A 112493-nucleotide genomic window follows, 5' to 3' on the forward strand; every position below is an offset into this window, starting at 1 on the left:
GCAGCCGCGCTGGTCGAACAGCATCACGTCGTAGAGCTTGGGATCGAAGAGGCGGCGATGAACCGGCGAGAAGCCGCCGCCCGGGCCGCCATGCAGGAACACCGCCGGCTTGGCGCCCGGCGTGCCAGAGCGCTCCCAGTAGACCCTGTGGCCGTCACCGACATCGAGGTGGCCCGACGCATAGGCCTCGATTTCAGGATAGAGCGTCCGCAACACTTCGGTCATGCCTTGAAGCCTTTCGCCGGCCAGTTTTCGGTATCGTGATCGGGATGCTGGAAGGAGATGATCGCTTCCTGGCGCGCGTAGAAATCCGGATCCGTGTGAACCGGCGCATCGAAAATTTTCTCGATCCAGGGAAGCCGGGCGTCGTGGTTCACCTGGACCTGCGGCTGCAGGTCGTCCCGTTCGTCGAAACTGCCGATCGCCAGCTCCAGGCCGCCCGGATGCCGGTAGGTCATCGGCGTGCCGCAATCGCTGCAGAAGCCGCGCTCGATATTAATCGACGACTGGAAATAGCTGATCTCGCCGCGCGTCCATTCGATGCCGTCCTCGGGCGCCGTCACCAGCGCCGAGAAGAAGCCGCCGAACTGCTTCTGGCACATCCGGCAATGGCAGATCGACGGGCGGCCGAGCTTGCCGGAGATGCGGAAACGGATCGCGCCGCACTGGCAGCCGCCTGTTCGAATGGGTTCACTCATCTTGATGCTCCAGGGGGCCAATGATCGGTGTCGTGGTCGGGATGCTGGTAGGAAACGATGTCGCTGATGAACTCGGCCGCCTCGAGGTCGTCCTCGGTACGGATGCCGGGCAGGTCATGCAGCCGGTCGGTAAAGGGAAGCTTGGCTTCGATGCCGTACTGGATGCTCGGCGGCAGCGCCGCCGGATCGTCGAAGGCGCCAGCCGCGATCGCCAAGCCGTCCTGCGCCTCATAGGTCAGCGGCGTGCCGCAATCGCCACAGAAGCCGCGCCAGGCGAAGTTGGAAGACTTGAAGCGCTTGCGCTCGCCCCGCGTCCAGACGAGATCCGCGCCGCTGGCAGAGACCAGCGGCGCGTAATAGCCGCCCGACGCCTTCTGGCACATGCGGCAATGACAGATCGACGAATGCGTCAGCTCGCCCTTCACCCGGAAGCGAACGGCACCGCACTGGCATCCGCCGGTGTAGGTCTTGGTCATGCCTGATCCTTTCCGGTGATGGTGACGATGTGCAAGCAGACATTGTCGATGTCGCGCAGGATGTCGTCGTTCCAGAAGCGGAGGACGGTCCAGCCGTGGGCTTCCAGGCGGCGGGTTCTGGCAGCGTCATAGGCGACATCTTCAGGATTTGCGTGCTGAGAACCGTCGATTTCGACGATAACGCGATGCTCGGGGCAGGCAAAGTCAACGATGTAACCGGCAATCGGCTGTTGCCTGCGAAAGCTCAGCCCCATCAGCCGGTGCGCGCGAAGTTCGTTCCAGAGCTTGAGCTCGGCATCGGTCATTGCCTTGCGCATGCGCCTGGCATTGGCGCGCCGCTGCGGCGGGACGGAGGCATGTGGCATTGCATGCTCCTTGGCGGCGGTTGTGGGTGGGATACCCCCCTCTGCCCTGCCGGGCATCTCCCCCACAAGGGGGGAGATCCGATAGTAGCGACGCCTCGTTCTCAATCCAAGATAGTATCTGTCGTTAAAGGCGATGAGGCGCTGATGGCGGAGCGATGCAGTCGCGTCTAGCCGATCTCCCCCCTTGTGGGGGAGATGCCCGGCAGGGCAGAGGGGGGTAGATACGCCCGCAACGCCAAACATCTTACCGCTTCAACTCCCAGGTCGTGACTCGCTCGCCACTCGCCGCATCCTTGCCGTCTTTCAGCTGCACGCCCTCGGCCAGCAGTTCGTCACGCAGCTTGTCCGCCTCGGCGAAGTTTTTCGCCTTCAACAGCTCAAGCCGCGCCGCGACGCGCCGGTCGATATCGAGGGCGACGGCCTCGTCCACCTCGGTCTTCTCGGGCAATACACCGAGCAACGCCGCACTGGCCGCAAACACCGAGGGATCGCCGCCCTGTGCCAGTGCATGCAGCGCCTGCACTGCGGCAACCGTGTTCAGGTCATCCGCAAGCGCCGCAAGCACCGCCGCATCCGGCTCGGCATCATCAGCATCTGCCGCCGGCCACTTCGCCAGCAGCCGCTCCGCTTCCTCCAGCCGCTTGATCGAGAAATCGATCGGCTCGCGGTAATGCGTCATCAGCATCGCCAGGCGCAGCACTTCGCCCGGCCATGTCCGGCCGCCGAATTTTTCGGTGTGCAGCAGCTCGTAGATGGTGACGAAATTGCCTTCGGATTTCGACATCTTGCGGCCTTCGACCTGCAGGAAGCCGTTATGCATCCAGACATTCGCCATCACCTCGGTGCCGTGGGCGCAGCGCGACTGGGCGATCTCGTTTTCATGGTGCGGGAAGATCAGGTCCAACCCGCCGCCGTGAATGTCGAAGACCTCGCCGACATAGCGCTGGCTCATCGCCGAGCACTCGATATGCCAGCCCGGACGGCCGCGGCCCCAGGGGCTCTCCCAGCCGGGTTCGTTATGCGACGAGAGCTTCCAGAGCACGAAGTCGCCGGGGTTCTTCTTGTGGGCATCGACGGCGATGCGCGCACCCGCCTGCTGTTCGTCGAGATTGCGCTTCGACAGCAGGCCGTAATCGCGCATCGAGCGGGTGTCGAACAGCACTTCGCCCTCGGCCTGATAGGCGTGGCCATTGGCCAGCAGCTTTTCGATGATCTCGATCATCCCGCCGATATTCTCGGTCGCCCGCGGCTGATGCGTGGGTTCCAGGCAGCCGAGCGCCCTGGCGTCGTCGAGAAACTGCGTCTCGGTCTTTTCGGTGACCCGGCGGATCGCCGCGTTCAGGGGCAGGCCGGGATAGTCGCGCAGCGCCCGCGCGTTGATCTTGTCGTCGACGTCGGTGATGTTGCGCGCATAGACGACCTTGTCGGCGCCATAGACATGCCGAAGCAGCCGGAACAGCACGTCGAAGACGATGACCGGGCGGGCATTGCCGATATGGGCGAAATCATAGACGGTCGGGCCGCAGACATACATGCGGACATTGTCGCGATCGATCGGCTCGAAACCCGTCTTTTCGCGCGTCAGCGTGTTGTACAGTCGAAGTTCAGCCTGACCGGCCATGTCTTGTTCTCCCAATGCAATGTTCCGAAAAAAATGCCACCACCGGCGGGCCGGGGCGTTTATCTCTTTGCGTATTTGGGAGACGAAAACGGCCAGGCCAGCGAGCGCGCTAGCGAATAATCTTCCGGCAGTTAATGCAGATAACCGTTTTCATGGCGCGTTTTATGGCGCGGGAACGGTGATTGGTCAAGTGGGGGGGAGGCCCGGTGCGGCAAAGCCGCGGCGATCGATCCCGTGAATCGATCGCAGGGCCGAACGCCCGAAGCGCAAGCGAAGGGCCGGGCGTCAACGCTGCCTCAATTCCATGCTATCACCACATCCAACCAAGCAGAGATTCCCGTGCGCCGCATGTTCCGCCTGCTCATCACCGCCATCATCCTGACGGCTGTCGCCGCCAGCGCCTATCTGGCATACGATCGGGCCATGACGCCATTCTCGCCGCCATCACTTGCCGACTATCCGATCCAGGGCATCGATATCAGTCACCATCAGGGCGACATCGACTGGGCACGCCTCAAGGGCCAGCCCAACGTCCGCTTCGTCATCATGAAGGCGACCGAAGGCGGCGATCATCGCGACCGGAAATTCGCAGACAATTGGCAGGCGGCCAAGGACGCAGGCATCATCCGCGGCGCCTATCACTTTTTCACCTTCTGCCGCCCGGGCGCAGAGCAGGCGGATAACGTGCTCGCCACCATCCCCGCCGATGCTGATGCCCTGCCGCTGGCGCTCGATCTCGAATTCACCGGCAATTGCGGCAAGGTGCCGACGTTGGAGGAACTCAGCGCGGAACTCTCAGCCTTCTACACGCGCCTCGGCAGCCGCTATCCCGGCCGGCCATTGTTCTACATGAACGAGAGTTTCTTCGAGCAATATTTCGCCCGCAACGAAACCCGCTTCCCGCCCCACGACCTCTGGATCCGCAGCATCGCGCACCGGCCGGATTGTAGCCGCTCGTCGCTCTGGCAGTTCGCCGACGATGGGAGGGTGGCGGGCATCAAGGGCGCGGTCGATCTCAACGCGCTATGCCTGGAGAGCGGATTGGCGCCGTATTTTTCCAAGCCGTCGAGCTGAAACCTCAGCCTTCAGGCGCCGGGTCGATGGCGCTGACAACGCGCGCGACGATCTCGCTCATCGTCGCCTCATCAAGTGTCTCGATATATTGCGCCGTTTTCTGCTGAATGCGTGTGGCGATATCGAAGCTGCGCACCTGGTTGCAGACGGCAACGCCGGTCGTGTCATGACCGGAGATGGCCACCGCCAGACCGACATCGCGGGTAAAGGCGCCGCCGCTGGTTATGGGGACAGTCATGCTGACGCCGAGCGCGTTGATCTCGCGCGGCGTGATGACGACGAACCTGTGGCGGTTCTTCATCTCGCGGCCAGCGACAGGGTTTGGATCGATCCAATAGACGTCGCCGCGTTTCGGAACGTTGGTGCGAACCATCATCAGATTTCGCGGCCCACCGGATCGCCATCCTGCGCATCTGATAGTTCGGCATTCAGTGCGCGAATTTCGCCGGCGCCTTGGAGCAGTTCGCTGAGGGAGAAACGTTTGGGAGATGTGCGGGAGGGACGTCCGATCAGCTCGCCATTGGCGACATCGAGCGACAGCTGGTCGCCGACCTCGACCTGCATCATCTTCAGAACGGCAGGGGGCAATGTAACGATTGCCGCGCCACCCTGGCGCCGGATCTTGGTGGTCATGGACATCTGATGGCTCCTAGAAGTGCTACATATGTAGCACAATTATAGGGGCCATCAAGGCTCACGACGGCAGGTGGTAATCGACCAGCTTGTTTTCGCGGACGATGAAGAGCTTGCCGGTTTCGGTGACATCGGGGCCGGTGAGCGGCAGGATGGCCTTGGCGACTTCTGACGGATGCGGCAGGCTTGCCGGGTCTTCGCCGGGAACGGCCTGGGCGCGCATGGCGGTGCGGGTGGCGCCCGGATCGACGCTGGTGATGCGCAGCGGCGTCGACTGGCTTTCACCGGCCCAGGTGCGCGCCAGCGCCTCGACGGCGGCCTTGGAGGCGGAGTAGGGGCCCCAGAACGGGCGACACTTGTGGGCAGCGGCCGAGGACAGGATGACGGCGCGGCCGGCTTCGGCGCGCGTCAGCAGCGGATCGACGGAACGGATCAGCCGCCAGGTCGCGTTGACGTTGATGTTCATGACCTTCTCGAAGGTCTTCGCCTCGACATGGCCGATCGGCGAGATGACGCCGAGCACGCCGGCATTGGCGACGAGAATGTCGAGCTTGCCCCAGCGTTCGAAGATCGAGCCGCCGAGACGGTCGATGGCGTCCATGTCGGCAAGGTCGAACGGCACCAGCGTGGCACTGCCGCCCGCGGCCTTGATCGCGTCGTCGAGATCCTCGAGGCCGCCGACGGTGCGGGCGCAGGCAATCACATGCGCGCCGGCCTTGGCGAGTTCGAGCGCGGTGAAGTAGCCGATGCCGCGCGAAGCGCCTGTTACGAGTGCGATCTTGCCTTCAAGGTTGATAGTCATACTGCCGTCCTGATGCCGCGCCGGGCTCGTCTTTGAGTGCTTTGTGGGGACGATTGAATGGTCGCTCTGGCGAGCCGCCAACCTCGCCTCCCTCATCCCTGTGCTTGTCACAGGGATCCAGCGCGCGCAAGTCTCTGCGCGCAGGAGAGTCTTTCAAGATACAAGAGGAAGAGGTCAGTATCTGCAGCCCCCTCATCCGCCCTTCGGGCACCTTCTCCCCAAGGGGAGAAGGGACAACCGCGGTAGCCGCTTGCGCCAAGATCCCCTCTCCCCCTGGGGAGAGGGTAGGGTGAGGGGGCTCCGGGTGATGACCTCCGGCTGATGGCCGGGAAGCCAGCCTTACCCGTTGGTCGCCAGCAGCGAGACCTTGCGGCCCACCGTCTCGCCATCCTTGTCGAGCAGGCGGGTCGGGTAGTCGCCGGTGAAATAATGGTCGGTGAACTGCGGGCGGGCGTTGTTGCGGTCTTCGCCGCCGACGGCACGGTAGAGGCCGTTGATCGACAAGAATTCAAGCGAGTCGGCGCCGATATATTTGCACATCGCTTCCAGGCTCTCGTACTGGTTGGCGAGCAGCTTGTCGCGATCCGGCGTGTCGATGCCATAGAAGTCGGGGTAGTAAATCATCGGGCTGGCGACGCGCAGATGCACTTCCTTGGCGCCGGCATCGCGGATCATCTGCACGATCTTCAGCGATGTCGTGCCACGCACGACCGAGTCGTCGACGAGCACGACGCGCTTGCCTTCGATCATCGCCCGGTTGGCGGAATGCTTCAGCTTCACGCCGAAGGCGCGGATCTGCTGCGTCGGCTCGATGAAGGTGCGGCCGACATAATGGTTGCGGATGATGCCGTATTCGAAGGGAATACCGCTCTCCTGCGCATAGCCGAGTGCCGCCGGCGTGCCGCCGTCGGGAACGGGAACGACGACGTCGGCTTCGACGGGCGCTTCCTTGGCGAGGTTGATGCCCATGTTCTTGCGGGCAACATAGACGCTGCGGCCGCTGACGACCGAATCCGGACGGGCGAAATAGACATATTCGAACAGGCAGAGGCGCTCCGGCTGACCGTTGCCGGCCTTGCGGGCGTCGATGGTGATCGAGCCATCCGGCTGGATCTCACAGATGATGACTTCGCCATTCTCGACGTCGCGGATGAACTTTGCGCCGATGATATCCAGCGCACAGGTTTCGGACGCGAAGATCGGCTTGCCGTCGAGTTCGCCCATCACCAGCGGGCGGATGCCGGTGGGGTCGCGGGCGGCGATCAGCTTGGTGCGGGTGATCGCCAACATCGAATAGCCGCCTTCCATCTGGCGGATGGCGTCGATGAAGCGGTCGGCAGTCGAGGTGTAGCGCGAGCGGGCGATGAGGTGGAGAACGACTTCGGTATCGGACGTCGCCTGGAAGATGGCGCCACCGGCGATCAGCTGGCGGCGAAGGGTCAGGCCGTTGGTGAAGTTGCCGTTATGGGCGATGGCGATGCCGCCGACTTCGAGTTCGGCAAACAGCGGCTGCACGTTGCGCAGCGCCACTTCGCCCGTGGTCGAATAGCGGTTGTGACCGATCGAGATGTTGCCCGGCAGGCGGGCCAGCGTTGTCGGATTGGTGTAGTGGTCGCCGACCAGACCCATATGCCGTTCCGAATGGAAGCGCAGTCCGTCGAAGGAGACGATACCGGCGGCTTCCTGTCCGCGGTGCTGGAGGGCGTGAAGCCCGAGCGCCGTCAGCGTTGCCGCATCGGGATGGCCGAGAATACCGAAGACGCCGCACTCTTCGTGGAGCGTATCCCCGTCGAGTTCGTCATTGAGCGTCAGGGAATAGGACTGGTTCATCGATGCGGGCCTTTGCTCTCACAAGAATGGATCGGCTTTTCCATAGCATGACGCCGTTATCATGCGTTTTAAACGGCTGAGGCCCGGCAGAGCGGTTGCCCGGCCGGACCTTTACTGTACGTCCCGCTCAAATGGCAATTGCCGTTGTGCAGGTCAAGCTGTTGAACACTGTGTCAATTCGACTGCGGTTGCGCAGGGGCTGCGGGTGCGGCCGGTGCTGCATCGTCCGCCGGCGCCTGATCGGCGGCCGGTGCATTGGCGTTGCCCGTATTTTCGCTCGGCGGAAGAACCTTGTCCATCACGCTCGTGCGTACCATTTGGGCGAATTCTTCCGGCAGGACCGATTGCAGCTTCACGACCATCGAGTCGAGGAACGGCTTGGACTTGGCGTTGTTGACCCAGCCCGGACGGTGATCGGCATCGACAAGCCAGTTCCAGAAGGCGACGGCAACGACGAGCAGCAGTATGCCGCGTGCAGCACCGAAGAGGAAGCCCAAAGTACGGTCAAGCGCGCCGATACGGCTGTCGATGATGAAATCGGCAATCTTCATGGTGATGAAGGAGATGACGATCAGCGCGATCAGGAACACGACCGCGGCAGAGCCGACGATCGCGATGCGGTCGTCATCGGTGTACTTCTTCGCGTAGGGCACCAGGTAGTGGTAGAGGTAGTAGGCTGCGGCAGCCGAGCCGCCCCAGCTTGCGATCGACAGGACCTCACGGGAAAAACCGCGGACCATCGCCAATACGGCGGAGAAGAGTACGACGCCGATGACAATACCGTCGAAAATCGTAATGGGCATATAAATTCAACTCCAGGGCCCTTACGTTTCCGCAAGCGGGCCGCGCCTCATTCGTGTGCATCCTATATCACTACCGTTTACGGCAATGAAAGGATCAACCGTCGTCTTCCACACGTCGTAGCGCACCCTTCGATCCGGCGATGCGCGCGACCAGGTCCGGCAGGCTCTCTATCTCGTTCCAGCGGCCGCCCGTGCCCTTCGGCAGATCGGCGGTCGCTGTTGGAAGCAGCGCTGCAGAAAATCCCAGCTTCTCGGCTTCTTTGAGGCGCTGGGCGGTGTGCGCAACCGGTCGGACGGCCCCCGACAGACTGACTTCGCCGAAATAGACGCAATCGGCCGGGAGAGCAATACCGGCAAGCGAGGAAACAAGGGCCGATGCGACCGCCAGATCGGCTGCCGGCTCGGAGATCCGGTAGCCCCCGGCGATGTTCAGATAGACGTCGTGCTGGCCGAGCTTCACGCCGCAATGGGCTTCAAGCACTGCAAGGATCATCGAAAGCCGTGCCGAGTCCCAGCCGACGATGGCGCGGCGCGGCGTGCCGAGAGATGTCGGCGCCACCAGTGCCTGTACCTCGACTAGGATCGGCCGCGTGCCTTCCATGCCGGCAAACACCGCCGCACCCGGAGATTTCTCGTTGCGTTCGCCGAGGAACAGCTCGGAAGGGTTGGCAACCTCGCGCAGGCCCTTGTCGGACATTTCGAAGACGCCGATCTCGTCGGTCGGACCGAAGCGGTTCTTGACGGTGCGCAGGATGCGGTAGTGGTGGCCGCGATCGCCCTCGAAATAGAGGACAGCATCGACCATGTGTTCGACGACGCGCGGTCCGGCGATCTGGCCGTCCTTGGTGACGTGGCCGACGAGCACCATGGCGGCACCCGTCTGCTTGGCGAAACGGATCATCGCCTGAACGCCGGTTCTGACCTGGGTGACGGTGCCCGGCGCCGATTCCGCCAGGTCGCTCCACAGCGTCTGGATGGAATCGATGATGACGAGATCCGGGCGCTTGCCTTCGGCGAGCGTCGCGAGGATGTCCTCGACATTGGTCTCGGCAGCCAGCATCACGGCCGTATCGGCCGCATTCAGGCGCTGGGCGCGCAGGCGCACCTGGGCGACGGCCTCTTCGCCCGAGACATAGATGATCTTGTGTCCGCCGCGCGACAGCGCGGCTGCCGCCTGCATCAGCAGCGTCGATTTGCCGATGCCGGGGTCGCCGCCGACAAGCACCGCCGAACCGCGCACGAAACCGCCGCCGAGCGCCCGGTCGAGTTCGGAGATGCCGGTATGGATGCGCGGCGCTTCCTCGATCTCGCCGGAAAGCGCGGTGAGGGCAACGGGACGCCCCTTCTTCGGCGTTTTGGCCGGTCCGCCGCCGATGCCGCCCATCGGATCTTCCTCGACGATGGTATTCCACTCGCCGCAGCCTTCGCACTTTCCGGCCCAGCGGTTGTGGACCGTGCCGCAGTTCTGGCAGGTGAATTGAGTTCTGGCCTTCGCCATCAGGTTGGACTTTCAATTCTGGAGTTGGCGCCGTCATCCGGTCGCGGATGATTCGCTCTTTCATCCATATGTCGGTCCGTTCGCTCCCCAGCGCAACAGGCGACAGGCGTGCCGCCGCAGCGCCACACGCGCATGCGACTTTAGTTTAATGATCTGCTGATCTATTGGCGAATTATTAAGCCGAGAGGGCCATTTATAGCACGCGGAGTCCGGCATCGGCCGGCTCGTGTCTATGGTGGAGATTGACTTGAGAAAATCATACCTTGCTGTTCGCGCGCTCGTCATTGCCGCGAACATCGCTTCGCCGCTCGCAATATATCCCGCAGCCGCTGCAACGCCCCCTGCAGACGGATTGCCGAAACCCTCGATTTCCAAGGCGCTTGATGCGCTTCTGCTGCCGGTCAACAAGGCCGTCGTCAAGAAGTTCAAGCTCGCCAAGGGAGAGCATGGCGTTCTGGTACTTTCCGTAAAGCCGGGCGGCGTTGCCGACAAGCAAGGGATCAAGCCGGGCGACGTTCTTTCCGAGGTTCATGGCCATAAGGTTCATAAGCCCGTGGACGTCGATGTCGCGGTTCGCCGCGATCTGAAGGCAGGCCATTCGGATGTCGCGCTTTCGCTGGAACGCGACGGCGCCGTGGTCGCGGTTGCCGCCGTCATCACGATGGAATCCTACAACGAGGCCGTATCGGTAACCGAGGTTTCCAGCTGGGAAAGCGACACTTCCGATGCGTCCTTCTCCTATTCGGAATATGTGTCCGAAGAATCGGAGACCATCGAGTCCTCCTACGAGAGCGAGGAGAGCGTTGTCGAGGAAGCGATGACCCAGGAGGAATCTGCCACGGACGAAGAGTCCAGCGCAGATGAAGCCGACGACAGTGACGATAGTGCCGATGACGGAGACGGTGACGACGGAGACGGCGGCTCCGACGAAGAATAATCCAAAACCGAATTCGGGGCGGCCGTGCGCAAGCGCGGCCGCCTATTTACCGTCGGCGGATCAGCCTTCAACGCGCTCTCTCAATTGAGGCTGGCGGCACCAATCAAAACTAATGATTTTCCTATCATCGGCCGCGCTGGCAGGTTGCAATGCTCATTTTATGGAACATTGCTCATGCTCGATTATTCGCTCGCCCATTGGATTACTTTCCTGACAGCCGCCGTTCTTTTGAACCTGTCGCCAGGGCCTGATATGGCCTTCATCCTCGGCCATACGATCAAGAGCGGCACGCGCGCCGGTTTTTCTGCCGTCTTCGGCGTCTGGAGCGGGGCGTTCATGCATGTGCTGTTTGCCGCCTTCGGCCTGTCGGCGGTGCTGGCCGCATCGGCTTTTGCTTTTTCGGCGGTCAAGTGGGTCGGCGCCGGCTATCTGGTCTGGCTCGGCATTCAGGCTCTGCGGTCGGGCGGCGAGGGCGGTTTCATCAAGGCGGCGGCGGAAACGATGGCCTGGCACCGGATCTACCGGCAGGGCGTGTTGGTCTCGCTGCTCAATCCGAAAGTGGCGATCTTCTTCCTCGCCTTCCTGCCGCAATTCGTCGTCGAAGGCGCTGGCCCGGTCTGGCTGCAGCTTGCCGTCCATGGCGTCCTGATCATCGCTGTCGCGATGTTCATCGAGCCGCCGCTGATCCTTGCAGGCGGAAAGCTCGCCGAACTCGTCAAGGGCAATCGCAAGATCGGCCTGTGGCTCGATCGTGGGCTCGGCGCGCTTCTGGTGGCGCTCGGCGTCCGCCTGGCGCTCACCACTCGCTAAGCGCGCCTATTCCTCGTCGGCGACGTATTTCCGTTCGTGGCGCAGACCAACGCTGGTCAGCATCTCGTAGCCGATCGTGCCGGCGGCACGCGCCGCGTCATCGACGGGAATATTCTTGCCGAACAGCTCGATATAGTCTCCGGCGCGGATCAGATTGTCCGGCAGGTCGGTGACGTCGAAGATCGTCAGGTCCATGGTGATCCGCCCGGCAACCGGCACCGTGTATCCCGCGAAGAAGCCCTGGCCGCCCTGTGGCAGCGCATTGCGCAGCGGCACACCGCCGCTCGACTGGCTGCGCATGTAGCCGTCCGCATAACCGGCGGCGACGATCGCCAGCCGGCTGTCGCGGGTGAGTTTCAGCGCCCGCCCATAGCTGACGCTCTCTCCGGCGCGCACGGTACGCACCTGGATCACCCGCGCCTCGGCGGTAGCGACCGGACGCATCGGGTTTGACATGCCGTTGACCGCCTCGCCGCCATAAAGCGCGATGCCGGGGCGGGTCAGGTCGAAGTGGTAGTTGTCGCCGAGGAAGATGCCGGCGGAAGCCGCCAGGCTTGAATCGATACCTTCATAGGCGGCCGTAACCGTCCGGAATGATTCGAGCTGCTGCTTGTTCATCGGCGAAAGCTGATCGTCGCCGCAGGCAAGATGGCTCATGACGAGGACCGGCGCAAAGCTTGCCGGGCGCGACACGTCGGCGGCGAGCGCCAGTGCCTCGTCGATATGGAGGCCGAGCCGGTTGAAGCCGGTATCGACATGCAGGGCGCAGGGATAGTCGCCATAGTCGGACAGCACCGCCATCCAGAATGCGAGCTGTTCCTCCGAGGAGATGACGGGCACCAGATCGTTTTCGAAGAAGCGCCGCTCGGTGCCCGGCCAGATGCCCGACAGCACGAAAATGCGGGCCTCCGGCGCATAGAGCCTGAGCGTCACGCCCTCATCGACGGTCGCCACGAAGAAGTCGCGCGCACCGGCCATGTAAAGCGTCTCACCGGCATCCTCGATCCCCATGCCATAGGCGTCCGCCTTGACGACAGCAGATGCCCGCGCCTTGCCGGACCGCCGCGCCATGTCCTGCCAGTTCTGGGCAAGCGCGGAGAGATCCACCGTCAGCCGCAGACCGGCGGACTCAAAATGATCGTCTTCAAAGGCATCGGAAATATCGGTCATCGCACACATCAAAAAAGAAAGGCCGGAGAGGAGTCTCCGGCCAGTCTAAAGCTCATGAGGTCAGAGGGGAAGCCCGGCGCTGCATTGCAGCAACCAGTCCTCAATGTTCTTCGTATTGCGTGAACGACGGCTCGGCTAGGTCGGCGAAGCGGGTGAACTCCGACTGGAAGGCGAGCTTGACGGTGCCGGTCGGTCCGTGACGCTGCTTGGCGATGATGACGTCGGCGGTGCCCTTGACCTTGTCGAACAGCGCTTCCCATTCCGCGTATTTCGGATCGGCGGGATCGCGGGGCTCGAGGTTCTTGACGTAATATTCCTCGCGGAACACGAAGAGCACGACGTCGGCGTCCTGCTCGATCGAGCCCGATTCGCGAAGGTCGGAGAGCTGCGGCCGCTTGTCGTCGCGGCTTTCGACCTGGCGCGACAGCTGCGACAGTGCCACGATCGGAACGTTGAGTTCCTTGCCGAGCGCCTTGAGGCCCGTGGTGATCTGGGTGATTTCCTGAACGCGGTTTTCGCCCGATTTGCCGGAGCCGGTCATCAGCTGGATATAGTCTACCACCAGGCAATCAAGGCCGCGCTGGCGCTTCAGGCGGCGGGCACGCGCCGATAGCTGGGCGATCGAGATACCACCGGTCTGGTCGATATAAAGCGGCACCTTCTGCATCATCATCGAGCAGGCGACGAGCTTTTCGAAATCGGCGTCGTTGATGTCACCGCGGCGGATCTTCGAGGAGGAGACTTCCGTCTGCTCGGAGATGATACGCGTGGCCAGCTGTTCGGACGACATTTCGAGCGAGTAGAAGCCGACGACGCCGCCATTCTTCGCCTTGTAGCTGCCGTCCGCCTGGATTTCGCCTTCATAGGCGGCGGCGATGTTATAGGCGATGTTGGTGGCAAGCGATGTCTTGCCCATGCCCGGACGTCCGGCGAGCACGATCAAGTCGGAGCGCTGCAACCCGCCCATCTTGCCGTCGAGCGAATGAATGCCGGTGGAGATGCCGGAGAGGCCGCCATCGCGCTCCTTGGCAACGGCCGCCATGTCGATCGCCAGCGCCACGGCGTCGTTGAATGACTGGAAGCCACCGTCGTAGCGGCCGTTTTCGGCCAGCTCGAACAGGCGGCGTTCGGTGTCTTCGATCTGCGCCTGTGGCGGCATGTCGAGCGGCGCGTCATAGGCGATGTTGACGACATCCTCGCCGATGGTGATCAGCGCGCGGCGCAGCGCCAGGTCGTAGATGGCGCGGCCGTAGTCTTCGGCATTGATGATGGTCACGGCTTCGCGGGCGAGGCGGGCCAGATATTCCGACACCGTCATGTCGCCGACCTTCTCGTCGGCCTTCAGGAAGGTCTTGATCGTCACCGGATTGGCGATCTTGCCCATGCGGATGATGTCACCCGCGACCTCGAAGATCTTGCGGTGGAGCGGCTCGTAGAGATGGATCGGCTTGAGGAAGTCGGACACCCGGTAATAGGCGTCGTTGTTCATCAGGATCGCGCCCAGAAGCGCCTGCTCCGCCTCGATATTGTTGGGGGCTTCGCGGTAATGCTGCTCGGCAGGAGCAACGGCTGCAATCTTTCGCGCTGCGTCGTTCATCGTCATCCGTTCTGTCGTTTCTATCCCGGATTTGAAGACAGCCACCCGCAAATGCAAGTGCATGGCTGCAACAGCGCCCACCGGTCGTCAAAATCCATTGCGCTTTGCACGTTGTTCGACTTGTCCACAGCGGCTTCGAGCCTGTGGACAAAATATGCTATCGTGTCACCTTGGGGACACGGCAGGAAGGCTGCGACTCAGGCGCCGATTCCATAGCGGTCATTTTACCCGCAAGCGCCTGGAGTTAGCACTTGAAAAAATACAAATTTTGATTTAGATAGTAGTAATATAATTAGTACACTAACAAAATGGACTGGAATCTATGGCGAATAAGTTGCTTGGCCGCGAACTGATTGAAGATATCGCTGCCTTCACCCGCAAGCTGAGAGCGACTTTCGACGCCAGGGTGAGGGAGCGCAACATGACGCTGCCGCGCGCCCGGGTGTTCTTCAATCTCAACAAGAAGGACGGCATCAACCAGCGCGAGCTCGCCGACCGGCTGGAGCTGGAGACCCCGACGCTGGTGCGCATTCTCGATGCGATGGAAGGGCAGGGCTATGTCGAGCGACGCGTCGCCGGCTCCGACCGCCGCGCCAAGGAAATCTACATGACGGATTCCGGGCGGGTGGTTGCCGGCGAAGTCGAGGCGCTGGCCGAGGATATTCGCGGCCAGATCATCTCCGGTATTCCCGAAAGCGATCTCCGGACTACCTTGAATGTTATCCGCGCGATGCAGGCAAACCTGGCGGCCGTTCGCGGGCAATGAGGATGCTCGCATGAGCCTCGCCGAGACAGCCAATGATAACGCTGTGCCTGCCCGCAAGGGTGAGGAAGAGGCCGTTATGCCGCCGCCCGCAGCGCCTATCCTGCCGCCGCCGCTGGCCAGCTGGAAGGTGCCGCTCTACATGGCCTCTTCGGTGCTGTTCTTCCTGACCCAGGGGTTGGGGATGAACCTGCTGACGGCCAATATCTATCAGCTGCAGGGCTCGTTCTCGGCGACCACGATCGAAGTGTCCTGGCTTTCCGCCGCCTATATGGCGCCCTATGCCAGCCTCGCCATCGCGCTCTTCAAGATCCGCACGCAATATGGCCTTCGCCGCTTCGCGGAATTCAGCATTATCTGCTTCCTCTTCGCCTCGATGATGAACCTGCTGATCACCGATCTGCATTCGGCAATCGTCGTGCGCGCCATCAGCGGCATGGCGGCCGCTCCGCTCTCGACGCTCGGCTTCCTTTACATGCTGGAAGCCTTCCCGCCGGAGAAGAAGCTTTCGGTGGGGCTTAGCCTTGCCTTGATGAACACGCTGTTTGCCGCGCCGATCGCCCGCATCATCTCTCCCTCGCTGCTCGATCTCGGCGGTTACAGCGCGCTTTACACGTTCGAGATGGGGTTGGCGCTGATTGCGCTGCCGGTCATCTACCTGCTGCCGCTGACGGCACCGCCACGCGCCAATGTCATTCAGCGGCTCGATATCCTGAGCTATCTGCTGCTCGCCTTAAGCTTCGGCTGCCTCGCCGTCGTGCTCACGCTCGGGCGGCTCTACTGGTGGTTCGAAGTGCCCTGGCTCGGCGTCGTGCTGGCTGTCTCGATCGGCGCCCTGACGCTGATGTTCCTGATCGAGCTGCCGCGCGCCAATCCGATGATCGATCTGCGTTGGGTTCTGTCAGGCCCGAACCTGCGTATGGCAGGCCTATTGCTGCTCTTTCGCTTCGTCTCCTCGGAGCAATCGACGACGGCGGCGAATTTTTATCAGCAGCTCGGCCTGCTCAACGATCAGACGATCCACCTCTACGGGATCATCCTCTTGTCGTCGCTCGCAGGCGGGCTCTTCTGCGCCTATCTGATGGTGACGCGCTATGTCGAGACCGCCCATGTGCTGGCGCTGATCCTGATCGCTGCTGGTGCCTATATCGACAGCCAGTCGACCAGCCTGACACGGCCGCCGGAAATGTATCTGAGCCAGGCGATGGTCGCCGCCGGTGCCGCGATGTTCCTGCCGCCGGTGATGTCCAAGGGCTTTGCCGCCGTGCTCGCCAAGGGCATGCCCTATATCGTCAACTTCCTGGTGATCTTCCTGTTCACCCAGTCGATCGGTTCGTTGTTTGCTTCGTCGGTGCTCGGCACCTTCGTGGTCATCCGCGAGAAGTTTCATTCGAACGTTCTCGTCGAGCATATCCTGCTCACCGATCCGATCGTCGCCCAGCGGGTATCACAGCTTTCGGCGGCCTACGGCAAGGTCATCACCGACAAGACGCTGCTGAATGCCGAGGGCCTCTCGCTGCTTGGCCAGCAGGTAACGAGGGAAGCCTATGTGCTTGCCTATAACGACGCCTTCTACATGATCTTCCTGTCTTGCCTGGCAGGTCTCGTCGTCCTTCTTCTTCATCTCGCATGGAAGCGCCGGCCCCGGCAGAACGGGCCGGAGGCCTCCCTTGCGCAATCCTGAGCCAGAGGCCCCGTCCGCATGTTCAAGTCCCTCCGCTCGCCCACCTCGCTGATCGTGCTGATCGCCGGCGCCGCCGGTATTCTGCTGGTGCTCTATGCCTGGCGTCTGCCGCCCTTCGTCACCTCGGTGGAGACGACGGATAACGCCTATGTCCGTGGCTACGTCACGCTGATGAGCCCGCAGGTCAGCGGCTATGTCGTCGACGTCCCGGTCAAGGACTACGAGCATGTGAAGCAGGGGCAGGTCCTCGCCAAGATCGACGACCGCATCTATGCACAGAAGCTCGCCCAATCTCGCGCCGCACTCGACGGCCAGAAGGCCTCGCTCGCCAATTCGCACCAGCAGGAGCTCTCCGCGCAAGCCACCATTGCCTCCAGCCGGGCGCAGATCGATAGCGCCACCGCGGCGCTGAAACGCGCCCAGCTCGCCTGGGATCGCGTCGATAATCTCAGTAACCGTGGCATCGCCTCGGCCAGCGAATCCGAAGCAGCCCAGGCAACCCTTGATCAGGCGAAGGCTGCGCTCAATCAGGCGCAGGCGGCCCTCGAAGTCTCCAGGCAGAGCCTGGCGACGATCATCGTCAACCGCGCGTCTCTGGAAGCCAATGTCGCGGGCGCCGAGGCAGCGGTCCAGCTCGCCGAGATCGACCTGCAGAACACGTCGATCGTTGCGCCGCGCGATGGCCATCTCGGGGAGATCGGCGTGCGTATCGGTCAGTATGTGACGTCAGGCACGCAGCTGATGGCGGTTGTCCCCGAAGATGTCTGGGTGATCGCCAATTTCAAGGAAACCCAGCTCGATGGCATGCAGGTCGGCCAGCCTGTATCCGTCTCGGTCGATGCACTCGGCCACCACCGCCTGACCGGCCGCGTCGAGCGCTTCTCGCCGGCAGCCGGTTCCGAATTCGCCGTCATCAAGCCGGACAACGCCACCGGCAATTTCACCAAGGTCGCCCAGCGCGTCGGCGTCCGCATCAGCATCGACCCCGGCCAGGATCTCGCAAAGGATCTGGCGCCCGGCCTCTCGGTGGAGGTGCGTATCGACAAGAGCGCGGCACCGCTGAAGAGCGTTGCGGAGAACGAGTAACGAAAAAGCCCGGCGCAAGGCCGGGCTTTCCGTATCAGCAGATGAAAGTGAAGCTTATGCTTCGTCTTCGTCAACGCCGTCAGCTTCCGGATCGAAGAAGTCTTCCGGACGCAGTGCGTCTTCGTCAACGCCGTAGATCGCGTCAACCGAGGTCAGGGTCTCGCCCTTGAGCTGGCGTTCGGCTTCTTCGGCAGAACGGGCAACGTTGAGTTCGACGTGGATCTCGACTTCGGCGTGAAGCTGGATCGCAACCTTGTGCAGGCCGATTGCCTTGATCGGCGTGTTCAGGTGAACCTGGTTACGGCCGATGTTGAAGCCTTCGGCAGCCAGGATTTCGACGACGTCGCGAGCAGCGACCGAGCCGTACATCTGGCCGGTTTCGCCAGCCGAACGGACGACGATGAAGGACTTGCCGTCGAGAACGTCGGCAACCTTCTGGGCTTCCGACTTGCGCTCGAGGTTACGGGCTTCGAGCGTTGCACGCTCAGCTTCGAAACGCTTGCGGTTGGCTTCGTTGGCGCGCAGCGCCTTGCCAAGCGGCAGCAGGTAGTTACGGGCAAAGCCGTCGCGAACCTTTACGGTTTCGCCCATCTGGCCGAGCTTGGAGATGCGTTCGAGAAGAATGACGTCCATGTTAGAGTTCCTTTCTTAGATGTTCGAATCTGTTGGTTTAGGGGCATCACCATCCTTGTTGGGGGTCAGAGCGATCGCTTTGCGCGTATCGGACAGACCGACGACCAGGATGAAAAAGGCTGGCAGCATCAGGAGAAGCGATGCCAGGTAGCAAAGGATCAGCGCCGGCAGGCGCCAGTCCTTGCCGCGCGTGCGGAAATGCAGCGAGGCGAAGCCGGAGAGCAGGAAGCCCGCGCCGAACGTGCCGACGACGGTTGCTCCGATCATCGCCGGAACGCCGCCGAAGAAGGTGGCGGCCAGACCGGCGAGGAAGATGAAGATCGAGTTGCGGTTCATGCGCAGCGCCGACGGAATGTCTTCACGCGGCCGAAGCGCGCGGCCGGAGGCATTCACGATGCGCGTGGCGATGTAATAGGCCGCAAACAGCAGAACCACCCACATTGAGCCCTGGATGGCAGGCAGCATCAGCACCAGCAGCGACTTGGTCTGCGCCGCCGCCGCCGCGTCGATGTTCAGCTCCGGCTGCTGCTGGGCAAAGGAGGTGAACAGCGTATCGACCATCTGGCTGACGAGATCCGGGCCGTAGCCGATCATGAAGCCGGTGACGATGACCGCAAGCGTCACCAGGCCGCAGAGATGCAGCAGGATGTCGGAGAGCGGGTACCAGGCCATCAGATTGTCGGGGCCGCCGAGTTCGGAGGCCGGACGCGCCAGATTGGCGAGGTGGCTGATCCAGCCGGCCGGCAGCAGCGTCACCAGCGTCATCATCAGCGCGAAGGTCGGCGAGATGGCTACGGCGCCGAGAACACCGGCGGTCACGACGGCGGAGATGGCGGCGGCATTGCCCCAGCCGAGGCCGACGAGAAGAATGGGGAGCGCGGAAGCGGCGTAAAGCACGGCGCTGAACGACAATTGAACGCTCGCGCCGAGCACCAGAAGTGCGGCGGTCAAACCGGCCAGAGCGCCGATCAATAGCGTTTTAGAGTTCAGTTTGTTCACGATCGCTGTCCTGCTTTATCAAGCAGTTAGAGGGATTTTTCTGAATCGGTTTCAGAAAGACCTCAACATGGGTTTTAAGAGTTCCGATCCGCGCCCATCGCGAAAGGGAGAAGGGAAGGCATTTCTGCCTTCCCTCGATTTGGTCTCGTCAGCCGATTAGGCGACGACGTAAGGCAGCAGGCCGAGGAAGCGGGCGCGCTTGATCGCCTGAGCGAGTTCGCGCTGCTTCTTCTGGGAAACAGCCGTGATACGGGAAGGAACGATCTTGCCGCGCTCGGAAATGTAGCGCTGCAGGAGACGAACGTCCTTGTAGTCGATGCGCGGAGCGTTTGCACCAGAGAAGGGGCAAGTCTTGCGACGACGGTGGAACGGGCGACGAACCGGTGCGGAGGAAGCTTCAGACATTATCAGATCTCCTTAAGCGCGGTCTTCGCGGGGAGCGCGGTCCGGACGCGGGCCACGCTGGAAGTCGCCGTCACGGCGCGGCGGACGATCGCCGAAGTCGCGGCGCGGGCCACGGTCGCCGCCTTCACGCGGGCCGCGGTCGTCGCGGTCGCGCTTCTGCATCATGGCAGACGGGCCTTCTTCGTGCTTTTCAACCGCGATCGTCATGTAGCGCAGGACGTCTTCGCTGATGCGCATCTGACGTTCCATTTCCTGCACGGCAGCAGCCGGGGCGTCGATGTCGACGAGAACGTAGTGAGCCTTGCGGTTCTTCTTGATGCGGTAGGTCAGGGACTTGAGGCCCCAGTTTTCGACGCGCCCGACTTTACCACCGTTAGCTTCGAGGACACCCTTGTACTGTTCTACGAGGGCGTCGACCTGCTGAGCGGAAATATCCTGCCGGGCAAGGAATACATGTTCATAAAGAGCCATGACAGCTTTGCCTTTCTTGCGTTTGTTTCAACCCGAACTTCGGCGGCTAAGCCTCAACGACTGCTCCTGATGGGCGAACCCAGGCAAGAAAAGCGTTTCCGAGACGGTCGAGAGCGGAGACACGGGAGGCTGGAACGCTTCCGTTCCGACGATTCCCTCGCGGAAACCGGCCCTCCGTTCAGCCACCAGCCAGAAGACCGGGTTTGCGAACAGGGGCGCTTATACGGGTTTTTCGGCAGAAGGCAAGGGTGGGGGGTAAATTAGACGAGCCATCTTGCCATCACCTGCCATCTTGATGGCTTTGGTGGTTTGGCTTATCTTCGTAACACGAACATAGAGGAGTGATCCCAATGGCAGCGCCCCAGCTTTCCGTGCGCAGCGCGAAGGCGCGTGATCTGGCTCATCGTCTGGCGCGAAGGGAGAAAAGGTCGATCGCCGACATCGTCGAGCGAGCTTTGGAAGCTTACGAAGCGAGCGAGACGGGTCGCGAGCCGGCAGCATCATTCTATCGCCGGCTTTCCGAAAGCAATGAAGCTGATATCGACCTGGAAGCCATCATCAAAGCCGAGCGCAAGGTTCATCGAGGTATTGATCTGTGATCTTTCTTGATACGAACGTGATTTCGGAGACAATGAAGAAGGCGCCGAGCGGAGACGTTATAGCCTGGCTCACGCACTATGATGCCGAACTTGCTCTATCGACCGTAGTAATTGCGGAGATTGCTTTCGGCATTGATAAGATTGCGCCCGATCAACGGTCTCAACGGTTGGCTCAAAACCTTGGAGAGTGGCGCCGAAGGTTTGCCGGCCGCATTTTTGGTCTTACGGAAGAGGCCGCTCTGGCTTACGGCGAAATCATGGGAATGGCGTCGCGCAAAGGCAACGGCATGTCTCCGCAAGATGGAATGATTGCCGCCATCGCGCGCTTCAATGGCGGCAAGCTCGCAACCCGCAATCTTGATGATTTCAAGACGACGGGTTTGGAGCTTATTTCTCCGTGGGATTACTGATCCCGCCTTACAGCGGCATCGGATACTGCCGGTGCACCTTCTCGATCTCGTCCAGCACTTCATGCGAGAGCTTCACGTCGGTGGCGCCGATATCGATCTTCAGCTGGTCCATCGTCGTTGCGCCGATGATGACCGAGGCCATGAACCGGCGGGTGAGGCAGAAGGCGAGTGCCATGGCCGACGGGTCGAGGCCGTGCTTGGCGGCGATCTCCAGATAGGCCTTGGTCGGCGCTTCCTGTAGCGGCTGCAGCCGGCCGCCGAGGTCGCCGTTGATCGATGCGCGTGATCCCGCGGGCTTCTCGCCGTTCTGGTACTTGCCGGAAAGAATGCCTGCGGCGAGTGGCGAATAGGCGAGCAGGCCGACGTCTTCGTGATGCGACAGCTCGGCGAGATCCAGATCGAAATGGCGATAGAGCAGGTTGTATTCGTTCTGGACGCTGGCAACGCGCGGCAGACCCTTTTGCTCCGACAGCGTAAGATATTTCTGGATGCCCCAGGTCGTCTCGTTGGAAAGGCCGATGGCGCGCACCTTGCCGTCCTTCACCAGGGTACCCGCCGTCTCCAGAATCTCCAGAATATTGGCGGCGGCCTTGGCGCGGTCCTGCTTGAACGGATCGTAGTGCCAGTTCTGGCGGAAGTGGAAATGGCCGCGGTTCGGCCAGTGGATCTGATAGAGGTCGATATAGTCGGTCTTCAGCCGCTTGAGGCTCGCTTCGACAGCGAGCGTCATGTTCTTGGCATCCGCACCTTCGCCGCCGCGGATATAGGAGCGGCCATGACCGGCAACCTTGGTGGCGAGAACCACGTCCTTGCGCTTGCCCGTCTTTTCGAACCAGCTGCCGATAAACTGCTCGGTGTGGCCGTAAGTTTCGGCCGAAAGCGGCGTCGTCGGGTAGAGTTCGGCCGTATCGAAGAAGTTTACGCCTTTTTCGACAGCGTAATTCATCTGCTCATGAGCTTCTTCTTCGCTGTTCTGCGTGCCCCAGGTCATGGTGCCCAGGCAGATTTGCGAGACGGAAATGCCGGTACGGCCTAATGTATTGAACTTCATCGGAAAACCTTGAAAGCAGTGAGAGTGGGATACTCTACGGGAGGGCGGCGCAAATTTAGGCGGGAATTGAGCGAGCGCAAGTGCAAAAAGCCCGGTTTCTCGCACCTGCAAAAGGCTCTGGAGACCGCGGACGGGCTATTGACTCCTCAGGAAAGAACGTCAATTGGAGGCGAAATCGCCCAAATGACATAATAGGGATATTGAAATGACGGTCGCTTTTACATTTCCGGGCCAAGGCAGCCAGGCTGTCGGCATGGGCAAGGAGCTTGCCGAAAACTTCGCCGAAGCCCGTGCGGTATTCGATGAAGTCGACGAGGCGCTCGGCGAGAAGCTGTCGTCCATCATGTTCGAAGGTCCCGAAGAGACGCTGACGCTGACGGCAAACGCCCAGCCGGCGCTGATGGCCGTCTCCATGGCTGTGATCCGCGTGCTGCAGGCCAAGGGTCTCGATGTCAAGTCGAAGGTTTCCTATGTCGCCGGCCACTCGCTCGGCGAATATTCCGCTCTCTGCGCCGCCGGCACGTTCACGCTTGCCGATACCGCCCGCCTGTTGCGCATCCGCGGCAATGCCATGCAAGCAGCCGTGCCCGTCGGCGTCGGCGCCATGGCGGCGATCATCGGCCTCGAACATGCCGATGTGATCGCCGTTTGCGAAGAAGCCTCTGCCCTCGGTTCGGTGCAGATCGCCAACGACAATGGCGGTGGCCAGCTGGTGATTTCAGGTGAGAAGGCGCCCGTCGAAAAGGCGGCAGCGCTCGCGACCGAAAAGGGCGCCAAGCGCGCCATCTTGCTGCCGGTCTCTGCTCCCTTCCATTCGACGCTGATGGCACCTGCTGCTGATGCCATGCGCGAGGCGCTTGCCGGCGTTTCGAAGTCCGATCCTATTGTGCCTGTTATCGCCAATGTGCGCGCAGCACCGGTCACCAATGCCGATGAGATCGCCAAGCTGCTCGTCGAGCAGGTCACTGGCCAGGTCCGCTGGCGCGAAACGGTGGAATGGTTTGCCGCCAACAATGTCACGACGCTCTATGAACTCGGCTCCGGCAAGGTGCTGACAGGTCTGGCGCGCCGCATCGACAAGACGGTCAATGGCATCGCAGTCAACACGGCCGCCGATATCGACGCGGCCATCGCCGCCCTCATGGCCTGATCGGCCCCACCAGACATAAGGAACGCCCCCATGCTCGATCTTACCGGCCGCAAGGCTCTCGTCACAGGCGCATCCGGCGGCATCGGCGAGGAAATCGCCCGCCTCCTCCACAAGCAGGGTGCCATCGTCGGCCTGCACGGCACGCGCGTCGAGAAGCTGGAAGCGCTGGCCGCCGATCTCGGCGATCGGGTCACGATCTTCCCGGCGAACCTGTCGAACCGCGACGAAGTCAAGGCGCTCGGCGCCAAGGCCGAAGAAGAGCTCGGTGGCGTCGATATTCTCGTCAACAACGCCGGCATCACCAAGGATGGTCTCTTTGTTCGCATGAGCGACGAGGACTGGGACAGCGTCATCCAGGTCAACCTGACCTCGATCTTCCTGCTGACCCGCGAGCTGACGCATCCGATGATGCGCCGCCGCTTCGGCCGCATCATCAACATCACCTCGATCGTGGGCGTCACCGGCAATCCGGGCCAGGCCAACTACTGCGCCTCCAAGGCCGGCATGGTCGGCTTTACCAAGTCGCTGGCGCAGGAAATCGCCACCCGCAACGTCACCGTCAACTGCGTTGCGCCGGGCTTCATCGAAAGCGCCATGACCGGCAAGCTGAACGACAAGCAGAAGGACGCGATCATGGGCGCGATCCCGATGAAGCGCATGGGTACGGGCGCCGAAGTGGCATCCGCCGTCGCTTATCTCGCATCCAACGAAGCGGGCTACATGACAGGCCAGACGCTGCACGTAAACGGCGGCATGGCCATGATCTGAAACGGGAAACCGGCCCTCCCGGCGTTTTTCACGTCAATAGCGTGTTGACCAATCTGGCGGGGTTGATTTTCTGGCTTTGCGGCAGACATAAACCATGTTAAGCGGGCCAATGACTGTGAACAGTCGTCCCGGGAAACAAGGCGAACCGGCAGGCTTTCAGCCAGCCAGGGACACCGCAAGCCGGGCCAACGAGTTTGCTGAACGCGTCGAGAAGGCGCGGTAGGCTGAAAACAGGGTAGGGGTGCCAGAAGGCACTCTGATCAGGACATAAGGTCGAGGAAACCGACATGAGCGATATCGCAGAACGCGTAAAGAAAATTGTTATTGATCATCTTGGCGTCGATGCCGACAAGGTTGTCGAAGGCGCAAGCTTTATCGACGATCTGGGCGCTGACTCGCTCGACACCGTCGAACTGGTCATGGCATTCGAAGAAGAATTCGGCGTTGAAATTCCTGACGACGCGGCTGACTCGATCCTGACGGTCGGCGATGCAGTCAAGTTCATCGAGAAGGCCCAGGCTTAATCCTGAGCGATTTTCAAAGGGCGGGCCACGAGTCCGCCCTTTTTATTTGGGGCTAGGCCCAACTCAAAGAAAGACGATAGGCGGGGGCACTCGATGAGACGGGTCGTTATCACCGGTACCGGCATGGTATCACCCTTGGGATGCGGAACTGAAATTACCTGGAAGCGCCTGCTCGAAGGTCAAAATGGTGCCCGCCTGGTGACCGAATTCGAGGTCGAAGACCTTCCCGCCAAGATCGCCTGCCGCATTCCCGTCGGCGACGGCACCAACGGAACATTCAACGTCGATGAGTGGATGGAGCCGAAGGAGCAGCGCAAGGTCGATCCCTTCATCATCTACGGCATGGCGGCCGCCGACATGGCGCTCAAGGATGCCAACTGGCATCCGCAGACCGACGAAGACCAGATCGCCACCGGCGTTCTGATCGGCTCCGGCATCGGTGGCATCGAAGGCATTGTCGAAGCCGGCTACACGCTGCGCGACAAGGGTCCGCGCCGCATTTCGCCCTTCTTCATTCCCGGCCGTCTGATCAATCTCGTGTCCGGCCAGGTTTCCATCCGCCACAAGCTGCGCGGTCCGAACCACTCCGTCGTCACCGCCTGCTCGACCGGTGCGCACGCCATCGGCGATGCTGCCCGTCTGATCGCATTCGGCGATGCCGACGTCATGGTTGCCGGCGGCACGGAATCGCCCGTCAGCCGCATTTCGCTCGCAGGCTTTGCCGCCTGCAAGGCGCTGTCCACGCAGCACAACGACAGCCCCACCAAGGCATCGCGCCCTTACGACAAGGACCGTGACGGTTTCGTCATGGGCGAAGGTGCGGGCATCGTCGTTCTCGAAGAGCTGGAGCATGCGCTCGCGCGCGGCGCCAAGATCTATGCCGAAGTCGTCGGCTACGGTCTGTCCGGCGACGCCTATCACATCACCGCACCGTCGGAAGACGGCGAGGGCGCACAGCGCTGCATGACCATGGCGCTGAAGCGCGCCGGCCTGACGCCTGCCGATGTCGATTACATCAACGCCCACGGCACCTCGACCATGGCCGATACGATCGAGCTCGGCGCCGTCGAGCGGCTGGTCGGCAATGCCGCGTCGAAGATCTCGATGTCCTCGACCAAGTCGGCGACCGGCCATCTGCTGGGCGCTGCCGGTGCCATCGAGGCGATCTTCGCGACGCTTTCCATCCGTGACAATGTCGCGCCGCCGACGCTCAATCTCGACAACCCTGAGCGGGAAACGGCGATCGACCTCGTGCCGCACAAGGCTCGTCAGCGGGAAATCAATGTGGCACTGTCGAATTCCTTCGGATTCGGCGGTACCAATGCATCGCTGGTTCTGCGCCGCTACAGCGCGTAACGGCGCTTTTTGGCACAGCACGAAGGCAGGGCCGGCCCCTTGTGGAGACGGCCCACCTGTTTTTTGCCGTATTGCTTCTTAAAAAGCAGACGGGGCCAAATATAGAGGATTGCCGGGTGAGCGACACGAACCAAGGGAACGAAACGCCGGGTCAGGGCGACCAGCAGGCACAGAACGGCCGGATCATTCCGAAATCGCCGACTGAAGCGCTGCGCCCGGAACGCGTTCCCGAGCCGCCGAAGCGCTCCAAGAAGGCTCGCAGCCAGGTCGTCATCTTCTTGAATTTCGTCATGACCATCGTGGTGCTCGGCTGCGCGGCGGCCGTCTTCGCGTTCTATTACGCGATCTCGAGCTACCAGGATCCCGGTCCTCTGGAAACCAACACCAATTTCATCGTTCGCAGCGGCGCCGGTCTCTCGGAGATTTCGAGCAACCTCGAGCGCAACAATATCATCTCCGACGCCCGCATCTTCCGCTATCTGACGGCGACCCATCTGAACGAGGGCGAGAGCCTGAAGGCCGGTGAATACGAGATCAAGGCCAAGGCCTCCATGAACGATATCATGGAGCTTCTGAAGTCTGGCAAGTCGATCCTCTATTCGATCTCCTTCCCCGAAGGCCTGACCGTCCGCCAGATGTTCAACCGGATGAATGACGACCAGGTGCTGGAAGGCGAGCTGCCGACCGTGCTGCCGGCTGAAGGCAGCCTGAGGCCGGACACCTACAAGTTCTCGCGCGGCACCAAGCGCAGCGAGATCGTCGATCAGATGGCGGCGGCCCAGACCAAGCTGCTCGACCAGATCTGGGACAAGCGCGAGCCCTCGGTGCAGCTGAAGTCCAAGGAAGAAATGGTGACGCTCGCCTCGATCGTCGAGAAGGAAACCGGCGTGCCGGATGAGCGCGCCCATGTCGCATCCGTCTTCCTCAACCGTCTCGGCAAGGGCATGCGCCTGCAGTCCGATCCGACGATCATCTACGGTCTCTTCGGCGGCGACGGCAAGCCGGCCGACCGGCCGATCTACCAGTCGGACCTGAAGAAGGACACACCCTTCAACACCTACATCATCAAGGGCCTGCCGCCGTCGCCGATCGCCAATCCGGGCCGTGATGCGCTCGAAGCCGTCGCCAACCCGTGGAAGACCGAGGATCTCTATTTCGTCGCCGACGGCACGGGCGGTCACGTCTTTGCGGCAACGCTCGACGAGCACAATTCCAACGTCAAGCGCTGGCGCAAGCTGGAGTCTGACAAGGGCGCCGACCCGAACATCGCCGTCGACGGTCAGCCCGAAGCACAGGCGGATGCGCCTGCCGCCCAGAAGAAAAAGAAAACCAACTGATTTCGGAGATTCGGATGGCTTTGCAATCCATGACCGGTTTTGCGCGGCGTGAGGGAACGAGCGGCCGCTGGCGCTGGGCATGGGAGCTGCGGTCCGTCAACGGCAAGGGCCTCGACCTGCGCCTGCGCCTGCCGCCCGGCCTCGAGCGGATGGAAGTCGATGTCCGCCGTATGACGGGCGAGGCCTTCAGCCGCGGCAACATGCAGGCCAACCTTTCGGTTTCTGCCGGAGAGAACCGCTTCGAGACCGTCCTCAATCAGGAAGCGCTGGCGACCGTCCTGACGATGCGCGATCAGCTGGCCGGCATCATCGATCCGGCGCCACTGAAGCTCGATACGCTGCTGTCGATCCGCGGTCTCGTGGAATTCCGCGAAACGGAAGACAGCGAGGAAGCGGTTGCGGCGCGTGACGCGGAGGTGATGAACGGCCTTATCGCCGCCCTTGCCGATCTGAAGCTCATGCGTGAGCACGAGGGAGCCGCGCTGTCGCGCATCCTGCTCGACCATGTTTCGACCATCGAGACACTGACCAGGACTATCGAGAGCGATCCGTCGCGCTCGCCGCAGGAAATCGCCGAGCGGCTGAAGGTGCAGGTCTCCCTGCTACTGGAGAGTTCAGCCGCATTCGACCGCGACCGGCTTCACGCGGAAGCCGCATTGCTGGCGACGCGAGCCGATCTTCGCGAGGAAATCGACCGGCTGAAGGCGCATGTCGCCGCTGCCCGCGAATTGCTGGCAAAAGGTGGCCCTGTCGGCCGCAAGCTGGATTTCCTTGCACAGGAATTTAACCGGGAATCGAATACGATCTGTTCGAAATCGAATGCTTCGGCGGTGACCGCCGCCGGCATTGAACTGAAAGTCGTCATCGACCAGTTCCGCGAACAGGTCCAGAATCTGGAGTGATCCATGCAACCGACGAAAACGTCGCCCATTCAGATCGCACGCCGCGGCCTGATGCTTGTCATCTCGTCGCCGTCAGGCGCCGGTAAATCGACAATTGCCCGCACGCTTCTGGCGCAAGATAGCCAGATAGGCCTCTCGGTAAGCGTCACCACGCGCCAGCGCCGCCCGAGCGAGGTCGAGGGCATCCACTATCGCTTCGTCAGCATCCGCGAGTTCGAGGTGCTGCGCGATTCCGATTCGCTGCTCGAATGGGCCGAGGTTCACGGCAATTTCTACGGCACTCCGCGCCAGCCTGTCGAAAAGGCTATGGGCGAGGGCCGCGACATGCTCTTCGACATCGACTGGCAGGGCGCCCAGCAGCTGCAGGAAAAGATGTCGGCCGACGTGGTCTCGATCTTCGTCCTGCCGCCGACCATGACCGAGCTGCAGTCGCGCCTGCACCGCCGTGCCGAAGACTCCGAAGAAGTCATCGCTCAGCGGCTGGCCAATTCCCGCGCCGAAATCGGCCACTGGCGCGAATACGACTATGTGATCGTCAACGACGATCTCGAGAAAGCTTTCGATTCCGTGCAGTCGATCGTCAAGGCCGAGCGCCTCCGCCGCGATCGAGGCCACGGCGTCTTCGATTTCGTGACCAAGCTGCTGGAAGAGACGCCTGTTCTCTGAGGTTGACTAGAGCGCCGGTTTCGACGGCATGCCCGATTCCCTCCCTCATTCGTGTGCTCGTCACAGGAATCCAGCCACCGCGCGTCTGCGCGATGAATGACTCATTTCCAGTTTGAAGAAGTGTCTTCTGCGCCCAAGGACTTGGGCGCACTGGATCCCTGTGATGTCCCGTGGGCGCAGGGATGAGGGGACGGCGTAGAAAGTCCCCTTACAGGCTATTCGCCAACAAACAAAACTCATCCACCGAAAGTGTCTCCGCCCGCCGCTGCGGATCGATGCCGGCCTTGGCCAGCAATGCCTCTCCGCCAATCGGCTTCAAGCTCTGGCGCAGCATCTTGCGGCGCTGGCCGAAGGCGGCATGCGTGACGCGCTCCAGATTGGCGACGGAGCAGGGGATCGGATTTTCGCGAGGCGTCAGATGCACGACGGTCGACGTCACCTTCGGCGGCGGCGTGAAGGCCTGCGGCGAGATGTCGAAGGCCATGTGTGCCTGCGTCCGCCAGCCTGCGAGCACACCGAGGCGGCCGTAGTGATCGTCGTCTGCGGTGGCGACGATCCGCTCGCCGACCTCCTTCTGGAACATCAGCGTCAATGAATCCCAGAATGGCGGCCATTCTCTCGGCAACAGCCAGTTCACCAGCAGTTGCGTACCGACATTATAGGGCAGGTTGGCGATGATCTTGACCGGACCTTCGGGCGCCATGGCCTCGAAATCGGTCTTCAATGCATCGCCTTCCATGACCTCAAGACGGCCCGGATAGTGATCGGCTATTTCGGCAAGCGCCGGCAGGCAGCGCGGATCGCGCTCGACGGCGATCACTTTCTTGGCGCCGAGCGCCAGGATCGCCCGCGTCAGCCCGCCGGGGCCGGGGCCGACCTCGAAGACGGTCGCATTCTCAAGGTTGCCGGCGGTGCGGGCAACCTTCTGCGTCAGATTGAGATCGAGAAGAAAGTTTTGGCCGAGTGCCTTGCGGGCATCGAGCCCGTGACGCTGGATGACGTCGCGCAGCGGCGGCAAGCCGTCGAGTGCAGCCATCAGCGATGGCTCTCGGCATTGCGCCCGAGCTGTGCTGCGAGCTTCAGCGCTGCCACGAGGCTGTGCTCACGGGCGATACCCTTGCCTGCGATACCGAAGGCGGTGCCATGGTCGGGCGACGTGCGTACGAAGGGGAGGCCGAGCGTGACGTTGACGGAATCGTCGAAGCCGAGCGCCTTGGCCGGGATCAGCGCCTGATCGTGGTACATGCAGATAGCGACGTCATAGCGGGCACGGGCTTCGTCGTGGAACATCGTATCGGCGGGCAGGGGGCCGATGGCGTCGATGCCTTCCGAGCGCAGCTGCTGGATCGCCGGATGGATGATATCCTCGTCCTCGTGCCCCATCAGCCCGCTCTCGCCGGCATGCGGATTAAGCCCGGCGACGGCAAGACGCGGCTGCGCGATGCCGAAGCGGTCTCTGAGATCGGCATGGGCGATGCGGCAGGTTTCAGCGATCAGTTCGCCAGTGAGCGCCCGGGCCACATCCTTGATTGGAATATGGATGGTGACGGGAATGGCGCGCAGTTTCGGCCCAGCCAGCATCATGACGGGCGTGAGAGGCTTTCCGGTCGCGCGTGCGGCGAGATCGGCCAGAAACTCGGTATGCCCGGGAAACTTGAAGCCTGCTTCGTAGAGAAACGACTTCGCGATCGGATTGGTGACGACACCGAGCGCCTCGCCTTTCTGGGTCAGCGACACGGCGGTCTCGATCGCCGCGATCGTTCCGGCGGCCGTCGAAACATGCGGCTCACCCGCAGCAACTTCGACACCGGCAGGGATCGGAAGCACCGGTAGCGCGTCGGCGAATATCTCAGCCGCTGACGCGGCGTCGGCATGGCGGACAGGCACAATGAGATCCAGCTGCCGTGCACGGACCGCAAGCACATCTGGATCGCCGATGAAGAAGAACGGCGCAAGGCCGAGTTCGCGGCGGCGCAGCCACGCCATCAGCGTGATATCGGGGCCGACACCAGCCGGATCACCCTGCGTCAGCGCCAATGGTCGCGAGAACGGGACTGTCATGGTGTCAGCGATAGATGATCTGCGCCTTCGAGCGCAGTTCGTCGAGATACTTCTTGGCGTTCTCGTCGGTCGGCGATTCCTTGTTGGACTTCGCCTTGTCGAGATCTTCCTGGCGGAACACCATTTCGGCCGCGGTATCATCAGACACCTGACGCTGGCTGCAGATCGCCAGATATTCGACGCCCTTCTCGGTGACGCGTGTCGTCGTCGTGTTGCCCTTCGCCTGCTCGATGAGCGGCTTCCAGTCAGCCGGCAGCTGCGGTGCCAGCATGCGGCCGAGATCGCGCACGGAAACGTCACGCATTGTGGCCGCAAAGACCTTGGCCTGATCGCAGCCCGGATACTTGGCACGCGACGCGTCCGCCTCGCTCTTGCGCTTCGCCATGATGCCCTTTTTTGCCGGCGGCACGACGAAGATCACCTGCTGCAGCATGTATTCTGTGGTTTCAGGCTTCTGCTTGTTGTTGTCCATCATGCGCGACACGAGATCGCTGCTCGACATGCGGGCCGAAGAGCCGTAGCGCGCATTGACCAAGCGTGGCCAGCTCATCTGGACGGCGATGAACTGCTTGAAATGATCGGCGCCGACGCCAGCTTTGGTCAGAATATCGGTCAGCTGGGCGACCGTCAGCTTGTTGCCTTGTGCGAAGCGCGCGAAGGATGCATCGACTTCATCCTTGGAGACCGACATGCGGATACGCGCGATCTCCTGACGCTTCAGCGTTTCATCGACCAGGGATTCCTGCGCTGTCTTTGCATCCGCCTTCTGATGCTGAAGCCGCAGGAAGGCGACGCGCTTGGCGACGTCTCCGCTGGTGATCGCCGTCCCGTTGACGACGGCCTTGACTTCGCTCGCTGCAAAAGCGGGCTGGTAGGCTGCCGCTGCGATGCACATCGCAGCTCCTGCAAACAATGCCGTTACGGCCTTTCTGGCGCCAAACATCTATCGACCCTTCCCTAGACGGCACAGTTCAATGTGCGCCTATTTCCTTCCATCGCGGCAACCGGACAGTCATTCCAGCAGAAATGATGCTTTCCTATGCCTCAGATAATTGCTGACGGCAATGTCCTGCAAAACTGTTGCGGCGAAAGAAAGGCTCTCTTTCTTTCGCCGTCACGTCATCCGTCTCAGTTGTTATAGATTTTGCTGTCCGGGTTGTCGAAGTCCCCGAGCTTGATGTCGCCGAGGGTCCGGAACGTCAGCCTGGCACCGATTGTCCAATCGCTTGCCGACTCGTCGCTGATGTCGCGCTTGTCGGTGTAGGCGATGGTGAAGATTGTGCATTCGTCTTCATAGGAGAGACCGATGCTCTTCTTTGAAATGACATCATTGTTGAGATCCCAGGCAATACCACCGAAGATCGACCAGTAGTCCTTGAATTTGACACTCGCCTTCGTCTGGATTTCATCCGCATCGCTGGACAGGCCATAGTCCGGTTGCGCGGTAATGTGAGTGTAGATCAACTGACTCTGGAACGTGTCATTCTGAAAACCGGCGGTGAAGTCGCCCCGGTTGAGTGACAGATCTTTTTCATCGAGACGATAAGAGGCAGCCAGCGCCAGCCCCTGCGGCGTCTCGATTCCAGCGAGGCCAACATAATCGGAACGTGTGGTCTCAAGGCCGGATTCGCTGCCGACATTGACCAGATCCGGGCTGGCAAACGAATTTTTGCCGGCCAGCTGATAGGATTGGCCGAAGATGCCATGCAGCTTGTAGCCGTTGTCGAACGAGCCGGTATACTGGAAGCCGATATTGGCGCGCGTGCCGCCCTCGATACGGTCATAGCCCGAGAACTTGTCCCGGTCGAAGAGGTTGGTCGCGTCGAAGACGAAGCTCTGCGCGTCCTCGTTCGGCAATGCGCCTGCAAGAGGCTCGTCGGGCCGCGCGTAAATCTGCGCGATCGGCTCGATCACATGGGTGCTGTTGTCAGTGGTGATCAGGAACGGGTAACGGGCTTCGAGGCCTGCGGTCACCATGCCTCGCGTCGCGGCGTCGCCGTTGTCGAAGTCACCAGCGTAATTGGCTCCAGCAATGGAATTGGGGTCATCCATATTCACCGAGAGGGCGTCGGCCCTCGCGGCAAGAAGCGGCGTGATGAGAACGCCAGCCGGCGTCACGAAAGTGCGCTTCCATTCCAGTTCGCCACTAAGGCGGCTGTATTGCCCCTTGAGCGAGAAGCGGTCCTCGCCGAGAGGGTTGTCGAAGAAGTCGTCGTGCGTACGCGAAATATTGGTCAGGTTAACGTCGAGTGACAACTCTCCCCCAGCCAGCGGCTGCGGCGCGACATAGTGATAGTCCATCGTCGGATAGACGATGGCCTGCTGTTTTTCACTTTCGCTGGTCCGATCGGCGTCCTGCACGTCGAAATAGAAGGCGCGCATGTCGAAGTAATTGCGCTTTCCGAGACCCGTCAGGTAAGCTTGGTTGGTTTGCGTCGTTCCCGAGTAGCCCTTCAGCTCATATGTTCGCGAGAAATTGTTGTCCGACTGGTACATAACGTCCCAGCCGAAGCTCCAGCGCGGATTGATCTTAAAGTCCGCCTTCGACGCGATCATGCCGCGATCGTCGCGCTGGTCGCTCGTGCCCGCCGTAAAGCTTTCCGGACTAAGCTGATTGATGCCAGCGATGCGCAACGTGTGCGTGCCGTTTTCAAAGCGCTGCCGGAATTCGGTATCGAGCAGGAAACCCTGCTGCGTATAGCCGGTACCGGTTACGGTTGCGTCCATGCTCGGAGAGAAGACGTAGTAATACGGAACAGAGAGGCCGAAGCCCAGGTTCTGCGATGTGCTCATGGTCGGGAACAGGAAGCCCGACTTGCGCTTGACCGTATTGTCCGGAACTTCGATCCAGGGAAGGTAGGCAATCGGCGTACCGAGAAGCTCCAGCCGCGCATGTTCGAGGCGGATCGTATGCTTTTCGCCGTTCTGAATGACGCGCTGGGCTTTCACCTGCCAGAATGGCGCCTTGTCCGGCTGTTCGGCGCATGGAAGGCAGGCCGTGTAGACACCCTTATTCAGGATCATCTGCGTGCCGCCGACGCGCTCGCCGCTTTCGGCCACGATTCGGGTATTGTCCGCCGTCTCAATGCGCAGCGCATTGATGAAACCGTTGGCAAAGTCGTCGGTCACATCGAGCTTGTCAGAATACATCCGGTTGCCATCGGGACTGATCATCTCGATGTTGCCCAGCGCCATCATCCGGCCGGTCTTCTGGTTGTATTCGACGCGCTGGGCCACAAGTTTGTAGCCGGCATAATTGATCTGGACGCCGCCGATCACCGAAACGATCTGCGAGTCCTTGTTGTAAATCAATTCGTTGGCCGAAAGCACGAGCTTTTGACCGGCTTCAACCTTCGGCTGGAGCTTTTGCGATGCCTGATTTTCCTGTGCGAAGACTTCTGGAATGCTTCCGGAGTAGCTAAGCAGAGTCACGCCTGCAAGCAGGGCAACCATGTGTTTACTCAAAGTCTTGCGGTTGCCTGCCGCCACTAGCCATCCTCCTGATGAAGCAGAATCGTTGCACCGAATGCGAGCGCGACGACTACCGGAATCCAGGCCGCCACGAAAGGCGGTACGACTCCGCTGCTTCCAAATGCTTTCACAAGCACGGTCAGCACATAAAGCACGAAGCCTGAGAGGATTCCACCCAGAATCACGGACCTCGATTGGTTGAACCGGCTAAATTTTAGGGACACTGTTGCAGCAATGAGAGTCATCGCCACGAGCAGCAGTGGCTGCGACAGCAGTGAGTGGAATTGGGTCTCCAGCGCCTTGGTCGGAACGCCGAATGACTTCGCTATTGCTATTCTGTTCGAAAGATCAAAGAAAGCAATGGTTTCAGGTGGCGTAAGGCGCTCTCTGACAAAGTCCTGCTTCAAATTGGTACGCAGTTGTAGCGTATCCTTACGCTGCACGATTTCGCCGGGCCGACGCTCGATGACGTCCTTAAGAAGCCAGTAACCATCTTCCAACTTTGCCGACTTTGCGTCCTGCCTCAGGATCACTTCCCCATCGGAATTGAAGTGGACGAGCACGGCGTCCATCAGCAGCGTACCATTCTCGACAATCGATTTTGCTCCGATGATCACATCATCTTGGCCGCTGATCTGCCGAATCCAAGGTATCTGCGATGACGCGTTGGCGATCTTGTCCTGCCCGCGCCAATCCGTTTCTAGCAACGCCGCTTGACGCTGCCCCCAGGCAGCGATGGGGTTGATGACCGCGACGGTAAATACGCCAAGCAGCAGGGCTCCGGCGGCAAAGGGGGCCATGAACTGCCAGACAGAGATGCCGGCAGCACGCGTAACGACAAGCTCATATTTGCGGTTGAGCCCGATCAAAACTGTCATCCCGACAAACAGCGCGATGAATGGAATGGTTTGCTGAAGCAGCAGAGGGAGCCGCACAGCCGTCATGACAAGCCCGCTGGCAACAGTATAGCCCGGCAGGCCGGACATTCTCGTCGCCGTTTCGCTAAAGTCGATCAGAAACACGATGCTGATAATGCCGAGAAAGAACCAGATCGTGGTCGTGAGGTAGCGGCGAAAGAAATAACGTCCGAGTGTCCCGAAAATCATGCGTTCCCTCCCGAATTTCCATTCTTCCTGGGAAGATAGGAGGACGCGGCCGTTCGAATCCAAAGCCAAACGCTTCCGATGCCCGTGGTCACAGAGAAGCGTCCATGAAGGTTCAGGAACACGATGGAGATCACCGAAGCGACGACCGGAATGCCGTAGAGGATGGCGATAAACGTGGGGCGGGTATCGATCTCGTTTGCCGCATAGAAGGACGCCCAGCGAAGCGCAAACGAAAGGCTGAGCGCTCCGATCATCGGGTGGAGCCGCGCTTGACGGTGAGATCGCGCATCGCCGGCAATCACCAGCGATATCAGGGCGAAGACGAAAGGCAGTGTCCAATCCGTCAGGCGCCGGTGCAGCTCAGCGGTGTAAGTGCCCGGTTTCGCTATGTAATCCTTGTCTGTCGTATCGGGATTGAGCAGGTATCCCAGGTCCCGGTCGCTGGCGCGCAGCGTCGCCTGGCCACGGTTTTCAGTCAGATCCGACAAGTCAAATGAATAGGAATCGAAGCGGATAATCGAAACGTTGCCATCACGCGTCTTTCGCTGAACTTCGCCGTCCTTCATCAGCAGCGACGCCCCGCTCGGATCGACAGCACCCTCACGGGCATAATAGATCATGTCGAACGCCGGATCACGTTCATCGACGACGAACAAGCCGCGCAACACGCGCCCTGCTAGGCGTTCGGAGATCTGAACAAAGAGGCCGTCATCGATTTTACGGAAGTTTTTCTCTTCGATGACTGTCGAGAGCAGGTCAGCGTAGGTCTCGGCGACCATCTGGCGTACGCCGGTCTTGGCCTTCGGCTCGACGACGTTGTCGACAAAGAACGAAAAGACGCTGATCAGCGCGGCAAGCAGCAGAATGGGACGCACGAGGATGCTGCGCTTGGCGCCAGCCGCATCAATGACCGTCAGTTCGGAATCGTTGTTCATCGTCGTCAGCGTCTGAGTGATGCCGATAACGAGCGCGAAGGGCAGGACGACGGGAATGATCGAGGGAAGGATCAGTGTCGCGAGCATCGCGAAGGATCCAACCGACTGACCACTGTCGGTTACGAGATTGACGCGCTGCAGCACCTGAGTCGTCCAGATGATCGCCAGCACTGGCAACAGCGCTACGAGGAACATCTGGCCGACACGCCGCAATATGTAAATCTCGAGAAGTTTCATGCCTGCCCTTGGTCGGTCTGCGAGGCGAGCGCCTTGCAGCGGAATCCATCTACGATGTTTGTTTCGCTTTTGCGACCTGTCCGCTTGAAAAATTCATTCAAATTTCAGAATTTTTTGCCCGGTGTGACGAATCTGTGAAGGCATAGATCCCGGCAAAGACGACGACCGCAAGCAGCCAGCCGAGCACGATGTCGGAGAGAAAATGACCGCCGAAAGCAAGCCGCATCACTGGTGTCAGCAGCGAAATTGCCAGTATTGGCAGAAAAAGGCCTGTTCTGGCCGGTTGCGGGATGAAAATCAGCAGACAGAGCAGCCATCCGGCGCTCGCCGCTTCGCCGGAGATGAAGGAACAGTTGCTGACGCATTTTCCCGCAAAGGATCCGGCCCGCACGAAATCCATCATGCCGCCGAAATCGATCACGGACACAGGGCGAGGGCGGCCCCAATGCTCCTTCAGGATCACATTGACGATCAGTCCCGGGCCGATCAGCAGCGAGCTCAATGCGATCTTCAGATTGCGCGCCCGTGCGGCCTTGAAGGTCGAGCCATGCTGCGTGTAGCAGGCGATCAGCATACAAAGCTGGATGATCGCGACCACATAGGGCAGCCGGAAGAAGATCATCCGCAGGTTCTTAAGAAACCAGTTATTGGCCGCCATGAACGCGCCGCAAATATCTCCGGCCTGTGAGGTGGCGTCGCAGGTTGCCGGTGTGAAGAAATAGCGCGAGGTGGCAAGATCGATCTGCGGGAATGCCGAGAAGACGATCAGCAGCACCCACCAGAGACAGAAGAGCACCACGAAGATATCCGTTGCGGCAGGCGGAAAGCCGATTCTCCGGTATGACATATAGGTCTTGAGGGCTGCTATCACTGGTAACGTCTTCCGTTCTCGGAGCCTTCCTGCGGCGCGGTGGCTTTCTGCCTTGGCGGCGTGGATTTGTCCATGGGCTTCCGATCACGTCTTGTTTTCGCCCCTGAAACCCGGAATGATCGCCGCCAAACGGGATTCCTTTGCGAATCCGCAGGGAGAAGACATGTCTGTTAAATTCGATATTTCATTCGCGAAATCGGCCAAGATCAGTGGCGGTCTCGCCGTCCTTCTGAAGGCAGGCGATGGCGAACTGGCAGCCGGTGCCGACATTGCCGATCCGGCCGGTATTATTGCCAAGGCTTCCAAGATTGCCAAGTTTTCCGCCAAGGCGATGTCGGCGCTTGATCTCGTCGCGCCCGAGGGCTCGCCCGCCGACCGCCTGTTCGTCATCGGCATCGGCAAGCCGCAGGACCTGACGTCGCATGACTGGCTGAAGCTCGGCGGTATCGCCGCCGCCAAGGTCAAGGGCGCCGACAAGGCGACTATCTTCATCGATGCGCCAGGCGCTGCCATCACTGCAAAGGCCGCCGCCGACTTCTCGCTCGGCATGCTGCTGCGCGCCTACAGCTTCGACACCTACAAGACGAAGAAGTCGGAAGAAGACGAAAAAGCCAACGGTAAATCGGCGAAGATCACCGTCGTCACTGCGGATGCGAGCGGCGCCAAGAAGGCACTGGCGGATTCCGATGCGGTTGCCGAAGGCGTCAATCTGGCCCGTGATCTCGTCAACGAGCCGCCGAATGTGCTGGGTCCGGTCGAATTCGCCGCCAAGGCCAAGGAGCTCGAAAAGCTCGGCGTCGAAGTCGAAATCCTCACCGAGCGCGAGATGAAGCGGCTTGGCATGGGCGCGCTCCTCGGCGTCGCCCAGGGCTCCGTTCGCCCGCCGCGCCTCGCCATCATGCATTGGAAGGGCGGCAAGGCGAAGGACCGGCCGATCGCCTTCATCGGCAAGGGCGTCGTCTTCGACACCGGCGGCATTTCCATCAAGCCGGCTGCCGGCATGGAGGACATGAAGGGTGATATGGGCGGGGCTGCCGCCGTCATCGGCCTGATGCATGTGCTCGCGGCCCGCAAGGCTGACGTCAACGCCGTCGGCATCATCGGCCTCGTCGAGAACATGCCTGATGGCAACGCACAACGCCCGGGCGATATCGTCACATCGATGTCCGGCCAGACGATCGAGATCATCAACACCGATGCCGAAGGCCGCCTCGTGCTTTGCGATGCGCTCTGGTATTGCAATGACCGCTTCAAGCCGCGTTTCATGATCAATCTGGCGACGTTGACCGGCGCCATCATGGTGGCGCTCGGCAATGTCCATGCCGGCCTGTTCTCGAATGACGACACGCTTTCGGCGCAGCTGACATCCGCCGGTCTGACGGCCAACGAGAAGCTCTGGCGAATGCCGCTCGGGCGAGACTACGACAAGATGATCGATTCCAAATTCGCCGACATGAAGAACACCGGCGGCCGTTATGCGGGCTCGATCACCGCCGCCCACTTCCTGAAGCGTTTCGTGCAGGAAACCCCCTGGGCGCATCTTGATATTGCCGGCACCGCGCTCGGCTCGCCGCAGGACGAGATCAACCAGTCCTGGGGCTCCGGCTTCGGCGTCCGGCTGCTCGACCAGCTCGTCCGCGATCACTACGAGGCCTGATCACAGGCCAGAATGCAGGCATGACCGAAGTCCTTTTCTACCATCTGACCGAATCCAAGCTGGAGGACGCCCTGCCGCCGCTCGTCGACAAGAGCGTCGAGCGCGGCTGGCGTGTTGCCATCCAGCTCAAGGAGCCGGCGCGGCGTGATGCTCTCGATGCGCATCTCTGGACCTACCGTGAAGAAAGCTTCCTGCCGCACGGCACGGATGAGACCGAGCAGGCCGCAAACCAGCCCGTGCTCCTAACGGTGAGCGGCGACAACGCCAATCAGGCCACGGTCCGCTTCATCGTCGATGGTGCCGAGCCGCCGGTGGCCGATACCTACGAGCGCATTGTCTTCATGTTCGACGGTTACGATCATGAGCAGCTTGAAGGCGCGCGCGCCCAGTGGAAGAAGCTGAAGGGCGAGGGCCACACCCTCACATACTGGCAGCAGACGCCCGAGGGGCGCTGGGAGAAAAAGGCGTAGGCGCGCCGCTCAGCCGTCCCGCTTGAACTTCCACTTCACGACATAGTCGCCGTTGCGTTTCAGCTTTGCCTTGGTTTTCAGCGTCACCGGCCCGCCGAGCGCGGCTTCGGCCTTCTCGAAGGCGTGCCGGGCCTCAGCCATGGCGGCGTGATAGGCGCTGTTGTCGCGCTTCGGGCTGTCTGCGACTTCCTTGAGGAGGGCGGTCATTTCCGCTTTGCTTTCGGCCATCTCCGCCCTCGCTTTCAGATAGAGATGCGGCGCATGGGCCGCAGTGCTCTGTGATCAATCGTGGAAGGCTTCCACGAACTTGCGCTTGCCGAGCATGAAAGCGTCGGCAACATGGCGCAGCGGTGCCAGATCGACGTCGGACTGGCGGGCCTTGATGATCTCGGCAAAGCGACGGTAGAGCGACGGATATTCCTCTTCCGGTGCGGAGAACGTCAGTTCGCCGTTGACCGAGAGCTTCGAGCCGCCTTCGGCAAGTTCCATCCGACCCGCTGCCGTCTCGGCGATGATGTCCCAGCTCTGCTTGCCGGTCTGGCGCCAGTCGAATTCGCCGTGGACGGTCATCGCTCCGGCGTCGCGGAAATGCAGGTCGGCAGCGATCGGCGCATCGCGGTTTTCAGGAAACTCCAGCGTTGCGCCGGTAAGGAAGATCGCCCGCGGCAGGATGTGGGTGACGATCGACAGAGCGTTGATGCCAGGGTCGAAGACGCCAAGGCCGCCTGCCTGCCAGATCCAGTCCTGGTTCGGATGCCAGTGACGGACATCTTCCTTCCAGATGACGTGGACGTTCTTGATCTCGGTCTTGGCGAGAAAATCCTTGGCGGCCTCGACGGCTGCGGCATAGCGCGAGTGCCAGCTGGCAAACAGCGAGACACCCTTCTTGGCGGCCAGCGCTTCGAGGTCTGCCACTTCGCTCAGCGTTGCGCCCGGCGGCTTTTCGAGGAAGACGTGCTTGCCGGCCGAAAGCGCCTTGTAGGCCGCTTCATAGCGGTACTGCGGCGGCATGCAGAGCGAGACGGCGTCGATCTCGGGCACGGCCTCAAGCATCGCTTCGATCGTCGTAAAGCTCTGGATACCCTCCACGGTGCCATGGCGGCTCGCCGTGGCGACGAGCTTGTAATCGCCATTCTTGGCGATGGAAGGAAGATGCTGGTCGCGGACGATCTTGCCGACGCCGACGATGGCGAGGTTGATGGGGGACATGACGGGTGTTCGCTCCGGTGTTTCGCTCAAAAGTATGATTTATTGGGCGCTTGTTTTATCAGAATGCTACAGCCGGGCAAGCCGTCATGTCACCCTCAAAGCGAGGCCATTTCGACGGCGCGGTTATCTTTCTTGTACTTCAGCGTCACCACCTTGTAGCCCTCGGCTTCCAGCCGCGCGAGCAGGGCAGGGAGCATCGCCGCGGTGCGCTTATGGATGTCGTGCATCAGGATGATGCCGCGGCCGCGCTGGCGAAGCCGGTTCATCGCGCGATCGGCAACCTGTTCCGGCGTCGAGGTGAAATAATCCTTGGTATCGACATCGACATCCATGACGATCATCTCGCGCGCCGCGACGGCACCGCGAAGCTTGCGGCTGTCGGCGAGATAGGGGAAGCGGAAGAAATTGACGTCGGTGCCGGTTGCCTTGGTCACGGCAGCCTCGCCGCGGGTGATCTCGGCGATCGCCTGGTCGAAGGACAGCGTGTTGAGGTTCGGGTGTTTGTAGGTGTGGCTGCCGATCGTATTGCCTTCCATGGCAACGCGGCGCGCCAATTCCGGATGCAGTGCGGCCATCTCGCCGACCATCATGAAGGCGCCCTTGACGCCGAAGCGGTCGAGCGTTGCCAGCACCCGGTCGGTCCGGCCGGGGATCGGGCCGTCGTCGAAGGAAAGCACGACTTCCTTCGGCTCGAGCTTCAAATCCTTCAGCGAGGAAACCGTCAGCACGCGGCCGGCCAGATGGTGGGTTTCGCCGAAGGCCAGATTGGCGGGCTTCGGGAAACCGGCTTCGCTTTCCTCGGTCTTGATCGAAGACGTCTTGATCGTCTTGTCGGGAGCAGGCTGCTTGGTCGTCTGGCAGCCGCAAAGGGCAAGCGAGATGAGGACACTCGAAAGAAGGGCGATACGGGACATGAAAGGGGCTCAACAAATCAGTAATGAATGTTGAGACAACCTTTCGAATTATGGTTAACGATCGGTTTAAATCGGATGCCCGGGCGTTAACTTGTGCCGTTCTGCCGCAGCCTTTTCAGGGGTCTGTGGCTTGAGCGTTTCCTGGTTATATTGAAACATTCTGCCGGAGCATGTTTTCGACAGGGCAAAGGCGATTGGCGAAGGGCATACCTCGGGTACGGTCGAGCCGATCGCCTTTGATCCTGGCGGAAAGATGCCCGGCCCCTGCGGGGTTGGCTGAAACGGGCCGCCTGATCGACCGGCTGGCTTGGCCGTAGATCTGGGCTACGACGCGCGCCAGCCGGTCGACCATCCGACTCCGTTTGAGCCAACAGAATGCTTCAATATAACCAGGAAACGCTCTAACCTGCCATGGCCTCTTCATACTCGGAGGAAAGCTCCAGCCACTGCTCTTCGGCAGCGGCCAGTTTCGCTGCCGTCTCGCCGCGCTGCTTCGCCTTCTCGGCCGCCTTGGCAGGGGTCTTCTCGTAGAGCGCCGGATCCGCAAGCTCTGCATCAAGCGCCTGAATCTGTTTCTCCAGCTTGGCCGTCAACGATTCGATTTCGTTGATCTTTTTCTTCAGCGGCGCAAAGGAGGCGCGCTTGTCGGCGTTCAGCTTGCGCTGTTCGGCCTTGGTTGCCGGATCGTCGGCATTCTGCGGCTTGTCGTCCTTCTTCTTGCCGGAAGAGACGATCAGGTCGCGATACTCGTCCATGTCGCCGTCGAAGCTCGAAACGGTGCCGTTGTTGACGAGCCAGAGCCGGTCGACGGTCGCCTCGATCAGGTGGCGGTCGTGCGAGATCAGGATGACGGCGCCTTCATAGTCGTTCAGCGCCTCGATCAGCGCCCGGCGGCTGTCGATATCGAGATGGTTGGTCGGTTCGTCGAGGATAAGCAGGTTCGGCGCATGGAAGGCAGCCAGGCCCATCAGCAGCCGAGCCTTCTCGCCACCGGAGAGATCCTTTGCGGCCGTTGCCATCTTTTCGGTCGCCAGCCCCATCTGCGCCACGCGGGCGCGAACCTTGGCCTCGGGCTCGGTCGGCATCAGCCGGCGCACATGCTCGACCGGCGTCTCGTTGGGAACGAGGTCATCAAGCTGATGCTGGGCGAAAAAGCCGATCTTCAGGTTCGATGCCACTTTCAGCTCGCCGCCGTCGGGCGCGAGACGTCCGGAAATGAACTTTGCGAAGGTGGACTTGCCGTTGCCGTTCGAGCCGAGCAGGGCGATGCGATCGTCATTGTCGATGCGCAGCGTGATGTTCTTGAGGATCGGCTTGCCGGGCTCGTAGCCGACGGCGCCACCCTGGATCGCGACGATCGGCGAGGCCGGCTGTCTTTCGGGCTCGGGGAAGGTGATCGGCTGGACGTGATCCTCGATCACGGCGGCAACCGTTCCCATGCGCTCCAGCGCCTTGACGCGCGACTGCGCCTGCCGGGCCTTGGAGGCCTTGGCCTTGAAGCGGTCGATGAAGCTCTGCAGGTGCTTGCGCGCCGCATCGTTCTTCGCCTTGGCCTTCATCTGCAATTCGTCAGCTTCCGCCTTCTGGCGCTCGAACTGGTCGTAGCCGCCGCGATAGAAGGTCAGCTTCTTCTGGTCGAGATGAACGATCGAATTGACCGCGTTGTTCAGCATGTCGCGGTCGTGGCTGATGACGATGACGGTGTGCGGATAGCGGCGCACATAGTCCTCAAGCCACATCGTGCCTTCGAGGTCGAGATAGTTGGTCGGCTCGTCGAGCAAAAGCAGGTCGGGCTCGGCAAACAGCACCGAGGCGAGCGCCACGCGCATGCGCCAGCCGCCGGAGAAGGAGGAGGCGGGCCTGAGCTGGGCTTCCTGGTTGAAGCCGAGACCGGCCAGAATGCTGGCAGCGCGCGCTTTGGCCGAGTGTGCGTCGATATCGACGAGGCGCGTCTGGATTTCGGCGATGCGATGGGCATCGGTCGCGGTTTCGGCTTCCTTGAGAAGGGCCGCACGTTCCTTGTCGGCCGACAGCACGATTTCGATCAGCGACTGCTCGGTGGCCGGCGCTTCCTGCGCCACCTGGCCGATGCGGGCGTTCTTTGGAATCGAGACCGACCCGGTCTCGGCGCCGAGATCGCCGGTGATGATACGGAAGAGCGTCGATTTGCCCGCGCCATTGCGCCCGACAAGGCCGGCCTTGGTGCCCGCCGGAAGCGTCACGCTGGCATGGTCGAGAAGCAGGCGCCCGGCAATGCGGGCAGAGATTTCAGTGATCGTGATCATGCGCGGCGTTTTGGCCGAAACAGCCGATCAAGGCAAGGGGTCAGACGCCGTCAGCGGCCGAAGGCCTGGATGGGCTGGCGGCGGTTGGACTGGGCGGCGAGCAGTGCCACGCGGGCATTGGCCTGCAGCTGCGCGCCGGTTGCCGCATCGCCGCTGAGCGCGATGCCCAGCGAGATGCTGAGGGTGCCCGGATCGGATTTGTCCGTCGTCGCGAATACCATGTTCTCTTCGACCGACTGGCGCAGCCGCTCGGCAATGGCGATGGCGTCGCGCATGCCGACATTGGCGAAGATGAAGGCGAATTCGTCGCCCTCGGTACGCGAGACGAAGTCGTTCTTCTTGATCGACTTGCGAAACAGGTTGCTCAGCTTCTTCATCAGCTTGTTGCCGGCCTGCACGCCATATTTGGCATTCAACTGCCGGAAGTCGTCGATATCGACCATGATAAGCGCGCTGCCGGCAGCCCCTTCGTCGCGCTCGTAGAGCTCGCCGATGGCATTGCCGAGCGCGATGCGGTTCGGCAGGCCGGTCAGCGGATCGGTGACCGAGGCGGCCTGTACCGCGGCAACGCCACGCTCCAGCGCTTCGATGCGTTCGACATCGGAGAGCAGCTTGGCTTCGAGTTCGGTCTCGGCGGCAAGGACGGACGCCAGCGAGGAGGCGAGATATTCCATCTCGCTCATGAAGGCATCGAGCCCCTGTTCGGAATTGCCGGAGAGCGATTGCAGCAGCGTCTCGGCGACGCGCGCGAAGGCATGTTTCTGCTTCAGCCCATCCGACAGCCGGTCGGCGGCTTCGCGCAACAGCTTGCTCGCTTCGGTGCCGGCGGTTTCGGCGGCAAGGCCGCAATGGCTGACGAGGCGGTATTTGAGGCCGAGTTCGTCGAGCCGCGCCTGGGCCGGATGGTTGCCGAGGGCGGAAATATCGGTGGCAAGCGCCGTGTTGCGGACGCAGACGGCTTCGTGCAGCAGTTCGTAATTCCGCGGCAGGCCGGCGATGTTCAGCCGCGCCATATGCTCGGCGATCTTCTGCGCATCGTTCTGCGGGCTAGGGCGGGCGCCCTCGCGCTGTGCTGCATTTCTGGTTGTGGTCTGCATCACCGTTCCCTGGCTTTGCTTTAGCGGTGGCTTATCCTTTCGCTATGCACTGCAGATTTTAAAATAGCTTGAATTTTCAGTATCTCCGGCTCTCATCGCCGGAAAGGCGCAAAATGCGGTTAATGCAACCTTGAAGCGCCGAGCACCGAAGCTGATGGCGCCCATCAGATTTCGTCATTTGATCCCGGCGCCGCTTTGCCGTGAAATGCGGCTGATATTCACGAGAGGACGGCCATGACCCTTGCGCTCTATTCCCTCTGCGGCGCCCGGCCGCAGCATTTCTTCTCGCCGCATTGCTGGAAGGCGGTGATGGCGCTGGCGCACAAGGGGCTGGCATTCGACGAGATCCCGACGACCTATGCCGGCATCGTCAGGATCGGCGGCGGTTTCTCGCCGACCCTGCCGGTGCTCGATGACAACGGCCATCTGGTCTCCGACAGTTTTGCCATCGCGCTTTATCTCGAGGATGCCTATCCCGACCGGCCGCCGCTCTTCGGCGGCGAGGGCGGCAAGGCGCTGTCGCGGATGGTCGAAGGCTATTCGCAGATGGTGATCCACACGGCGATCATGAAGATGGCGCTGATGGACATTCACGGCGCGCTTGACGAAGGTGACAAGGCTTATTTCCGCCAAAGCCGCGAACAACGGCTTGGCCGGAAGCTTGAGGATGTCGTCGCGGAACGCGCCGCCGAAGAGGCGGCCTTTGCCGCCAAACTCGAGCCCATGCGCCACATGCTGAAGTTCCAGCCCTTCATCGGCGGCGAGAGCCCGCTCTTTGCCGATTACATCGTCTTCGGCGCCCTGCAGTGGCTGCGGGTGACGGCGGGATTGTCGATGCTATCAGCCGATGACCCGGTCGTCGCATGGCTCGATCGCTGCCTCGACCTGCATGGTGGCAGGGCACGCGGTGTGACAGCGGCGTGAAATTGCCGCGTCCCCCTTGTTTTCGGGAGTTGGGGCGGGTAAAGACCGCCCACTTTTCCCCGCTAAACCAGAGGATTTGACCCAATGGCGATTGAACGCACCTTTTCGATGATCAAGCCGGACGCAACGAAGCGCAACCTCACGGGCGCTATCACCAAGATGCTCGAAGATGCCGGCCTCCGCGTCGTCGCTTCCAAGCGCGTCTGGATGAGCAAGCGCGAAGCTGAAGGCTTCTACGCCGTTCACAAGGAACGCCCCTTCTTCGGCGAACTCGTCGAAGGCATGACCTCCGGCCCGACCATCGTTCAGGTTCTGGAAGGCGAAGGCGCCATCCTGAAGAACCGCGAAATCATGGGCGCGACCAACCCGGCAAACGCTGACGAAGGCACGATCCGCAAGGTTCACGCTCTCTCGATCGGCGAGAACTCGGTTCACGGCTCGGACGCTCCTGAGACCGCTGCCCAGGAAATCAAGTACTGGTTCTCCGACACCGAAATCGTCGGCTGAATCGGAATGTCAGCCTGAGGGCTGATGTGATTGAAATGACTCTCGAAGCCGGGGCTTTTGCTCCGGCTTTTTGTTTGGGCTGACGCGGCGAACTTGACGTCGTGCAAAGCTCTCAAGCCGCCGGGCACTTGTCCGTATTCGAATAATCCACCGTCCCGTCGGCCTTAAACACGTCCGGGTTCTTCGTGTAGAACGGCCCGACCACCAGCGGCTTGCTGGGCAGCATCGCCGCCTGATCGACATCGGAGACGAACTGCGTCTGCAGTTCCTGCAGCGTCTTGCCGTCGGCGGCCACCAGCTTGATCTTGGCGCCGTAATGCTTGTCCTTGCGCACGCAATGGATCGCCGGGCTCTGCAGCGTGATCTTGTCCCAGGCGGGGAAGATCTTCTCCTGCAGTACGATCGGATCGCCGCCCGCCGGGTTTTCAAATTCGGCGATCGCCACAGTGCCGTCAGGGATCGGCGAAGTCTTGCGCAGCGTCACCAGATAGGTGGCGGTCGCCACGCGGTAGTTGAAGACGAAGATGTGGCCGGATACCTCGACCATCTTCTCCATCTCGCGCTGGCAGCCTGCGATCAGCATTGCCGAAAGGCCGAGCGCGGCAATCGCGTTGATCTTCATGGCGTCTCCTCCTTCTTGCGCCGGTAGTGGCGGCTGGCCTTCGCCCGGTTGCCGCAGACGGTCATGTCGCACCAGGCGCGGCTTCTGTTCTTGCTGCGGTCGATGAACAGCCAGCCGCAGTTGCGGCAGATCTTCATTCTCTCGGGATCGGGCATGGCGATCAGCCGCAGCGCCGAATGCGCCGTCGCCGCGTCGAGCCCGCCGGGCGCAGCCCCGCGCAATGCGGCGGCAATCCGCTCGAGCAGATCGGCCAGAAGGCCATCATCATCCTCACCGGCCACGCGGCTGCGAAAATAGCGATCGCTAGCCTCGCGCAAGCCGATAAAGGCCGGGCGGTTCGCTGCTTTAACCGGCATCATATCACCTAACAGCGCCCGCTCGGCGCAAAACGCCGCCGCGGCGGCCGGAAAGCTGTCGAGCTGATCAGGCGTTGCGAAGCGATCGATGCTTTGTTCGGCGTCATGGCGCAGGATCACGCTGTTGGCGACATCAAGCGCGAGCGCGCCTCCGGAAAAGCGGTGCTGGGTCCATGTAAAGCTCATGATGAAAATATAACTGGTAAAAGCCATTTTGCCAGTTATTATTTTACGGGAAATCCGGAGGACTGGAATGGCCTATCTTCTGCAGCAGCTGGCGAATGCGGTGCCTCTTGCGGCACTCTACGCCGCGCTGGCCTTCGGCTATGCGATCGCCTTCGGCGTCACCAAGCGTGCTGACATCACCTATGGTGCGATGTTCGCCTTTGCCGGGCAGATGCTGCTGCTATTTACCGACTTTGCCTATAACCGCCTGTGGCTGATCCTGCCCGCGGCTCTGGCGATCGGCGTCGCCATGTCGTTCCTCTATTCGCTGCTGACCGGTTTCTGGATTGGCCGCAGCATCATGCAGCCGCTGGTACGCCGTTCGGCCAACACCGTGATCGTCGCCGCGCTCGGCGTCACCATCCTGTTGATGGAAACGGCGCGGCTGGCGTCGGAGACCCGCGAGATCTGGCTGCCGCCGCTGCTGAACGGCACTGTGGTGTTCTGGAGCGATGCCGCTTTCAAGGTGACGCTGACCTATATCCAGCTGCTCAATACGGGATTGATGATCCTGTTGATCGCGACGGGAACACTGATCCTGCGCCGCACCTCGCTCGGGCGCATCTGGCGGGCCGTCACCGACGATCCCATGGCCGCCGAACTCTGCGGCACCAGCGCCAGCAAGGTATTCCTCGTCGCTTATGTCGCCGCTGCCTTCGTCGCCACCGTCTGCGGCATCCTCACCACCTTTTACTACGGCTCGATGGATTTCGGCGCCGGCCTGCTGTTCGGCCTCAAGGTGCTGATGATCTCGGCTGCAGGCGGCTATTCCGATCCGCTGAAATCGGCCGGCGGGGCAGCAGGAATAGGCTTTGCCGAAACTCTCTGGACCGCCTACGGCCCGTTCCTCTGGCGCGACTTCGTCGTCTTTTCGCTGCTGGTCTTCCTGCTGGTCATGAGCCGGCGCGAGCGGGCCATTCCTTGATTATTTCCACTTGTCGCGGGCCGTGTCGTCCGCGCCCCTTGCGGCGACCCAGTCCCCGGACGAACCATCCTTGCCATGCTCCTTCTTCCAGAAGGGTGCGGACGTCTTCAGGTAATCCATGACGAAATTGGCGCCGTCGAAAGCGGCCTGCCGATGTGGTGCTGCGGCGATGACGAGGACGATATTTTCACCGGCGGCGATCTTGCCGAAGCGGTGGATGGCGGTCAGGCCCTTGAGGGCGAAGCGCTCGATCGCGAGATTGGCAATACGGAGCATCTCGGCCTCGGCCATGCCGGGGTAATGCTCCAGCTCCAGCGCCGACAGCGTCCCGCCTTCGTCGCGGCAGAGGCCGGTGAAGGTGACGATGGCGCCGATGCCGGGGTTGTTCTTGGAGAGCATGTCGAGTTCGCACTGCAGCTCGAAGTCTTCGCGCTGGACGCGGATGGTAGGGGAGGTGGTCATGGGCGGTTTTCAACCCTGGAGAGGTTGTGCCGTGTCAGCCCCCCTCTGGCCTGCCGGCCATCTCCCCCACGGGTGGGGAGATCACAAGGGGCTTGCTCCCTGCGCCACTCCTGCGTTGGGTCGTTCTGTAACATCAATTGTTTGGGGAAGCCTGCACCCCCAGCCAATCTCCCCACCTGTGGGGGAGATGCCCGGCAGGGCAGAGGGGGGCGAACTGGCTCGGCGCCCACCATCTCACCCGCCCGTCATCGGCGGAAAGATCCCGATCTCGCGAGGCGTGCCGATCGGTTCGTCGTGCTCCACATGCTCCTGGTCGAGCGCTACGCGGATGACGTTTTCATATTGAAGCGCGGTCTCATACTCTTCGCCCAAGCCCTTCAGATGACTCAGAAGATCGGCGACGGTGACGACGGAGGCGGGGAGATCGATCTCCTCCTCGCTCTTGCCTATCCGCTCGCGCACCCAGGCGAAATAGACGAGACGCGTCATCACTCTTCGTCCACGATATGCTTCAGGCCGGCGCGGAAATAGTCGTAGCCGGTATAGATCGTCAGGATGGCGGCGACCCAGAGAAGGCCGATGCCGATCTGCGTCGTGTAGGGCAGCACGGCGTCACCGGCCGGGCCCGCCAGCAGAAAGGCGATGGCGACCAGTTGCAGCGTCGTCTTCCACTTGGCAATGCGCGTCACGGGCACGCTGACCTTTAGCGCCGCCAGATATTCGCGCAGACCGGAGACCAGGATTTCGCGGCAGAGAATGATGATAGCCGCCCAGATCGACCAGCCGGCAATCGTGCCGTCGGCGGCAACCAGCAGCAGGATCGAGGCAACCAGCAGCTTGTCGGCGATCGGATCGAGCATGCGGCCGATATTCGACGTCTGGTTCCAGATGCGCGCCAGATAGCCATCGAGGAAGTCGGTGACCGAGGCGATGACGAAGATCCAGAATGCGACCCAGCGGGCGAGATCCGAGCTCTGCAGCCGTCCCTCGACGAAGAAGCAGATGACGATCAGCGGCACCGCAAGAATGCGTCCGTAGGTCAGCAGGTTCGGGATATTGTATGCGCGCGATGCCATGAATCTGTTCTCTGAAATGATGTGCCCGTAGATGACGGCTTTGGCCCTCGACCGTCAACATTCTTTCTGGTTTTCGCTGTCCTTTGCGTGGAATTTGCGACCGTGACAGCCTATTTCGCGGCGTCGTCGTGAAAATGATTGTAGACCACCTTCGCGACCGCCTCCGAAATGCCCTCGACGGCCATTAGATCGGAAAGCGCGGCGCGCGAGACGGCCTTGGCGGTGCCGAAATGCTGCAGCAGCGCGCGTTTGCGCGACGGGCCGATGCCGCCGATCTCGTCCAGCGGGTTCTTGACCATCTCCTTCTTGCGTCGCGCCCGGTGCGAGCCGATCGCGAAGCGGTGCGCCTCGTCGCGCATGCGCTGGATGAAATAGAGCACTGGATCGCGCGGCGGCAGCGAGAAGCTCTCCTTGCCCGGTGGAAAGAAGCGTTCGCGCCCGGCCTCGCGGTCGACACCCTTGGCGACGCCGATGGCGATGACGCTGTCGGTGATGCCGAGTTCTTCGAGGATCGCCCTGACAGCCGTCATCTGTCCCTGGCCGCCGTCGATCAGGATAACGTCGGGCCATGCCGGGAAGGGCATGTCGGCGGCGTCGATGCCGGCAGCAACGGGCTGCGAACGATCAGGAATGCCTTCCTCCTTTATCAGCCGTGAGAAGCGCCGGGTCATCACTTCCTTCATCATCCCGAAGTCGTCGCCGGGGGTGATGTCGGTCGATTTGATGTTGAACTTCCGGTACTGGTTCTTGACGAAACCCTCGGGCCCCGCGACCACCATGCCGCCGACGGCATTGGTACCCATGATATGCGAGTTGTCGTAGATCTCGACGCGCTGCGGCACATAGGGAAGGTTGAAGGTGGTCTTGAAGCCATCGAGCAGCCGTGACTGCGATGCGGTTTCGGCGAGCTTGCGCCCATGCGCCTCGCGGGCATTGCCGACGACGTGATCGACCAGATCGCGCTTCTCGCCGCGCTGTGGCACGAGGATAGAAACCTTGTGTCCGGCCTTCTCGCCGAGTGCGGCGGACAGAAGCTCCATCTCATCGACGGTTTCCGACAGCATGATCTGCTTCGGCACCGGTTTGTCGTCGTAGAACTGCGCCAGGAACGCGCTCAGCACTTCGGCGCTTGAGAGCTGCGGGTCGGCCTTGGGGAAATAGGCGCGGTTGCCCCAGTTCTGTCCGGTGCGGAAGAAGAACACCTGGATGCAGGAAATCCCGCCTTCGTGGTGGATCGCGAAGACATCGGCCTCGTCGACACCGGCCGGATTGATACCCTGGTGGCTGGAGACATGCGACAGCGAGGCGAGGCGATCGCGATAGACGGCGGCGCGCTCGAAATCGAGATCCTCGGCGGCGTTGTTCATGGCTTCCGCCATATGCGCCTTCACCTTCTGGCTTTTGCCGGAGAGAAAGTCCTTCGCCTCCTGCACCAGCTCGCCATAACCGGCATCGCTGACCTCGTGGGTGCAGGGACCCGAACAGCGCTTGATCTGGTAGAGCAGACAGGGGCGGGTGCGCGTCTCGAAGACGCTGTCGGTACAGGTGCGGATCAGGAAGGCGCGCTGCAGCGAATTGATCGTCCGCCCGACGGCGCCGGCTGACGCGAAGGGGCCAAAATACTCGCCCTTGCGGGCACGCGCGCCGCGATGCTTGAAGATCGCCGGTGCCCGGTGATCCCCGGTGATCAGGATATAGGGAAACGACTTGTCGTCGCGCAGCAGCACATTAAAGCGCGGCCGCAAGCGCTTGATCAGATTCGCTTCGAGAAGCAGCGCCTCGATTTCGGTGCGGGTGGTGACGAATTCCATATGGGCCGTCTGGCGGACCATCTGGGCGATACGGTTCGAGTGGACGCGCCCCATTGCATAGTTGCTGACGCGCTTCTTCAGGCTGCGCGCCTTGCCGACATAGAGCACATCGCCATCGGCATTGAACATGCGATAGACACCGGGGCTGTTCGGCAGCCGCTTGACGAATTCGCCGATCAGCTCCTGGCCGGTCAGGCCGGTCTCGTTGATCCCGCCCTCGTTCCAGTCCATATCGGCAGAGATAGGCGCGGCGGAAGGTTCGCCCTCCACCTCGATATCGTCGTCCGTTTCGTCGATCTCATCATAAAGAACACCGCCATCCGGCAGCTTCTTGGCATTCATTCCTTGATCTCCAGCACATCTGGCGTCTGCCACGCGAGATGCTGGCCGCCGTCGAGTGCAATCATCTGGCCTGTGACCGAGGGCGTTTCGAACAGAAAACGAATCGTTCGTCCGAATTCCTCCAGTTCAGGACCCCTCTTCAAGATAAGGGCTGCGACCTGCGCTTGGAAGTCTTCTTGCAGCTGACGCTCGCTTGGAATCGACGGCCCGGGGCCGATGGCATTGACCCGGATGCGCGGCGCCAGCGCCTGCGCCATGGTTTGCGTCGCCGTCCAGAGCGCCGATTTCGACAGCGTATAGGAGTAGAAGCTCGGCCGGAGCGCCCAGACGCGCTGATCGATGATGTTGACGATCAGCCCATCGGCAGCCTGCGGCAGCTGCTCGGCGAATTTCGCAGCCAGAATCGACGGCGCCCTGAGATGGACGGCAAAATGCTCTTCCCATATCCCGGCATCGAAGGCCCGCAGCGAATCCTCGTGGAAAATCGAGGCGTTGTTGACGAGCAGATCGAGCGGTCCAAGCGCGTCGGAGGCCTTTTGAATCAGCTTTTCCGTCTCATTTATTTTTGTGAGGTCGCCCTGGACCGCAACGGCCCGATGACCGCTTTGCCGCAATTCCGCCGCAAACTCCTCCGCCTCGGCGAGCGAGCCGTTGGCATGGATGGCAACCGAAAAGCCGTTATCTGCCAAATCCTTGGCAATGGCGCGTCCTATTCTTTTGGCTGCACCTGTTATCAGGGCTGCCCTAAGTCTCTTCTCGCTCAAAAGCTTGCCTTCTTAACCCGTGAGTCTAGGTGCTTCCTATATAGGGGCGGGTACACATTAGATAAATAGGGTGCCGCGATTGCGCTGTGGGTGGCGATATTCTATGTATTATTTGAGAATATAGATCGGTAAAATAAGTATTCATGATTTAACCATTCGTTATGGTTAATAAATAGTCTGTTGCGCTATAGCAACATCGAATTTCAGCCACCCCGCCGCCACAATCATTTCACAATTTGGCTCTTTCAAATCCGCAATTGGGCTCCACTTTCACCCTCGATCCGAGAGGGACATCTAGTAATTGCTCGCGAATGCTTCGGTGTAAAACAGTTGACGAAGAGCGCGGGACTGAAAGGAGACAAGTATGCGTACACTCATTGCTAGCCTGATGGCTTCTGCCTTCGTCGTAGCCGGCTTCACCGCTGCAAACGCTGCCGATGCAGTTGACCAGGTCCCGGAAGCTCCGGTAGCCCAGAACGAGCCGGTTACCCCGGCCGGTAACTGGGAAGGCTTCTACCTCGGCGGTGCAGGCACCTACAACATGGGTGACTTCAACAACAGCCGTAACGGCTACGCCATGGGCGGTCAGCTGTACACGGGCTACAACTGGCAGGCTGGCCAGATCGTTTACGGTGTTGAAGCCGACCTCGGCTATTCCGGCCTTGATCACTCGGCTGGCGGCATCACCGAAAAGAACCGTTTCAACGGCTCTGTTCGTGGCCGCGTCGGTTACGACCTGAACCCCTTCCTGCTGTACGGTACGGCCGGTCTGGCTGCGACCAACAACAAGGTTAGCGGTCTCGGCGACTCTGATAGCAAGATGGCTTACGGCTACACCGTCGGCGTTGGTGCAGAAGCTTTCGTCACGAGCAACATCACGGCTCGCGTCGAATACCGCTTCAGCGACTACCAGGACAAGGACTACAATCTGGGTGGCACGAACGTTTCGCGCGGCTATGACGAACAGAGCGTCAAGGTCGGTATCGGCGTGAAGTTCTAATCAGACCATCTGATCAACGAAAAAGCCGGGGTTTTGCCCCGGCTTTTTTGTGTCTGGTTATTGCGGCTTGAAATCGGAATAGGTGGGGAATTTCTTCTCGAATGTTCTCAACCAGCCGATCAGTTCCGAGTGATCGGCCTCCCACTGTCCCTTGAAGCGCAGATCGAGATAGCCGATCGTCGCGGCAAGAGCGAAATGGCCGCCATGCAGCTTCTTGCCGAGTTTCGGCGGATGGGCGCTGATATGGTTCAGGCCGCTGACGGCCTTCTTCCACTGCCGGTCGATCCAGGGCTGGTGGATTTTTTCCTCATCACGGAAGCGGCGCTCATAGACGATCGCCAGCAGGCAGTCGCAGATCCCGTCGCAGAGCGCTTCGAGAATCTCGGCCTCGGTGCGCTTGCCGTTCTTTTCCGGATAGAGCTTCCGTTTCTTCAGCCGATGGAAATAGTGCATGATGGCGATGCTGTCGAAAACCGACGTGCCATCGTCGGTCAAAAGCGTCGGGATCTTTCCGAGCGGATTGTTATCGACGAGGATCGCCGGACCGGCATTGGTATCGACCCGAATCTCGGTGACATCGAGCTCGAGATAATGCGCCGCCATGCGCACCTTGCTGGAGTAGGGCGATGTCGTGGCGCAGAGAAGCTTCATGTTTCACCTGTGAAAATGCATTGGCGCGGCGGACTATTCCGCACGCTGCCGTCATGGTCAATCGTTTGCGACAGCCTTCTCTTCACCGCGCAGCCAGAAGGCACGGTGCGACGCATAGCGGTCCTGAGCCATGATATCCTTGAGGGCAGGGAGCATGCGGTGCAGCTCATCCTTCAGCGTGAACGGCGGATTGACGATGATCAGCCCCGAGCCGGTCAGCCCGGTAATGCCGCGGTCGCTGCGCACGCTGAGTTCGGCGCAGAGGATTTTCGGAATGCCGGTCGCCTGCAGTGCCTCGTGGAATTCTTTGACTGGCGCGCCCTTCTTCAGCGGGTACCACAGGCAGTAGGTGCCGCCCGGAAAACGCCGATAACCCTTGACCAGACCATCGACCAGCCGGTCATATTCGCCATCCTCTTCGAACGGCGGATCGACCAGAACCATGCCGCGCTTTTCCTTCGGCGGCAGATGCGCGCCGAGCGATAGCCAGCCGTCGAGCTCGGTGATGCGAACATGATGATCGCCTTCGAAAAGGCGGTGCAGCCGCGCGAAATCCTCGGGATGCAGCTCCATCGCCGACAAGCGATCCTGCGGCCGGAACAGCATGCGCGAAAGCTTCGGCGAACCGGGATAGAAGCGGATACCGCCGTCAGGATTGAGCTCGCGAACCGCCGAGAGATAAGGCTCCAGCAATTCGGCGACCTGCGGATCCAGATCGGCTTCCATGAGTTTGCCGATGCCGGTCTGCCATTCGCCGGTCTTCTGCGCCTCTTCGGAAGACAGGTCATAGAGACCAATGCCGCCATGCGTATCGAGCACGCGGAAGGCGGCGTCCTTCTTCTGCAGATAGCGGATCAGCCGGGCCTGAACGGCGTGTTTCAGCACATCGGCAAAATTGCCCGCATGATAGATATGGCGGTAGTTCATTGTTGCTGATGCCTGTCATGAATTCGCCTGATCGGCGCACTTTCCGGCTTTTGGCCGCTTTCCGGTTGGCATATAGAAATCACATGAACATTGCGACCCCCATTCATGCCAAATCCCGGGTCGGGCACACCGCCTGTCCCCATGACTGTCCCTCTACCTGCGCGCTGGAGGTCGATATCTCGGATGACGGCCGCATCGGGCGCGTGCGCGGCGCGGGCGATCACAGTTACACCTCGGGCGTCATCTGCGCCAAGGTGGCGCGCTATGCCGAGCGTCTCTATCATCCCGACAGACTGATGCACCCGCAGCGCCGCAAGGGCGCCAAGGGGGCCGGGAACTGGCAGCAGATTTCCTGGGACGACGCGCTGGATGAGATCGCCAATGCCTTCGTCAAGGCGGAAGCCAGGCATGGCAGCGAAGCGGTCTGGCCCTATTTCTATGCCGGGACCATGGGCTGGGTACAGCGCGACTCGATCGAGCGTCTGCGCCACGCCAAGCGCTATTCCGGCTTCTTCTCTTCGATCTGCACCAATCCCGCCTGGACCGGCTTCACCATGGCAACCGGCACGCTGCGCGGCCCGGATCCCCGCGAGATGGCCCGCACCGATTGCGTCGTTATCTGGGGCACGAATGCGGTCGCGACGCAGGTCAACGTCATGACCCACGCCATCAAGTCGCGCAAGGAACGCGGCGCCAAGATCGTCGTCGTCGACATCTACGACAACCCGACGATGAAGCAGGCCGACATGGCGCTGATCGTACGGCCGGGTACCGATGCGGCACTCGCCTGCGCCGTCATGCATGTCGCCTTCCGCGACGGCTATGCCGACCGCGCCTATATGGCGAAATTCGCCGACGATCCCGCCGGTCTCGCAGCGCATCTGAAGACCAAGACGCCGGAATGGGCGGCTGCGATCACCGGTCTCTCCGTCGGCGAGATCGAGGCATTCGCTGCCCTCGTCGGCCAGACCAGGAAGACCTTCTTCCGCCTCGGCTACGGCTTTACTCGCCAGCGCAACGGCGCGGTCGCCATGCATGCGGCGGCCTCGATCGCCACCGTTCTCGGCTCCTGGCAATATGAGGGCGGCGGCGCCTTCCATTCGAACAGCGATATCTTCCGCATGAACAACGCGGAACTCACCGGCAAATCGATGAAGGATGCGGATATCCGGATGATCGACCAGTCGCAGATCGGCCGGGCGCTGACCGGCGACGCCGTAGCGCTTCGCCATCGCGGCCCGGTGACCGCGATGCTGATCCAGAACACAAACCCGGTGAACATCGCCCCGGAACAGCGCCTCGTGAAGCAGGGCTTTGCCCGCGACGATCTCTTCGTCGCCGTCCACGAGCAATTCATGACCGATACTGCCGAAATGGCCGATATCGTCATCCCCGCCACGATGTTCGTCGAACACGACGACATCTACCGCGCCGGCGGCCAGAACCACATCCTGCTCGGCCCCAAGCTGGTCGAGCCGCCGGAAACCGTGCGCAGCAACCTCTTCGTCATCGAGGAGCTGGCCAAGCGCCTCGGCGTCTCGGATCGCCCGGGCTTCGGCTTCACGGCGCGTGATATGGTCGATCGCGTTCTGAAGGACAGCAATCTTCCCGATTACGACTATTTCCTCGAACACAAGTGGTTCGACCGCCAGCCGGATTTCGACGACGCGCATTTCCTCAACGGTTTCGCCCATGCTGACGGCAAGTTCCATTTCCGTCCGGACTGGGTGAACGGTGCCGCACCGAACAAGCCGCCGGCAGCCGTCGGCGCCCTTGGCCCGCACGAGGAGCTTCCGCAATTTCCAGATCAGGTCGATGTCATCGAACTGGCCGATGCCGAGCATCCGTTCCGGCTCGCCACCTCTCCGGCCCGCAACTTCCTGAATTCGAGCTTCGCCGAGACCAAGACCTCGCGGCAGAAGGAGGGACGCCCGGAGCTGATGGTCAATCCTGAAGATGCGCTGACCCACGGCCTGCAAGCCGGTGATCTTGTCCGTATCGGCAACACCAGAGGCGACCTGCGTATCCACGTGAAGGTCACCGAGGAAGTGAAGCCCGGCGTTCTGATCGCCGAGGGGCTGTGGCCGAACAAGGCACATGTCGATGGCGAGGGCATCAACGTCCTGACCGGCGCCGATCCTGTTGCGCCCTATGGCGGTGCTGCCGTCCACGACAACAAGGTCTGGCTACGCAAGGACGCCGCATGACGAAATTCGAGAAGGCTGGCGCGAAAATCGTCAGCGCAACCGTGCTCTCCAGGGGCTGGACCAAGCTCAGCGCCTATAAGATCGACTACACGGACTCGAAAGGCGTCACCCACCGCCTTGACCGCGAGGTCTATCACCGCACGCCTGCCGCAACGATCCTGCTCCATGATCCCAAACGCGGCACCGTCGTGCTCGTGCGTCAATACCGGCTGCCACCGGATCTCCACGGCGAGGCGCCCTTCCTGTTCGAAACCCCGGCCGGGCTTCTGGATGGCGACGAACCGGAAGCGGCGATCCGCCGCGAAGCGATGGAAGAGACCGGATTTCAGGTCCGCGACGCCCAGTTCCTCTTCAAGGCCTATAGCTCTCCCGGTTCCAACAGCGAAGTGGTGCACTTCTTCGCCGCCGAAATCGACACGTCGGACCGCGTCTCCAATGGCGGCGGACTGGCGGAGGAGCATGAGGATATCGAAGTGCTGGAAGTCCCGCTCGATGACGCTCTGGCGATGATCGGAAACGGCGAGATTCTGGATATGAAGACCATCATCCTGCTGCAGTGGGCAGCGATGAACAGAGAGACGTGGCGTTAGCCGGAAAATAATGGCGCGCTCTGGCGTTTCATCCATTTGTCACGAATCCGGCCTATGCGCTGCGGTTTGTCCGGCCTTGCCCCAATCAGGAGAAAACCATGTGGCTCAGTAATTTCACGCTCGTCCTTCCCGGTGAAATCATCAGCCACGGCTCGGTGCGGGTCGAGGATGGCGTCATCGCCGAGATTCGTGATGACAAGGTCGCAGATGCTGCCATCGATGGTGGCGGGCGCTTTCTCATGCCGGGTTTCGTCGATCTGCATGGTGACATGATCGAGCGCGAGATCGCGCCGCGTCCGAATGCGATGATGCCGATCGATTTCGGTATCCATGAGCTCGACAAGAAGCTCGCGGCCGCCGGCGTCACCACGGCCTATGCGGCGATCTCCTTTGCCACCGAAAGCGTCTACGGCCACGTCCGTTCGCTGGAAACGACCTCAGCCGTCATCGAAGGCATCAATCGGCTGCGCCATTCGCTGCTGATCGACCACAAGGTTCACGCCCGCTACGAGATCACCAATGTCGGCGCCGCTCCGGCGCTGGAAAAACTGCTCGCGGCCGATCAGGTCGACATGGTGTCGCTGACCGACCACACGCCGGGGCAGGGGCAATACAACAATATCGAAGCCTACGTCACCAGCATGTCGGAGCGCCGCGCCATCACCAGGGAAATGGCGCTCGAAGTCGTCCAGAAGCGCATCGCCATGCGCGAGGATTCGGCCATCGACGTCAAGCTGCGCGAGATCGTCGCGCTGTCGCTGCGCCACAAGCTGTCGCTCGCCTCTCACGACGACGATAGCGCCGCCAAGGTTGCCGAAATGCATGATCTGGGCGTGACGATCAGCGAATTCCCGGTGACGCTCGATGCCGCCGAGGAAGCCCGCCGCCGTGGCCTCTGGACACTGATGGGCGCGCCGAACGCGCTGCGCGGCCAGTCGATGTCCGGCAACCTGAGCGCGCTCGATGCCGCAAGCGCCGGCCTCTTGTCCGTTATCGCTGCCGATTACCACCCGGCCGCATTCGTCCCTGGCATCTTCAAGATCGCCGACGCGATGGAGGGCAATCTGCCGGCAGCGGTTGCCATGGCAACGTCGAACGCGGCGCGTTCTGCGGGCCTTCTGGATCGCGGCGAGATCGCCATCGGCCAGCGCGCCGATCTGGTGGTGGTGGAGAAGGGCGATGTGCACCGTATCCGCGCCACCTTCCGGGCCGGACAGTTCGTCTATAGCGACGGGACGCTGCATCCGCTTCAGGCGATCGCGGCCTGAATGCTGCCCGTAGGAGCTGCCATAAGGCGAGGCTGACTGGTCTCGCGGAACACGCCCCACGCGCTCCCTCATTCCTGTGCTTGTCACAGGAACCCAGTGCGCCCCAGTCCTGGGGCGCGGGAGACTATTTTGAAGGGTAGTGAGTCATTCACCGCGCGGACGCGCGGTGGCTAGATTCCTGTGACAAGCACAGGAATGAGGGAAGGGGCGGGAGCGTTGGCGCAAAAGTAGCTGCCGTGTGAGACTAACCCTCCGCCAATCCATCAAATCAGCGAGATAACCCGGTCCGTCCCCGCCGAAGCCGCACTACCGCTCCGGACAGCCTTGCCGCCTTCCATCCGCACCTTGCCCTCGGCAAACAGGCGGAGCGCCTGCGGATAGAGCTGGTGCTCAACGGTCAGCACGCGGCCGGCCAGAGCATCTGCCGTGTCGCCCGAAAGTACCGGCACAGCCGCCTGGCCGATCACCGGGCCTTCGTCCATGCCTTCGGTGACGAAATGGACGGTACAACCGGCAATCCGCATGCCGGCGTCGATGGCGCGCTGGTGCGTGTGCAAGCCGGGGAAGAGCGGCAGCAGGGAAGGGTGGATGTTGATCATCCTGCCCTCGTAACGCTGGATGAAGGTGGCGCTCAGAAGGCGCATATAGCCTGCGAGGCAGAGGATATCGGGCGACAGCGTGTCGAGGGCTTCGAAGATCGCCGCCTCGTGGGCGTCCTTGCTGGCATAGTCTTTGCGCGCGAAAGCGAAGGTCGGGATGCCCTCGGCGGCGGCCTTGGCGAGGCCGCCCGCATCCGCCTTGTCCGAGACTACGCCGACGATCTCGGCCGGAAAGTCCGCAGCCTTGGCGGCCGCGACTAGCGCCATCATGTTGGAGCCGCTGCCGGAAATGAAGACGACAGCGCGTTTGCGCGGTGTGCTCATAGGCCGAGCGTACCCTGATATTGCGTGCCCTGGGCACCTTCGGCGCGGGCAATCATCCGGCCGAGAACGACGATCTTTTCGCCTTCGGCTTCCAGGGCCTTGGTGACGGCTTCGACGTTTTCAGGCGAGACAACGGCGATCATGCCGACGCCGCAGTTGAAGGTGCGCAGCATTTCCTTGGCTTCGACGCCGCCGGTCTTGGCGAGCCACGGGAACACGGCCGGAACCTTCACAGCAGACAGGTCGATCTCGGCAGCCAGATGCTTCGGCAGCACGCGCGGAATGTTTTCCGGAAAGCCGCCGCCAGTGATGTGGGCGAGCGCCTTGATCGCCTTGGTCTCGCGGATCGCCTTCAGGAGCGGCTTCACATAGATGCGGGTCGGTGTCAGCAGCGCTTCGCCGAGCTTCTTGCCTTCGGCAAAGGGTGCCGGTGCATCCCAGCCGAGGCCGGAAAGTTCGACGATCTTGCGCACCAGCGAGAAGCCGTTGGAATGGACGCCCGAGGAGGCGAGGCCGAGAATGACGTCGCCTTCGGCAATGTCGCCAGCCGGAAGCAGTTCGCCGCGCTCGGCAGCACCGACGGCAAAGCCTGCGAGGTCGTAGTCGCCGGAGGAATACATGCCCGGCATTTCGGCGGTTTCGCCGCCGATCAGCGCGCAGCCTGCGTCACGGCAGCCGGCGGCAATGCCTTCGACGATCGCCGCACCCTGGTTCGGGTCGAGCTTGCCGGTGGCGAAATAGTCGAGGAAGAACAGCGGCTCGGCGCCCTGGACGACGAGGTCGTTGACGCACATGGCGACGAGGTCGATGCCGACGGTGTCGTGATAGTCGGCGTCGATGGCGATCTTCAGCTTGGTGCCGACGCCGTCATTGGCGGCGACGAGAACCGGATCCTTGAAGCCCGCGGCCTTGAGATCGAAGAGGCCGCCGAAGCCGCCGATCTCGCCGTCGGCGCCCGGGCGGCGCGTAGAGCGCACAGCGGGCTTGATCTTCTCTACCATCAGGTTGCCGGCATCGATATCGACGCCCGCATCGCTATAGGTCAGGCCGTTTTTTCCAGACTGGCTCATGCTGATCTCCGATGGCTGGTTCAGGCGGGATTTAACCCTGTGTCACATGCGGGTCGCAATTGCATGAGAGTGCGCTTTATGCAAGGCGGTGCATGGAGAAAAGCCCCAATTTCCCGCTCTTTTCATAGGCGCGGCGCGGTTTTTCGGCAGCAGGGTTGACCATCTTCCGGGCCGCATCCTATGTGCTTCAAAGGTGGTCGCGGCCAAGATCGCGCCGCGATGCGGGATGAACGGGGTAATCGATGCCAAATCAGGTCAGCGGTACGAGTCTGAAGCGCCAGGTCTTCTTCTGGCTCGGCGTGCTCGTTTTCTTCATCCTCTTCCTGCTGGTTTTCAGCTCCATCCTGCTGCCGTTCCTGGCAGGCATGGCGATCGCCTATTTCCTGGATCCGGTCGCCGACAGGCTGCAGAAGATCGGCCTCAGCCGCATGATGGCGACAGTCGTCATTCTCGTATCCTTCGTTCTGGTCATCGTCGTGGCGCTGATGACGCTGATCCCGATCCTGGCCAGCCAGTTCACAGACTTCGCCGGCAAATTCCCGGGCTATATCGACCAGCTGCAGCAGTTCATCACCACCTCGCAGAACTCCCTGCTGCCGGATTGGATCAAGAGCCAGCTCGGCACGATCAAGAACAATTTCTCGGAGATATTGTCGCAGGGCGTCGGCTTCATGACCGGCCTTTTCGCGCAGATCTGGAGCTCCGGCCTTGCTGTCGTCAACCTGATCTCGCTGCTGATCGTCACGCCCGTCGTCGCCTTCTACATGCTGCTCGACTGGGACCGCATGGTGGCGCAGATCGACCGTTATATCCCGCGCGACTACGTCGCCAACGTCCACCAGATCGCCCGCGAGATCGATCAGGCGATTGCCGGTTTCATCCGCGGGCAGGGCTCGCTCTGCCTGATCCTCGGCATCTACTACGCCGTTGGCCTGTCGCTGGTCGGCCTCAATTTCGGCCTGCTGATCGGCCTCTTCGCCGGGATGATCAGCTTCATTCCTTACGTCGGTTCGATGCTTGGCCTGCTGATTGCCGTCGGCGTGGCAATCGTGCAGTTCTGGCCCGATTACATCTGGGTCGGCGCGGTGCTGGCGGTCTTCTTCAGCGGCCAGTTCCTGGAAGGCAACATCCTGCAGCCAAAGCTCGTCGGCCACAGTGTCGGCCTGCATCCGGTCTGGCTGATGTTCGCGCTCTTTGCTTTCGGCGCGCTATTCGGCTTCGTCGGCCTGCTGATTGCCGTACCCGCCGCCGCCGCCGTCGGCGTTCTTGTCCGCTTCGCGCTGTCGCGCTACCTTGAGAGTGATCTTTACGCGGGTCAGTCGAAGCCATCTGTTATCCGCAAGTCCAAAGCCGACACGAAATGAACGACGTAAAGCGCAGGGCGGGAGAGCAGCTTCCGCTGGTCTTTTCTCATGATACCGCAAGCGGACGCGACGATCTGCTGATCTCCGACCGGCTGAGTGCAGCCGTCACCATCGTCGATGCCTGGCCGCAATGGCCGTCGCCGGTTGTCATCCTCGCTGGTCCGGTCGGATCGGGAAAGTCGCATCTGGCCAGCATCTGGAAAGAGCACAGCAACGCCACCAGCATTCATCCGAAGGCCGGCGCGCAGGCGGCGATCGCGGCCGCCAATGGCCCGGTGCTCTTCGAGGACGTCGATCGCGAAGGCTTCGACGATACCGAGCTCTTCCATGTCATCAACAGCGTGCGCGAAAACGGCCACAGCCTGATGATGACCAGCCGTCTCTGGCCGATGTCCTGGCCGGTGGAGCTTGCCGATCTGCGCTCGCGGTTGAAGGCGGCGACCGTCGTCGAGATCGGCGAACCCGATGAAGAGCTGCTGTCGCAGGTCATCGTCAAGCTGTTTGCCGACCGCCAGCTTAATATAGATGACAAACTCGTGCTCTATATCGTCAACAGGATGGAACGCTCGCTGAATGCCGCCCAGACGATCGTCGAGCGGCTCGACCGGCTTGCCTGGTCGCGGGGGACCAAAATCACCCGGGCGATGGCGGCTGAAGTATTGAATGAATTGGGAAATTCAGGCCCGCTCGATTGACTGTCACAGTTCCGTCGTGAAACTGATATAATTCGCAGGGACGAATAAACGGGACGGACCGACATATGGACAGTGCAGTTGCCGAGCATCAGGAACCGAAGCCGGAAGCGCCGTCCGCCGTCCCCCCGCTGGAAGAGTTGCTCTCAAGCCCGGAGCGCTTCATCAACCGCGAATTCTCCTGGCTGCAGTTCAATCGCCGCGTCCTTGAAGAAACGCTGAATACCGAGCATCCGCTGCTGGAGCGCGTCCGCTTCCTGTCGATCTCGGCCGCCAACCTCGACGAATTCTTCATGGTCCGCGTCGCGGGTCTGGAGGCGCAGGTCCGCCAGAATATCGCGGTGCGCACGCCCGACGGTAAGACACCGGCCGAGCAGCTGGACGCCATCCTGCAGGAAATCGACAACCTGCAGATGGAGCAGCAGGCCTCGCTTGCGGTGCTTCAGCAATATCTGGCCCGCGAAGACATCCTTATCGTCCGCCCGGGCGCGCTGAGCGACGTCGATCGCCAATGGCTGGCAACCGAATTCGAACAGGCGATCTTCCCGGTGCTGACACCGCTGTCGATCGATCCGGCGCATCCGTTCCCGTTCATTCCGAACCTCGGCTTTTCGATCGGCCTGCAGCTCACCAGCAAGCATGGCCGCGAGCCGATGACGGCGCTGCTGCGCCTGCCGCCCGCACTCGACCGCTTCGTCCGCCTGCCCGATGACGGCAACACCATCCGCTACATCACGCTCGAAGACGTCGCCAATATCTTCATCCATCGGCTCTATCCGGGCTATGAGGTGCAGGGGTCGGGTACCTTCCGCATCATCAGAGACAGCGATATCGAAGTCGAGGAAGAAGCTGAAGACCTCGTGCGCTTCTTCGAGACGGCGCTGAAGCGCCGCCGCCGCGGCAAGGCGATCCGTATCGAGACCGATTCCGAAATGCCGCCTTCGCTCCGCCAATTCGTCGTCCAGGCGATGGCAGTTCCCGACAATCGCGTCGCCGTTCTTCCAGGTCTCCTGGCGCTGAACACGCTGTCTGAGATCACCAAGGCGCCGCGCGACGATCTCCGGTTTCAGCCCTACAACGCCCGATTTCCCGAGCGCGTCCGCGAACATGCCGGTGACTGCTTCGCCGCCATCCGCGAAAAGGACATGGTGGTCCACCATCCTTACGAGTCTTTCGACGTGGTGGTCCAGTTCCTGCTCCAGGCTGCGCGCGATCCTGACGTCCTGGCGATAAAGCAGACGCTTTACCGCACTTCGAACGACAGCCCGATCGTGCGCGCGCTGATCGATGCTGCCGAATCCGGAAAGTCGGTGACGGCGCTGGTCGAGCTCAAGGCGCGTTTCGACGAGGAAGCCAATATCCGCTGGGCCCGCGACCTCGAACGCGCCGGCGTGCAGGTCGTCTTCGGCTTCATCGAACTGAAGACCCATTCGAAGATGTCGCTGGTCGTACGCCGCGAGGAGGGCAAGCTGCGCAGCTACTGCCATCTCGGCACCGGCAACTATCACCCGATCACGGCGAAGATCTACACCGACCTGTCCTTCTTCACCTGCAATCCCGTCATTGCCCATGATATGGCGAACATCTTCAACTTCATCACCGGTTATGGCGAACCGGAAGAGAGCATGAAGCTCGCGGTCTCGCCCTATACGCTGCGCTCGCGCATCCTTCGCCATATCGACGAAGAGATCATGCACGCCAAGAACGGCGCGCCGGCGGCAATCTGGATGAAGATGAATGCGCTCGTCGACCCTGAGATCATCGACGCGCTCTATACGGCAAGCCATGCCGGCGTCGAGATCGATCTGGTGGTGCGCGGCATCTGCTGCCTGCGTCCGCAGGTTCCGGGTCTGTCGGAAAATATCCGCGTCAAATCGATCGTCGGACGCTTCCTGGAGCACAGCCGCATCTTCTGCTTCGGCAATGGTTATGGCCTGCCGTCGGACAAGGCGCTGGTCTATATCGGCTCGGCCGACATGATGCCGCGCAATCTCGACCGGCGCGTCGAAACGCTGGTGCCGCTCACCAATCCGACTGTGCATGAACAGGTTCTGTCCCAGATCATGCTGGGCAATATCATTGACAATCAGCAAAGCTACGAGATATTGCCCGACGGAACGTCCAGGCGCATGGAGGTGCGCAAGGGCGAGGAGCCGTTCAACGCGCAGCAGTATTTCATGACAAACCCCAGCCTTTCCGGCCGCGGTGAAGCGTTGAAATCCAGTGCGCCCAAGCTGATCGCCGGTCTGCTTTCCGGCCGGACCAAGAGATAACTGGACCTGCATGGTTGAATCAGAAGCCCAGGGGCGCCTGCCAGGCATAGCCCCGGTCTCCGTCGTCGATATCGGATCGAACTCGATCCGCGTGGTGATCTACGAAGGCATGTCCCGCTCGCCGGCGATCCTTTTCAATGAGAAGGTGCTGTGCGGCCTTGGCAAAGGCATCGCGCTGACCGGCAAGATGGATGAGCAGAGCGTCGAACGGGCGCTGGCCGCCCTTCATCGCTTCAAGGCTCTCTCCGATCAGGCGCGTGCGGCGACGATGTACGTGCTGGCGACGGCTGCGGCCCGCGAGGCGTCCAACGGTCCCGATTTCATCCACAAGGCCGAAACCATTCTGAAGCGCAAGGTGCGCGTTCTCTCCGGCGAGGAAGAGGCCCGCTTCTCCGCGCTCGGCATCATCAGCGGCTTCTTTCATCCCGATGGTATCGCCGGCGATCTCGGCGGCGGCTCGCTCGAGCTCATCGATATCAAGGAGCGCGAGATCGGCAAGGGTATCACCCTGCCGCTCGGTGGCCTTCGTCTGTCGGAATATGCCGGCGGCTCGCTCGACAAGGCGCGCGCCTTCGCGCGCAAGCACGTTCGCAGCGCCGGAAAGATCCTCGAAAAGGGGGCAGGCCGGACCTTTTATGCCGTCGGCGGCACATGGCGAAACATCGCCAAGCTGCATATGGAGCTCAGCCAATATCCGCTGCACATGATGCAGGGATACGAGGTGACACTCGAAGGCATGATGCAGTTTCTCGATCAAGTGGAAGTGGCAAGGGACAGCAAGGATCCGGCTTTCCAGGCCGTGTCCAAACACCGCCGCGCGCTTTTGCCCTTCGGCGCGGTGGCGATGAAGGAAGTGCTGAGCGCCATGAAGCCCTCGATCATTTCCTTCTCGGCGCAGGGCGTGCGCGAAGGCTATCTCTATTCGCTGCTGTCCGAAGGCGAACGCCGTGCCGATCCGCTGCTGGCGGCCGCAGGCGAACTTGCGATCCTGCGTGCCCGCTCGCCGGAACATGCCCGCGAGCTTGCCGAATGGACCGGCCGGATGATCCCGTCCTTCGGCATTTCGGAGACCGAAGAAGAGGGGCGCTACCGTCAGGCCGCCTGTCTGCTCGCCGATATCAGCTGGCGCGCCCATCCGGATTACCGCGGCCTTCAGGCGCTGAACCTAATCGCCCATTCCTCCTTTGTCGGTATCAGCCATCCGGGCCGAGCCTTCATCGCGCTCACCAACTACTACCGCTTCGAAGGCTTGCATGACGATGGCTCGACCGCGCCACTGGCAAAGATCGCCGGCCCGCAATTCGTCGAGCGTGCCAAGCTGCTCGGCGGCCTGCTCAGGGTCGTCTATCTGTTCTCGGCATCGATGCCCGGCGTCGTGAAGAACCTGCATTTCCGCAAGTCTTCACAGCCGGATGTCGATATCGAGCTGGTCGTCCCGCACGATTATCACGACTTCACCGGCGAACGCCTCGAAGGTCGCCTGCAGCAGCTGTCGAAGCTGACCAACAAGCGGCTGGCTTTCGTTTTCGAGTAGGCGCCCGGACGGTTACGCCGCGTTCTGCGGGAAGAGGGCGCGGCGCGTTTCCTCATCCAGCGTATGCTTGAAACTATGGTCCTCTTTCATCGCCAGCGCCCGCTGCACGGCGGGCCGCTCCGACATGCGCTGCATGAACCGCGCGACGTGCGGATAGTCTTCAAGCCCTCTCTCGCCAAACACGTAACCGGCCGAAGCGGCCCAGCCCCAGAGAGCCATGTCGGCGATCGTGTATTCCTCGCCGGCAAGCCACGGCGATTGCGAAAGTCTGGCGTCGAAGACGCGGTAGTGCCGCTCCAGCTCCTTGACGTAGCGGTTCTTCGCATAGGGCAGATCTTCCGGCGCGTAGTGCAGGAAGTGGATCGCCTGTCCCGAGAAGGGCGAGAGTCCGGTCGCCACCAGCTGCAGCCACGACAGCATCGCTGCCTTGCCGCCGATCCCGGCCGGAATGAAGCGGCCATGCTTTTCCGCGAGATACAGCAGGATGGCATGCGAATCGAAGACCGTGACCCCGTCGTCGACGAGAGCGGGAACCTTGGCATTGGGATTGATCTTCAGAAATGCCGGCGCGTGCTGCTCGCCCTTGAAGATATCGACCGGGCGGACGGTGAAGGCAAGGTTCAGTTCTTGCAGCAGAACCGCGACCTTCATCGAGTTCGGTGTCGCATGGAAATAGAAATCAAGCATCAGAAATCCTCATAAGCGCTGATCGCAACCTTCGACGATGGAAGGTTCAGGCTGAAGATGCCGATGCCCGGGACGTCTTACCAATCGATCCGGTGGATCGCACCTAGCGCCGGGATGGATGCCTTCCGGACATTCACATGCCGCCTTTCCGCGAGACGCTCATCACCATCTTGCGCAGCCACATATGGGCGGGATCGGCGCGCATCTTCGGATGCCAGAAAACATTCATGCTGAAGGGGGAGAGCGCGACCGGCGGCTCGAAAAGGTCGAGCGATTGCGCGAAGCGCTGGAGGAACCGCAGCGGCAATGTGCAGATGCAATCGGTGCTGGCGAGCACGAGAGGCGCCATTGCGTAACTCTGAACCGATACCGAAACCTGGCGCTCCCGGCCGATTTCCGCCAGCGCGTTGTCGATCATTCCGGTGAAATGGCCGCCAGTCGTCGAGATCAGTAGGTGATCGAGGCGGCAGAACTCGTCGAGACCAAGCTCGCCCGTGCCGCGCGGATGACCGCGCCGCTGGGCGGTCATGAACTTCTCTTCGAACAATGTGCTTGATATCAACTCGTTGGAGCCATCCTCTGCGGTCCCGACGAACAGGTCGATCTCGCCCTGTTCCAGCAGCCGGGCAATCCTCGACTTGTCGGGCAGGGTGAAGGCGATCTTCACTTCGGGCGCGTGCGCTTTGATCAGCGGAATGAGATCGGGCGCCAGGATTGCCGCCGGATTGTCGGTTGCGGCGATCCGGAAGACACGCTTGCTCGTCAGGGGATCGAAGAGGTGGGCCGTGTTGACGAAGTCCTCGAAGCGCTCCAGCAGCCGCGTCAGCCCCGGCTGAAGGGCGATCGCGTGCGGCGTCGGGGTCATGCCGCGGCCGGAAATAGACGGAATGAACAGCGGATCGTTCAGCAGGTGCCGCAGGCGGGTCAATCGTGCCGAGAGCGCCGATTGGCTGATATTCAGCCGGACCGCCGCATGGGTGACATTCGGCTCCTTGAGAAGCGCATCGAGCGTCATCAGCAGCCCGGAATCGAAATCGGAAATTCGCTGGCTCAATCGCATCCTCCCTGATCACGGTCACCGCCGTTTCAATACAGGAGCGAAACACGTTGTCATAGGTGGATTGCCGTCCGCTTCGCGGGCGGGTCTTCGGCCGGTATCGGGAGACCGGCCGAGACTGTTCTTTCCAGCAGGGGTTTCAAGCCTTGGCGCCAGCCCCGCGATTGGCGGCGACCGTCAGCCAGATCGCTGACACGAGGAAGTAGAATGCGCCGAAACTTGCGTAAGGCGCGATGTCGAGGATGCCAGGCATCTGAGCGCCGAGAGACTGGCTGATCATGAAGCCGCCGGCCAGCGTCGATTGCGCACCACTCAGCACCATCGCCCATTGCGCGCCGTACGAGCGCCAGCGGCGTACGCCGGTGTAGAGCTGCAGCAGCCCCGACAGGATCGCCCAGATGCCGAAGGCTGCGAGAACTGCGTGATTGTCCTTCATCACCGCGAGAATGACCACGATTGTCATGACGGTGCTGGCAACGACGTTGAGGCTTTGGGACGGGTTTACCTTGAGACCACCATTGGCTCTGGCATCGACTAGATTGGCGACGGCATCCCAGGCCGGGTAGATGATGAGCAGGATAGCCGCGATGGCGGGATGCGCACCAAGGGCAACAGCTGCGGCCACCCAGGCAATCGAGAACATTGCGCGGGCGAAATAGTAAGACCGCAGCCAGGTGGTCTGCGATGAGGATTGAACTTGCATGTCAGGCTCCTTATTTTGTGTCTACCAACTAGTAGGTAGTTAAATTTGGAGAGTCAATGCTTTTGATGTTTTTCTCGATACGGGTGGGCGGCTTGACATTTTTGCCTACCAAAAGGTAGGTGATGATTATGGAGCAATCGACCTCAGAAAAAATCCTCGATATCGCGCAATCCCGCATTATCGCCGGCGGCTATAATGGCTTCAGCTATGCGGATATTTCGGATGCGATCGGTATCCGGAAGGCGAGCATCCATCACCACTTCCCGACAAAGGCCGAACTCGTTTCCGCGCTTGTCGGCCGCTATACAGGGCAGGTGAAGTCCGGCCTCGGAGGAGTGCTCGAGCAGATCGCGCAGCCTGCGGCACAGCTGGATGCCTATGTCGGCCATTGGCAGAAATGCATCGCCGATGCCTCGCTGCCATTCTGCATGTGCGCCATGCTGGCAAGCGAGATCCAGATGCTTCCTCCTGATGTCGCAGCACTGGTTCGCGGCCATTTCGAATATCTTGCCAAATGGCTGGAGACGGTTCTCGAAGCCGGGGCCAGGCAGAATGCATTTCGCCTCAGCGCTTCGCCGGAAGCCCACGCACAGATATTCATGGCTTCGGTTCACGGGGTCATGCTCTCCGCCCGGGCCTTGCACAAGCCTGAACTTTTTGCCGCGGTTATCGGCCCGCAGGTCGCTGCGCTGAAAGCGTAATTCATTGTCCGGAAATCCGGACAGCCCGTTCGGATTGTCTGCGGTTATCGCTTTGGTCCGCTTGCCCTATCTCTCGTGTTATTCAAACGGAGATAGACCATGTCCAATCTTGAAAAGTCCGGCACATACGCTCTTGGCCACCGCAAGGTGAAGCGGCTCGGCTACGGCGCCATGCAGCTCGCAGGCAAGGGCGTTTTCGGCCCGCCGAAGGATCGCGCCGAGGCGGTTGCCGTGTTGCGCGAAGCCGTCGAAAGCGGCGTCGATCACATCGATACCAGCGATTTCTATGGCCCTCACGTCACCAACCAGATCATCAAGGAAGCCTTGCATCCGTATCGGGACGATCTCGTCATCGTCACCAAGATCGGCGCGACTCGCGGCGCCGATGCCTCGTGGAACCCAGCCTTCTCGAAAGAAGCGCTGACGCAGGCGGTCCACGACAATCTGAAGAACCTTGGTCGCGATGTCATCGAAGTGGTCAACCTTCGTGCGATGTTCGACGTTCACGGTCCGGCGGAAGGCTCGCTGGAGGAACCGCTGACCGTTCTGGCCGATCTACAGCGCCAAGGCCTCGTCAAGCATGTCGGCCTATCCAACGTGACAGCCAGGCAGATTGCCGACGGCCGGAAGATCACCGAGATCGTCTGCGTTCAGAACCAGTATAATCTCGCCCATCGTGAAGACGATGCGCTGATAGCGCAGCTGGCCGCGGAGGGCACGGCCTATGTGCCGTTCTTCCCGCTCGGCGGCTTCTCGCCGCTGCAGTCGTCGACGCTTTCGGAGGTCGCCGTCGAACTCGGCGCAACGCCGTTGCAGGTGGCGCTCGCATGGTTGCTGCAGCGATCGCCGAACATCCTGCTGATCCCCGGCACATCGTCGCGCAGCCATCTCCGCGAAAACCTTGCGGCCGCCGATATCGTTCTGCCCGCCGAGGCTGTGACGAAGCTCGACGGCATCGGAGCTCCCAAGGGCGTATAATCCATAAAATAAGGGCGCCCGGCTTTCACCAGGCGCTCTCGTTGCATCCGGAAAACCGAATTACTTCGCGTTCAGGAACTCGCCCACTTCGAGCAGGCTGAATTCGTTATTGTCAGCCTTGTCGACGGCGCGACCGGCCGAGAAGGGCAGGTTGTTGTCGTTGCCGATGATGATATGCGTGGCGTCGACGCGATCGACATTCTCGATCGTCACGAACGGCATGTCGTAGACGCCGTCCTTGCTGCCGGCCTTCTTCTTGTTGTCGGGGTCCTTGATATTAAGCAGATCGATATAGCCGATCTTGCGGACCGCCTTGCCAACATTGGCGTCGTTGAACTCGATCTTGTAAACGCGCTTCAGCTCTGCAGGAGCCTCGAAGCAATCCGGCTTCGGCTGCTTCGGATCGGCGCAGGCCTTGTCCTTGGTGCCCGCGCCGTTGTCGCGCTCGATGACCAGAGCGGTCGTCTCGTCCAGCATGTTGAAGTCGCCGATCGACGCGCCCTTGTCTTCGAACGGGTAGAACCAGCTGCGGCCGGTCCACTTCTTCGAGGCGGCGTCGAATTCGATGACGCGGATCGCGGTATGGCCATCGACCGTTTCCATCTTGCTGTCGTCCTGGAAGAGCGCGCCTTCGAGCAGGCCGTAGAGCTTGGCTCCATCCTTCGACATGGCGAGGCCTTCGAAGCCGCCGGAGCGCTTTAGGTTGAAGACCGGGTTCTTGCCGACAGGTGTACCCGGCAGCTGGATCAGCGCGTTGTCAGGCGAGATCACCGGCTTGCCATCGACAACAGTCGGGATGACCTCCGTTAGTGCGCCCTTGGCATCGAATTTCAGGAGATAGGGACCGAACTCGTCGCCGACCCAGAAATCGTCGGCAACCGGCTGCACGGATTCGATGTCGAAGTCGGCGCCGGTCAGATAACGGGTGTCCGAACCTTCCATGACGATCGGGAAGGGGGCGATCTTGTTCGGATCGGAAAGGAAGAGGTTCTTGACGACCTCGGCTTTGTTGGAGGCCCAGTCGAACTTCATCTGATGCAGGAAGAGCATCGAGTCGGACGAGGTGAACTTGGAGCCGAAGCCGTTGTCGGACAGCGTCCAGAAGGTGCCGTCGGCCATCGTCTTGATACCGGAGAAGCCTTGGATCGGCTGGCCGTCGAACGGCAGCTTGAGGTCGGTGACGCGGGCGCCATCCTTGCCCGGAACGGTGCCGAGCGCTTCGGTGCGCTTACGGTCAACAGTCGTGAATTTGCCGGAATGCTTCAGGAATTCGGGCGCATCGGCAGGAGCGGGCGTCATCGTGTTCGCAGGCAGGATCGCCTGGCCTGCGAGCGTGGCAGTAAATTCCTGCTGATCGGCCGAAGCGGACGTGGCAATCAGAAGCAGTAGGGAAACGGAAGCGAAAAGAGCTTTTTTCATGGAGACCCCCAAAAAATGAAGTGGCGGTCCCGATTAGCAGCCGATCTATGTCGCCGCGTTGACTGTTGAGTGAAGCTTTGGTGACTGCGCCGAAAGCGGGATGGCCTGCGCCAGCGCCATGACGCCGAGGCCTTGGCCGCGGCCTTTGAGGGCATGCACGCCGAGATCCTCGGCATTGACGAAATCCGGCAGCGTCATCCGGCCGGCAAGTTCGCTGGAGATGAGGATCGGCCGGTTCAGCGCCTTGCAGAGCGACTCCAGCCGCGACGTGGTGTTCACAGTGTCGCCGAAATAGGTGATCTTGTGATGATCGACGCCGATCTCGGCGGTGATGACGAAGCCGCCATGCAGGGCGGCGCGCAACCGCGGAACTTGCCCGTAGCGCTTCAGCCAGCCCTCCGCTTCGTCTTCGATAGCGTTCAGGATATCGAAGACGCAACGCACGCAGCGGCCGTTCTTCATGCCGCGGGCAAGCGGCCAGGTGATGATCGCCGCATCGCCGACATAATCATCGATCGTGCCCCGGTTGCGCCGAACGGGCTCTGCAAAGGCGGCAAACAGCGAGTTCAGCATCTGCTGGGCGCGCAGGTCGCCGTGCTTCTCGGCAAAGGGCGTCGAATCCACCAGGTCGATGAACAGGAAGATGCGCTCTTCGCTGACCGGGTTGCGGTAGCGGCCGGTCAGCATCGCAAGGAAGACGTCGCGGCCGAGCAGTTCGCGGACGCGTACGACGAAGATGACCGCGGCGCAGACGACGAGCGCATACATGAAGACGTTGAACGGCAGAACGATCGCCTCGACCCAGGATGTCGATGGGATGGCGCCGATGCCGCGCAGGAAAAGCCCGGCAACGGCAAAGCCGACGCTCATCAGGATTTCATAGATGAACAGCTGCGCCAGAAAATAGGTCAGCGTCGGCAGCCGCTGGATGCGGCGTGAAAGACCGCGAAGGATCGCGTTGCGCTCGAAGGCCAGGATCGGCATGCCGATAAACAGCGCGAAGGTTGCCCCGATGAACGGCCTGCTGTCGCCATAGAACAGCACGTCGTAGAGAACGCCGCTGCCGGCCATGACAATCGAAAGCAGGAGCCAGTTCTGTACCGGTGATATTTCTCGCATCAGCGCTATCGCCTTGATTTGCCGTATAGTGTCCGGCCATGTAGGCGGCCGGTCAAGGCATTTCAAAGGCAAGCCCCTCAGAGAGCGACCGTATCCACCTTCCGGCCGGCAAAACGCAGCGCGATCTCGCCCTTGATCAGCTGCAGCGCAGGCTCGCCGAACAGTTCGCGGCGCCAGCCATGCAGAGCAGAGACCTCAGCCTTCTCGCCTTCGGCAGCGATCTTGTCGAGATCTTCGCTATTGGCGATGACCTTCGGCGCGACGCCATGCTTTTCGGAGATCAGCTTCAGCAGGACTTTGAGCAGCTCGACGGCAGCCGCGGCGCCTTCCGGCGCCTGGGTGTGGCGCGGCACATGCGGCATGTCGGCCTTCGGCAGCGCCAGCGCCTCGTTGACGGCTTCGAGGACAGCGGCGCCGGACGAGGAGCGCTCCCAGCCCTTCGGGATGGTCCGCAGGCGGCCGAGTGCTTCGGTGTCCTTGGGCTGCTGCTGGGCGATTTCGTAAATGGCATCGTCCTTCAATACGCGCGAGCGCGGCACATTGCGGGCGCGGGCCTCGCGCTCGCGCCAGGCGGCGACATATTTCAGGATCGCCAGTTCCTGTGGCTTGCGCAGGCGCATCTTCAGGCGTTGCCAGGCATCGTCAGGATGCATGTCGTAGGTTTCACGCGCCTCGAGCACATCCATCTCTTCCGAAAGCCAGGACGAGCGGCCTTCGCGCTCCAGTTCGTCCTTCAGATAGAGATAGGCGTCGCGCAGATGCGTAACGTCGGCCAGCGCATAATCCAGCTGCTTTTCGGAGAGCGGGCGGCGGCTCCAGTCCGTGAAGCGCGAGGACTTGTCGATCTGCACGCCCTTGGTGCGGCTGACGAGCTGGTCGTAGGAAACGCTGTCGCCGAAGCCGCAGACCATGGCTGCAACCTGCGTGTCGAAGATCGGATGCGGGATCAGCCCGCCGCGATTGAAGATGATTTCGATATCCTGCCGGGCGGCGTGAAAAACCTTCAGCACCTTGGTGTCGGCCATCAGCTCGAAGAACGGCGCAAGATCGATGCCTTTGGCCAACGGATCGACGATGACTTCGGTCGTCGGGCTCGCCATTTGGATCAGGCAGAGCTCCGGCCAGAAGGTCGTTTCACGCAGAAACTCGGTGTCGATCGTGATGAAGTCGGACTTGGCCAGCTCTTTGCAGGCGGCCGCCAATTCGGCGGTTGTTTCGATCATATCAATTCATTCACAAGGAAAAAGGACGTTTAACCTTCCTTCTCCTTTCGAAGTGATATGTCAATACGTTGAAGGCGCTGCTTGCCATACGGATGTGGGCTATTCGCCGGGATGAGGCTTCTCGTTGTGCTTGCGATCGCCTCTGGTCGCGAGGAACACGGTCAAGCCGAGCACAAGGCCACCTACCGGCACGATCAACATATTCAGAAATTGATCAATGGTCATGGCGAAAGGCCTTTCAGAGTTCTCCGTGCAAGGAAATGTAGTGCGCCGGAAGCTCCCAAGCAAATCACGACTACGAGGCTGCCTACGGATATCAAACTGCTGGTGTTATTCAGACTAGCGATTGCGGGTGCAAATGAGCCAACGGCGAAAACCGCGATCGCAACGCCATTAATGTAAGTAGCGGTCAGTTTGGTCCGCTCATTGTGGACAAGGCTCATGGTGCAGACTGTTCCAATATGCATGTCACGCACTTTTATACAATCTAAGCGTTCATTACGCAATCACCTCAAGCAACCCTGACGTAGCTCGTCATCCCCGTCTTCTGATGCTCGATGATATGGCAATGGAGCAGCCAGTCGCCCGGATTGTCGGCGACGAAGGCGAGCTGCACCTTCTCGTCGGGCTGGATCAGATAGGTGTCGGAGACGACGGGCATCACCTCGCGCGTCGAGGAGGAGATCACCTTGAAGCTCATGCCGTGCAGATGGATCGGGTGCAGGTGAGGGGTGACGTTTTCGAGCTGGAAGATATAGCTCTTGCCCAGCTTGAGTTCGGCGAGCGGCGCCGTCGGATCCGGCGTGTCGCCGGGCCACGGAACCTTGTTGATCGCCCAGAAACTGTAGCCGAGCGTTCCGCAGATGCTGTCGGCAGGCGCATTTTCTGCCGTGGCGCTGAGCAGCAGCGGGATCTTCTCGGCGGACGAGAGATCAGCATCCGGCACTGGATTGGCAGCAAGCGCCCCAAGATCCCCGGAATTCCGCTTCAGCGATTGCCCTGTGGCGCGCAGGCTCGCAAGCGTCTTCGGGTTCGTGCCGCGAATATCCTCGAGCGTGGCGATGCCACCTTCGCCGTCAGGCATGCGAACCGCGAGATCCAGCCGCTGGCCGGGGCCGACCTGCAGCAGTTCGAGCGGAAAACGCTTCGGCACCGGATTGCCGTCGATGGCGATCACGGTGGCTTCCGCGCCCTCCATCTTCAGCGAATAGATGCGGGTGACGTCAGTGACGGCGATGCGCAGGCGCACGAGACCGCCTGACGGAGCATCATATTGCGGCTCCTGGTGCCAGTTGGCGGTGCGCACCGTGCCGTAGGTGCCGGTCTTGGCCGCATCGCGCGGCCGGAACGGGGCAATGAACTGCCCGTCGCCGCCAAGCCGCCAGTCGCGCAGATTGAGCACCACTTCGGCGTCGAAGACCGGATCAGCCGGATCCTCGACGACGATGACGCCGGTCATCCCATGGCCCATCTGGGTCAGCGTGTTGCAATGCGGGTGATACCAGAAGGTCCCGGCATCCGGCGGCGTGAAGTTGTAGTCGAAGCTGTCGTTGGTATAGACATAAGGCTGGGTCATGAACGGCACGCCGTCCATCCGGTTGTCGATCCGCAGGCCGTGCCAGTGGATCGTCGTCGGCTCGTCGAGCGTGTTCGTCAGCTTCGCCGCATAGGGCTTGCCGCGCGCCATGCGCAGCACCGGCGGCATGCCCTGGTCGCCCCAGGTCATGATGTCCTTTGTCGGCCCGAACTCCGTCAGCGCCGCCTGCGTCTTCACTGCCTTCAGCACCTGCGGCTCGGGCGCTGCCTCGGCAAAACCGAATTTGCCGGCGACCCCGATCCCGACGCCATAGGCGCCGGCGACTGCGGAAGCTTTGAGAAGGTTGCGGCGGGTGAGGAGAGGCATGGAACGCTCCGGCGGCAGGGATGCGCCATCTTTAAAGTTGACTGGCGGTTTCATCAATAAGCAAGTGCCAGCCAAACTGCCGCAGCCGCCTCCGCAATAAACCGGCGTCTAACCGGCGCGAATGTCCGCTAAGCCTTGACAAATCAGACCGTCCATGCGCTTTTCCGCCCGATTTTCTTGTCGGCGCTTGAGGGTGGAATTTGCCCTTGCAGCCGTCTCAGCAGATACCGGGAATTGAGATTATGCATCGCTACCGCAGCCACACCTGTGCCGCCCTCCGCAAGTCGGACGTCGGCTCGACCGTCCGGATTTCCGGCTGGGTTCACCGCGTTCGTGACCATGGCGGCGTGCTCTTCATCGACCTTCGCGATCACTACGGCATCACCCAGGTCGTCGCCGATCCGGATAGCCCGGCTTTCAAGACCGCCGAAGTCGTGCGTGGCGAGTGGGTCATCCGCATCGATGGTCTCGTGAAGGCCCGTACGGAAGACACCGTCAACAAGACCATGGCGACCGGCGAGATCGAACTTTACGCCCAGGAGATCGAAGTCCTGGCGATTGCCAAGGAACTGCCGCTCCCGGTCTTCGGCGAGCCTGATTATCCTGAAGACGTTCGCCTCAAGTACCGCTTCCTCGACCTGCGCCGCGATACGCTGCACAAGAACATCGTCAAGCGCACGCAGATCATCTCCGATATCCGCAACCGCATGGCATCGGCCGGCTTCGGCGAATACACGACGCCGATCCTGACGGCTTCGTCGCCTGAAGGCGCGCGCGACTTCCTCGTCCCGAGCCGCATCCATCCCGGCCAGTTCTTCGCCCTGCCGCAGGCGCCGCAGCAGTACAAGCAGCTGCTGATGGTTGCCGGTTTCGACCGCTACTTCCAGATCGCGCCGTGCTTCCGTGACGAAGATCCGCGTGCCGACCGTCTGCCGGGCGAATTCTACCAGCTCGACGTCGAAATGAGCTTCGTCACCCAGGAAGACGTCTGGGATACGATGGCTCCGATCGTCACCAACGTGTTCGAGCAGTTTGCCGAAGGCAAGCCGGTCACCAAGGAATGGCCGCGCATCCCCTACGACGTCGCGATCCGTAAATACGGCTCCGACAAGCCGGACCTGCGCAACCCGATCGAGATGCAGGCCGTCACCGAACATTTCGACGGCTCCGGCTTCAAGGTTTTCGCCGGCATGATCGCGGCAAACCCGAAGGTCGAAGTCTGGGCGATCCCGGCCAAGACCGGCGGTTCGCGCGCATTCTGCGACCGCATGAACGCCTGGGCACAGTCGCTGGGACAGCCGGGCCTCGGCTACATCTTCTGGAAGGAAGAGGACGGCAAGGTCGGCGGTTCCGGCCCGCTCGCCAAGAATATCGGCGAAGAGCGCACCGAAGCGCTCCGTGTTCAGCTCGGCCTTGAAGCGGGCGACGCTGCCTTCTTCGTCGCTGGCGAACCTGCCAAGTTCTACAAGTTCGCAGGCGAAGCCCGCACCAAGGCGGGTGAAGACCTGAACCTCGTCGATCGCGACCGCTTCGAGCTGTGCTGGATCATCGACTTCCCGTTCTACGAATGGAGCGAGGAAGACAAGAAGGTCGACTTCGCGCACAACCCCTTCTCGATGCCGCAGGGCGGCCTCGAGGCGCTGCAGACCAAGGAGCCGCTGTCGCTCAAGGCCTACCAGTACGACGCCGTCTGCAACGGCTTCGAAATCGCTTCGGGCTCGATCCGTAACCAGTCTCCGGAAGCCATGGTCAAGGCCTTCGAACTGGTTGGCCTCAGCCAGACGGATGTCGAAGAGCGCTTCGGCGGCATGTATCGCGCCTTCCAGTACGGCGCGCCTCCGCATGGCGGCTGCGCATTCGGCATCGACCGTATCGTCATGCTGCTGCTCGGTGCCAAGAACCTCCGCGAGATCACGCTGTTCCCGATGAACCAGCAGGCCCAGGATCTGCTGATGAACGCGCCGTCGCCGGCAACACCGAAGCAGCTGATGGAACTGTCGCTGCGCGTCATGCCGCAGCCGAAAAAGGACTAAGCCTAGCTCCTTCACTCATTTCAAAGAGCCGCCTTCGTCACGCGAAGGCGGCTCTTTCTTTTTGAGGTTCCGGCGGCAAAGAAAAACCCGGCCGTTGAACGGCCGGGTCATCAGAAAACAGGTCGGATATGCCTGATCTTACTGGTTCGCGTTGATCTTCACGCCGAGGACATTCGGCAGCGTGTTCGGAGCGCCCATGGCAGCCCCCATGATCGTCGGGAACGGCACGGCCTGGGCCGGTGCTGCGCTGACGACGAAGCTTTTCGGGTCGTCGAGATAGGTGTTCACGGCAGCCGAGATGGCGTTCTGCAGTTCGGGAACGTTGAGCTGCGCAACGGCGAGCGGTGCCATGGCCTTCAGCGCGTCGCCCATCTGCTTGCCGGTCATGTTCTGCTTGGAACCGGCATAGTCGAGCGCACGCTTGGTGATCGAGGCGTCGTCGAAGCGGATTTCGGCGCTGTTGAAGGACAGCTGCTGCAGCAGGCCAAGCATGGCAAGGCCGAGAGCCTGCTGGGCTTCTTCCTTGTTCGGGTTGGCTTCGGAGGCCTTGGCGGCTTCCTGCAGCGACTTCATGAAGGCGGGCGTGTAGCCTGAAATCTTGAAGGCGAGGTTCAGGCGGCCGACATTGGTGACGTCGAAGGCGAATTCGGAAATGTCGATCGTGCCGGGAGCCAGATCCCAGGCGCCCTTCATGGTGATGTCGCCATTGACATGCTCGAGCGCGAGCTTCTCGATCGCTTCCTTCGACTGCGGGTCCGGAGCGTTGCTGAGATCGGCCTTCATGCTCTTGAAGGCGCCGTCGAAGTCGAAGCCGGACTCGTCTTCGCGAACCGTCAGGTTCATGTCGGTCTCGGCCAGCGAGAACACGTCCTTGCCGTCCTTGGTGACCTTGAACGGGCCGGTATGCGCCGTTTCATAGAGCAGCATGGAATCGATGCCGTCGCCCGTCGCATCGGCCGGGATCGAAATGCCGCCGAGCTTCATGTCGCTGGCGCTGACCGTCGCGCCGTCTTCGGTGACGTTGATGTCGGGGAAGGTGGCTTCTTCGATATAGTAGCCGCCGTCTTCGTCTTCTTCGACACCTGTCAGCTTGATGTCGCCGATCTTCAGCGCTTCGCCGGCGGCAGGCTTGAAGCCGGCATTCTTCAGCGTCACCGTCGTGTCGTTGACATCGACGCCATCGGCAACGATCGTGCCGCCCTGCGCGATATAGGCAGCGTTCAGCTTCTTCAGCAGATCCTGGCCGTCGAGCGCGAAAGCGTTTGAGGTGAGCGACAGGAGTGCCGCGCCGGAAAGCATAAGCCGGGTGGTCCGGTAAAATGTCATGACGAAATCCTCTGGTGGCGGTTGGGGCTAGTCTATTGCGGGGTCGAGGCGCGTTATATTTGTGCGAACTCTAAATTTTAGTTGATACGCAAAGCAAACGAAGTCCAAATGACGTGGCGATGCTTGATGGCCACATGATGTCATTCTGGCACGTCATCCACAGGCGCAAGCCCCCCGATTCCTTGCCGTGGAGAGCCTTCTAGGCTAGGCAAGGCCTATGGGACAAGAGATTTTGCCGCCTTCCGGCGGAGACGACGACAGCATTCTTCCGGTTGACCTGAAGGCCGCGCTCGAAGAGCGTTACTTGGCCTATGCGCTGTCGACCATCATGCACCGCGCTCTTCCGGATGTGCGCGACGGCCTGAAGCCGGTGCACCGGCGCATCATCCACGCGATGAGCGAGATGGGCATCCGCCCCAACGCCGCCTTCAAGAAATGCGCCCGTATCGTCGGTGACGTCATCGGTAAGTTCCACCCGCATGGCGACCAGTCGGTCTACGATGCACTGGTGCGCCTGGCACAGGATTTCTCGCAACGCTATCCGCTGGTAGACGGGCAGGGGAACTTCGGCAATATCGACGGCGACAATGCGGCTGCCTATCGTTACACCGAAGCCCGCATGACCGAGGTCACCGCGCTGCTGCTCGACGGTATCGAGCAGGACGCCGTCGATTTCCGCCTGACCTATAACGAGGAAGACGAGGAACCGACGGTTCTGCCGGGCTCCTTCCCGAACCTGCTCGCCAACGGCTCTTCCGGTATCGCCGTCGGCATGGCGACGTCCATTCCCTCGCACAACGCCCATGAGCTCTGCGACGCAGCACTACATCTGATCAAGCATCCGGATGCCACGGTCGAGACGCTGGTGGAATCCTTCATTCCCGGCCCCGACTTCCCGACCGGCGGCATCATCATCGATAGCCGCGCCAGCATCATCGAGGCCTATAAGACCGGCCGTGGCGGCTTCCGCACCCGCGCCAAGTGGGAGACCGAGGATCTCGGCCGCGGCGGCTACCAGATCGTCGTCACCGAAATCCCGTTCCAGGTTCAGAAGTCGCGCCTGATCGAAAAGATCGCCGAGCTCTTGATCGCCCGCAAGCTGCCGCTTCTCGAAGATATCCGCGACGAGTCGGCCGAAGACGTGCGCGTTGTCCTGGTGCCGAAGAACCGCACCGTCGATCCGACGATCCTGATGGAATCGATGTTCAAGTTGACGGAGCTCGAAAGCCGCTTCCCGCTGAACATGAACGTGCTGTCGATGGGCCGCGTTCCGCGCGTCATGGCGCTGAACGAAGTGCTGAAGGAATGGCTGGATCACCGCCGCGACGTGCTGCAGCGCCGCTCGCGCTTCCGCCTTGCCGCCATCGAACGGCGCATTGAAATCCTCGGCGGTCTGTTGATCGCCTACCTGAATATCGACGAAGTCATTCGCATCATCCGCGAGGAAGACGAGCCGAAGCCGGTGATGATCGCCCGTTGGGACCTGACGGACAATCAGGTTGAGGCGATCCTCAACATGCGGCTGCGCTCGCTGCGCAAGCTCGAGGAATTCGAGATCCGCAAGGAGTTCGACGAACTGACCGCCGAGAAGGCCGGCATCGAAGCGCTACTCGCCTCCGACGAGAAGCAGTGGCAGACGGTTGCCTGGGAAATCGGCGAGGTGAAGAAGAAATTCGCCAAGGCGACCGAGCTCGGCCGCCGCCGCACCCAGTTCGCCGATGCGCCTGAGGCCGATGAAGACGCCATCCAGCAGGCGATGATCGAGAAGGAACCGATCACCGTCGTCGTCTCCGAAAAGGGCTGGATCCGCGCTCTGAAAGGCCATATCTCCGATACCGCGTCGCTGACCTTCAAGGAAGGCGATGCGCTGAAGGTCGCATTCCCGGCGCAGACGACCGACAAGATCCTGATCGTCACCACCGGCGGCAAGGCCTTCACGCTGGGCGGCGACAAGCTGCCGGGCGGCCGCGGTCATGGCGAACCGCTGCGCATCATGATCGACATGGACAACGATCAGGACGTGCTGACTGCCTTCGTCCACGATCCCGCCCGCAAACAGCTGATCGTCTCGACGGCCGGCAACGGCTTCGTCGTCGCTGAGAGCGAGATGGCTGCCAATACCCGCAAGGGCAAGCAGATCATGAACGTCTCGATGCCCGACGAGACCAAGCTCCTGGTTCCAGTTAGTGGCGACCACGTGGCCGTCGTCGGCGAGAACCGCAAGCTGCTGGTCTTCCCGCTGGCGCAGATCCCCGAAATGGGCCGAGGCAAGGGCGTGCGCCTGCAGCGCTACAAGGATGGCGGCATCTCCGATGTCCGCTGCTTCGCGATCGATGCGGGCCTCTCCTGGGAAGACAGTGCAGGCCGCATGTTCAACAAGAACAAGGACGAGCTGGCCGAATGGCTGGCCGACCGCGCCACGGCCGGACGCACCGTCCCGAAGGGCTTCCCGCGTAGCGGCAAATTCGCCGGCTGACACCGGTAACATTTTGGCGAGCCGCTCTTGGCGAGCGGTTTGTCTCCTCTATCTCAGTCCTGTCACCAAAAAACTGGGAACGGCTCCATTCCGAAGGCGGACGGAATGGCCCCGCAGAGAACCTGCGGCGTGCATTGGGCCTGTTACACGGAGGAAAATCGATGTCCGCAGAGAAGATCAAACTCACCGTTACGCATACCTATAGAGCGCCGCCGTCGGTGGTCTATGATTCCTGGCTCAACCCGGCGATCGCCAGGCGCTTCCTGTTTGCCACCAATGACGGCCATGTCATCCGCGCCGAAATCGACGCCCATGTCGGCGGCCGCTTCCTCGTCGTCGACCGCCGCCCGACCGGCGATGCCTGCCACAGCGGCATCTTCCTGGAACTGCACCGCCCGAAACGCATGGTTTTCAGCTTCTCCGTCGAAGAACACGACCATTGCACCGACCGCGTCCAGATCGATTTCGAACAGCTGGGCAGCGGCTGCCGCCTGACGCTGACACATGAAATGTGCTCGGAATGGGCCGCCCATGAGGAAAAGACCCGTCAGGGATGGGCGCATGTGATGGAAGGTCTGGAGCGGGAAGTCGACCAGGTCGACCGGCTAGCGAGCTAGCGGCACACTTAAGTCACGGAGGAAGCGGGTGGCGCCGTCTTCCCCCACGTCACCCGCCGCAACGCTCATGACGAACTCATAGAGCCTCGCATCGCTGGTTTCGAGTTCGAAGCCATTCTTCAGAAGGAACACGCCGCAAGCAACGATGGCAATTCTCTTATTGCCATCGAAAAATGCGTGATTTCTGGCCAAGCCGAAAAGATAGGCTGCGGCGAGCTCAATGACGTCTTCGCAACCGTAGTGCGCCTTCTGAAGCGGTCTGGCGATGGCCGATTCCAGCAGACCTTCGTCACGCAGGCCCGCAAGACCGCCGAAGCGCTGGATTTGCATACGGTGAAGCTCTTCGACCGCCTTCCGGCTTAGAAACTTGAACGCCATTACTCGGCAAGCTTCTTCAAGGCGTTTTTGTATTTTTCCATAAAATGACGCGCAGCCTCAAGATCCTCGGAGATATCTTCCGCCACGGGCTCCATAGTCAGACGGCCATTCTCTGCGCGTAACTGCATGGCGTCACCAGCTTTGACACCAAGCCCGTCAAGCATTTCCTTCGGAATGATAATGCCTTCCGAATTGCCGATCTTGCGAATGGTTACGTTCATCATCGAAATCCTCTGTGATAACGACGTTATAACACTTGGTAAGGCAGCCTTCAATCAGGCTTCCATTCCAACGCGCTCAGCCTGACGCGGCGCGTCACCGAGATAGGGGAGTGTCTTAATCCGTGCCGCCCTCGGCAAGCACCGATGGATCGAAACGCTCCCATCCGCGCGGCGTCAGATGTTCCTGTGGCTGGAAGCGGGTCTTGTAATCCATCTTCCGCGATCCCTGGACCCAATAGCCGAGATAGACATGGGGGAGGCCGAGCGCCTTGGTGCGCTTCACATGGTCGAGGATCATGTAGGTACCGAGCGAGCGGCGGTCGTAGTCGGGATTGAAGTAGGAATAGACCATCGACAGCCCGTCACTCATCGTATCCGTCAATGCAGCCGCGATCAGTTCTCCGCGCGGACGGGTCTCGAGGCCGGAGCCTTCCTCCCGCTTGCGGTATTCGATGATGCGGGTGTTGACGTGGGTGTCTTCCACCATGATCGCATAGTCGAGCACGGTCATGTCGGACATGCCGCCCTGCTGGTGGCGGTAGTCGAGATAGCGGCGGAACAGCGAGTATTGCTCGCTGGACGGCTGGGCCGGAAATTCGGTGGCGATCAGATCGCTGTTGTTGCCCATCACCCGCGTCATCGATTTCGTCGGCTGGAACTCCTGCGCCAGGATGCGCACGGAGACGCAGGCGCGGCAGGCTTCGCAGGCCGGGCGGTAGGCGATGTTCTGGGAGCGGCGGAAACCGCCTTGCGTCAGGATGTCGTTCATCTCGGCCGCACGCGGGCCGACCAGATGCGTAAAGACCTTGCGCTCCATCTCCTGCGGCAGATACGGGCATGCAGCCGGTGCCGTCAGATAAAACTGAGGGGATGGCGTGGTCTGCGTATTCATCTGACGCGGATGGTTCCTTCGGTGACCGTCAATCTTGACAGCATGACTTAAGAATAAAAAACGTCAACAGCGCGGCCGGTTTCTCCGCGCTATCATTTTGTCGTAGATATTTGATATGGCGCCCCGAACTGGCACGCAAAGGCCAGCCGGGGACTTTATTTCCGTAATCAGTTGGTGCGCACTGTCACGGTGCCGACCAGGAAGTCGTGAATCATCCGGCTGCGTTCGGTGAAAAGACCGACCAGAAGAATCAGCGGCGTCAGCACCGAGTTCAGGATCCAGAACAGCGCCAGGTGAACGATCGCCGTCAGGAAATCGAGCGGACGTCCGTCGACGCGCATCATCTGGATGCCCATCGCCCGCATGCCGAGCGAGGCCTGCGCCGGGCCGCCGACCGTCAGGCCGAAATAGATGCCTGCCACCAGGACGAAGAGCGCCGGATAGAGGAAGAAGCCGAGGCCGAGCGTCACGATCGACAGGAAGAACAGCACGACCGCTGCCGGAATGCACAGCAGCAGCACGATGATGTAATCCAGGATGAACGCAAAGACCCGCCGGCTGAGCGTCCCGCTATAGGCGCGCCAGTCGTCCGGTGCGGCGTAGGCGGGATTGGGGTTCAGGCTCATCGAGGTCTCCTTTGAAAAACGATGCCACTGATATGGTGTCGGCGGCTGGAGATGCAATGATGCGCGATTTTCAGCCTTTGGCGAGCTTGCGCGCGACCTCGATCGCGAAATAGGTCAGGATCCCGTCGCAGCCGGCGCGTTTGAAGGCGAGCAGCGTCTCCATCATCGCCCGGTCGCCATCGATCCAGCCGTTCGCCGCTGCCGCCTTGATCTGCGAATATTCGCCCGACACCTGATAGGCGAAAGTCGGCAGGCCGAAGGCTTCCTTCATCCGCCAGCAGATGTCGAGATAGGGCAGGCCGGGCTTGACCATCAGCATGTCGGCGCCTTCCTCGACGTCTAGTGCCGCATCGCGGATCGCCTCGGTGCCGTTGGCGGGGTCGATATAATAGGTCTTCTTGTCGCCCTTCAGCAGGCCGCCGGTCGAGATCGCCTCGCGGTAGGGGCCGTAGAAGGCGGAGGCGAATTTCGTCGCATAGCTCATGATGCCGACATTCTGGTGGCCGGCCGCATCCAGCGCGTGGCGGATGGCGCCGATGCGTCCGTCCATCATTTCGGAGGGCGAGATGATGTCGGAACCGGCATCGGCCTGCATCACCGCCGCACGCGCCACCTGATCGACAGTCTCGTCGTTGACGATCTCGCCGTCGCGCAGAATGCCGTCATGGCCGTGGCTGGTGAACGGATCGAGCGCCACATCGGTTATCACGCCGATAGTGGGCACATGCTTCTTCAGCGCGATCGTTGCCTGATTGATCAGATTGTTGACCTCGAGGCTGTTCGAACCGGTGGCGTCGCGCAGCTCCATCTCGATATTCGGGAAGGTGGCGATCGCGGGAACGCCGAGATCGGCCGCTTCCTTGGCGGCTTCCACCAGCTTGTCGACGCTCATCCTGTTGACGCCGGGCATTGCCGGGATCGGCTCGACGATGCCGCTGCCGGGCACGACGAAAACAGGCCAGATCAGGTCGTCCACCGTCAGCCGGTTTTCCTGCACCAAGCGGCGCGTCCAGTCGGCCTTGCGGTTGCGGCGCATGCGGCGGTGTCCGGTAATGTCGTCGACGAGGTGGGTCTTGTCCTGCATTGTCTTGTCCCTGGCCATTCCATTTGCTGGCGCGCTCATTATCATGCCATCTTCGAAATCCAAACCGGACGATTGGCCGCGCCGCCTGATCCCGTCTGGCGAAGTGCAGAAGGCAAACATAAAGTCCGCCCCATGGAAAATGATTCTCCGGCCCTGCCGAAACGCACGCTGACCGACCTGATGTTCATCCTCTTCCTGAGGCTGGTGGCGATCACCTGCTTCTGGTTCGGCTTGCAATATTGGGGAATGCTGGTCGGCTACTCGCTTGTTGGCGCCGGCCGCTTCGATCTGCTCAGCCTGCCCTGGAAGGTTTGCGCCACGACGCTGGCCGTCGTCTTCCCCGTTGCCTCGCTCGGCCTGTGGCTGACGGTGTCCTGGGGACCGGTCGTCTGGGTGCTCGCCGCAGGCCTGCAGGTGCTGATGCACGGCGTCCTGCCGGAGATCTTCGGCTCCAACAAACTCATTGTTTTGACACATGGTTTGGTGGCCCTGATGTACTTGGCTTTCCGCATCGCATTGTGGCTGGAGAAGCGCAGGCAGCGCCGTCAGGTAAGCGTTGATTTACCCTGATACAACGGGAGGTTTCCGGTAAGGTGCTGTTAAGCCTGCAGTTTAAGTAGAATTTTATTTGTATTCGATAGGGTCTGTCTCAAGGCGGGAAGAAAACCAACACCGCCAAACAAACAGTGAGGCAGTCATCATGAACACGAAAATCAAGCCGCAGGCGGTATCGAACTTCCGTGACCAGCAGGACCAGGACATCCGTGATCTTTACATGGAATCCCTTCATCTTGTTGAACGTCTTCACCGCCGTCTTCTGGATGTCATCAAGGACGAGTTCGACCGTCAGGGCCGCAGCGACGTCAACGCCATCCAGGCTCTCCTGCTCTTCAACATCGGCAACTCGGAACTGACCGCCGGCGAGCTGCGCTCGCGCGGTTACTACCTGGGCTCCAACGTTTCCTACAACGTCAAGAAGCTCGTCGACCTCGGCTTCATCAACCACCAGCGCTCGCGCATTGACCGCCGCTCCGTCCGCATCAGCCTGACGGAAACCGGCACCGAGATCGCCGAGACGGTCGCCAAGCTCTACGAACGCCACATCACCTCGATCGATAAGGTCGGCGGCATCGGCACCGACGAATTCACCCAGATGAACAAGCTCCTGCAGCGCCTCGACCGCTTCTGGAACGACTCGATCATGTACCGCCTGTAAGGCTTAAGACCTCCTCCAAGGTCGAAGAAAACCGGATGCGTTCCCTGCGCGTCCGGTTTTGCTCGTTCCCGCCAGCGTGTCATCTTTGCAACGCATCCCACCCAAGCGTAATCGCCTGTATTCAGGCCGTTTTTTAGCCGTTATTAACCAGCACCGTTTACGCATTGATATGGTTTGGTCCGTGCCGTTCACCTGTCTTGAACCTACCGCCGGTAGGTCTTCGAAGGGGCAGGCGACACGAATTGGCCATATTGGTATGGCAGCGGAAAGACGGTAGACGGCGCCCTCAGACAGTATTTCACGCCTTCACGTTTCCGGCTCGCAATCTTGTGATGCCCGGTGGCGGAAACTTTGTGATGCGCCGGAGAACGGAATGATAGTGGTCTGCGTTATCGCGCAGTGACTCGCAAAGCCCGCGGTTTCCTCTCAAGCCTGCGGCATTCATTGGTTGGGACTATGTCGAAGAAAAACGGAATTGAAGCTCTCTCGCGCCGCGCATTTCTGGCCTCCGCGGCCACGTTCGGTGTCAGCGCATTGGCCGCCCCGGCATTGGCGCAGACGGCCGTCGACGCGCTGATCAACGCGCCGCGCCGCGGCGACTGGGACGATCAGTTCGATGCCAAGGCCGCATCGCGCACCGCCAACGCCATTGTTTCCAATACCCCCATCCTCGGTCCCCAATCCGTTTCCAGCATGCAGCAGGCGATCGCCCAGTACCAGCAGATCGCATCTGCCGGCGGCTGGCCGACGGTCAATCCGCCTGCCGACCAGCGCCTGCAGCTCGGCGTCACCGACCAGTCGGTCCAGGCGCTGCGGCAGCGTCTCTTCGCCACTGGTGACCTGCCGCAGGAAGCCGGCATGTCGTCCTCGTTCGACTCTTATGTCGATGGCGCCGTCAAGCGCTTCCAGGCCCGCCACGGCCTGCCGTCCGATGGCGTCATCGGCGAGTTCACGCTGAAGGCGATGAACATTCCGGTCGATGTCCGCCTGCAGCAGCTGAACACCAACCTGATCCGCCTGCAGACCTTCCCGGAAGAGCTCGGCCGCCGTCACGTCATGGTCAATATTCCGGCAGCTTACGTCGAAGCCGTTCAGGATGGCGCCGTAGCCACCCGCCACAATGCGATCGTCGGCCGCCTGAGCCGCCCGACGCATCTCGTCAATTCGAAGATCTACGAGGTCATCCTCAATCCTTACTGGACCGCGCCGCGTTCGATCGTCGAAAAGGACATCGTGCCGCTGATGCGCAAGGACCCGACCTACCTGACGCGCAACAACATTCGCCTGATCGACGGCAAGGGCACCGAAGTCGCGCCTGAGACCATCGACTGGAACGCCGAGAAGGCCCCGAACCTGATGTTCCGTCAGGACCCGGGCAAGATCAACGCCATGGCCTCGACGAAGATCAACTTCTACAACAAGAACGGCGAGTACATGCACGACACGCCGCAGCAGGGCCTGTTCAACAAGCTGATGCGCTTCGAATCCTCCGGCTGCGTGCGCGTCCAGAACGTCCGCGACCTGACGACCTGGCTGCTCGGCGAAACCCCCGGCTGGCCGCGCCAGCAGATGGAACAGGTCATCGCCAGCCGCGTCAACACGCCGATCAAGCTCTCTGAAGAAGTGCCGGTCTATTTCGTCTACATCTCCGCCTGGGGCATGCCCGACGGCGTCGTCCAGTTCCGCGACGACATCTACCAGATGGACGGCAACGCCGAACTGGCGCTGGATACGACGGCAACGACGGAACAGCCGGTTCAGTAAGGGCTGGTGTTTTGAGTTTGTGAAAGGCCGCGCGATTGCGCGGCTTTTTCGTTTGAGGCAACACCCTGCTTCCCTCATCCCTGTGCTTGTCACAGGGATCCAGTGCGCCCAAGTCCTTGGGCGCGGAAGACCCTTTTTTAAGCTAAGAAGTTTCATTCACGGCGCGGACGCGCCGTGGCTGGATTCCTGTGACAGGCACAGGAATGAGGGCCAAAGAGGAGGGCGCACCCTCCCGACATACCGAGACCTTGGCACCGCGCGTAGATTGCCCAGCAAATGTCGTTCTTCGTATTGCTCTGGCGCAAACGGAAGGCTAAAGCTGCGGCCATTCAAGTTGAGGAGCCCGCCATGACCAATGCTTCCACACAGACCTTCTTCAATCGTTCGCTCGCCGATACCGATCCTGAGATCTTCGGCGCGATCGGCAAGGAGCTCGGCCGCCAGCGCCATGAGATCGAACTCATCGCCTCGGAAAACATCGTTTCCCGTGCGGTTCTGGAAGCCCAGGGCTCGATCATGACCAACAAGTACGCCGAAGGCTATCCGGGCAAGCGTTACTATGGCGGCTGCCAGTATGTGGACATCGCCGAAGAACTGGCGATCGAACGCGCCAAGAAGCTCTTCGGCGTCAACTTCGCCAACGTTCAGCCGAACTCCGGTTCGCAGATGAACCAGGCCGTCTTCCTGGCGCTGCTGCAGCCGGGCGACACCTTCATGGGTCTCGACCTCAATTCGGGCGGTCACCTGACGCATGGTTCGCCTGTCAACATGTCCGGCAAGTGGTTCAACGTCGTGTCCTACGGCGTGCGCGAAGGCGACAACCTGCTCGACATGGACGAAGTCGCCCGCAAGGCCGAAGAAACCAAGCCGAAGCTGATCATCGCCGGCGGCACCGCTTATTCCCGCATCTGGGACTGGAAGCGTTTCCGCGAGATCGCCGACAGCGTCGGTGCCTATCTGATGGTCGACATGGCACACATCGCCGGTCTCGTTGCCGGTGGCCAGCATCCGTCGCCGTTCCCGCATTGCCACGTTGCCACGACCACGACCCACAAGTCGCTCCGCGGCCCGCGCGGCGGCGTGATCCTCACCAATGACGAGGATCTGGCGAAGAAGTTCAATTCGGCCGTCTTCCCGGGTCTCCAGGGCGGTCCTCTTATGCACATTATCGCTGCCAAGGCCGTTGCCTTCGGCGAGGCGCTGCAGCCCGAGTTCAAGGATTACGCGGCACAGATCGTCAAGAACGCCAAGGCGCTTGCCGAGACGCTCATCGCCGGCGGCCTCGACGTCGTCTCCGGCGGCACCGACAACCACCTGATGCTGGTCGACCTTCGCAAGAAAAACGCGACGGGCAAGCGCGCCGAACAGGCGCTCGGCCGCGCCTTTATCACCTGCAACAAGAACGGCATTCCGTTCGACCCTGAAAAGCCCTTCGTCACCTCTGGCGTCCGTCTCGGCGCGCCTGCCGGGACGACCCGCGGCTTCAAGGAAGCGGAATTCAAGGAAATCGGCAAGCTGATCGTCGAGGTTCTCGACGGCCTGAAGGCCGCCAATTCCGACGAAGGCAATGCCGGTGTCGAAGCTGCCGTGCGGGACAAGGTGATGAACCTCACCAACCGCTTCCCAATGTACGATTACATCGGCTAAGGATAGCGCATGCGCTGCCCATTCTGCGGATCGGAAGACACACAGGTCAAGGATTCACGCCCGGCGGAGGACAATACGTCCATCCGCCGCAGGCGTATCTGTCCTGATTGCGGTGGCCGCTTCACGACCTTCGAGCGCGTGCAGCTGCGCGAGCTGATGGTCGTCAAGAAGACCGGCCGCAAGGTGCCTTTCGACCGCGACAAGCTGGTTCGCTCCTTCGAGATCGCGCTGCGCAAGCGCCCGGTCGATCGCGACAGGATCGAGCGGGCCGTCTCCGGAATCGTCCGCCGTCTCGAAAGTTCGGGCGAAGTGGAAATCAGCTCCGAGGCCATCGGCCTGCAGGTGCTGGAGGCGCTGAAGAGCCTGGATGACGTCGGCTTCGTCCGCTATGCATCCGTCTACCGCGATTTCTCGCATGCCGAGGATTTCGAAAAGGTCATCTCGGAGATCAACGCCAAGATCGGCCGCGATACGCTGGACAGCTGAGCGATGAGCACTTCGACAGATGACGAACGCTATATGGCCGAGGCGATCCGCCTCGGCCTTTTGCATCTTGGCCAGACGTCGACCAACCCGTCGGTCGGCTGCGTCGTCGTCAAGGATGGCGAGATCGTCGGGCGCGGCACCACGGCGATTGGCGGCCGCCCGCATGCCGAGCCGCAGGCGCTGGCCGAGGCAGGCAGCCGCGCCGAGGGCGCCACCGCCTATGTGACGCTCGAACCTTGCTCGCATTTCGGCAAGACACCGCCTTGCGCCAATTCGCTGATTGCGGCGGGCGTCTCCCGTGTGGTGATCAGCGTCACCGATCCCGACGAGCGCGTGTCCGGCCGCGGCATCGCCATGCTCGAGGATGCCGGGATTGCGGTCGATACCGGCGTTCTGGAAGAGGAGGGCAGGCGCTCACTCGCCGCCTATCTCACACGCCAGACGAAGAAGCGGCCCTATGTGACTCTCAAGCTTGCGGTTTCCGCCGACGGCATGATCGGCCGGCGGGGCGCGGGGCAGGTGGCGATTACCGGGCCGGCCGCGCGCGCCGCGGTTCAGAAGCTCAGGGCGGAATCGGATGCGATATTGATCGGCATCGGCACGGCGATTGCCGACGATCCGGAACTGACGGTGCGGATTGCCGGGCAGGAAACCCGTTCGCCGGTGCGGATCGTGCTCGATCCGGCGCTGTCGCTGCCGGTGACCGGCAAGCTGGCGCGGACGGCGCGGGATGTGCCGGTGATTGTGGTGGCGAGGGAAGAGCTATCCGATTTGGCGGATGTTGAGGGATCACCCCCCTCTGTCCTGCCGGACATCTCCCCCACAAGGGGGGAGATCGACCCGGAGCATCCGTCTTCCGATGCGTTTCATGTCGGAGCGAGTGGGTCCGCCCAGCCAATCTCCCCCCTTGTGGGGGAGATTGGCTGGGCAGAGGGGGGTAACCCAACCACCGACACCAGCGAGTTGGACTCCCGCCGCACCGCCCTCGAAGCTCTCGGCATCGAAATCCTCTACTGCAATCCCTACCACCCGGAAGTCCTGCTCCCGGCGCTCGCCTCCCGCGGCATCTCCTCGCTGATCGTCGAAGGCGGCGCCAGGACCGCAAGACTTTTCCTCGATGCCGGCCTCGTCGATCGCATCCAGCTGTACCAGGGTGACGTCGTGATCGGCACTGACGGTATTGAATCGCCGGTGACGAAGACCGATATGCCATCCGGTTTCGCCCTGAGGGGCACATTTGCATTCGGGCCCGACCGAATGGACGAATACGAAAGAGAGCTTTGATGTTCACCGGCATTGTTACCGATATGGGCAGGATCGAATCCGTTTCCGCGATGAACGAGGGCGTCAAGCTGCGCGTCGCCACCAGCTACGATCCGGCGACCATCGACATGGGCGCATCGATCTCGCATTCCGGCGTCTGCCTGACAGTCACGGGATTGCCCGCCGAAGGCAGCAATGGCCGCTGGTTCGAGGTCGAGGCCTGGGAGGAGGCGCTGCGGCTGACGACGATCGCTACCTGGAAAGAAGGCAGCCGGGTCAATCTCGAGCGCTCGCTGAAGATCGGCGATGAACTCGGCGGCCATATCGTTTCCGGCCATGTCGATGGCAAGGCCGAAATCCTCTCGGTAACCGCCGAAGGTGACGCCACCCGCTATCGCCTGCGGGCGCCCGAACATCTGGCGAAATTCGTCGCCCCCAAGGGCTCGATCGCCCTCGATGGCACCTCGCTGACCGTCAATGCTGTCGATGGCACCGATTTCGACGTGCTGTTGATCCGCCACACGCTCGAAGTGACCACCTGGGGCGAGCGCAAGGCGGGCGACTTCGTCAATTTCGAAGTCGATACCATGGCTCGTTATGCCGCTAGGCTGGCAGAGTTCCCGTCCGCGAAAACAGAATGATCTCACCGTTGTAATCGCTACGCGTCACTTCGCGGAAACCGAGCTTTCCCGCAAGTCGGATCGACGGCGCGTTTTCCGGCGAGATGATGCAGGTCATCTCCATGTCAGGAAAGCGCTGCTCGGCCCAGGCGATCATCGCCTGCAGCGCTTCGCTCGCATAGCCGCGGCCATGGAAGTTCGGCGAGAGCGCCCAGCCGGTCTCCAGCGTGCCCTCGATCGACGGCGTCATCTCGCGGCGGGTTTCGAGAAAGCCGCATTCGCCGACGAAGCGGCCGCTTTCCTTTTCCTCGATGGCCAGGAAGCCGAAGCCCATATGGTGCCACATGCCGGTGGCGCGCAGCAGCCGCGCCCAGGTCTGTTCGCGTGTGCTCGGCACGCCGGTGATGTGGCGCACCACGTCCTCGTCAGCCCAGAAGGTGACGTAGGCTTCGAAATCGGTCTTGCGGTGCGGGCGCAGGATCAGGCGCTCCGTCTCGATCGTCGGAATATTCAACATCGAAAATCGCTTTCTGTTTTTATGCGCCAGGCTCGTTATGCCAATAGTCCAGGCTCTCATCGGTGCGGCCGATGACCCGGAAGCTCGGGTAGCCGCCATCCTTGCGGGTCTTGGCCAGGAACTTCCCTGAGTCGGGATATTCGACGATCTCCGTCGGCGACATGGTCGAGACGCCCATGTAGATCAGCGGTTCGCTGCCGGTATTGAGGATCTGATGTGCCGTCTCGGGACCGCCGGCAGGCGCGCCGAGCACCGATCCCTTGGAGATCGCATGCCGTTCCGCTCCGAAGCGGTATTCGCCGCTTCCTGAGAGAACGATGAACAGTTCATCTTCGACATGATGATTGTGGAAGGGGCAACCCGATTTGCCCGGAGGCACTTCATTATAGCTGATGCCGAGATTGGAAAGGCCGAGAAGCTTGCCGAAGGAAATATCGGTGCTTTCGTAAAGCGTGCCTTGTGTCCAATGATCGAGCTGAAGGGTGGCCGGGTTGATAACCGGTGTCGTCTTTTCTGATGGCATGTTTTGTCTCCCTTGGCGGGCAACAGACCATCATTCGGCAGTGGTTTTCAAGAGCAGGAATAGAGATATAGGGAAAGGCGGCGCTCAGCACGCCGCCTTTCCCTGGTCGTGGTTGATGTCAATCGGTGAAGATCGTCAGGCTGCCATCGGCCGCCTGTTCGACGTTGATGACGTTGTTGACGCTGATGCCCTGGTCAGCAAGCTTTCGGGTGAGGCTCCTGTTGGCGTCGATCGAGGCCTGGATCTGATGGACTTCCTGAGCATCGCGGATCGGGGCCGAGCGCGGGCCGAACTGGTCCATGCTGTCGATGTTGCGCCAGTCCTGATATTGCTGGACGGCGAAGTTGCCCTGGAACGAGCGCAGGGTCTGCTCGATGCCGGGGGCGGAGTTCATCCCAAGGCTTTCCGCACGGCTGACGCCGGCAAAGGCGAGGGAGGAGAGAGCGGAAACGATGGCGAGTTTGGCAACGCGGTTCATGGTAGTATCCTTTCATCTGCCCGGACGGTCGGCTGTCGTGCAGGGGATCGTCGGCGTTACGAGAAAGGAATTGGGGCGCCAAAGCCGTTGCTTCAATGGCCTAAGTCACTGAAATCGCGTTAATTATTCTTCATCTTCCTTGCCTTTTTTATGCCTTATTCGGGGCGGTGGAAAGCGCATGTTGATGCGCTGCAGCATGGCTTTGTTCTATGCACTTGCAAGGATTTCAGGTTTTGCATTTCAGCCATGATCGGAATTTGCTTGCCATTCGCGCGAAGGCATGTTTTGACCGCGGCCTGCCGCATGGCGAGTTCTCTAAAACCGAAGGTGACACATGGCGCGGGCCGATGCTCCCCACATTTTGATCGTTGAAGCACGCTTCTACGACGACATGGCTGACGCACTCCTCGAAGGTGCGAGCTTCGCGCTGAAGGAAGCCGGCGCGACCTTCGACGTGGTGACGGTTCCCGGCGCGCTGGAAATTCCGGCGGCGATTGCCATGGCGCTCGACGGCGCAGATAATGGTGGCGTGCTGTATGATGGCTTTGTCGCCCTCGGCATGGTCATTCGCGGCGAAACCTATCATTTCGATATCGTCTCCAATGAGTCGTCGCGCGCATTGATGGATCTCGCCGTCAGCGAGTCGCTTGCCATCGGCAACGGCATTCTGACGGTTGAAAACGACGAGCAGGCTTGGGCACGCGTCCGCCGCTCCGACAAGGACAAGGGCGGTTTTGCCGCCCGTGCAGCTCTCACGATGATCGAGCTGAAGAAGAAACTGGGTGGGCTTGAATGAGCAATGAAACTCCGGAGCGTCAGGTAAAGGCGGCAAACCAGCGGGGCGCTGCGCGTCTTGCTGCCGTTCAGGCGCTCTATCAGATGGATATCGGCGGTACCGGCGTTCTGGAAATCGTCGCCGAATACGAGGCGCATCGCCTCGGCCAGGAAATCGACGGCGAAACCTATCTCAAGGCCGATCCGTCGTGGTTCCGCTCCATCGTCTCGGGCGTCGTGCGTGAACAGCTGCGCCTCGACCCGCTGATCGCGTCCGCCCTGCAGGACGACTGGGCGCTGTCGCGCCTCGACAGCACGGTACGTGCCATCCTGCGCGCCGGCGTTTTCGAGCTGACCGACCGCAAGGACGTGCCTGTCGCCGTCATCGTCACCGAGTATATGGAGATCGCCCAGGCGTTCTTCGAGGATGATGAGCCCAAGCTCGTCAACGCCGTCCTCGACCGCATCGCCAAGCAGGTACGCGGCGACACGCGGAAATAGGCTTCGCGCCTTCTATCGGACCAAATCTCTCAATCCGTTGTGCTGCAAGGGTTTTAGCCTCTGCGGTCTTGACGTCGTGTTTTCCACCAAGCAATCTCCGCACGCAAAGCTAGAGCGTTTCTGAGGAGAGAAGACGATTCGGCTGCGTTCGTGGTCGGGGCGGAGAAGTGCACCGGCAGCACTTTTGGAGGAAAGAGCGAAATGAACATTCTTTTATGCGTAATCGCATGCGGTCTGCTCTCGGTGGTCTACGCCATCTGGACGACCCGTTCGGTGCTGGCCGCCGATCAGGGTAATAGCCGCATGCAAGAAATCGCGGGCTATATCCGCGAAGGCGCACAGGCCTATCTCACGCGTCAGTACAAGGCGATTTCGGTCGTCGGCATCGTTGTCTTCATTGCAGCATGGCTGCTTCTCTCCGGAACGGCCGCGATCGGCTTTCTGATCGGCGCCGTGCTTTCAGGCGCTGCCGGTTTCATCGGCATGCACGTTTCCGTCCGCGCCAACGTGCGCACGGCTCAGGCCGCCTCCCACAGCCTCGCGGCTGGCCTCGATATCGCCTTCAAGTCCGGCGCCATCACAGGTATGCTCGTTGCCGGTCTCGCGCTGCTCGGCRTGTCGATCTATTATTACGTCCTGACAGGCATTCTCGGTCATGAATCCGGATCGCGCGAGGTCATCGATGCGCTTGTGTCGCTCGGCTTCGGTGCATCGCTGATCTCGATCTTCGCCCGTCTCGGCGGCGGTATCTTCACCAAGGGTGCTGACGTCGGCGGCGACCTCGTCGGTAAAGTGGAAGCGGGTATCCCGGAAGATGATCCGCGCAACCCGGCCACGATCGCCGATAACGTCGGTGACAATGTCGGTGACTGCGCAGGCATGGCGGCCGACCTGTTCGAGACCTATGCGGTCTCTGTGGTCGCGACGATGGTTCTGGCGGCGATCTTCTTTGCCGGTGCGCCGATCCTGCAGTCGGCGATGATCTATCCGCTGGCGATCTGCGGCGTCTGCATCATCACCTCGATCATCGGCACCTTCTTCGTCAAGCTCGGCTCGAACGGTTCGATCATGGGAGCTCTCTACAAGGGCCTGATCGTCACCGGCCTGCTGTCGATCGTCGGTCTCGGTATTGCCACATCGCTGACCGTTGGCTGGGGCTCGCTCGGCACCGTTGCCGGACATGAGATCACCGGCACGAACCTCTTCATTTGCGGTTTGGTCGGTCTTGTGGTCACGGCGTTGATCGTCGTTATCACCGAGTACTATACAGGTACAGGCAAGCGCCCCGTCGTCTCGATCGCCCAGGCATCGGTGACCGGTCACGGCACCAATGTCATCCAGGGCCTTGCGGTCTCGCTGGAATCGACGGCGCTTCCCGCCATCGTCATCGTCGGTGGCATCCTGGCGACCTACCAGTTCGGCGGCCTGTTCGGCACCGGTATCGCAGTCACCTCGATGCTCGGCCTTGCCGGTATGATCGTGGCGCTCGATGCCTTCGGTCCGGTCACCGACAATGCCGGCGGCATCGCCGAAATGGCGCATCTGCCGCCTGAAGTGCGCAAGTCGACCGACGCGCTCGACGCCGTCGGCAATACGACGAAGGCCGTCACCAAGGGCTACGCGATCGGTTCTGCCGGTCTCGGGGCGCTGGTGCTGTTCGCCGCCTATGCCAACGACCTGCAATACTTCGCCGCCCATGGCGACCAGTATCCGTATTTCGCAGGCATCGGCACGATCTCCTTCGATCTGTCGAACCCTTACGTTGTTGCCGGTCTGCTGTTCGGCGGCCTGATCCCGTATCTGTTCGGCGGTATCGCCATGACGGCCGTCGGCCGCGCGGCGGGCGCAATCGTCGAGGAAGTGCGCAAGCAGTTCCGCGAAAAGCCGGGCATCATGCAGGGCACGGAAAAGCCGGATTACGGCCGCGCCGTTGACCTTCTGACCAAGGCGGCAATCCGCGAGATGATCATCCCCTCGCTGCTGCCGGTTCTGGCGCCCATCGTCGTCTACTTCGGCGTTCTCTTGATCTCCGGCTCTAAGGCCTCGGCCTTCGCCGCGCTCGGCGCTTCGCTGCTCGGCGTGATCATCAACGGCCTCTTCGTCGCCATCTCGATGACTTCGGGCGGCGGCGCATGGGACAACGCCAAGAAGTCCTTCGAAGACGGCTTCGTCGATAAGGACGGCAACCGCCACATGAAGGGTTCTGAAGCCCATAAGGCATCCGTCACCGGCGATACCGTCGGCGACCCCTACAAGGACACCGCTGGTCCGGCCGTCAACCCGGCGATCAAGATCACCAATATCGTCGCACTTCTGCTGCTTGCGATCCTCGCCGGCATGTAAGGGGAGGCGATAGCCTGAAACGAAGAAACCCGCCGGAGCGATCCGGCGGGTTTCTTAATTGTTCCTGCAATCGCAGTCTTACTTGATACTTGCCGGGTTCTGAGGATTGCCATCCGGTGTGCCGAACAGGCTTTTTGCCGCGCTGCCTGCGCCACCCGAGAGAACCTGCTGCAGGAAGGTGAGTTCGCGGCCGCCGGTCGGCGTGACGCGCGAGATCGTGTCGAACACCTTGCCGTCCTGGAGCGTGTAGTTGGCGCGCCGCGCCACGACGCCATCCTTGTCGAAATAGATGGCGAGAACCGTCTGGTCCACCACCTTCAGCTTCTGGAAGGCGACGGAGCGCGTGCGGCGCTGCGAGATATAATAGAAGACTTCGTTGTCGAAGGTCGCGGTTGTGGAAGGCGTGCCGAGCGAAAGCAGGACCTGCTCGCGGCTAGAGCCCTCGGGGACGAGGTTGAGCGACTCCGCATCGACGACATAGCCGCCGTTCAGCACGGTGCCGGTCTGGCAACCTGTCAGTCCCGCTGAAGCAATCATGATCGCAATGGCCGCGCTGCTGAAGAACTTTACGTCAGACTTGAAATACCGTTTCTTCAACGACATCTACTCCCCTTGAGTATCAGTAGGCGGCTTTGGGCCATGCTTGAGCACCGCTGATGCAAAACCTTTGTGGCCTTTCCGGGGTCGAATTCTCCCAATTCGCCGCGTCGCAGCCCTGAAAGGGCGCTGTCCCGAAAGTGGCCACCTTCGGCATTGCAATTCGCGCCTGCTTCGGTAAACCAGCTTTCGAATTCATGCAACACGGCCCACGCAACTCCGCGTGAAGAATGAGGCATTTCCGGAAAAAACAATGATCTTCGGGCTCTTTCGTAAGAAAAACAACAATCAGGCGATCGTCGAACGGCAGTATTCGACGCTGACGGCTGCGGCCCGTATGCCCGAACTCTATGAGACGATGAATGTGCCCGACACGGTCATGGGCCGTTTCGAGATGCTGTCGCTGGTGATGATCCTGTTCTTCCGCCGCACCCGGGCATCGGGAACCAGCGGTCAGGAGATCGCCCAGGAGATCGTCGATGCCTTCTTTCAGGATATCGACTATTCGATCCGCGAGCTCGGTATCGGCGACAACAGCGTGCCGAAGCGCATGAAAAAACTCGCCGGCATGTTCTATGGCCGTCTCGAAGCCTATTCGAAGGCGATGGATGCAGGAAATAGCGAGGAGCTTGCCACGGCATTGTCTCGCAATATCCACCCGAAGGCGGAAGCCCCGGCAGATATGAGCGCACTGAGCGGCTGGATGTTCAAGGCGGAAGCTGCTCTGTCCGGACAATCCGAAGACCAGATCGCCACCGGTTCGGCAACGCTGCCGGAAGCGGCCTGAGGAGGACGTAATGAAACATCAGGATGACGCCATTCCCTTTTCCTACCTCGTGAAGGTTGGCCATGTCTCGGCCAACCCCGTCGAGGTTCGCCTTGAGGCGGACGAGAAGGAGCGCAAGGCGCTTGCCGAAAGCTGGGATATCCTGGCGGTCGACGAGCTGCGCGCCGAGCTGCAGATCAACCGCTGGAAAAAAGACGGCATCCGCGTCAAGGGCAGGGTGCGAGCCAAGATCGTTCAGGCCTGCGTCGTCACGCTCGAACCGGTGCCCTCTGATATCGACGAGCAGTTCGAGCAGATCTTCGTGCCTGAAAATTCCAAGCTTGCCCGCCGCCCGGCCAATGATGCCGGCGAGATGGTACTGGACCCGGATGGTCCCGATCTGCCGGAAGCCTTCGTCGGCGACAGTATCGATGCAGGCGCCGTGGTGACCGAATTTGCCGCCCTGGCAATCGATCCCTATCCCCGCAAGGCTGGCATCGAGTTTTCCGGACACATCGAAGATGACGGCCAGAAGGACAAGAAGCCTTCGCCCTTCGCTGCGCTGAAAGACTGGAAGAAGGACTGAATACCCGTTGGGTATTTGACATATTTGAGTTGTAAGCGTTACGAAAACCGGTATTTTGGCCGAAATTTCGCCTCCCCGGCGAAAAGAAGGATCAGGGACGCGTGATTAGAATTTCTCTCGACCTCATGGGTGGCGACTTTGGTCCCCAGGTTGTCATCCCAGGTGCCGCAAAGGCATTGGAGCGGCATCCGGATATCTCCTTCGCTTTCTACGGGTTGAAAGAGCAGTGCGATCCGGTTCTGGCGAATTTTCCCAAACTCCGCGAGAAATCTGTTTTCCATGACTGCGAGCTTGCCGTCCGCATGGACGAGAAGCCCAGCCAGGCGCTGCGCCGCGGCCGCTATGTCTCGACCATGTGGCGATCCATCGAGGCCGTAAAGACCGGTGAGGCCGATGTTGCGGTTTCGGCCGGCAATACCGGCGCGCTGATGGCCATGTCGAAATTCTGTCTGCGGACGATGGCCAATATCGAGCGTCCGGCGATTGCCGCGATCTGGCCGACGCTGCGCGGCGAAAGCATCGTTCTCGATGTTGGCGCCACGATCGGCGCGGACGCGCAGCAGCTGATGGATTTCGCTCTGATGGGCGGCGCCATGGCGCGTGCGCTCTTCGATCTCGAACGCCCGACGGTCGGTCTGCTGAATGTCGGCGTTGAAGAGGTCAAGGGTCAGGACGAAGTCAAGGAAGCCGGCCGCCTGCTTCGCGAAGCGGGAATCGAGTCGCTCGAATATTCCGGCTTCGTTGAGGGCAACGATATCGGCAAGGGCACGGTCGACGTTGTCGTCACCGAGGGTTTCTCCGGCAATATCGCCCTGAAGACGGCGGAAGGCACCGCCAAGCAGATCAGCACGCTGCTGCGCGAGGCGATGTCGCGCACGCTGATGGCCAGGATCGGCTATCTGCTTGCCAAGAGCGCCTTCGATCTCCTCCGCGAGAAGATGGACCCGAGCAAGGTCAATGGCGGCGTGTTCCTCGGTCTCAACGGCATCGTCATCAAGAGCCATGGCGGCGCCAACGCCGAAGGCATCGCTGCCGCGATCGAAGTCGGTTACGACATGGCCAAGAATGGCCTCAATCAGAAAATAGAAAACGATCTTAAGAAATATCACGCCAAGCGGCTGCCCCCGATCGGGCCGGAAGCTGCGTGAGCGACGGGGTTTAGCAAGTATGATCCGTTCAGTGGTTCGCGGGTTCGGATCCGCACTTCCGAAACGCGTAATGACCAATCGTGACATGGAGGACGTTGTCGATACGTCGGACGAGTGGATCGTCCAGCGCACCGGCATCCGCCAGCGCTACGTTGCAGGCGAGGGCGAGACGACCTCGTCGCTCGGCGAGGCTGCAGCCCGTGCCGCGCTCGACAATGCAGGCCTGACGCCTGCCGACATCGATCTCATCATCTGTGCCACCTCGACGCCGGACAACACGTTTCCCGCGACCGCCGTCAACATCCAGAACCGTCTCGGTATGAGCCATGGCTTCGCTTTCGACGTTCAGGCTGTCTGCACCGGCTTTGTTTATGCGGTGACGACGGCGGACGCCTATATCCGTGGCGGCCTTGCCAAGCGTGTGCTGGTCATTGGCGCCGAAACCTTCTCCCGCATTCTCGATTGGAACGATCGCACCACCTGCGTTCTGTTCGGCGATGGTGCCGGCGCGATCGTGCTGGAGGCCTCAGAAGGCGAGGGCAAGACCTCGGACCGCGGCGTTCTGACCGCGCATCTGCGCTCCGACGGCTCCCACAAGGACAAGCTTTTCGTCGATGGCGGCCCGTCGAGCACCAGCACTGTCGGCAAACTGCGCATGGAAGGCCGCGAGGTCTTTAAATATGCGGTCGGCATGATCACCGACGTCATTACCGCAGCCTTCGAGGCGACCGGCACCACGTCTGACGATCTCGATTGGCTGGTCCCCCACCAGGCAAATCGGCGCATCATCGACGGTTCGGCCAAGAAGCTGAACATTGCCCCAGAAAAAGTCGTCGTTACCGTCGATCTCCATGGCAACACCTCGGCGGCTTCCATTCCGTTGGCGCTCGCCGTCGCGGCCGGTGACGGCCGTATCAAGAAGGGCGATCTGGTGATGCTGGAGGCCATGGGCGGCGGCTTCACATGGGGCGCCGTATTGCTGCGCTGGTAACGGCATAAATCGCGAAAAACTGGCGACGAACAAGAGCTTGACCGTAAGGCACAAGACAAATAGTCTTTGTTCGCTTTCATAAGATATTTTGTAGTTTGGGCGGGGAAACCATGACCGGAAAGACAGTGACGCGAGCAGACCTGGCGGAATCGGTTTTCCGGAAGGTAGGCCTCTCGCGAACGGAATCCGCCGAGCTTGTCGAAACCGTGATCGACGAGATCTGCAACGCCATCGTCCGCGGCGAGACCGTCAAGCTTTCGTCTTTCGCGACATTCCAGGTCCGCGACAAGAACGAGCGCATCGGCCGCAATCCGAAGACCGGCGAAGAAGTGCCGATTTCACCCCGCCGCGTCATGACCTTCAAGGCGTCAAACGTCCTGAAGACCCGGATTCTCAAGGCGCATACGCTTCGCAAGGTGAAGCAGAAGCCCGTCAATCCGGCCTCCTGAGCCCATCCCGGGCACTGTGCATAATCGATAAATCATTGATGTCATTGCCCGCGATCTGTGGGAACGCGAAGACGTGACTTGAATTCGACGCTTCAAACCGTTGAAATATGATGAGTCGCGGATTGGACCGCCACCGAGGTCGCGTAGGGAGTAGGACGTTGGACAAGAGCCCTGATGCTTTTCGAACCATCAGCGAAGTTGCGGATGACCTTGATCTGCCGCAGCACGTCTTGCGCTTCTGGGAAACCCGTTTTCCGCAGATAAAGCCGATGAAGCGCGGCGGTGGGCGACGCTATTATCGTCCTGAGGATGTTGATCTGCTGAAGGGCATCCGGCATCTGCTTTACGATCATGGCTATACGATCAAGGGTGTGCAGAAACTCCTGAAGACCAATGGCAACAAGTTCGTGGTCTCGGTCGCCCATGGCGATCTGGCGAGCGTCGAGGCGCTGGCTGCGAGTTCCAAGGATGGAGCAGGGGCCTCATCCGAGCCACGGGTCTGCATGGCCGACGAGGATCAGTTGGTCGGGCGTGCCAAAGCGCCAATTACGCGCCGCTTCTTCAATTTCGTCAGCGGCGAGGACGAACAGGCCGACGTATCGATCGGCAAATCCAGCGTCGGCAAAGAAGACCGGGCGCTGCTTCAGGAAGCACTCTACGATCTCCTGGAATGCAAGCGCCTGCTCGATCAGGTCCGCTAATCATTTCAATCCACGGAAGTCTAAAGCGCGGAAGCATCTGCCCCCGCGCTTTTCTGCAGGTGTTATTCGAGAACCTGGATGACGCGGTGCGTCTGCGGTTCCACGATCACGCGGCGATCGTTGATCACCGTATAGGCATAGCCATCTGCATCCGGAACGGTGTGGACTTCGACGGTGTCAGGCAGCGTCGTGCCGACGACGACATCGCCATCATAGACGACCGACGGCACCTGCTGCTCCATCACATAGGTGCGGACTTGTCCCGGAAGCACGATTGCGCCTGTCGGTGCGGGATCGGTGACGATGACAGTGCTCTGCGCGAACGCGGCAGAACTGACCGTCAGAAGTACGGCGGCCGTGGCCAGCATGGTCTTGCGCATGGTGTGAACTCCTTTTCCTACCCAGCTGAGATCAAAACGCTGCTGGATATTCGTTGTTCCCACACTCAGCCCGCCGCGCGCACCATGTCCAGCAGCGTCTCATGGTCATGAATGCCGTCGAAGTAGAAGCGGATCACGTCGCGGGCGACCTGAAGCGCATCGACGCTCTGCTTGTTGAGGCGCCGTTCCGAAATGATGGCATCGAAGACGCCCTGCAGCACATCGACCTCGTCAGGGGCGACCGGATCGTGCATCGCGCGTTCTGTGATCGCGTTCATGGAAACCTCCGCATCTCCTCCTGCATATGTGTCAATGTGCGTGCGGCGTCGGCACATTTCAACCAGCAAGCGCGGCAATGGTAATTGAGGCGTTACTAAAAAACATTATTCGTCCGCAGCTTGGCGCTGTCCGAAATCGCCAGGGTAACTTCTGTCCATGCGAAGTCTGCGTATCCCATTAATAAGTGATTAACCATAAGCGTCGTTTATTCCATCCTGAATGCGGGCGGCTCGTTGATTCGAGAAACCGTCGCGCGAATCTCCCCGTCTGGGGAACAGGAAAGACGATAACGGCGGCTCCCTGACATGCGTTTGCTGAATCTGATATCGATCGTTGCGGTCGCGGGCGTCATGTCCGGCTGTACCTCGACGAGCGGCAGCGTCAAGCAGCCGTCGGCGCCCGAGGCCGTGGCCAGCGAAAAGGCGCTTGTTCTGCCGCCGCCAGGTGGCCCGTCGATCGTCAGCGTCATCGAGACGAAGCGCGGAAACGGTGTCGAGCAGACGCTGGCGCTCTTTACCTCGTCTTCCGTTACCGGTCAGAACTTTCTCAAGGTTCAGTTTCTCGGCGCCAGCGGTTCCAATCCGGATACCGGCGGCGCCGGCTACAAGATGCTCGGCGAAACCGCGATGTCGCGCGAAGCCTTTGGCGCTGTGCCCGGCGTCGCGATGGCACGCAACACGACATTCCTGCAAAACAGCTACGGACCGTTCTCCTACGCCTCCGGCCGCAGCCGCGGCGGCGATACCTGTATCTATGGCTGGCAGCAGATCCGGTCCAGCCATGCGGCGCATACCCAGGCGCGCAATTTCGGCATGATCCAGGTCAAGCTCCGGCTGTGCGATGCCCGCGCCAGCGAGCGGCAGCTGCTGGCCGTCATGTATGGCTATACGATCACCGGTACGCTGAACGGCGAAATCTGGAACCCCTACGGCGATGTCCGCGGCGCCGATCCGACGCTCGGCCGGACCGGCAGCCCGATCTATCCAGATGATGGCGGTTATCGCCAGATGTCGATGCCGCTGGGCTATGAGCCCGCACCACCGGCCGTCAACCGCGTTGCCGTGCGGCGCACCGTCGTGGCGGCTCAGCCGGCCACGGCACCGCAGACCGTGGTGCAGCAGCTGGCGCCGGTCGGGCCGCGCGTGCCGCTTCCGGATGCGCCGGCGCAGAGCTCACAGGTGGTCGTCCCGGGCGCTCCAGCGCAGCCTGCGGCTCCCGCACAACAATCCGCGCGGGCAGGCGGTGTCGCCGTCCCCTCGCCAGACTGCATAGGCGATGCGGCTATGACGGCCGCCTGCCGGAGATAGACGGGCATGCCCGGGCCATCAGGCCCGGTTTTGTTATTTCGAAGGGACGTCGATGCATAAGGCCCGAAGCATCCTCATATGGGCGGTTGTCTCGCTCTGCGTGATCGCATTGATCACTCTGCCGGTGAATCTGCAGACGCAGCTCATCGCCAGCATCACCGTGGTCACCATCATGGCGATCATCAAGGTGATGAAGGGCGAGGGGACCTGGCGGCTGATCGCGCTCGCCTTCGGTACCTCAATCGTTTTGCGCTATGTCTATTGGCGCACGACGAACACCCTGCCGCCGGTCAATCAGCTCGAAAACTTCATTCCCGGTCTGCTTCTCTATCTGGCCGAAATGTATTCGGTCGCCATGCTGGCGCTCAGCCTCTTCATCGTCGCCACGCCGCTGCCGTCACGCCCGTCGCGCGCCGCCCGCAACGACCGCCACCCGCATGTCGATGTCTTCGTCCCGTCCTATAACGAGGACGCGCATCTGCTCGCCAATACGCTGGCGGCCGCCAAGGCTATGGACTATCCGGCCGACAAGCTGCATGTCTGGCTGCTCGACGACGGCGGCACATTGCAGAAGCGCAATTCCAACAAGCTTGTCGAAGCCCAGGCCGCCGCCGCGCGGCACAACGAGTTGAAGCAGCTCTGCGAAGACCTCGACGTCAAATACCTGACCCGCGAGCGCAACGAGCATGCCAAGGCCGGTAATCTCAACAACGGCATGAAGCACTCGACCGGCGAGCTGATCGCCGTCTTCGATGCCGACCACGCCCCGGCGCGCGACTTCCTGCTGGAAACGGTCGGCTATTTCGACGACGACCCGAAGCTCTTCCTGGTCCAGACGCCGCACTTCTTCATCAATCCGGATCCGCTCGAGCGCAACCTGCGCACCTTCGACAACATGCCGAGCGAGAACGAGATGTTCTACGGCATCATCCAGCGCGGTCTCGACAAGTGGAATGCTGCCTTCTTCTGCGGCTCGGCTGCGGTTCTCAGCCGCCGGGCGCTGGAAAGCCAGGGTGGCTTCTCCGGTATCAGCATCACCGAGGATTGCGAAACGGCGCTGGCGCTGCATGGCACCGGCTGGAACTCGATCTATGTCGACAAGCCGCTGATCGCCGGCCTGCAGCCTGCCACGTTCGCCAGCTTCATCGGCCAGCGCAGCCGCTGGGCGCAGGGCATGATGCAGATCCTGCGCTTCCGCTTCCCGCTCCTGAAGCGCGGCCTGACGATCCCGCAGCGCCTCTGCTACATGTCCTCGACGCTGTTCTGGCTCTTCCCGTTCCCGCGCACGATCTTCCTCTTCGCGCCGCTCTTTTACCTGTTCTTCGATCTCGAAATTTTCACCGCATCGGGCGGCGAGTTCCTGGCCTATACGCTGGCCTACATGCTCGTGAACCTGATGATGCAGAACTATCTCTATGGTTCGTTCCGCTGGCCATGGATTTCCGAGCTCTATGAATATGTGCAGACCGTGCACCTGCTTCCCGCCGTCGTCTCGGTCATGCTCAATCCACGCAAGCCGACCTTCAAGGTGACGGCGAAGGACGAATCGATCGCTGTCAGCCGACTGTCGGAAATCAGCCGTCCGTTCTTTGTGATTTTCGCGGTGCAGATCATCGCGTTGATCATCACCATCTATCGCATCTATGCCGAGCCCTATAAGGCCGACGTGACGCTCGTCGTCGGCGGCTGGAACATCATCAATCTGATCATGGCCGGCTGTGCGCTGGGTGTGGTCTCCGAGCGTGGCGAGCGTTCCTCGTCGCGGCGCGTGCGCGTCAACCGGCGCTGCGAACTCGGCGTCAACGGCAAATGGTACACCGCCTCGATCGAGGACGTTTCGGTCCATGGCGCCCGCCTGCATGTGTTCAACAAGCAGCTCGACCTGATGGCGATCGGCGCCGAAGGCGAGATCCGCTTCCGGCCCTATAGCGGTGCCGATCTCGAAACCTTGCCGCTCATCGTCCGCAACATCGAGCCCTCTGGCGATATCACCGCGGTCGGCTGCCAGTACATTCCGAAGAGCGCGCTCGATCACCGGCTGATCGCCGACCTGATGTTTGCCAATTCCGATCAGTGGACGCAGTTCCAACAGGGCCGCCGCCGCAATCCGGGGCTGATCCGCGGCACCATCTGGTTCCTCGGCCTGTCGCTCTATCAGACGAGCCGCGGCCTGGTTTACTTCTTCCGCAGCATGCGGCCGGAGCGCGAGCAAGCGCAGCAGCAGCAACAGACGGCAAAGGCGAACAGCTGATGAAGAAGCTTGCCGCTGCCTCCGCCCTGCTTCTCAGCGCCTCGGCGATCGCTTATGCGCAGACCGCCCAGGCGCCTGCACCTTTCGACATGTCCAGTGAACGCCCGACGGGGCTGCAGCCAATGGTGCCGCGGCTGACGCTTCCCGCCCAGCAGCCAGCAGCCATTCCGCCACAGCCGGCACCCGTTCCTGCGGCCCCTGTCTCCGCTGCACCCATCCCGGCAGTACCCGCGCAAGCCGCGCCAACGGCCGCCGTTCCGGCAACGCCGCCGGTCTTTTCGCAACCGGCCGCAGCGCCGGCGCCGGTCCCGGCAGTGCCTGTTCCTGCCGTGTCGGTCAATGTCCAGCAGCCCGCGCCGCAGGCGCCCTCCGCCCAGCAGGCGGCAGCGCCGGATGCGGCCTCGGCTGCGCGTGCCGCCGGAAATGTCGTGCGTTACGTCGTACCGGCAGCAAAGTTCGGCCTTGAAGGCGAGTACGACCGCAAGTCCTGGACCGTCTACCTGACGCCGGAGCAGGCGGCGGCACCGGCAAAGTTCAATTTCGCCTATCAGAACTCGATCGTCGTCGCCCCCGAGGCCTCGCAGCTGACGGTGCTGATCAACAACCGGCCGGTCGGCCAGCAGCAGGTCGGGTCGCCCGACAGCCAGTCCTCCGTCAGTTTCGATGTGCCGCGCGGTCTCTTGCAGCCAGGCGCCAATCTGCTGACCTTCGAGACCAATCAGCGCCACCGCACCGATTGCAGCATCCAGTCTACCTATGAACTCTGGTCGAACATCGATCCGTCGCAGACCTATTTCAGTTTCGCCGGACAGGACGCCGCCAAGCTTTCAAGCACCGATGCGATCCGCGCGATCGGTGTCGATGGCGCCGGCAAGACCGAATTCGACCTGCTGGTCCCGGCGCTCGAACAGCCGGGCACCACCAAGCCGCTGCTGCGGCTGACCCAGGGCCTCTCTGTGCTGAGCGGCATGCCGAACCAGACCTTCTCGTTCAGCACCGACCGGGTGCCTGCAGGTGGGGCCGGAAAGCTCAGTGTTCTCGTCGGAACGCCGGCCGAGCTTGCGCCTTACTTTCCGGCACTGCCGCCAGCCGTTCAGGCTGCCCCGCTCGCTACCTTCGCCACCGATCCGCGGACCGGTGCGACGGTGCTGGTTATCAGCGGTCCGTCCTGGCCTGCAATCTCGGCGGCCATCGATACGATCGTGTCGCCGACCGACCGTTCGCCGGCCGTTCGCCGCGACGTGCTGACGACGCAGCGCTGGACGGCGCCCGATGCGCCGCTGCTCTTCGAGGATACCCGCCTCAGCTTCCAGCAGCTCGGCGTCAAGACCACCGAATTCTCCGGCCGCCGGTTCAAGACCGATTTCAACGTCGCCGTTCCCGCCGATTTCTACGCCAATGCCTATGGCGAGGCGACGGTGCTGCTCGATGCCGCCTATACCGAGAATGTGCTGCCCGGCAGCCATATCGATATCTATGTGAACGGCAACATCGCCTCGACCGTGCCGATCACCTCGACCGGCGGCGGCATCCTGCGCCATCTGCCGATCCGCGTGACCATGCGGCACTTCAAGCCGGGCCTGAACGAACTGGCGCTCGAGGCGATCCTGCAGACCAAGGACGATGCCGCCTGCGTGCCGGGCTCGACGGCCGCCAGCACGCCGCGTTTCGCCCTGTTCGATACCACCGAATTCCACATGCCGGATTTCGCCCGCGTCGGCCAGCGGCCCAATCTCGCGGCGATGGCGGGCACCGCCTATCCCTACGGACGGCTGACCGGACCGATGCCGCTGTTCATCGACCGCGCCGATGCCGATACGCTGTCGGCGACCGCCACGCTGCTTGGCCAGATGGCGAGCGTCGCCGGTCACCCGATCGATATCGAAACGTCTGCATCGCCAAGCACGATCGGCGATCGCGACGCGATCTTCATCGGCTCGATCTCGCAGCTTCCGGCGACCGCGCTGTCGCAGGTCAATGTGGCAACCGCGAGCCAGGCCTCATGGCGCCCGGTGCCCGACACCCAGGCAGCGCAGACGGATACCAATGCTGCCTTCGACGAGTGGCGCTCGAAGGTCAGCGGTGGCGCCTGGAGCGGTCAGGTGACGGCTTTCCAGGAATGGATGCGCCGCAACTTCGACATCTCGCTGAGCTCGCTGCAGTTCGTGCCCGGCGTGGAAGAAGTCTTCGCGCCGTCGAATGTGGCGACCATGATGGTCGCTCAGGGAGCGAGCCCCGAAGGCGGCGGCACCTGGACGCTGGTCACCGCACCATCCGCCAAGGATCTGCGCGAAGGCGCCGAAGCGCTGACCTCGCAGGCAAACTGGCCGCAAATCTCCGGCCATATCACCACCTATTCGTCGAAGACCGGCAAGGTCGAAAGCGTGCCGGTCACACGCTTCGATTTCGTTCCCTCGCAGACCGGTACGATCGCCAACTACCGGCTGATCGCCGCCAACTGGCTGTCGACCAACATCCTGTCCTACGCTTTCCTCCTCGTCGTCCTGTCGATCCTGATCGGCGTTACCACATCGAGCATGCTCGGCAGGCTGGGGCGCGGAAAATGAGGGCGCTCGCGGCACGGCTGATGGCAGGCGCCGTCGCGCTCACCGTGCTGTGGCAGCCGGTGGCCGCTCAGCAGGTGCTCGTCGCCCCGCAGGCCTGGGCCGCCTACAAGACGCAGTTCGTCGATCAGACTGGCCGCGTCATCGACAACGGTAACGGCAATATCAGCCATAGCGAAGGGCAGGGCTATGGCCTGCTGCTTTCCTATCTGGCGAACAGCCCGTCCGATTTCGAGCAGATCTGGTATTTCACCCGCACTGAACTGCTGCTGCGCAATGACGGGCTGGCAGTTTGGAAATGGGACCCTGCCTCCAAGCCGCATGTCACCGACACCAACAACGCGTCTGACGGCGATCTCTTGATCGCCTATGCCCTGGCACTGGCAGGCACGGCCTGGAACAAGCCTGATTATATCGAGGCCGCCGCCAAGATGGCGCATTCGCTGCTGACCGAGGCAGTCGTGCAATCGGGCGGGCGAACGCTGCTGATGCCGGGCGTCGAAGGCTTCATGCCGCCGGGCCGCAAGGATGGCCCGGTAATCAACCCGTCCTACTGGATCTATGAGGCCCTGCCGGTGATGGCGCTGCTGGCGCCATCCGATCAGTGGCAGAAACTGACGGATGACGGGCTGGCCCTGCTGCGCTCCATGCAGTTCGGCCCGCGCAAGCTGCCTGCCGAATGGGTGAGCCTGGCGCGCATGCCGGCCCCGGCCGAAGGTTTCGATGCCGAGTTTGCCTATAACTCGGTTCGCATCCCGCTTTATCTCGCCCGCGCCGGCATTGCCGACAAGGCGCTGCTCTCCCGGCTGCAGGAGGGGATGACGGTAGACGGTGCTCCGGCCACCATCGATCTAACGACAGGTAAACCGAAAGCCGCGCTTTCCGATGCCGGTTATCGAATTGTTAACGATGTTGTGGCCTGTGTAGTGAATGGCACAAGGCTGCCAGAATCAGC

113 protein-coding genes and 1 pseudogene (2 of these 114 running past the window's edge) are annotated in these 112493 nt (G+C 61.3%); 53 read left to right on the top strand and 61 right to left on the bottom strand.

Translation table 11 applies throughout. From position 1 onward, the window contains the following. The 5 genes from pip to cysS form a co-directional block, all read right to left on the bottom strand. Positions 1–225, bottom strand: partial view of a prolyl aminopeptidase gene (pip, locus tag AC1DNK_RS15015; RefSeq protein ID WP_477941886.1) — the start only. It extends 750 nt beyond the left edge of the window; only the first 225 of its 975 coding nucleotides appear in the window; it begins with the start codon at positions 223–225; its stop codon lies beyond the left edge, outside the window. Beyond that, positions 222–698 (bottom strand): GFA family protein, encoded by a 477-nt coding sequence (locus AC1DNK_RS15020; protein WP_477941887.1) that lies wholly within the window; start codon positions 696–698, stop codon positions 222–224. Before AC1DNK_RS15020 ends, pip begins: the two co-directional genes overlap by 4 nt. Beyond that, positions 695–1174, bottom strand: a complete 480-nt coding sequence (locus tag AC1DNK_RS15025) for a GFA family protein (protein WP_477941888.1) — start codon at positions 1172–1174, stop codon at positions 695–697. The genes AC1DNK_RS15020 and AC1DNK_RS15025 overlap by 4 nt, the downstream gene beginning before the upstream one ends. After that, entirely contained in the window at positions 1171–1539 is a 369-nt protein-coding gene (locus tag AC1DNK_RS15030) for an endonuclease domain-containing protein (protein ID WP_477941889.1), read from the bottom strand. The genes AC1DNK_RS15025 and AC1DNK_RS15030 overlap by 4 nt, the downstream gene beginning before the upstream one ends. A 244-nt stretch (positions 1540–1783) precedes the next feature. After that, a complete protein-coding gene (gene cysS / locus AC1DNK_RS15035) occupies positions 1784–3160 on the bottom strand; it encodes a cysteine--tRNA ligase (protein WP_477941890.1) in 1377 nt (458 codons plus the stop codon). Between the two features lie 339 nt (positions 3161–3499). On the opposite strand from cysS, the gene AC1DNK_RS15040 reads away from it, so the two are divergent. After that, positions 3500–4234 (top strand): GH25 family lysozyme, encoded by a 735-nt coding sequence (locus tag AC1DNK_RS15040; protein WP_477941892.1) that lies wholly within the window; start codon positions 3500–3502, stop codon positions 4232–4234. A gap of 4 nt (positions 4235–4238) precedes the next feature. On the opposite strand, the gene mazF is transcribed toward AC1DNK_RS15040, so the two are convergent. The 6 genes from mazF to radA all read right to left on the bottom strand — a co-directional run bounded on the left by mazF (position 4239) and on the right by radA (position 9800). Next, positions 4239–4610 (bottom strand): type II toxin-antitoxin system toxin MazF, encoded by a 372-nt coding sequence (mazF, locus tag AC1DNK_RS15045; RefSeq protein ID WP_477941893.1) that lies wholly within the window; start codon positions 4608–4610, stop codon positions 4239–4241. Continuing rightward, complete coding sequence (gene mazE / locus AC1DNK_RS15050; protein WP_477941895.1) at positions 4610–4873, bottom strand: type II toxin-antitoxin system antitoxin MazE; 264 nt, start codon at positions 4871–4873, stop codon at positions 4610–4612. Before mazE ends, mazF begins: the two co-directional genes overlap by 1 nt. A 55-nt stretch (positions 4874–4928) precedes the next feature. After that, positions 4929–5669 (bottom strand): SDR family NAD(P)-dependent oxidoreductase, encoded by a 741-nt coding sequence (locus AC1DNK_RS15055; RefSeq protein ID WP_112517085.1) that lies wholly within the window; start codon positions 5667–5669, stop codon positions 4929–4931. A gap of 339 nt (positions 5670–6008) precedes the next feature. After that, a complete protein-coding gene (purF, locus tag AC1DNK_RS15060; RefSeq protein WP_112537536.1) occupies positions 6009–7499 on the bottom strand; it encodes an amidophosphoribosyltransferase in 1491 nt (496 codons plus the stop codon). A gap of 173 nt (positions 7500–7672) precedes the next feature. Beyond that, complete coding sequence (locus tag AC1DNK_RS15065; protein ID WP_112390848.1) at positions 7673–8302, bottom strand: CvpA family protein; 630 nt, start codon at positions 8300–8302, stop codon at positions 7673–7675. A gap of 94 nt (positions 8303–8396) precedes the next feature. Continuing rightward, entirely contained in the window at positions 8397–9800 is a 1404-nt protein-coding gene (gene radA / locus AC1DNK_RS15070; protein ID WP_477941897.1) for a DNA repair protein RadA, read from the bottom strand. A gap of 247 nt (positions 9801–10047) precedes the next feature. On the opposite strand from radA, the gene AC1DNK_RS15075 reads away from it, so the two are divergent. Both AC1DNK_RS15075 and AC1DNK_RS15080 read left to right on the top strand, forming a co-directional pair. After that, positions 10048–10737 carry a PDZ domain-containing protein gene (locus AC1DNK_RS15075; protein WP_477941899.1) on the top strand — a complete coding sequence of 230 codons (690 nt, stop codon included), beginning with the start codon at positions 10048–10050 and terminating at the stop codon, positions 10735–10737. Between the two features lie 174 nt (positions 10738–10911). Then, positions 10912–11547, top strand: coding sequence for a LysE family translocator (locus tag AC1DNK_RS15080; RefSeq protein WP_477941900.1), 636 nt, complete (start codon positions 10912–10914; stop codon positions 11545–11547). Positions 11548–11553: 6 nt separating this feature from the next. On the opposite strand, the gene alr is transcribed toward AC1DNK_RS15080, so the two are convergent. Together alr and AC1DNK_RS15090 are read right to left on the bottom strand one after the other, a co-directional pair. Next, complete coding sequence (alr, locus tag AC1DNK_RS15085) at positions 11554–12717, bottom strand: alanine racemase (protein ID WP_477941902.1); 1164 nt, start codon at positions 12715–12717, stop codon at positions 11554–11556. 100 nt (positions 12718–12817) lie between these two features. Continuing rightward, on the bottom strand, positions 12818–14314 hold the full coding sequence (locus AC1DNK_RS15090; protein WP_310298694.1) for a replicative DNA helicase: 1497 nt from the start codon (positions 14312–14314) through the stop codon (positions 12818–12820). Between the two features lie 322 nt (positions 14315–14636). On the opposite strand from AC1DNK_RS15090, the gene AC1DNK_RS15095 reads away from it, so the two are divergent. The 3 genes from AC1DNK_RS15095 to AC1DNK_RS15105 are packed head-to-tail and all read left to right on the top strand — an operon-like array spanning position 14637 to position 17847. Next, the gene (locus AC1DNK_RS15095; protein WP_112537531.1) at positions 14637–15080 is read left to right on the top strand and encodes a MarR family winged helix-turn-helix transcriptional regulator; all 444 of its coding nucleotides are present in this window, start codon (positions 14637–14639) and stop codon (positions 15078–15080) included. A 10-nt stretch (positions 15081–15090) separates the two neighbouring features. Further along, entirely contained in the window at positions 15091–16761 is a 1671-nt protein-coding gene (locus AC1DNK_RS15100; RefSeq protein ID WP_477941904.1) for an MFS transporter, read from the top strand. Positions 16762–16779: 18 nt separating this feature from the next. Beyond that, positions 16780–17847 (top strand): HlyD family secretion protein, encoded by a 1068-nt coding sequence (locus AC1DNK_RS15105; RefSeq protein WP_477941906.1) that lies wholly within the window; start codon positions 16780–16782, stop codon positions 17845–17847. Positions 17848–17901: 54 nt separating this feature from the next. Here AC1DNK_RS15105 and rplI read toward each other — a convergent pair whose 3' ends face one another. From rplI to rpsF, 4 genes are all read right to left on the bottom strand, one after another. Continuing rightward, a complete protein-coding gene (gene rplI, locus AC1DNK_RS15110; RefSeq protein ID WP_112517079.1) occupies positions 17902–18480 on the bottom strand; it encodes a 50S ribosomal protein L9 in 579 nt (192 codons plus the stop codon). A gap of 15 nt (positions 18481–18495) precedes the next feature. Further along, positions 18496–19479, bottom strand: coding sequence for a DUF2232 domain-containing protein (locus tag AC1DNK_RS15115; RefSeq protein WP_112537528.1), 984 nt, complete (start codon positions 19477–19479; stop codon positions 18496–18498). Between the two features lie 156 nt (positions 19480–19635). Continuing rightward, positions 19636–19884, bottom strand: a complete 249-nt coding sequence (gene rpsR, locus AC1DNK_RS15120) for a 30S ribosomal protein S18 (RefSeq protein WP_004680498.1) — start codon at positions 19882–19884, stop codon at positions 19636–19638. Positions 19885–19896: 12 nt separating this feature from the next. After that, complete coding sequence (rpsF, locus tag AC1DNK_RS15125; protein WP_112390859.1) at positions 19897–20355, bottom strand: 30S ribosomal protein S6; 459 nt, start codon at positions 20353–20355, stop codon at positions 19897–19899. 350 nt (positions 20356–20705) lie between these two features. Here rpsF and AC1DNK_RS15130 point away from each other — a divergent pair, with 350 nt between their 5' ends. Beyond that, positions 20706–20954, top strand: coding sequence for a plasmid stabilization protein (locus tag AC1DNK_RS15130; protein ID WP_477941908.1), 249 nt, complete (start codon positions 20706–20708; stop codon positions 20952–20954). Continuing rightward, complete coding sequence (locus AC1DNK_RS15135; protein WP_477941910.1) at positions 20951–21364, top strand: PIN domain-containing protein; 414 nt, start codon at positions 20951–20953, stop codon at positions 21362–21364. The genes AC1DNK_RS15130 and AC1DNK_RS15135 overlap by 4 nt, the downstream gene beginning before the upstream one ends. A 7-nt stretch (positions 21365–21371) precedes the next feature. Here the strand turns inward: AC1DNK_RS15135 and AC1DNK_RS15140 are convergent, their stop codons facing one another. Further along, on the bottom strand, positions 21372–22415 hold the full coding sequence (locus AC1DNK_RS15140) for an aldo/keto reductase (RefSeq protein ID WP_477941911.1): 1044 nt from the start codon (positions 22413–22415) through the stop codon (positions 21372–21374). 205 nt (positions 22416–22620) lie between these two features. Here AC1DNK_RS15140 and fabD point away from each other — a divergent pair, with 205 nt between their 5' ends. The 7 genes from fabD (at position 22621) to gmk (ending at position 29118) form a co-directional block, all read left to right on the top strand. Further along, positions 22621–23565 carry an ACP S-malonyltransferase gene (fabD, locus tag AC1DNK_RS15145; RefSeq protein WP_477941913.1) on the top strand — a complete coding sequence of 315 codons (945 nt, stop codon included), beginning with the start codon at positions 22621–22623 and terminating at the stop codon, positions 23563–23565. Between the two features lie 30 nt (positions 23566–23595). Continuing rightward, the gene (gene fabG, locus AC1DNK_RS15150; protein WP_477941914.1) at positions 23596–24333 is read left to right on the top strand and encodes a 3-oxoacyl-[acyl-carrier-protein] reductase; all 738 of its coding nucleotides are present in this window, start codon (positions 23596–23598) and stop codon (positions 24331–24333) included. A 287-nt stretch (positions 24334–24620) separates the two neighbouring features. Further along, entirely contained in the window at positions 24621–24857 is a 237-nt protein-coding gene (locus tag AC1DNK_RS15155; RefSeq protein ID WP_003502080.1) for an acyl carrier protein, read from the top strand. A 93-nt stretch (positions 24858–24950) separates the two neighbouring features. Continuing rightward, the gene (gene fabF / locus AC1DNK_RS15160; protein ID WP_112537525.1) at positions 24951–26213 is read left to right on the top strand and encodes a beta-ketoacyl-ACP synthase II; all 1263 of its coding nucleotides are present in this window, start codon (positions 24951–24953) and stop codon (positions 26211–26213) included. Positions 26214–26329: 116 nt separating this feature from the next. Next, the gene (mltG, locus tag AC1DNK_RS15165; RefSeq protein ID WP_477941915.1) at positions 26330–27550 is read left to right on the top strand and encodes an endolytic transglycosylase MltG; all 1221 of its coding nucleotides are present in this window, start codon (positions 26330–26332) and stop codon (positions 27548–27550) included. A gap of 14 nt (positions 27551–27564) precedes the next feature. Then, positions 27565–28452, top strand: coding sequence for a YicC/YloC family endoribonuclease (locus tag AC1DNK_RS15170; RefSeq protein ID WP_477941917.1), 888 nt, complete (start codon positions 27565–27567; stop codon positions 28450–28452). A gap of 3 nt (positions 28453–28455) precedes the next feature. Then, the gene (gmk, locus tag AC1DNK_RS15175; RefSeq protein ID WP_112390867.1) at positions 28456–29118 is read left to right on the top strand and encodes a guanylate kinase; all 663 of its coding nucleotides are present in this window, start codon (positions 28456–28458) and stop codon (positions 29116–29118) included. A gap of 208 nt (positions 29119–29326) precedes the next feature. Here the strand turns inward: gmk and rsmA are convergent, their stop codons facing one another. The 7 genes from rsmA to AC1DNK_RS15210 all read right to left on the bottom strand — a co-directional run bounded on the left by rsmA (position 29327) and on the right by AC1DNK_RS15210 (position 37775). After that, complete coding sequence (gene rsmA, locus AC1DNK_RS15180; RefSeq protein ID WP_477941920.1) at positions 29327–30154, bottom strand: 16S rRNA (adenine(1518)-N(6)/adenine(1519)-N(6))-dimethyltransferase RsmA; 828 nt, start codon at positions 30152–30154, stop codon at positions 29327–29329. Then, on the bottom strand, positions 30154–31179 hold the full coding sequence (pdxA, locus tag AC1DNK_RS15185) for a 4-hydroxythreonine-4-phosphate dehydrogenase PdxA (protein ID WP_477941922.1): 1026 nt from the start codon (positions 31177–31179) through the stop codon (positions 30154–30156). Before pdxA ends, rsmA begins: the two co-directional genes overlap by 1 nt. Before the next feature lie 4 nt (positions 31180–31183). Further along, entirely contained in the window at positions 31184–32122 is a 939-nt protein-coding gene (locus tag AC1DNK_RS15190; protein ID WP_477941924.1) for a SurA N-terminal domain-containing protein, read from the bottom strand. 185 nt (positions 32123–32307) lie between these two features. Next, entirely contained in the window at positions 32308–34668 is a 2361-nt protein-coding gene (locus AC1DNK_RS15195; protein ID WP_477941925.1) for an LPS-assembly protein LptD, read from the bottom strand. Next, positions 34668–35756: an LPS export ABC transporter permease LptG gene (gene lptG / locus AC1DNK_RS15200; protein WP_477941926.1), complete on the bottom strand. Its 1089-nt coding sequence runs from the start codon at positions 35754–35756 to the stop codon at positions 34668–34670. Before lptG ends, AC1DNK_RS15195 begins: the two co-directional genes overlap by 1 nt. Further along, positions 35753–36928, bottom strand: coding sequence for an LptF/LptG family permease (locus AC1DNK_RS15205; protein WP_477941929.1), 1176 nt, complete (start codon positions 36926–36928; stop codon positions 35753–35755). Before AC1DNK_RS15205 ends, lptG begins: the two co-directional genes overlap by 4 nt. A gap of 97 nt (positions 36929–37025) precedes the next feature. Next, positions 37026–37775 carry a phosphatase PAP2 family protein gene (locus AC1DNK_RS15210; protein ID WP_477941930.1) on the bottom strand — a complete coding sequence of 250 codons (750 nt, stop codon included), beginning with the start codon at positions 37773–37775 and terminating at the stop codon, positions 37026–37028. A 187-nt stretch (positions 37776–37962) separates the two neighbouring features. On the opposite strand from AC1DNK_RS15210, the gene AC1DNK_RS15215 reads away from it, so the two are divergent. Both AC1DNK_RS15215 and AC1DNK_RS15220 read left to right on the top strand, forming a co-directional pair. Continuing rightward, complete coding sequence (locus AC1DNK_RS15215; RefSeq protein WP_477941932.1) at positions 37963–39456, top strand: leucyl aminopeptidase; 1494 nt, start codon at positions 37963–37965, stop codon at positions 39454–39456. 20 nt (positions 39457–39476) lie between these two features. Further along, entirely contained in the window at positions 39477–39926 is a 450-nt protein-coding gene (locus AC1DNK_RS15220) for a DNA polymerase III subunit chi (protein WP_477941933.1), read from the top strand. A gap of 9 nt (positions 39927–39935) precedes the next feature. Here the strand turns inward: AC1DNK_RS15220 and AC1DNK_RS15225 are convergent, their stop codons facing one another. The 5 genes from AC1DNK_RS15225 to AC1DNK_RS15245 all read right to left on the bottom strand — a co-directional run bounded on the left by AC1DNK_RS15225 (position 39936) and on the right by AC1DNK_RS15245 (position 45431). Beyond that, positions 39936–40154 (bottom strand): hypothetical protein, encoded by a 219-nt coding sequence (locus tag AC1DNK_RS15225; protein WP_477941934.1) that lies wholly within the window; start codon positions 40152–40154, stop codon positions 39936–39938. Between the two features lie 54 nt (positions 40155–40208). Next, positions 40209–41135 (bottom strand): Gfo/Idh/MocA family protein, encoded by a 927-nt coding sequence (locus tag AC1DNK_RS15230; RefSeq protein ID WP_477941935.1) that lies wholly within the window; start codon positions 41133–41135, stop codon positions 40209–40211. A 95-nt stretch (positions 41136–41230) separates the two neighbouring features. Further along, a complete protein-coding gene (locus AC1DNK_RS15235; protein ID WP_477941937.1) occupies positions 41231–42049 on the bottom strand; it encodes a polysaccharide deacetylase family protein in 819 nt (272 codons plus the stop codon). Positions 42050–42450: 401 nt separating this feature from the next. Beyond that, a complete protein-coding gene (locus AC1DNK_RS15240) occupies positions 42451–44334 on the bottom strand; it encodes an ABC-F family ATP-binding cassette domain-containing protein (protein WP_477941938.1) in 1884 nt (627 codons plus the stop codon). A 50-nt stretch (positions 44335–44384) separates the two neighbouring features. Beyond that, the gene (locus AC1DNK_RS15245) at positions 44385–45431 is read right to left on the bottom strand and encodes a GGDEF domain-containing protein (RefSeq protein ID WP_477941939.1); all 1047 of its coding nucleotides are present in this window, start codon (positions 45429–45431) and stop codon (positions 44385–44387) included. 234 nt (positions 45432–45665) lie between these two features. Here AC1DNK_RS15245 and AC1DNK_RS15250 point away from each other — a divergent pair, with 234 nt between their 5' ends. Together AC1DNK_RS15250 and ndk are read left to right on the top strand one after the other, a co-directional pair. Continuing rightward, positions 45666–46355, top strand: coding sequence for a glutathione S-transferase family protein (locus AC1DNK_RS15250; protein WP_477941940.1), 690 nt, complete (start codon positions 45666–45668; stop codon positions 46353–46355). Positions 46356–46439: 84 nt separating this feature from the next. Further along, entirely contained in the window at positions 46440–46862 is a 423-nt protein-coding gene (gene ndk, locus AC1DNK_RS15255; protein ID WP_016553456.1) for a nucleoside-diphosphate kinase, read from the top strand. A 112-nt stretch (positions 46863–46974) separates the two neighbouring features. Here ndk and AC1DNK_RS15260 read toward each other — a convergent pair whose 3' ends face one another. Continuing rightward, positions 46975–47484, bottom strand: coding sequence for a hypothetical protein (locus AC1DNK_RS15260; RefSeq protein ID WP_477941941.1), 510 nt, complete (start codon positions 47482–47484; stop codon positions 46975–46977). Continuing rightward, positions 47481–48026, bottom strand: a complete 546-nt coding sequence (locus AC1DNK_RS15265) for a CGNR zinc finger domain-containing protein (RefSeq protein WP_477942187.1) — start codon at positions 48024–48026, stop codon at positions 47481–47483. The genes AC1DNK_RS15260 and AC1DNK_RS15265 overlap by 4 nt, the downstream gene beginning before the upstream one ends. A 67-nt stretch (positions 48027–48093) precedes the next feature. Between AC1DNK_RS15265 and AC1DNK_RS15270 the strand changes: the two genes are divergently transcribed. Then, positions 48094–48990, top strand: a complete 897-nt coding sequence (locus tag AC1DNK_RS15270) for an ABC transporter permease subunit (protein ID WP_477941942.1) — start codon at positions 48094–48096, stop codon at positions 48988–48990. Here the strand turns inward: AC1DNK_RS15270 and AC1DNK_RS15275 are convergent, their stop codons facing one another. The 5 genes from AC1DNK_RS15275 to AC1DNK_RS15295 all read right to left on the bottom strand — a co-directional run bounded on the left by AC1DNK_RS15275 (position 48991) and on the right by AC1DNK_RS15295 (position 53445). Then, positions 48991–49452 carry a molybdenum cofactor biosynthesis protein MoaE gene (locus tag AC1DNK_RS15275; protein ID WP_477941943.1) on the bottom strand — a complete coding sequence of 154 codons (462 nt, stop codon included), beginning with the start codon at positions 49450–49452 and terminating at the stop codon, positions 48991–48993. 234 nt (positions 49453–49686) lie between these two features. Further along, positions 49687–49941, bottom strand: a complete 255-nt coding sequence (moaD, locus tag AC1DNK_RS15280) for a molybdopterin converting factor subunit 1 (protein WP_310298185.1) — start codon at positions 49939–49941, stop codon at positions 49687–49689. Beyond that, the gene (gene pgsA / locus AC1DNK_RS15285; protein WP_112389555.1) at positions 49941–50528 is read right to left on the bottom strand and encodes a CDP-diacylglycerol--glycerol-3-phosphate 3-phosphatidyltransferase; all 588 of its coding nucleotides are present in this window, start codon (positions 50526–50528) and stop codon (positions 49941–49943) included. Before pgsA ends, moaD begins: the two co-directional genes overlap by 1 nt. Positions 50529–50638: 110 nt before the next feature. Beyond that, positions 50639–52681: an excinuclease ABC subunit UvrC gene (gene uvrC / locus AC1DNK_RS15290; RefSeq protein WP_477941945.1), complete on the bottom strand. Its 2043-nt coding sequence runs from the start codon at positions 52679–52681 to the stop codon at positions 50639–50641. Beyond that, positions 52678–53445, bottom strand: a complete 768-nt coding sequence (locus AC1DNK_RS15295; protein WP_310298191.1) for an SDR family oxidoreductase — start codon at positions 53443–53445, stop codon at positions 52678–52680. The genes uvrC and AC1DNK_RS15295 overlap by 4 nt, the downstream gene beginning before the upstream one ends. A gap of 364 nt (positions 53446–53809) precedes the next feature. On the opposite strand from AC1DNK_RS15295, the gene AC1DNK_RS15300 reads away from it, so the two are divergent. After that, complete coding sequence (locus AC1DNK_RS15300) at positions 53810–54445, top strand: outer membrane protein (RefSeq protein ID WP_112389558.1); 636 nt, start codon at positions 53810–53812, stop codon at positions 54443–54445. Positions 54446–54502: 57 nt separating this feature from the next. On the opposite strand, the gene AC1DNK_RS15305 is transcribed toward AC1DNK_RS15300, so the two are convergent. Beyond that, a complete protein-coding gene (locus tag AC1DNK_RS15305) occupies positions 54503–55096 on the bottom strand; it encodes a glutathione S-transferase (RefSeq protein ID WP_112389559.1) in 594 nt (197 codons plus the stop codon). Between the two features lie 57 nt (positions 55097–55153). Continuing rightward, entirely contained in the window at positions 55154–56023 is an 870-nt protein-coding gene (locus AC1DNK_RS15310; protein ID WP_477941947.1) for a 23S rRNA (adenine(2030)-N(6))-methyltransferase RlmJ, read from the bottom strand. Between the two features lie 83 nt (positions 56024–56106). Between AC1DNK_RS15310 and AC1DNK_RS15315 the strand changes: the two genes are divergently transcribed. The 3 genes from AC1DNK_RS15315 to AC1DNK_RS15325 all read left to right on the top strand — a co-directional run bounded on the left by AC1DNK_RS15315 (position 56107) and on the right by AC1DNK_RS15325 (position 60088). Continuing rightward, the gene (locus AC1DNK_RS15315) at positions 56107–58230 is read left to right on the top strand and encodes a molybdopterin-containing oxidoreductase family protein (protein ID WP_477941949.1); all 2124 of its coding nucleotides are present in this window, start codon (positions 56107–56109) and stop codon (positions 58228–58230) included. Then, a complete protein-coding gene (locus AC1DNK_RS15320) occupies positions 58227–58820 on the top strand; it encodes an NUDIX domain-containing protein (RefSeq protein WP_477941951.1) in 594 nt (197 codons plus the stop codon). The genes AC1DNK_RS15315 and AC1DNK_RS15320 overlap by 4 nt, the downstream gene beginning before the upstream one ends. A gap of 98 nt (positions 58821–58918) precedes the next feature. Continuing rightward, positions 58919–60088: an alpha-D-ribose 1-methylphosphonate 5-triphosphate diphosphatase gene (locus AC1DNK_RS15325; protein ID WP_477941952.1), complete on the top strand. Its 1170-nt coding sequence runs from the start codon at positions 58919–58921 to the stop codon at positions 60086–60088. Between the two features lie 263 nt (positions 60089–60351). Here the strand turns inward: AC1DNK_RS15325 and purN are convergent, their stop codons facing one another. Together purN and purM are read right to left on the bottom strand one after the other, a co-directional pair. After that, entirely contained in the window at positions 60352–61011 is a 660-nt protein-coding gene (gene purN, locus AC1DNK_RS15330) for a phosphoribosylglycinamide formyltransferase (protein WP_477941954.1), read from the bottom strand. Further along, positions 61008–62081 (bottom strand): phosphoribosylformylglycinamidine cyclo-ligase, encoded by a 1074-nt coding sequence (gene purM, locus AC1DNK_RS15335; RefSeq protein WP_477941955.1) that lies wholly within the window; start codon positions 62079–62081, stop codon positions 61008–61010. Before purM ends, purN begins: the two co-directional genes overlap by 4 nt. 242 nt (positions 62082–62323) lie before the next feature. Between purM and AC1DNK_RS15340 the strand changes: the two genes are divergently transcribed. From AC1DNK_RS15340 to ppx, 4 genes are all read left to right on the top strand, one after another. Further along, complete coding sequence (locus AC1DNK_RS15340; protein ID WP_477941957.1) at positions 62324–63445, top strand: AI-2E family transporter; 1122 nt, start codon at positions 62324–62326, stop codon at positions 63443–63445. Next, positions 63442–64140, top strand: coding sequence for a DnaA regulatory inactivator HdaA (gene hdaA / locus AC1DNK_RS15345; RefSeq protein WP_477941959.1), 699 nt, complete (start codon positions 63442–63444; stop codon positions 64138–64140). The genes AC1DNK_RS15340 and hdaA overlap by 4 nt, the downstream gene beginning before the upstream one ends. A gap of 65 nt (positions 64141–64205) precedes the next feature. Beyond that, on the top strand, positions 64206–66410 hold the full coding sequence (locus AC1DNK_RS15350; protein ID WP_477941960.1) for an RNA degradosome polyphosphate kinase: 2205 nt from the start codon (positions 64206–64208) through the stop codon (positions 66408–66410). Between the two features lie 10 nt (positions 66411–66420). Continuing rightward, a complete protein-coding gene (ppx, locus tag AC1DNK_RS15355) occupies positions 66421–67944 on the top strand; it encodes an exopolyphosphatase (RefSeq protein ID WP_112517040.1) in 1524 nt (507 codons plus the stop codon). Positions 67945–67956: 12 nt separating this feature from the next. Here the strand turns inward: ppx and AC1DNK_RS15360 are convergent, their stop codons facing one another. The 3 genes from AC1DNK_RS15360 to AC1DNK_RS15370 form a co-directional block, all read right to left on the bottom strand. Beyond that, positions 67957–68631: a glutathione S-transferase family protein gene (locus tag AC1DNK_RS15360; RefSeq protein ID WP_477941962.1), complete on the bottom strand. Its 675-nt coding sequence runs from the start codon at positions 68629–68631 to the stop codon at positions 67957–67959. 133 nt (positions 68632–68764) lie between these two features. Then, positions 68765–69685 (bottom strand): LysR family transcriptional regulator, encoded by a 921-nt coding sequence (locus tag AC1DNK_RS15365; protein WP_477941964.1) that lies wholly within the window; start codon positions 69683–69685, stop codon positions 68765–68767. A 142-nt stretch (positions 69686–69827) separates the two neighbouring features. Continuing rightward, entirely contained in the window at positions 69828–70391 is a 564-nt protein-coding gene (locus tag AC1DNK_RS15370) for a DUF308 domain-containing protein (RefSeq protein WP_477941966.1), read from the bottom strand. Between the two features lie 128 nt (positions 70392–70519). Between AC1DNK_RS15370 and AC1DNK_RS15375 the strand changes: the two genes are divergently transcribed. Together AC1DNK_RS15375 and AC1DNK_RS15380 are read left to right on the top strand one after the other, a co-directional pair. Then, complete coding sequence (locus AC1DNK_RS15375; RefSeq protein ID WP_477941967.1) at positions 70520–71092, top strand: TetR/AcrR family transcriptional regulator; 573 nt, start codon at positions 70520–70522, stop codon at positions 71090–71092. 99 nt (positions 71093–71191) lie between these two features. Next, positions 71192–72070, top strand: a complete 879-nt coding sequence (locus tag AC1DNK_RS15380; protein WP_477941970.1) for an aldo/keto reductase family oxidoreductase — start codon at positions 71192–71194, stop codon at positions 72068–72070. Between the two features lie 60 nt (positions 72071–72130). Here AC1DNK_RS15380 and AC1DNK_RS15385 read toward each other — a convergent pair whose 3' ends face one another. The 5 genes from AC1DNK_RS15385 to AC1DNK_RS15405 all read right to left on the bottom strand — a co-directional run bounded on the left by AC1DNK_RS15385 (position 72131) and on the right by AC1DNK_RS15405 (position 77734). Then, positions 72131–73489 (bottom strand): esterase-like activity of phytase family protein, encoded by a 1359-nt coding sequence (locus tag AC1DNK_RS15385; RefSeq protein ID WP_477941972.1) that lies wholly within the window; start codon positions 73487–73489, stop codon positions 72131–72133. Positions 73490–73534: 45 nt separating this feature from the next. Next, positions 73535–74608, bottom strand: a complete 1074-nt coding sequence (locus AC1DNK_RS15390; RefSeq protein WP_477941974.1) for an adenylate/guanylate cyclase domain-containing protein — start codon at positions 74606–74608, stop codon at positions 73535–73537. 77 nt (positions 74609–74685) lie between these two features. Next, positions 74686–75831 (bottom strand): ribonuclease D, encoded by a 1146-nt coding sequence (gene rnd, locus AC1DNK_RS15395; protein ID WP_477941975.1) that lies wholly within the window; start codon positions 75829–75831, stop codon positions 74686–74688. 99 nt (positions 75832–75930) lie between these two features. Further along, positions 75931–76056, bottom strand: a complete 126-nt coding sequence (locus tag AC1DNK_RS15400; protein ID WP_310298238.1) for a hypothetical protein — start codon at positions 76054–76056, stop codon at positions 75931–75933. Positions 76057–76342: 286 nt separating this feature from the next. Further along, on the bottom strand, positions 76343–77734 hold the full coding sequence (locus AC1DNK_RS15405) for a multicopper oxidase family protein (RefSeq protein ID WP_477941977.1): 1392 nt from the start codon (positions 77732–77734) through the stop codon (positions 76343–76345). Between the two features lie 242 nt (positions 77735–77976). Here AC1DNK_RS15405 and aspS point away from each other — a divergent pair, with 242 nt between their 5' ends. Next, positions 77977–79767 (top strand): aspartate--tRNA ligase, encoded by a 1791-nt coding sequence (gene aspS / locus AC1DNK_RS15410; protein ID WP_477941979.1) that lies wholly within the window; start codon positions 77977–77979, stop codon positions 79765–79767. Positions 79768–79905: 138 nt separating this feature from the next. Here the strand turns inward: aspS and AC1DNK_RS15415 are convergent, their stop codons facing one another. Then, a complete protein-coding gene (locus AC1DNK_RS15415; RefSeq protein WP_477941981.1) occupies positions 79906–81093 on the bottom strand; it encodes a hypothetical protein in 1188 nt (395 codons plus the stop codon). 217 nt (positions 81094–81310) lie between these two features. Here AC1DNK_RS15415 and parC point away from each other — a divergent pair, with 217 nt between their 5' ends. Together parC and AC1DNK_RS15425 are read left to right on the top strand one after the other, a co-directional pair. Next, positions 81311–83569 carry a DNA topoisomerase IV subunit A gene (gene parC / locus AC1DNK_RS15420; protein WP_477941983.1) on the top strand — a complete coding sequence of 753 codons (2259 nt, stop codon included), beginning with the start codon at positions 81311–81313 and terminating at the stop codon, positions 83567–83569. Between the two features lie 161 nt (positions 83570–83730). Then, positions 83731–84186 carry an SRPBCC family protein gene (locus AC1DNK_RS15425; protein ID WP_477941985.1) on the top strand — a complete coding sequence of 152 codons (456 nt, stop codon included), beginning with the start codon at positions 83731–83733 and terminating at the stop codon, positions 84184–84186. Here AC1DNK_RS15425 and AC1DNK_RS15430 read toward each other — a convergent pair. The 5 genes from AC1DNK_RS15430 to hemB all read right to left on the bottom strand — a co-directional run bounded on the left by AC1DNK_RS15430 (position 84175) and on the right by hemB (position 87387). Further along, the gene (locus AC1DNK_RS15430; RefSeq protein ID WP_477941987.1) at positions 84175–84564 is read right to left on the bottom strand and encodes a type II toxin-antitoxin system death-on-curing family toxin; all 390 of its coding nucleotides are present in this window, start codon (positions 84562–84564) and stop codon (positions 84175–84177) included. The genes AC1DNK_RS15425 and AC1DNK_RS15430 overlap by 12 nt on opposite strands. Further along, the gene (locus AC1DNK_RS15435; RefSeq protein ID WP_112517335.1) at positions 84564–84785 is read right to left on the bottom strand and encodes an AbrB/MazE/SpoVT family DNA-binding domain-containing protein; all 222 of its coding nucleotides are present in this window, start codon (positions 84783–84785) and stop codon (positions 84564–84566) included. Before AC1DNK_RS15435 ends, AC1DNK_RS15430 begins: the two co-directional genes overlap by 1 nt. Positions 84786–84900: 115 nt before the next feature. Then, positions 84901–85677 (bottom strand): arginyltransferase, encoded by a 777-nt coding sequence (locus AC1DNK_RS15440; protein WP_310298257.1) that lies wholly within the window; start codon positions 85675–85677, stop codon positions 84901–84903. Positions 85678–85844: 167 nt separating this feature from the next. After that, positions 85845–86303, bottom strand: coding sequence for an RDD family protein (locus AC1DNK_RS15445; protein WP_477941990.1), 459 nt, complete (start codon positions 86301–86303; stop codon positions 85845–85847). A gap of 70 nt (positions 86304–86373) precedes the next feature. Then, positions 86374–87387, bottom strand: coding sequence for a porphobilinogen synthase (hemB, locus tag AC1DNK_RS15450; RefSeq protein ID WP_477941992.1), 1014 nt, complete (start codon positions 87385–87387; stop codon positions 86374–86376). A gap of 132 nt (positions 87388–87519) precedes the next feature. On the opposite strand from hemB, the gene AC1DNK_RS15455 reads away from it, so the two are divergent. From AC1DNK_RS15455 to AC1DNK_RS15485, 7 genes are all read left to right on the top strand, one after another. Continuing rightward, complete coding sequence (locus AC1DNK_RS15455; RefSeq protein ID WP_477942188.1) at positions 87520–87957, top strand: DUF6163 family protein; 438 nt, start codon at positions 87520–87522, stop codon at positions 87955–87957. A 130-nt stretch (positions 87958–88087) separates the two neighbouring features. After that, entirely contained in the window at positions 88088–88603 is a 516-nt protein-coding gene (gene ldtR / locus AC1DNK_RS15460; protein WP_112389587.1) for a transcriptional regulator LdtR, read from the top strand. A gap of 456 nt (positions 88604–89059) precedes the next feature. Beyond that, entirely contained in the window at positions 89060–90367 is a 1308-nt protein-coding gene (locus tag AC1DNK_RS15465) for a L,D-transpeptidase family protein (RefSeq protein WP_112389589.1), read from the top strand. A gap of 348 nt (positions 90368–90715) precedes the next feature. Further along, positions 90716–92014, top strand: coding sequence for a serine hydroxymethyltransferase (gene glyA, locus AC1DNK_RS15470; RefSeq protein ID WP_112517020.1), 1299 nt, complete (start codon positions 90716–90718; stop codon positions 92012–92014). A gap of 9 nt (positions 92015–92023) precedes the next feature. After that, positions 92024–92500, top strand: coding sequence for a transcriptional regulator NrdR (gene nrdR / locus AC1DNK_RS15475; RefSeq protein ID WP_112389591.1), 477 nt, complete (start codon positions 92024–92026; stop codon positions 92498–92500). A 3-nt stretch (positions 92501–92503) separates the two neighbouring features. Further along, positions 92504–93784, top strand: a complete 1281-nt coding sequence (gene ribD, locus AC1DNK_RS15480; protein WP_477941994.1) for a bifunctional diaminohydroxyphosphoribosylaminopyrimidine deaminase/5-amino-6-(5-phosphoribosylamino)uracil reductase RibD — start codon at positions 92504–92506, stop codon at positions 93782–93784. Beyond that, positions 93784–94404 carry a riboflavin synthase gene (locus tag AC1DNK_RS15485; RefSeq protein ID WP_112517018.1) on the top strand — a complete coding sequence of 207 codons (621 nt, stop codon included), beginning with the start codon at positions 93784–93786 and terminating at the stop codon, positions 94402–94404. The genes ribD and AC1DNK_RS15485 overlap by 1 nt, the downstream gene beginning before the upstream one ends. Here AC1DNK_RS15485 and AC1DNK_RS15490 read toward each other — a convergent pair. From AC1DNK_RS15490 to AC1DNK_RS15500, 3 genes are all read right to left on the bottom strand, one after another. Beyond that, positions 94367–94900, bottom strand: coding sequence for a GNAT family N-acetyltransferase (locus AC1DNK_RS15490; RefSeq protein ID WP_477941995.1), 534 nt, complete (start codon positions 94898–94900; stop codon positions 94367–94369). The genes AC1DNK_RS15485 and AC1DNK_RS15490 overlap by 38 nt on opposite strands. Positions 94901–94919: 19 nt before the next feature. After that, positions 94920–95423 carry a cupin domain-containing protein gene (locus AC1DNK_RS15495; protein WP_477941996.1) on the bottom strand — a complete coding sequence of 168 codons (504 nt, stop codon included), beginning with the start codon at positions 95421–95423 and terminating at the stop codon, positions 94920–94922. Between the two features lie 118 nt (positions 95424–95541). Continuing rightward, on the bottom strand, positions 95542–95901 hold the full coding sequence (locus tag AC1DNK_RS15500) for a hypothetical protein (protein WP_112389596.1): 360 nt from the start codon (positions 95899–95901) through the stop codon (positions 95542–95544). 334 nt (positions 95902–96235) lie between these two features. Between AC1DNK_RS15500 and ribH the strand changes: the two genes are divergently transcribed. The 3 genes from ribH (at position 96236) to AC1DNK_RS15515 (ending at position 99519) form a co-directional block, all read left to right on the top strand. After that, positions 96236–96697, top strand: coding sequence for a 6,7-dimethyl-8-ribityllumazine synthase (gene ribH / locus AC1DNK_RS15505; RefSeq protein WP_112389597.1), 462 nt, complete (start codon positions 96236–96238; stop codon positions 96695–96697). Continuing rightward, positions 96694–97176 (top strand): transcription antitermination factor NusB, encoded by a 483-nt coding sequence (gene nusB / locus AC1DNK_RS15510; protein ID WP_112517016.1) that lies wholly within the window; start codon positions 96694–96696, stop codon positions 97174–97176. Before ribH ends, nusB begins: the two co-directional genes overlap by 4 nt. A 201-nt stretch (positions 97177–97377) precedes the next feature. Beyond that, positions 97378–99519, top strand: a complete 2142-nt coding sequence (locus AC1DNK_RS15515) for a sodium-translocating pyrophosphatase (RefSeq protein ID WP_477941998.1) — start codon at positions 97378–97380, stop codon at positions 99517–99519. Positions 99520–99597: 78 nt separating this feature from the next. Here the strand turns inward: AC1DNK_RS15515 and AC1DNK_RS15520 are convergent, their stop codons facing one another. Next, positions 99598–100122 carry an outer membrane protein assembly factor BamE gene (locus tag AC1DNK_RS15520; protein ID WP_112389600.1) on the bottom strand — a complete coding sequence of 175 codons (525 nt, stop codon included), beginning with the start codon at positions 100120–100122 and terminating at the stop codon, positions 99598–99600. A 191-nt stretch (positions 100123–100313) separates the two neighbouring features. Here AC1DNK_RS15520 and AC1DNK_RS15525 point away from each other — a divergent pair. The 6 genes and pseudogenes from AC1DNK_RS15525 to AC1DNK_RS15550 all read left to right on the top strand — a co-directional run bounded on the left by AC1DNK_RS15525 (position 100314) and on the right by AC1DNK_RS15550 (position 104757). After that, positions 100314–100903: pseudogene (locus AC1DNK_RS15525) on the top strand (ubiquinol-cytochrome C chaperone family protein). A 10-nt stretch (positions 100904–100913) separates the two neighbouring features. After that, positions 100914–101468: a YceD family protein gene (locus AC1DNK_RS15530; protein ID WP_112537476.1), complete on the top strand. Its 555-nt coding sequence runs from the start codon at positions 100914–100916 to the stop codon at positions 101466–101468. A gap of 101 nt (positions 101469–101569) precedes the next feature. Then, positions 101570–102616 (top strand): phosphate acyltransferase PlsX, encoded by a 1047-nt coding sequence (gene plsX / locus AC1DNK_RS15535; protein WP_310298290.1) that lies wholly within the window; start codon positions 101570–101572, stop codon positions 102614–102616. Between the two features lie 19 nt (positions 102617–102635). Then, positions 102636–103607, top strand: a complete 972-nt coding sequence (locus tag AC1DNK_RS15540) for a beta-ketoacyl-ACP synthase III (protein WP_477942000.1) — start codon at positions 102636–102638, stop codon at positions 103605–103607. A gap of 110 nt (positions 103608–103717) precedes the next feature. Continuing rightward, positions 103718–104056 carry an integration host factor subunit alpha gene (locus AC1DNK_RS15545; RefSeq protein ID WP_112389605.1) on the top strand — a complete coding sequence of 113 codons (339 nt, stop codon included), beginning with the start codon at positions 103718–103720 and terminating at the stop codon, positions 104054–104056. 110 nt (positions 104057–104166) lie between these two features. Next, entirely contained in the window at positions 104167–104757 is a 591-nt protein-coding gene (locus AC1DNK_RS15550) for a MerR family transcriptional regulator (RefSeq protein ID WP_477942002.1), read from the top strand. 62 nt (positions 104758–104819) lie between these two features. On the opposite strand, the gene AC1DNK_RS15555 is transcribed toward AC1DNK_RS15550, so the two are convergent. Continuing rightward, positions 104820–105137 carry a DUF1236 domain-containing protein gene (locus AC1DNK_RS15555; RefSeq protein WP_112389607.1) on the bottom strand — a complete coding sequence of 106 codons (318 nt, stop codon included), beginning with the start codon at positions 105135–105137 and terminating at the stop codon, positions 104820–104822. Positions 105138–105202: 65 nt separating this feature from the next. Next, the gene (locus tag AC1DNK_RS15560) at positions 105203–105415 is read right to left on the bottom strand and encodes a hypothetical protein (protein WP_477942004.1); all 213 of its coding nucleotides are present in this window, start codon (positions 105413–105415) and stop codon (positions 105203–105205) included. Positions 105416–105721: 306 nt separating this feature from the next. Here AC1DNK_RS15560 and bcsN point away from each other — a divergent pair, with 306 nt between their 5' ends. The 4 genes in view from bcsN to AC1DNK_RS15580 are tightly spaced (at most 52 nt apart) and all read left to right on the top strand, a layout consistent with a single transcriptional unit that may run on beyond the window. Next, positions 105722–106723 (top strand): cellulose biosynthesis protein BcsN, encoded by a 1002-nt coding sequence (bcsN, locus tag AC1DNK_RS15565; protein ID WP_477942006.1) that lies wholly within the window; start codon positions 105722–105724, stop codon positions 106721–106723. 52 nt (positions 106724–106775) lie between these two features. Continuing rightward, complete coding sequence (gene bcsA / locus AC1DNK_RS15570; RefSeq protein WP_477942008.1) at positions 106776–108974, top strand: UDP-forming cellulose synthase catalytic subunit; 2199 nt, start codon at positions 106776–106778, stop codon at positions 108972–108974. Beyond that, a complete protein-coding gene (locus AC1DNK_RS15575) occupies positions 108974–111541 on the top strand; it encodes a cellulose biosynthesis cyclic di-GMP-binding regulatory protein BcsB (protein WP_477942010.1) in 2568 nt (855 codons plus the stop codon). Before bcsA ends, AC1DNK_RS15575 begins: the two co-directional genes overlap by 1 nt. Further along, on the top strand, positions 111538–112493 hold the 5' portion of the coding sequence (locus tag AC1DNK_RS15580; RefSeq protein WP_112517006.1) for a glycosyl hydrolase family 8. It continues 91 nt past the right edge of the window; only the first 956 of its 1047 coding nucleotides appear in the window; it begins with the start codon at positions 111538–111540; the stop codon falls past the right edge of the window. Before AC1DNK_RS15575 ends, AC1DNK_RS15580 begins: the two co-directional genes overlap by 4 nt.

Source organism: Rhizobium sp. 01N424 (genome assembly GCF_056399485.1).

Bases quoted from the DNA above. Each gene is read 5' to 3' on its own strand.
- AC1DNK_RS15020 (WP_477941887.1), bottom strand. From the start codon at position 698: ATGAGTGAACCCATTCGAACAGGCGGCTGCCAGTGCGGCGCGATCCGT.
- AC1DNK_RS15025 (WP_477941888.1), bottom strand. From the start codon at position 1,174: ATGACCAAGACCTACACCGGCGGATGCCAGTGCGGTGCCGTTCGCTTC.
- AC1DNK_RS15030 (WP_477941889.1), bottom strand. From the start codon at position 1,539: ATGCCACATGCCTCCGTCCCGCCGCAGCGGCGCGCCAATGCCAGGCGC.
- cysS (WP_477941890.1), bottom strand. From the start codon at position 3,160: ATGGCCGGTCAGGCTGAACTTCGACTGTACAACACGCTGACGCGCGAA.
- mazF (WP_477941893.1), bottom strand. From the start codon at position 4,610: ATGATGGTTCGCACCAACGTTCCGAAACGCGGCGACGTCTATTGGATC.
- mazE (WP_477941895.1), bottom strand. From the start codon at position 4,873: ATGTCCATGACCACCAAGATCCGGCGCCAGGGTGGCGCGGCAATCGTT.
- AC1DNK_RS15055 (WP_112517085.1), bottom strand. From the start codon at position 5,669: ATGACTATCAACCTTGAAGGCAAGATCGCACTCGTAACAGGCGCTTCG.
- purF (WP_112537536.1), bottom strand. From the start codon at position 7,499: ATGAACCAGTCCTATTCCCTGACGCTCAATGACGAACTCGACGGGGAT.
- AC1DNK_RS15065 (WP_112390848.1), bottom strand. From the start codon at position 8,302: ATGCCCATTACGATTTTCGACGGTATTGTCATCGGCGTCGTACTCTTC.
- radA (WP_477941897.1), bottom strand. From the start codon at position 9,800: ATGGCGAAGGCCAGAACTCAATTCACCTGCCAGAACTGCGGCACGGTC.
- AC1DNK_RS15080 (WP_477941900.1), top strand. From the start codon at position 10,912: ATGCTCGATTATTCGCTCGCCCATTGGATTACTTTCCTGACAGCCGCC.
- alr (WP_477941902.1), bottom strand. From the start codon at position 12,717: ATGACCGATATTTCCGATGCCTTTGAAGACGATCATTTTGAGTCCGCC.
- AC1DNK_RS15090 (WP_310298694.1), bottom strand. From the start codon at position 14,314: ATGAACGACGCAGCGCGAAAGATTGCAGCCGTTGCTCCTGCCGAGCAG.
- AC1DNK_RS15095 (WP_112537531.1), top strand. From the start codon at position 14,637: ATGGCGAATAAGTTGCTTGGCCGCGAACTGATTGAAGATATCGCTGCC.
- AC1DNK_RS15100 (WP_477941904.1), top strand. From the start codon at position 15,091: ATGAGCCTCGCCGAGACAGCCAATGATAACGCTGTGCCTGCCCGCAAG.
- AC1DNK_RS15105 (WP_477941906.1), top strand. From the start codon at position 16,780: ATGTTCAAGTCCCTCCGCTCGCCCACCTCGCTGATCGTGCTGATCGCC.
- rplI (WP_112517079.1), bottom strand. From the start codon at position 18,480: ATGGACGTCATTCTTCTCGAACGCATCTCCAAGCTCGGCCAGATGGGC.
- rpsR (WP_004680498.1), bottom strand. From the start codon at position 19,884: ATGTCTGAAGCTTCCTCCGCACCGGTTCGTCGCCCGTTCCACCGTCGT.
- rpsF (WP_112390859.1), bottom strand. From the start codon at position 20,355: ATGGCTCTTTATGAACATGTATTCCTTGCCCGGCAGGATATTTCCGCT.
- AC1DNK_RS15130 (WP_477941908.1), top strand. From the start codon at position 20,706: ATGGCAGCGCCCCAGCTTTCCGTGCGCAGCGCGAAGGCGCGTGATCTG.
- AC1DNK_RS15140 (WP_477941911.1), bottom strand. From the start codon at position 22,415: ATGAAGTTCAATACATTAGGCCGTACCGGCATTTCCGTCTCGCAAATC.
- fabD (WP_477941913.1), top strand. From the start codon at position 22,621: ATGACGGTCGCTTTTACATTTCCGGGCCAAGGCAGCCAGGCTGTCGGC.
- fabG (WP_477941914.1), top strand. From the start codon at position 23,596: ATGCTCGATCTTACCGGCCGCAAGGCTCTCGTCACAGGCGCATCCGGC.
- AC1DNK_RS15155 (WP_003502080.1), top strand. From the start codon at position 24,621: ATGAGCGATATCGCAGAACGCGTAAAGAAAATTGTTATTGATCATCTT.
- fabF (WP_112537525.1), top strand. From the start codon at position 24,951: ATGAGACGGGTCGTTATCACCGGTACCGGCATGGTATCACCCTTGGGA.
- AC1DNK_RS15170 (WP_477941917.1), top strand. From the start codon at position 27,565: ATGGCTTTGCAATCCATGACCGGTTTTGCGCGGCGTGAGGGAACGAGC.
- gmk (WP_112390867.1), top strand. From the start codon at position 28,456: ATGCAACCGACGAAAACGTCGCCCATTCAGATCGCACGCCGCGGCCTG.
- rsmA (WP_477941920.1), bottom strand. From the start codon at position 30,154: ATGGCTGCACTCGACGGCTTGCCGCCGCTGCGCGACGTCATCCAGCGT.
- pdxA (WP_477941922.1), bottom strand. From the start codon at position 31,179: ATGACAGTCCCGTTCTCGCGACCATTGGCGCTGACGCAGGGTGATCCG.
- AC1DNK_RS15190 (WP_477941924.1), bottom strand. From the start codon at position 32,122: ATGTTTGGCGCCAGAAAGGCCGTAACGGCATTGTTTGCAGGAGCTGCG.
- lptG (WP_477941926.1), bottom strand. From the start codon at position 35,756: ATGATTTTCGGGACACTCGGACGTTATTTCTTTCGCCGCTACCTCACG.
- AC1DNK_RS15205 (WP_477941929.1), bottom strand. From the start codon at position 36,928: ATGAAACTTCTCGAGATTTACATATTGCGGCGTGTCGGCCAGATGTTC.
- AC1DNK_RS15210 (WP_477941930.1), bottom strand. From the start codon at position 37,775: ATGTCATACCGGAGAATCGGCTTTCCGCCTGCCGCAACGGATATCTTC.
- AC1DNK_RS15215 (WP_477941932.1), top strand. From the start codon at position 37,963: ATGTCTGTTAAATTCGATATTTCATTCGCGAAATCGGCCAAGATCAGT.
- AC1DNK_RS15220 (WP_477941933.1), top strand. From the start codon at position 39,477: ATGACCGAAGTCCTTTTCTACCATCTGACCGAATCCAAGCTGGAGGAC.
- AC1DNK_RS15225 (WP_477941934.1), bottom strand. From the start codon at position 40,154: ATGGCCGAAAGCAAAGCGGAAATGACCGCCCTCCTCAAGGAAGTCGCA.
- AC1DNK_RS15230 (WP_477941935.1), bottom strand. From the start codon at position 41,135: ATGTCCCCCATCAACCTCGCCATCGTCGGCGTCGGCAAGATCGTCCGC.
- AC1DNK_RS15235 (WP_477941937.1), bottom strand. From the start codon at position 42,049: ATGTCCCGTATCGCCCTTCTTTCGAGTGTCCTCATCTCGCTTGCCCTT.
- AC1DNK_RS15240 (WP_477941938.1), bottom strand. From the start codon at position 44,334: ATGATCACGATCACTGAAATCTCTGCCCGCATTGCCGGGCGCCTGCTT.
- AC1DNK_RS15245 (WP_477941939.1), bottom strand. From the start codon at position 45,431: ATGCAGACCACAACCAGAAATGCAGCACAGCGCGAGGGCGCCCGCCCT.
- AC1DNK_RS15250 (WP_477941940.1), top strand. From the start codon at position 45,666: ATGACCCTTGCGCTCTATTCCCTCTGCGGCGCCCGGCCGCAGCATTTC.
- ndk (WP_016553456.1), top strand. From the start codon at position 46,440: ATGGCGATTGAACGCACCTTTTCGATGATCAAGCCGGACGCAACGAAG.
- AC1DNK_RS15260 (WP_477941941.1), bottom strand. From the start codon at position 47,484: ATGAAGATCAACGCGATTGCCGCGCTCGGCCTTTCGGCAATGCTGATC.
- AC1DNK_RS15265 (WP_477942187.1), bottom strand. From the start codon at position 48,026: ATGAGCTTTACATGGACCCAGCACCGCTTTTCCGGAGGCGCGCTCGCG.
- AC1DNK_RS15270 (WP_477941942.1), top strand. From the start codon at position 48,094: ATGGCCTATCTTCTGCAGCAGCTGGCGAATGCGGTGCCTCTTGCGGCA.
- AC1DNK_RS15275 (WP_477941943.1), bottom strand. From the start codon at position 49,452: ATGACCACCTCCCCTACCATCCGCGTCCAGCGCGAAGACTTCGAGCTG.
- moaD (WP_310298185.1), bottom strand. From the start codon at position 49,941: ATGACGCGTCTCGTCTATTTCGCCTGGGTGCGCGAGCGGATAGGCAAG.
- pgsA (WP_112389555.1), bottom strand. From the start codon at position 50,528: ATGGCATCGCGCGCATACAATATCCCGAACCTGCTGACCTACGGACGC.
- uvrC (WP_477941945.1), bottom strand. From the start codon at position 52,681: ATGAATGCCAAGAAGCTGCCGGATGGCGGTGTTCTTTATGATGAGATC.
- AC1DNK_RS15300 (WP_112389558.1), top strand. From the start codon at position 53,810: ATGCGTACACTCATTGCTAGCCTGATGGCTTCTGCCTTCGTCGTAGCC.
- AC1DNK_RS15305 (WP_112389559.1), bottom strand. From the start codon at position 55,096: ATGAAGCTTCTCTGCGCCACGACATCGCCCTACTCCAGCAAGGTGCGC.
- AC1DNK_RS15310 (WP_477941947.1), bottom strand. From the start codon at position 56,023: ATGAACTACCGCCATATCTATCATGCGGGCAATTTTGCCGATGTGCTG.
- AC1DNK_RS15315 (WP_477941949.1), top strand. From the start codon at position 56,107: ATGAACATTGCGACCCCCATTCATGCCAAATCCCGGGTCGGGCACACC.
- AC1DNK_RS15320 (WP_477941951.1), top strand. From the start codon at position 58,227: ATGACGAAATTCGAGAAGGCTGGCGCGAAAATCGTCAGCGCAACCGTG.
- AC1DNK_RS15325 (WP_477941952.1), top strand. From the start codon at position 58,919: ATGTGGCTCAGTAATTTCACGCTCGTCCTTCCCGGTGAAATCATCAGC.
- purN (WP_477941954.1), bottom strand. From the start codon at position 61,011: ATGAGCACACCGCGCAAACGCGCTGTCGTCTTCATTTCCGGCAGCGGC.
- purM (WP_477941955.1), bottom strand. From the start codon at position 62,081: ATGAGCCAGTCTGGAAAAAACGGCCTGACCTATAGCGATGCGGGCGTC.
- AC1DNK_RS15340 (WP_477941957.1), top strand. From the start codon at position 62,324: ATGCCAAATCAGGTCAGCGGTACGAGTCTGAAGCGCCAGGTCTTCTTC.
- hdaA (WP_477941959.1), top strand. From the start codon at position 63,442: ATGAACGACGTAAAGCGCAGGGCGGGAGAGCAGCTTCCGCTGGTCTTT.
- AC1DNK_RS15350 (WP_477941960.1), top strand. From the start codon at position 64,206: ATGGACAGTGCAGTTGCCGAGCATCAGGAACCGAAGCCGGAAGCGCCG.
- ppx (WP_112517040.1), top strand. From the start codon at position 66,421: ATGGTTGAATCAGAAGCCCAGGGGCGCCTGCCAGGCATAGCCCCGGTC.
- AC1DNK_RS15360 (WP_477941962.1), bottom strand. From the start codon at position 68,631: ATGCTTGATTTCTATTTCCATGCGACACCGAACTCGATGAAGGTCGCG.
- AC1DNK_RS15370 (WP_477941966.1), bottom strand. From the start codon at position 70,391: ATGCAAGTTCAATCCTCATCGCAGACCACCTGGCTGCGGTCTTACTAT.
- AC1DNK_RS15375 (WP_477941967.1), top strand. From the start codon at position 70,520: ATGGAGCAATCGACCTCAGAAAAAATCCTCGATATCGCGCAATCCCGC.
- AC1DNK_RS15380 (WP_477941970.1), top strand. From the start codon at position 71,192: ATGTCCAATCTTGAAAAGTCCGGCACATACGCTCTTGGCCACCGCAAG.
- AC1DNK_RS15385 (WP_477941972.1), bottom strand. From the start codon at position 73,489: ATGAAAAAAGCTCTTTTCGCTTCCGTTTCCCTACTGCTTCTGATTGCC.
- AC1DNK_RS15390 (WP_477941974.1), bottom strand. From the start codon at position 74,608: ATGCGAGAAATATCACCGGTACAGAACTGGCTCCTGCTTTCGATTGTC.
- rnd (WP_477941975.1), bottom strand. From the start codon at position 75,831: ATGATCGAAACAACCGCCGAATTGGCGGCCGCCTGCAAAGAGCTGGCC.
- AC1DNK_RS15400 (WP_310298238.1), bottom strand. From the start codon at position 76,056: ATGACCATTGATCAATTTCTGAATATGTTGATCGTGCCGGTAGGTGGC.
- AC1DNK_RS15405 (WP_477941977.1), bottom strand. From the start codon at position 77,734: ATGCCTCTCCTCACCCGCCGCAACCTTCTCAAAGCTTCCGCAGTCGCC.
- aspS (WP_477941979.1), top strand. From the start codon at position 77,977: ATGCATCGCTACCGCAGCCACACCTGTGCCGCCCTCCGCAAGTCGGAC.
- AC1DNK_RS15415 (WP_477941981.1), bottom strand. From the start codon at position 81,093: ATGACATTTTACCGGACCACCCGGCTTATGCTTTCCGGCGCGGCACTC.
- parC (WP_477941983.1), top strand. From the start codon at position 81,311: ATGGGACAAGAGATTTTGCCGCCTTCCGGCGGAGACGACGACAGCATT.
- AC1DNK_RS15425 (WP_477941985.1), top strand. From the start codon at position 83,731: ATGTCCGCAGAGAAGATCAAACTCACCGTTACGCATACCTATAGAGCG.
- AC1DNK_RS15430 (WP_477941987.1), bottom strand. From the start codon at position 84,564: ATGGCGTTCAAGTTTCTAAGCCGGAAGGCGGTCGAAGAGCTTCACCGT.
- AC1DNK_RS15435 (WP_112517335.1), bottom strand. From the start codon at position 84,785: ATGAACGTAACCATTCGCAAGATCGGCAATTCGGAAGGCATTATCATT.
- AC1DNK_RS15440 (WP_310298257.1), bottom strand. From the start codon at position 85,677: ATGAATACGCAGACCACGCCATCCCCTCAGTTTTATCTGACGGCACCG.
- AC1DNK_RS15445 (WP_477941990.1), bottom strand. From the start codon at position 86,303: ATGAGCCTGAACCCCAATCCCGCCTACGCCGCACCGGACGACTGGCGC.
- hemB (WP_477941992.1), bottom strand. From the start codon at position 87,387: ATGCAGGACAAGACCCACCTCGTCGACGACATTACCGGACACCGCCGC.
- AC1DNK_RS15455 (WP_477942188.1), top strand. From the start codon at position 87,520: ATGGAAAATGATTCTCCGGCCCTGCCGAAACGCACGCTGACCGACCTG.
- ldtR (WP_112389587.1), top strand. From the start codon at position 88,088: ATGAACACGAAAATCAAGCCGCAGGCGGTATCGAACTTCCGTGACCAG.
- AC1DNK_RS15465 (WP_112389589.1), top strand. From the start codon at position 89,060: ATGTCGAAGAAAAACGGAATTGAAGCTCTCTCGCGCCGCGCATTTCTG.
- glyA (WP_112517020.1), top strand. From the start codon at position 90,716: ATGACCAATGCTTCCACACAGACCTTCTTCAATCGTTCGCTCGCCGAT.
- nrdR (WP_112389591.1), top strand. From the start codon at position 92,024: ATGCGCTGCCCATTCTGCGGATCGGAAGACACACAGGTCAAGGATTCA.
- ribD (WP_477941994.1), top strand. From the start codon at position 92,504: ATGAGCACTTCGACAGATGACGAACGCTATATGGCCGAGGCGATCCGC.
- AC1DNK_RS15485 (WP_112517018.1), top strand. From the start codon at position 93,784: ATGTTCACCGGCATTGTTACCGATATGGGCAGGATCGAATCCGTTTCC.
- AC1DNK_RS15490 (WP_477941995.1), bottom strand. From the start codon at position 94,900: ATGTTGAATATTCCGACGATCGAGACGGAGCGCCTGATCCTGCGCCCG.
- AC1DNK_RS15495 (WP_477941996.1), bottom strand. From the start codon at position 95,423: ATGCCATCAGAAAAGACGACACCGGTTATCAACCCGGCCACCCTTCAG.
- AC1DNK_RS15500 (WP_112389596.1), bottom strand. From the start codon at position 95,901: ATGAACCGCGTTGCCAAACTCGCCATCGTTTCCGCTCTCTCCTCCCTC.
- ribH (WP_112389597.1), top strand. From the start codon at position 96,236: ATGGCGCGGGCCGATGCTCCCCACATTTTGATCGTTGAAGCACGCTTC.
- nusB (WP_112517016.1), top strand. From the start codon at position 96,694: ATGAGCAATGAAACTCCGGAGCGTCAGGTAAAGGCGGCAAACCAGCGG.
- AC1DNK_RS15520 (WP_112389600.1), bottom strand. From the start codon at position 100,122: ATGTCGTTGAAGAAACGGTATTTCAAGTCTGACGTAAAGTTCTTCAGC.
- AC1DNK_RS15530 (WP_112537476.1), top strand. From the start codon at position 100,914: ATGAAACATCAGGATGACGCCATTCCCTTTTCCTACCTCGTGAAGGTT.
- AC1DNK_RS15540 (WP_477942000.1), top strand. From the start codon at position 102,636: ATGATCCGTTCAGTGGTTCGCGGGTTCGGATCCGCACTTCCGAAACGC.
- AC1DNK_RS15545 (WP_112389605.1), top strand. From the start codon at position 103,718: ATGACCGGAAAGACAGTGACGCGAGCAGACCTGGCGGAATCGGTTTTC.
- AC1DNK_RS15550 (WP_477942002.1), top strand. From the start codon at position 104,167: ATGAGTCGCGGATTGGACCGCCACCGAGGTCGCGTAGGGAGTAGGACG.
- AC1DNK_RS15555 (WP_112389607.1), bottom strand. From the start codon at position 105,137: ATGCGCAAGACCATGCTGGCCACGGCCGCCGTACTTCTGACGGTCAGT.
- AC1DNK_RS15560 (WP_477942004.1), bottom strand. From the start codon at position 105,415: ATGAACGCGATCACAGAACGCGCGATGCACGATCCGGTCGCCCCTGAC.
- bcsN (WP_477942006.1), top strand. From the start codon at position 105,722: ATGCGTTTGCTGAATCTGATATCGATCGTTGCGGTCGCGGGCGTCATG.
- bcsA (WP_477942008.1), top strand. From the start codon at position 106,776: ATGCATAAGGCCCGAAGCATCCTCATATGGGCGGTTGTCTCGCTCTGC.
- AC1DNK_RS15575 (WP_477942010.1), top strand. From the start codon at position 108,974: ATGAAGAAGCTTGCCGCTGCCTCCGCCCTGCTTCTCAGCGCCTCGGCG.